Here is a 110,362-nt window from a genome sequence, read left to right as displayed (position 1 = left end):
GCCGGGGTGGTGGCCAACCTGGAGGCGGTCGTCGCCACCGTGCTGGCCTGGATCCTGCTCGGCGAGCACCTGGGCCTGCCGCAGACGGCCGGCGGCCTGCTGGTGCTGGCGGGCGCGTTCGCGGCCCAGGCGAGCAAGCCGTCCCCCGCCGCGGCACCGGTGGAGGTCGCGGCACCGACGGACGACCTGACGGGGGCGGGAGCGGGGGCGACCGCGCCCGGCGAGCGCCTGGCGCGGACCGCCGAGGCCCCGGACGACGGGGAGCGGGGAACCGCCGCGGTCAGCGGCCGACCCAGCCGAACCAGTCGAGGTGACTGAGCGGCCACACGACGGCCGCCACCGGCCCGACCACGTTGTCCACCGGTACGGCGCCGCCGCCCGGGCCCCGCTGGTGGTAGCGCGAGTCGGCGGAGTCGCTCCGGTGGTCGCCCTCCACCCAGACGTACCCCTGGGGCACGGTCACCGGACCGAAGTCCAGCCCCGCGCAGGAGTCGTCGCCGGGGTGGAGGTAGGGCTCGTCCACCTTCGCCCCGTCGACCGTCAGCGTGGTGCCGGAGCACTGCACGGTCTGGCCGCCGGTCGCGATGACCCGCTTGACCAGGTAGTTGTCGTCCTTCGGCGGCACCAGGCCGACGAAGCCCAGCACCGAGCCCACGGCCCGGGTGACCGGGTTCCCGTCGGTCGGCTGGGGCGGCAGCCAGTCGCCCGGGTCCTTGAACACCACCGGCTGGCCGGGCTCCGGCTCCCAGCCGGTGAGCGGAGCGAGCTTGTTCACGCCGACCCGGTCGCCGATCCGCAGGGTGTTCTCCATGGACCCGGACGGGATCATGAACACCTGGAACAGGCAGGTCTTGATCAGCAGCGCGACCAGCAGGCCGACCGCGGCCATCACCGGGATCTCGATCCACCAGGGCCGCGGACGGCGCCCCGACCGGCGGGCCTTCGGGCTCCTGGGCCCCTTGCCGCCCCTCGACGCCTTGCGCGACTGCGCCCGGCGGGCTTCCGCCCGGCCACCGGGAGCACCGTCGGCGCCGCGTCCGGGGCCGGCGGCCGGGGCCTGAGCGCTCCCGGCATCGCCGTGCGTTTCGGGCAGGTTCACCGCCATCGTCGCTGCTCCACCTCTCCGGCTGGGGGAACCTGCACGCTACGCCACCCGGGAAGCCACGCGAAATCGCGCTTTTACCCGTGCCAGACATCGCGGACCCCTCCCGCCGGGGGCCGGCCGGCCTCCGGGACGCGGCCCGGCGCGGGCGCCGGAACGCGGGGAGGAGCGGAGGGACACGAAGGAACGCGAGGAAGCGCGGGCCGATGCGGTCAGGCGCGGGCGATGGCCTCGTGGTGGCGGATGACCTCGGCGATGATGAAGGTGAGGAACTTCTCCGCGAACACCGGGTCCAGGTGGGCGCCGGCCGCCAGCTCCCGCAGGCGGCGGATCTGGTCGCGCTCCCGCGCCGGATCGGCCGGGGGCAGCTTGTGCTCGGCCTTGAGCCGGCCGACCCGCTGGGTCGCCTTGAACCGCTCCGCCAGCATGTGGACCACCGCGGCGTCGATGTTGTCGATGCTCTCGCGCAGGCTGGTCAGCTCGGCCCGGACGGCGTCGTCGATCCCGTCGGACGGTCCGGTCTCGGGGGTCGTGGGGTGATCCGTCATCGGGGCGGCTCCGCGGCTCTCTTAGGGTGGGCACCCGACCGTCCGTCGGCCGGGGCTCGGGCCCGGGCAAATCTAACAGGGCACTCGCCGCGCATCCGCACCATTTGGCTCAGCCGTCCACGATCCGGACGCCGGCCGGACCGGTGACCGGACCGGTGACCGGACCGCGGATCGGCCGCCCGGCCAGGGCCGTTGCCGGCCGGCGGGCGGACCGGCCGCCGTCGGGCGCGGCGCCCTGGAGCGTTACCCGTGATCGCCCCCCCGGCCTGCCCGTAGGCTGGTGCGCGGCATGACCGGAAGTGACGGGACGGCAGTCCCCCAGTAATGGAGGTACCGATCGTGGCAACCACTCGCACCGCGCACACCGAATGGGACGGCAGCCTGCTCGACGGCAAGGGTCTGGTGACCTTCGACTCGTCCGGCATCGGCGAGTTCCCGGTTTCCTGGCCGGCGCGCGCCGAGACGCCGAACGGCAAGACCAGCCCGGAGGAGCTCATCGCGGGCGCGCACTCCGCGTGCTTCTCGATGGCCCTTTCGCACGGCCTCACCGGCGCGGGCAACCCGCCCACCAAGCTGCAGACCAAGGCGGACGTCACCTTCCAGCCCGGCACCGGCATCACCGGCATCCACCTGACCGTCGTCGGCGAGGTGCCCGGCCTCGACGAGGCGGGCTTCGTGAAGGCCGCGGAGGACGCCAAGGCGAACTGCCCGGTGAGCCAGGCCCTGACCGGGACGACCATCACCCTGACGGCCACGCTGGCCTGACGCACCGCCGCCCGCCGCTCCCCGGCGGCGCGCTCCCAGCGCTCGACAAGCGCCCGGGGCGCACTTGTGGAGCACACGCCCCTGGCGCACATCATGTGATGTGTACCGGGGGCGTCTGCATGTACCACCTCAGATGCCGTGAAAGCAGGCAAATCACCCTGGCGGCGGTCACCGCGTGTTGCCGCCGCGTCCTATGATCGGCCGCAGCGCCCTGTTCTTCACGCGGATCCCCCACGCGAACGCTCCACAGCGAGCGTTGCGCACCGGACCGTGAGGACCTCGACAGGGCGCGGGAGCCGGCCGCCGCAGTTCCAGGTGACCGGCCTGACCAGCATCAAGCGTCAGCAGCGGACGGGAGCATGCCGTGCCGGGCCAGAACGAGGGGGCCGACGCACACGCAAGCGTGCGGCACGAACAACCGCACCAGCACCACCACCTCACCTTTCCGCACCTCCGCCCGGCCCGGGGCACCGACGGGGCACCCGGTGCCCCGTCGGACGGCGCGTCCGACGCGGGGTCAGGGCGGGGGCCGAGGGCCGACGATGCGGCGGGCGCCGCCCGCTGTCCCACCTGCTCGGCCCCGCTCGCCGACGGAACGCACCGGCCCGCCGACCCGGCCGGTCCCGCCCCCGCTCCCACGCCCGGGAGCACCGACCGCCTGCTGGCCGCGCTGAGCGCCAGCGAGTCCCGGTTCCGGGCCGCCTTCTGCGACGCCGGGATCGGCATGGCGCTGCTCGACCCCGACGACCGCATCATCGAGGTCAACCCGGCCTTCGCCACCCTGGTCGGCTGCGGGGTCGTCGACCTGGTCCGCACCCACATCCACGACATCATCGACCCGGAGGGCATGCCCGACCGGCTCTTCCCCGAGCTGGTCCGCGGTGACCGGGAACGCGTCCGGGTGGAGAAGCAGCTCAAGCACCGCGAGGGCCGCACGGTGTGGAGCAAGGTGACCATCTCCCTGATCCGGGACGGCGCCGGCAACCCGCAGTACACGCTCGCCATGGTCGAGGACATCACCGAACAGCGCCGGCTCGGCGACCGCCTGGAGTACCAGGCGCTGCACGACCCGCTGACCCGGCTCCCCAACCGGACCTTCTTCTTCGACCGGCTCGACGCGGCCTGCCTCACGGCCGGGAACACCGCGACCGCGCCGGGGACCGCGGAGACGGCTGCGGACCGGCCGGACGGCCGTCGGGTCGGGGTCTGCTACCTGGACCTCGACGGCTTCGCCGCGATCAACGAGACCCTCGGCCACCACATCGGCGACCAGCTGCTGATCGCGGTCGCCGCCCGGCTCCGGCACGGCGTCTCCGACCACAGCTCCCACCTGGTCGCCCGGATGGGCGGCGACGAGTTCGCCGTCCTGGTGGCCGACAGCCGGGGCAGCGAGCAGCTCACCGAACTGGCCGCCCGGCTCCTCGAAGCGCTGGAACGCCCCTTCGACGTGTCCGGGCACCGGCTGGCGGTCACCGCCAGCGTCGGCGTCGTCGAACGGTCGGTGCACGAGACCACGCCCGCCGACCTGGTCAAGGACGCCGACTCCACGCTGTACTGGTCGAAGGCCGACGGCCGGGCCCGCTGGACCCTCTACGACCCGGACCGGGGCGCCCACCAGCTGACCCGTCAGCTGCTCGCCACCGCGCTCCGTCCGGCCCTGGAGCGCGGCGAGTTCACCGTCGAGTACCAGCCGCTCGTCGGCCTCGCCGACGGCGCCGTGCACGGTGCCGAGGCCCTGGTCCGCTGGCGCCACCCGCGCTACGGGACGCTCTCGCCCGACCGCTTCATCCCGCTCGCCGAGGAGTCCGGCGCGATCGTGCCGCTGGGCACCTGGGTGCTGGAGGAGTCCTGCCGCCAAGCCCGGCGCTGGCTCACGGAGTTCCCGGACAACGAGACCTTCGTGAGCGTCAACCTGGCCGCCCGTCAGATCTGGGACTCCGACGTGGTCGCCGACGTGGCCCGGGCCCTGGAGAGCTCCGGCCTGCCGGCCCGGCTCCTGCAACTGGAGATCACCGAGAGCGCGTTGCTCGGCCCCGGCGGGCGGCCGCTGCAGTCCCTGCAGGCCCTCGCCGACATGGGCGTCCGGATCGCCATCGACGACTTCGGCACCGGCTACTCCAACCTCGCCTACCTCTCCCGGCTGCCGGTGCACGTCCTGAAACTGGACGGCACCTTCATCGAGGGCTTCCGCGACCCGGACCCGGCCGGCCGCACCGGCCTCCCCGGGGCCGGCTCGCGCCGGAGCGACGCCGACGAGCAGATCGTCGGCGCCATGGTGCAGTTGGCCCACACGCTCGGGCTGACCGTGACCGCCGAGGGGATCGAGAGCGCGGCGCAGGCCGAGCGGCTGCGGCTCACCGGCTGCGACACCGCGCAGGGCTGGTACTTCGCCAAGCCCGGGGAGGCGGAGCACGTCGCCGCGATACTCCGCGAGCGCCGCCCGCGGCCGGCCACGTCATGACGACGGCCCGGCCGCGCCCCTGGTCGGGGGCCGGCCGGGCCGGGAACCGGACCCGCCGGCGGGCTCAGGCGCCGGCGGCCGCCTCGCCGGTGAGCCCGTAGGCCCGGGCGATCAGCCCGTACGAGCGGTGCCTGGCCTCGTGGCCGTGGATGTGCGAGGTGACCATCAGTTCGTCCACCCCCGTCCGCTTGCGCAGCGACTCCAGCCCGTCGGCGACCTCGCCGGGCGAGCCGAGGACGACGTTGCCCAGCCAGTCGTCCACGAAGTCGGCCTCCACCGGGCTGTACGGGTAGCTCTCCGCCTCCTCTGGGGTGGGGATCGGGCCCGGGTTCCCCCGGCGCAGGCGCAGCATGCCGAGCGCCGAGGAGCGCGCGAGCCTGCGGGCGGCCTCCCGGTCGTCGGCCGCGACCGCGTTCACCCCGATCAGCGCGTACGGCTCGGCGAGCACGGCCGAGGGGCGGAAGGACGACCGGTAGAGGTCGAGGGCCGGGATGGTGTTGGTGCTGCTGAAGTGGTGGGCGAAGGCGAACGGCAGACCGAGCCGGCCGGCCAGCTGGGCGCTGAAGCCGGAGGAGCCGAGCAGCCAGATCGGCGGCCGGCCGGCACTCCGGGGAACGGCCGCGAGCCGGGCGTAGGGGTGGCCGTCCGGGAAGTCGCCGTCGAGGAAGTGGGTCAGCTCGGAGAGCTGCTGGGGGAAGTCGTCGGCCCCCTCGGCGAGGCCGCGCCGCAGCGCCCGGGCGGTCGCGGGGTCGGTGCCGGGGGCGCGGCCGAGCCCGAGGTCGATCCGGCCGGGGTGCAGCGCCTCCAGGAGGCCGAACTGCTCCGCGATCCCCAGCGGCGCGTGGTTGGGCAGCATCACGCCCCCGGACCCGAGCCGCAGCGTCGTGGTGTGGGCCCCGAGGTGGGCGAGCAGGACGGCGGGCGTCGAGCTGGCGACGCCCGGCATGCCGTGGTGCTCGGCGACCCAGAACCGGTGGTAGCCCCACTCCTCGGCGCTGCGGGCCAGGGCCGTGGTCGAGGCCAGCGCCTCGGCCGGGGTGTAGCCGGCGCCCACGGTGGCCAGGTCCAGGATGGAGAGCGGCGCGGGCGCCGAGCCCCGGGCGGTGCCCCGGATCGCCGCGTCGCTCCGCGGTCCGGGCCCGCGCTCCTGCTGGTCGTCGGTGGTCATGCCGTCCGCCCTCCTGGCCGTCCTGCCGGTGTCCGTGTGGCGTCTGGAACGGCCGCGCACCTCGTCCGCGACCCCGCCACTGCCAAGGGGGGTCAACCACGCCGCCGGGCCGGGTGTTCCCGCTCTCCGGCTCCACCGTGCGACCACCCGCCTACCGACCGTTCGGCTGACTCAGAGCCAGCGCGCGAACACGTGTGGCGACTTCACGCCAGCGCGGGAAGTCGCCAGCCGCAGGGCTCGCGACGGGCGGGCGGCGTCCGGCAGGCTAGGACGCAGAGCGGATCACCCAACGGGATCCACTCCCACCTGCAAGGTCGTCGGGCTGGACCAGCACCGATCGATCCCCGCGAGCCCCTGGAACGGCACCCCGCTCCAGGGGCTCGCGTCGTGTGAGGCCGAGCACAGCCGGGGTGCTTCATGGCATGAAAAGTCGAGGCGCTAGCGTTGTCCCCTGCAGCCATCTGCTCCCCCGGGCAGCCTGGAGGGAGTACCTGACTTGGACATCGCGACGGTGATCGGATCCTCATGGATCTGCGCCCTGGCTCTCTGCGCCGTACTCGGCGACGCCTTTCTCCCCTTCATCCCCAGCGGGACGCTGGTCATCCTGGCCGTGCTCAAGACGGCCCAGATAGACGGCGCTCCGGTGGTACTGGGGTTCGGGGTGGCGATCGCCTCCTTCCTGGGAGACCTCCTGCTGCTCCGGCTGGCCCGCCGGGGCGCCCCCTCGCTGCAGCGACGGCTCGAACACCGGCCGCAGCTGGCGGCCAGCGTGGCCCGGGTCCAGCAGGCGCTGGACGGGCGCACCACCGGGGCCGCGGCCGCCATGGTGGTGGTCGCGCGGTTCGTGCCGGCCGGCCGGACCGTGCTGGACCTGGCCATCGGGCACTCCCCCGCCGAGCCGCACCGCTTCCTGCGCTGGTCGGCCCTGGCCGCCCTGGTCTGGGCCGCCTACATCGTCACGCTGGGCTGGCTCAACAGCCACTGGTTCGACACCGCCTGGCTGAGCCTCGCGGTCTCCTGCGCCGCCGCGACCGTGATCAGCACCGCGATCGCCCGGATCGTGCGGCGCAACCGCCGGCTCGTCATCACCTGACGCCGCGCCGCACCGGCGTGGGCGCGGAACCGCGTCGAGGGCTCCTACGGCACCGCAGCGTCGTCGACGCGCGGTGCCGCGCCCGTGCGGCCTCCGCCCCAGCTCTCACTCCGGCCTCCGCCCCTGCGGCGTCGGACCCTGCGGCGTACCGGAGTTCGCGGTTCCGGTCGCGCGCGGAGGACCGCTCGCCCGCCCCCGTCGGGAGCCGATCGCCCAAGAGCGTGCAAAACGTCACAGGACCGCAACAGAAGGCCGGCCGTTGCAGCCGGTCGATGCCGGGCAGGCGTGTTGACTGTTGTTGGACCTCGGGGGCTTCTTCTTCCTTGATGCCTTCCGCGTCCACATGCCATGCTAACGGCGTATTACATATCAATTACCCGATATGACCGGTGCGGCCCACTGGCGCCCTTCGACCCGGCCGGCGGCACCCAGGGGAGACCATGACCAGCATCTCGCGCAGGACCGTGCTCAGCGCCACCGCCGCGACCGTCGCGCTCGGGGCGGCGGCGGCGTGTTCCAGCAGCGGATCGGGTTCAGGATCGAGTTCCTCCGCCCCCGGCGGCGCCGGAACCGGCACCGGCACCGGCGGGCCGGCGGTGACCGGTACGCCGACCAAGGGGGGCGCCAAGGGCACGCCGATCGGGGACGGCTCCACGTCCGACACCGGCCCCCAGCCGAACCAGCCCAAGCCGGAGAAGCTCAAGCCCGGTGAGCGGCCGCCGCAGTTCGTGGTCTTCTCCTGGGACGGCGCCGGCGGCACCGACGACAACCAGTTCCCCCGCTTCCTCAAGCTGGCCGAGGAACACAAGGCCGCCATGACCTTCTTCCTCTCCGGGATCTACACCCTCCCCAAGGGCAAGGCCGATCTGTACCACCCGCCGAAGCACTCGGTCGGCGCGTCCGACATCCCGTACCTCTCGGACGGCGCGGTGAAGAGCACGATCAAGCTGATCAGCCAGGCCTGGCTGGCCGGCCACGAGATCGGCACCCACTTCAACGGGCACTTCTGCTCGACCCGTTCGGACGGCAACGGCGTCAACAAGTGGACGCCCGAGGACTGGCAGAGCGAGATCGACCAGGCGGTCTCCTTCGTGACCCAGTGGCGCACCAACACCGGCTTCACCGACGTGGACCCGCTCCCCTTCGACTACAAGAAGGAGCTCATCGGCGGGCGGACCCCGTGCCTGGAGGGGCAGAAGGCCCTGCTGCCGACCGCGGCCGCCCTGGGGTGGAAGTACGACGCCAGTTCCTCCGGCGGCCTCCAGATATGGCCGCAGAAGGTGCAGGACGGCAAGGTCTGGGACTTCCCGCTGCAGAGCATCCCGTTCCCCGGGCACTCGTTCCAGGTGCTCTCGATGGACTACAACATCCTCGCCAACCAGTCGGCCGGCAGCACCAAGGGCGACCCGGCGAAGTACGACGACTGGCGCTCCCAGGCCCGGGACTCCTACCTGGCCGGGTTCGACCGGGCCTACAACGGCAACCGCGCGCCCTTCTTCATCGGGAACCACTTCGAGCAGTGGAACGGCGGGATCTACATGGACGCCGTCGAGGAGACGCTCAAGACCATCGCCGGCAAGCCGGAGGTCCGGCTGGTCTCCTTCCGCCAGCTGGTCGAATGGCTGGAGGTCCAGGACCAGTCCACCATCCGCAAGCTGCGTTCGCTGAACGTCGGGCAGGCGCCGGCCGGCGGGTGGGGGGCCTTCCTCGGCGCCGCCGGGTGACCGACTCCTGAGGCGCGGCGGGCGGGCACCCGGGGCGCGGGCGCGGTACGCGGACGCCCGGGGCGCGGGCGTGCCGGGTGTGGGCGCCGGCCATGTGTCCGCGCACCGGCGTGGGGCCGGGCGACATGGTCGCCGTGCCCCGCGCTCGGGGACGGTGGTGGGGCGTTCCTCCGCCCCCTCCCCCTCACGAGGTGACCCTGTGGACAAGGTCCTGGACTCCGCCGCCGAAGCGGTCGGGGACATCCCCGACGGAGCGGTGCTGGCCGTCGGCGGCTTCGGCCTCTGCGGCATCCCCAGCACCCTGATCGGCGCCCTGGCCGCCACCCGCGCCACCGGCCTGCACGTCGTCTCCAACAACTGCGGGGTGGACGACTGGGGGCTCGGCCTGCTGCTGCGGGCCGGCCGGATCGCCCGGATGACCTCCTCCTACGTCGGGGAGAACAAGGAGTTCGCCCGGCAGTACCTCTCCGGCGAGCTGGAGGTGGAGCTGACCCCGCAGGGCACCCTCGCCGAACGGCTGCGCGCAGGGGGCGCGGGCATCCCCGCGTTCTTCACCCCGGCCGGGGTCGGCACCCAGGTCGAGGAGGGCGGGCTGCCCTGGCGCTACGGCGCGGACGGTTCGGTGGCGCTGGCCTCGCCGCCGAAGGAGGTCAGGGAGTTCGGCGGGCGCCGCTACCTGCTGGAGGAGGCCGTCACCGCCGACTTCGCGCTGGTCCGCGCCGAGGTCGCGGACCGGCACGGCAACTGCGTGTTCCACGCCGCCGCCCGCAACTTCAACCCGCTCTGCGCCACGGCCGGCCGGACCACGCTGGTCGAGGCCGACCGGATCGTCGAACCGGGCGTGCTGGAGCCGGACGCCGTCCACCTGCCCGGGGTGTACGTCGACCGCCTGGTCCTCGCCGATCCCGCCGACCGCCGCGTCGAGCGCCGCACCGTCCGCACCGCGCTCCAGGGGGCCTGAGCCGATGACCGCCGAGACCTTCGCCGCCACCCCGCGGTCCGTCGCCGTCCCGGGCCGGGCGCCCGAATCCCGGAACGCCCCGGACGCCCGGAGCGCTTCCGACGCGGACGCCCGGAGCGCTGCCGACGCCCGGAACGCGCTCGCCGCGCGGGCCGCGCGGGAGCTCCGGGACGGCCAGTACGTGAACCTGGGGATCGGCCTGCCGACCCTGATCCCCGGTCACCTCCCACCGGGCGTGCGGGTGGTGCTGCATTCGGAGAACGGCGTCCTCGGCGTCGGCCCGTACCCCCTGGAGGGTACCGAGGACCCCGATCTGATCAACGCGGGCAAGGAGACCGTGACCGTCACCGCCGGCGCCTCGTACTTCGATTCGGCGTTCTCCTTCGGCATGGTCCGGTCCGGTCGGATCGACGTCTCGGTGCTCGGCGCGATGCAGGTCTCGGCCGCCGGCGATCTCGCCAACTGGATGATCCCGGGCAAGATGGTCAAGGGCATGGGCGGGGCGATGGATCTCGTGCACGGCGCCCGCCGGCTGATCGTGGTCATGGAGCACACCGCCCGGGACGGTTCGCCGAAGATCGTCGAGGAGCTCTCGCTCCCGGCCACCGGGCGGGGTGTCGTCGACCGGATCGTCACCGACCTGGCCGTCGTCGACGTCACGCCCGGCGGGCTGCGCCTGGTCGAGACGGCGCCAGGCGTCTCGTTCGACGAGGTCCGCGCCGCGACCGGCACGGCCCTGCTGCCGCCGTCCTGACCGAGGGACCCGCGCGGAGGCCGGACCACCTGTACGGCGGTCCGGCCTTCGCTCGTCCGTCCGACCGGCCCGCGTACGCGAGGCAGGAATCATCCCCTCGTCACACCAACTCGGGCCGCATGGCCGGGAATCGTCATATCCTCACCCCCGCGCGATGATCGTTTCGAGGACTGGTTGCGATCACGTCGACCCTCCGGGAGAGTTGGGGCAGCCAGAAGGTCCCGCGCACCCGGAAGGGAGTCCGGAGAGCGCGCCGGGACCCCGCCTTCGAAGTGGCCGGACGACCGCGCGCGATGATCGGTCGTACACGTTTCACCGATGCCGCCCGGGAGCCGCCCGGCGACACCGCAGTCGCCCGGGCGGCGCCCCGCTTCGAAGGCCAGGCTCCGGGGGGAGCGGCCTTCCAGGACGCCCAGGCACAGCCACTGGGCATCGGATCGCACACCTCCGGTCGGAGCACGCACGATCGAGCCGGCCCGAGCGGCCGGCCACGGGGGGAGCCACAGTTGGTCAAGCAGTTCTCGCGGCGCCCGCGCGAAGAGAGCGCGCCCGGTGCTTCCCTGGCCGTCCCCGAAGCCCCGTACGACTACGCCCACTTCAGCCGGCTCGCCGGTCCGGCCACCACCCCGGGCGACGGCGGCGACACCCCCGGCCCCTACCGCGTCCGCTACCGGAGCCTGCTGCGCCGGGAGCCGCACCGGATCCGGGCCGCGCTGCTCCTGCTGGCCGCCCCGGCGGTCGAGTCGGTGCTGCTGGTCTGGCTGCTGCTCCCCGGCCACTGGCCGGTCCGGCCGGGCGAGACGCACGCCTGGCTGCTGATCGCCGACAAGGCGATGGTCACGATCATCGCGGTCGTCGAGCTGTTCCGCCTGGTCAACGTCGTCTCCAACACCCACGCCACGCTGGTCGCCCGCGACCCCGTGCCGGTCACGCCCGAACCGGGCACCCGGGTCGCGTTCCTCACCACCTGCGTACCGGGCAAGGAGCCGCCGGAGCTGGTGCGCACCACACTGGTCGCCGCGCTCGCCGTCCGGCACGACGGACCGTACGACGTCTGGCTGCTCGACGAGGGGAACGATCCCGCGATGCGCGCGCTCTGCGCCCACCTGGGCGTGCGGCACTTCAGCCGGCGCGGGATCGGGCCGTGGAACCGGCCCGAGGGGCGGTTCCGCGCCGGGAGCAAGCACGGCAACTACAACAGCTGGCTCCAGGCCCACGGCGCCGCCTACGACTTCTGGCTCTCGGTGGACACCGACCACGTCCCGCTCCCCGAGTTCGGCGAGCGGATGCTGGGGTACTTCCGGGACGAGGACGTGGCGTTCGTGGTCGGCCCGCAGGTGTACGGGAACTACCGCAGCTCGGGTTCGGCGGTCACCCGGTTCTCCGAGAGCCAGCAGTTCCTGTTCCACGCGCTGATCCAGCGGGCGGGCAACCGTTACGGCGCGCCGATGTTCGTCGGCACCAACAACGCGGTGCGGATCGGCGCGCTGCGGTCGATCGGCGGGCTGTCCGACTCGATCACCGAGGACATGGCGACCGGGCTGGAGTTCCACCGCCGCCGCAACCCGGCCACCGGGGCGCGCTGGCGGTCGGTCTACACCCCGGACGTCCTGGCGGTCGGCGAGGGCCCCTCCTCCTGGACGGACTTCTTCTCCCAGCAGCTCCGCTGGAGCCGGGGCACCTACGAAACGCTCCTGACCCAGTACTGGCGGGCCGCCTGGCGGCTGACGCCCGGCCGGCTGCTCAACTACACGCTGATGGTCTGCTTCTACCCGATGGCGGCGCTGACCTGGCTGCTCGGCGGGGTGTCGAGCGTGCTCTACCTGGGCTTCGGGGCCTCGGGGGTCCACGTCTCCTCGGAGATCTGGATGATGCTCTACAGCGACGCGGCCGCCCTCCAGGTGCTGCTCTACACCTGGAACCGCAAGCACAACGTCAGCCCGCACGAGCCGGCCGGGTCGTCCGGGGTGGCGGGCATGGTGATGTCGGCGCTGTGCGGGCCGATCTACGCGGCCTCGCTCCTCCAGGCCCTGCTCCGCCGGCGCAGCCGGTTCGTGGTGACGCCGAAGGGCCACTCGGCCAGCCCCGACCGGGTGGCGACGTTCCGCGTCCACCTGTTCTGGGCGCTGGTGTTCGGCGGGGCGGTCACGGCCTCGTTCTTCACCGGCCACGACCACCTCGCCATGCGCACCTGGGCCTGCCTGGCGCTGCTGCTGAGCCTGCTGCCGATGCTCGTGCTGGCCGCCGACGCGGTACGCCGCAGGCGGGCCCGGCCGATCTCCACGCTCACGGTCACCGGCGCCGCCGCCCCCAGGGTCCCGCGGCAGCCCCGGGCCGGGGAGCGTGCCGGGGCCGCCCCCGGCACGCAGAGCACCGAGGCCACGGCGCCCGCCGCCACCGGCCGCTGACACCCGGCCGCTCAGCCCCGGCCCGTCGAACCAGCCCGTCGAACCAGCTCGTCGAACCAGCCCGTCGTCGCGCCGCAGTAGGAGGGACCACCCACCGTGAGGATCCGCAACGCCGGCCGGACCAGGCGCTTCGCCCTCGGCAGCACGGTCGCCCTGACCGTGGCCGGGATGAACGCGCCGGCCGTCCTCGGCTTCGCCCACGAGCAGTACCACCAGTACGTGATCAACCGCCCGGCCTACAAGGCCGAGTACGGCCACTGGCAGACCGTCGTCCTCCCCGCCGAGTTCCGGATCAACGCCGTCCACGCCAGCCTGCTGCGCACCGGCAAGGTGCTGATCATCGCCGGCTCCGGGAACAGCCGGCGCAGCTTCGACGCGGGCTCCTTCAAGAGCCTGCTCTGGGACCCCGCCGCCAACACCTACCGGCGGATCCCGACCCCGGCGGACATGTTCTGCGGCGGCCACACCGCGCTGCCCGACGGCCGGCTGCTGGTGGCCGGCGGCACCCTGCGCTACGAGGCGCTGGACGGCGCCGTGAAGAAGGCGGCCGGCACCATGCGGGTGCGCAACGAGAACCCGGACGCGGCCCGCACCTTCCCCAAGGGCACGGTGTTCACCGGCCCCGGCGGCCACACCTACCTGTCCACCGCCGAGGTGACCGTCCCGGCCGCGACGAAGACCGGCGCCGGCGACCGGACGGTGGTGAAGGCCGGCGAGCAGCACGTGTTCGTGGAGGCGGTGGCGGCGGGCACCGGGTCCGTCGAGGACTCCCCCGCCCAGTACGCGATCAAGGGCCTGGACGGCGCCGACGCCCGCAACCTCTACGGCATGGCCGACCGGCTGACCCTGGAGAAGCAGGACTTCCAGGGCATCCGCTCCGCCTTCGAGTTCAACCCGGACACCGAGCTGTACGAGCAGGTCACCGACATGGCGTACGCCCGCTGGTACCCGACGCTCACCGGGCTGGGCGACGGGCGGGTGGTCACCGTCTCCGGGCTGGACGACACCGGGCAGATCCTCGGCGGCAACGACAACGAGATCTACGACCCGGCCCGCAAGACCTGGTCGAAGGCGCCCGACCGCTACTTCCCGACCTACCCGTCGATCTTCCTGACCGCCTCCGGCAAGCTCTTCTACTCCGGCTCCAACGCGGGCTACGGCCCGGCGGACCGGGGCCGCGACCCGGGGCTCTGGGACTTGCGGGACAACAGCTTCCAGCCCGTCCCGGGACTGCGCGACCCCGCGCTCACCGAGACCTCGTCCTCCGTCCTGCTGCCACCCGCCCAGGCGCAGAAGGTGATGGTGCTCGGCGGCGGGGGCGTCGGCGAGTCACCGCTCTCCACCGCGCGCACCGACATCGCCGACCTCTCCGCCCCGAAGCCCGCCTTCACCCCCGGGCCGGACCTGCCCGCCGGCGGCACCCGCTACCTCAACAGCGTGATCCTGCCGAACGACACCGTGTTCACCACCGGCGGCTCCCGCGACTACCGCGGCAAGCACCGCAGCGACCTGCTCGAGTCGCAGGTCTACCACCCGGACACCAACACCTTCAGCGCCGCGGCCGAGCCGACCGTCGGACGCGACTACCACGCGGAGGCGCTGCTGCTGCCCGACGGCCGGGTGGTGGTCCTCGGCTCCGACCCGCTCTTCGCGGACAGGGCCGACACCGAACCGGGCACCTTCGAGCAGCGGATCGAGATCTACACCCCGCCGTACCTGTTCCACGGCGCGCGGCCGCGGGTGACCGACGCCCCGGCCGGCGCGAAGCTCGGCACCACGCTCACGGTGGGCACCCCGGACCCGGCGGGCATCGCCACCGCCAAGCTGGTCCGGCCCAGTTCGGTCACCCACGCCACCGACGTCGAGCAGCGCTCGGTGGCCCTGGACGTCGGCGCGCGCTCGGCCGGCGGGGTCGCCCTCACCCTGCCCGGCAACCCCGATCTGCTGCCGCCCGGCTGGTACATGCTGTTCGTGACGGACCGGGCCGGCACCCCCTCGGTCGCGCGCTGGATCCAGGTGACCGCCTGATCCCCGGGCGCCCCGAGCGCCCGGCGCGGCCGCCCGGCTACCCGCGCCCGCGCACCAGCCCCAGGGCGTACGGCAGCCAGAACTCGCCCGCCCGGGGCTCACCGCGGCCGCACTCGCCGTCCGACTCACCCGGGTTCTTGATCCACAGGTACGCGTCCACCCCGGGCCGGCCGGTGGCGGCGGTGGGCGGCTCGCCCAGCGCGCGGCCGGGCGGGTTGCACCAGGCCTCGCTGCTCAGCGGGCCGTTGCCGTTGCGGCTGGTGTCGATGACGAAGTGCTTCCCGCCCAGCGCGGCGGAGAGTTCGGCGCCGTACGCCGCGTCGCGGTCGGTGCTGTAGAAGTTGGAGACGTTCACGGCGAAGCCGTCCGCCACGGCGACGCCGGACTTGCTCAGCGCCCCGGCCATCGCCGACGGGTCCTGGGCCCAGCCGGGGTTCCCCGCGTCCAGGTAGACCCGGACCTGCGGACGCTTCTTCAACTCCTGGACGGCGAAGGCCAGCAGGCCGTACCGCTCGGCGGCGGTCTCGCCCTTGACCCCGCAGCCGTCCAGGGTGTGCGCGACGGCGTCCGGCTCCAGCACCACCCAGGCCTTGCGGTCGCCGATCGCCTCGGCGACGCCGGTGATCCAGGAGCGGTAGGCGGCGGCGTCGGCCGCGCCGCCGGCCGAGTACTGGCCGCAGTCCCGGTGCGGGATGTTGTACGCGACGAAGACCGGGGTGCGGTCCACCTCGGCGGCCAGGCGGCTCAGTTGCTCGACGCTGCCCGGGGCGGCCTGGTCGACGAGCCACTGCGAGGAGGGCTGGGAGGCGATCCCGGCGAGGGTGTCGGCCTCGGCCGTCCGGCCCTGACCGCGCAGCGCGGCCAACTGCCGGGCCGCGGACGTCCGGTCGGACACGTAGAACATCTGACCCGGCAGCTGGACGGGCCCGGCGCCGGCGGCGCCGGCGCTCGCCGTGGTGGAACCGGGGGGCGCGGGCGCCGCGGCGGACCCTGTGCCCGCACTCCCCGGCGGGTCGGCCGAACTCCCGCCGCCGCAGCCCGCCACCCCTGCCGTCAGCCCCAGCAGCGCCGCCCCCACGGCCAGCCGGAACCCCGCCCCTCGCCCTACCCGGCGCACGTACCGCCCCTCCCAGACCCGGTCCGGCGACCAGGTCGGCACCCAGCTTCGCACACCGGGTACCGGCCTCCGGCCGACGCCGGTGAACGGCCGGTGACGGCGGGCCGGCGCGACGCCCGGCCCGCCGTGCGGTCAGTCCTGCTTCAGGTTCGGCACCTGCCAGTCGATCGGGTCGACGCCGAAGCCGGCCAGCGCCTCGTTGATCTGCGAGAAGGGGCGGCTGCCGAAGAACAGCTTGGCGGAGAGCGGCGACGGGTGGGCGCCCTGGACCACGACGTGCTTGGTGGTGTCGATCAGCGGCAGCTTCTTCTTGGCGTAGTTGCCCCAGAGCACGAAGACCACCGGCTCGTCGCGCGCGCTCACCGCCTTGATCACCGCGTCGGTGAACTTCTCCCAGCCCTTGGCCTTGTGCGAGTTGGCCTCGTGCGCGCGCACCGTGAGCACCGCGTTGAGCAGCAGGACGCCCTGCTCGGCCCAGTGCATCAGGTAGCCGTTGTCCGGGGCGGGGATGCCCAGGTCGGCGTTCAGCTCCTTGAAGATGTTGCGCAGCGACGGGGGCGTCCGGGTGCCCGGGAGCACCGAGAAGCTCATGCCGTGCGCCTGGCCGTCGTCGTGGTACGGGTCCTGGCCGAGGACGAGCACCCGGACCTTCTCGTAGGGCGTGGCCTCCAGCGCCGAGAACTCCTGCCCGCTCGGCGGGAAGACCTGGTGCTCCGCGCGCTCCGCCGCCACGAAGGCCGCCAGCGCGGCGAAGTACGGCTGCTCCGCCTCGGCGCCCAGCACCTCGCGCCAGGACTCCGGCAGCTCCAGCCCGCCGACCGCCCCTGCTTCGACCCCGGCTGCCTCGACCACGCCTGCCTCGACCGTGTCCGTCACGACATCAACCTCCCACCGGACGGCCGCTCACCGCCGCACCGCCCCGACCTCCGGCGTACCGCGCCGCTTGCGCCGCCCGCCCTCTTCCACACCGAACGCTACACAGCTCCACCGACAACTCACTCCGCCGCGGCGCCCGCACCCACCGGCTCGACACCGGGCGGCCCGTCACCGACCGCGGGGTCGGCGGCAGCGGCGGCCCGCGCCACCCGGACGTGCTCGACCACGTTCAGCGCCACCACCAGCACCGCCAGCACCACCAGGACGACGAGCGCCGGCAGCCGCACCATCACCGGCACCAGGGCGAACACCACCGCCGCCGCCACGATCCGGGTGGTCGACACCGCGCGGAACATCATCCACCGGGTGTAGCCGAAGGTCAGCAGGTACAGCCCGCAGCCCCCGTACAGCAGCGCCACCGAGCCCGCCCCGAGGGCCCGCCGCGGGTCGGCCACCGTCTCGCCGAAGCCGACCGCGACCGCGATCACCCCGGCCACCAGCGCGAGGTGGCCGTACTGGAACACCCGGCGGATGACGTCCCGGCGGGAGTCCGCGACGGTCACGGCATGCCGCATGGCGTCCGCCGCGTAGACGAAGTACTGCCACCAGAGCCCGGCGGAGATGGTGAACGCCGCCGCCACCGCGGCCAGTTCGGCCGCGTCGAGGCGGACGGCGGCGGCCGTGGCGCCGATCCCGACGATCGACTCGCCGAGCGCCACCAGCAGGAACAGCGCGAACCGCTCCGGCATGTGCTGCGGGTGGTACGCCACCTTGGCCAGCCGGTTGCGGAACAGCACCGGGCCGGACAGGTCGCAGAGCGCGCCCAGCGTCCAGAGCACCAGCCGCGGCCCCTCCGGGAGCAGCCCGCCCACGAACAGCAGCGGCCCGCTGACCAGCACGCCCACCCCGTACGGTCCGCGCCAGACGCCCGGGACGCGGATCAGCAGCACCAGCAGCAGCACCCGGGCCGCCCAGTAGCCGGCGCCGAGCAGCACGCCCCGGCCCTCGTAGGCGCCGGGCACGGCCAGCGCCATGAAGAGGCCGGCCAGGCCGACGGCGAGGATCCCGAGGCGGTCCCTCGGGGTGTCCACGTCGCGGATGTTGGCCTGCACGGTGGTGCCCACCCAGCACCAGTACACCGGGACGAACACCACCAGCGCCCGCGCGACGCCGCCCCAGTCGTGGTGGTGGTGCAGCAGGCCGGAGACCTGCGTGACCGCGAAGACGAAGACCAGGTCGAAGTAGAGCTCCGCCCAGGTCACCCGCTTCTCGTCGATGGACTCCCCCGCCGTACTCATCCCGCCCCCTCCTCCGCATACGCAACAGGCGCACGCAAACGGGCGGGCCCCGCCCGGCCATCGGCCGGGCGGGGCCCGCGTCATCAGAGCAGAGGCTAGACCAGGTCGACCAGGTCCGCGATCGACTGGACGACCCGGGTCGGCCGGTACGGGAACCGCTCCACGTCGGCGGCGGCGGTGAGGCCGGTGAGCACCAGGATGGTCTCCATGCCGGCCTCCATGCCCGCCACGATGTCGGTGTCCATCCGGTCGCCGATCATCACGGCGGTCTCCGAGTGGGCTCCGGCGCTGTTCAGCGCCTCGCGCATCATCAGCGGGTTGGGCTTGCCGACGAAGTAGGGCTCGACGCCCGTCGCCTTGGTGATCAGCGCCGCGACCGAGCCGGTGGCCGGCAGCACGCCCTCGGTGGACGGGCCGGTCTCGTCGGGGTTGGTGCAGATGAAGCGGGCACCCTGGTTGATCAGGCGGATCGCCTTGGTGAGGGCCTCGAAGCTGTAGGTGCGGGTCTCGCCGAGGACGACGTAGTCCGGGTTGTTGTCGGTCAGCACGTAGCCCGCCTGGTACAGCGCGGTGGTCAGGCCGGCCTCGCCGATCACGTAGGCGGTGCCGCCGGGGCGCTGGCCCTTGAGGAACTTCGCGGTGGCCAGGGCGGAGGTCCAGATGCACTCCTCCGGCACCTCCAGGCCCATGCCGGCCAGGCGCGCGCTGAGGTCGCGCGGGGTGTAGATCGAGTTGTTGGTGAGCACCAGGAAGGGCTTGCCGGACTCCCGCAGGCGGCGCAGGAACTCCTCCGCGCCGGGGATCGGCGTGCCCTCGTGGATGAGGACCCCGTCCATGTCGGTCAGCCAGGACTCGATGGGCTTGCGCTCTGCCACGTGCGTGTCTCCCGAAGTTGCAACGTCTTGCGATGGTCGTACCAAATCTGCGGCGCACCGCCGTCACCGTTGCGCCTCCCACCGGCCGGACCCACCTCGGGACACCGGACCGCCGGGGGTACTGCTGGCTGCCCCAACGGGGCACAGCCTAATCCGCACACCAGCCCGACGGCAGTACGTCCCGCCCACCGGAACGCCCAGGTCCGGACGACCGCGCCGGAGCCCGCACCGGGCCCCGCACCGGGCCCCGGGCCGGGACCGGCTCCGGACGGGCTCCGGGACCGTCCTGCGGCTCTCCCGCCTCAACGGCTCCTTAAGCCGCCCCTAACCTCTCTGAGCGCCCCTCAGCAGGCCCCCGCCGCCCGGCTAGCGTGAACGGCACCACCCTCACCCCGCTCCCGCGAAGGAGTCCCCTCACCATGCCCGTGCGCCACCGCCTCCCCGCCGCCGTCCTCACCCTCGCCGCCGCCGGCCTCACCGTCGGGGTCGGTGGCGGATCCGCCGCCGCGCACGGCTCGATGCAGAATCCGCTCAGCCGGATCGAGGGCTGCTACCTGGAGGGCGCCGAGCACCCGAAGTCGGCGGCCTGCCGGGCCGCCGTGGCCGCCGGGGGCACGGCCGCCCTCTACGACTGGATGAGCCTGCGGATCGGGGACGCCGCCGGGCGCCACCGCGAGCTGATCCCGGACGGCCGGCTGTGCAGCGCGGGCTCGGACCTGTACAAGGGCCTGGACCTGCCGCGCGCCGACTGGCCGGCCACCAACCTCACGGCCGGGTCGGACTTCACCTTCCGCTACCGCGCCACCGCGCCGCACCGGGGCACCTTCCAGCTCTTCGTCACCAACGCCGGCTACTCCCCGACCAAGCCGCTGACCTGGGCGGACCTGGAGCCCCAGCCGTTCCTCACGGCCACCGACCCGCAGCTGACGGACGGTTCCTACGTGCTGCCCGGCAAGGTCCCGGCGGGGAAGACCGGACGCCAGCTGATCTACGCGATCTGGCAGCGCTCGGACAGCCCGGAGGCGTTCTACTCCTGTTCGGACGTGGTCTTCGACGGCAGCGGCACCGCACCGACGACGACACCCGCGACGCCGCCCGCTCCCGCTCCGGACGGCACCGCCCCGGCTCCGTCGTCCGGGCACCCCGCCGGGCACGACCACACCACCGCTGGGGCCACGCCGACCGCCGCCCCGACGGCCGCGGCCACCACCCCCGCCGCCTCCGCCACCACGCCGCCGCCCACGGCCGGCCCCGCCGCGGTGGCCGGCCCCGGTCCCACCACGCAGGCTCCCGCGCAGGCCGCCGTGCCCGCCCCGGTGCCGGCCACCGATCACGAGCGGCTCGCCCAGACCGGCTCCGACCGCTCCCTCGGCGTCCTGGCCTCGATCGGCTCGGCCTTCCTCCTGGCCGGCGCCGTCGTCGCCGTCATCCACCGTCAGCGCCGCCGCACCCCGGGCGCCCACGCCCGCTGACCCGCCCGCCGGCCCCGGCCACCCCGGACCGCCCGCTGACCCCGACCACCCCGGACCGCCCCGCACCCGGACCGCCGGGACGCCCGCCGCCCCACCGGCGGGCGTCCCGGTCGAACCACCCCGGCCGCCTCACCGTCCGTCACACCGGCGGCACCGAAACCGGGGCCAATCGGATACCTCGTGCTGGCGCACCGTGATTGAGTAAGGCGCATGAGCCCCTCCTCACGCCCTTCCCGCGACCACGACGGCCCCTTCCGTGTCGGCCTGATCGGCTACGGTCTGGCCGGAGCCGCCTTCCACGCCCCGGTGATCGCCAGCACCCCCGGGCTCCGGCTGGACGCGGTGGTCACCGCCAACCCCGACCGCCGCGCCCAGCTGCGCACGGACCACCCCGGCGCCCGTGCCGTGGACACCCCGGAGCAGCTGCTGGCCGACCGGGACGCGCTCGACCTGATCGTGATCGCCTCGCCCAACCGCACCCACGTCCCGCTCGCCCGGGCCGCGCTGCGCGCCGGGCTGGCCACCGTGGTCGACAAGCCGCTGGCCGCCACCGCCGCCGACGCGCGGGAGCTCTGCACGCTGGCGCGGTCGCAGGGCGTCCTGCTCTCCGTCTTCCAGAACCGGCGCTGGGACGGCGACTTCCTCACCGCCGCCCGGCTGGTCCGCGAGGGCGCGCTGGGCCGGGTCCACCGCTTCGAGTCCAGGTTCGAGCGGTTCCGCCCCAAGCCCAAGGCGGGCTGGCGCGAGCTGGCCGACCCGGCCGAGGGCGGCGGCACGCTGTACGACCTGGGCAGCCACCTGGTCGACCAGGCGCTCACCCTGTTCGGCCCGGTCGAGACGGTCTACGCCGAGATCGACACCCGACGGGACGGCGCGGTGGTCGACGACGACGCCTTCCTCGCCCTCACCCACGCCTCCGGCACCCGCTCCCACCTGTGGACCAGCGCCATCACCCCGCTCGTCGGGCCCCGGCTGCGGGTGCTCGGCGACACCGCCGGATACGTGAAGTTCGGCATGGACCCGCAGGAGGAGGACCTCCGCGCCGGTCAGCGCCCGGACGGCACCGGCCGCGCCGGGGCGCCGTGGGGCGCCGACCAGCCCTCCCGGTACGGCACCGTCGGCACCGACGAGGACGCGACCACCGTCCCGACCGACCTGGGCGACTACCCCGCCTTCTACGCGGGCGTCGCCGCCGCCCTGGCCGACCCGGGCACTCCGCCGCCGGTCGACCCGCTCGACGCCGTGGCCACCCTGACCGTCCTGGAGGCCGCCCGCACCTCGGCCGCCACCGGCACGACCGTCCGGCTCGGCTGACCCCTTCCGGGGGCGCGGCGCGGCCGGTCGGCCCCGGTCGGCCCCGGCTGGAGTCGGCCGGACTGGGTCGGATCCGGTCAGATCCCGATGACCTCGACGGCCGCGCCGAGGCCCCGGAAGTCCGCCACGTTGCGCGTGTACAGCGGCAGCCCGTGCGCGGAGGCGACGGCCGCGATCATCAGGTCGATCCGGCGCGGACGCGGCTGGCGCCCGGCGGCGATGGTCAGCGTGACCAGCGTCCCGTACCGGGCGGCGGCGGCCGCGTCGAAGGGCAGCGGGTCGAAGTCGGCCATCGCCGCGCCCAGCACTTCCAGCCGCGACGCCCGGCTGACCGCGTCCCGGGCCATCGAGACGCCCTGCTGGAGCTCGGCGAAGGTGATCGCGGTCAGCTCCGGCACGGCCGGCAGCTCGGCCGGGTTGAGCAGCGCCAGGTCGATGTAGACGCAGGTGTCCAGCACCCCGGCCGGGCGCCGCCGGGGCGCCCTGCGCCGCTCAGCCACGCCGCCGCTCGAAGGGGTCGTCGCCGTCGTCCCCCACCAGCTCCTCGGGGCCGAAGTACTCCTCGGCCTCCTTGCGCATCTGCTGGTAGTCCACCCGCGGCAGCTTCACGTGCCGCGCCACCAGTTCCTCGGCCGTGAGCCGCCGCCGCTCCGCGACCGGCCGCAGCTCCGCGACCTCGACCCCGTTCCTGGTGATGTGGAAGGTCTCGCCCGCCTCCACCGCGTCCATCACCGCGGCGGAGTTGTTCCGGAACTCCCGCTGGGTAATCGTCTTCATCCTTCCAAGGTAGCCCCGGGTAGCACCGCTGGCTACGGTGCGCGGGAGCGCCGGGGCCGCCCGCCGTGAGCCGGCGCTCCCCCGGGAGCGCCGGGCGTCGTACCATCGTCGACAACGCCCGGACTCGGTGCCGCCGAGCACGGCGCGTCCGTCGGCACACCAGTCGGTTCATCAGCCGGTACGCCCGGCACTCGGTGCCCGGCACTCGGCACTCGGCAGGAGAGGAGCTCACCGTGGGATTCGTCGCGATGCTGCTCGGCCTGCTCCGGGTGCTGACCGGGGAGGCGCTCACCGACGGTGGGACGCTGACCTCTGTGGCCGCCGCCGCGGCCGTGGTGCTGCTGGCCGGCGCCGTCGCGGGCACGCTGGCCGCGGCCCGGTTGCTGGGCGCGCGGGCGCCGGCCGCCGTCCGGGACGGGACGCTGCGGCGCCTGGCGCTCCGAACGGCCTTCCTCCCGCAGCGCGATCCCGACGCCCGGGGCAGGCGACGCCCCAGGGCCCCGGGCGCGGCCCCGGCGGCCGCGTAACCACCCCTTTTCTCCACCGCCGTCCACGCGGCCGCCCTCCGCCGATCACTCATGTCCTGAGACGCTGAGACCCCGGAGGGCTCGCTCCACCATGTCCGTTTTCGCAGTGCTCGACCCGGCCGTCGGCCTGGCCCACGACGTCGTCGCCTCCCTCGCCCAGCTGGTGCCCACCGCGCTGGCGATCGTCCTGTTCACCGTCTGCGTCCGGCTCGCCCTGCACCCGCTGGCGCGGGCGGCCGCGCGCGGTGAGAAGTCGCGGGCCCGGCTCGCGCCGAAGGTCGCCGAGCTGAACCGCAAGCACAAGGGCAAGCCGGAGAAGCTCCAGGCCGCGCTCGCCGAGCTGTACCGGGAGGAGAAGGCCTCGCCGTTCGCCGGGTGCCTGCCGATGCTGATCCAGATCCCGTTCTTCTCGGTGATGTACCGGCTGTTCACCACCCCGAACGACCTGCTCGGCCACACCCTCTTCGGCGTCCCGCTCGGCCTGCACGCGGGCAGCGCGCAGAGCGCCGCGCAGTGGGTGGTGTTCGGCGCGCTGTACGCCGGGCTGGCCGCCGTGGGGTACGTCAACTTCCGCCGGGCCCGCCGAGCGCAGGCGGCCGCTCCGAAGCAGCCGGCGCAGCCGGGACAGCCCGGGCAGGCCGGACTGATGGCGGTCATGCCGTACCTGTCGTTCGGCACCGTGCTGTTCGCGGCGCTGGTGCCGCTGGCTGCCGCGCTCTACCTGCTGACCACGTCCGCCTGGTCGGCCGCCGAACGCGGCTGGCTGCACCGGGGCGGGACGGCTCCGGTGCCGGCGGTGGCGCTGATCTGACCGGCGCGCCGTACGGTCCGGCGGCGGGGGCCCCCGCCGCCGGGCGGGTCAGGCGCGCAGCAGGTTGCCGATCACCGCGCGGGCGATCGTCGCCGGGTCCTCCCCGGCGCGGTCGGGCAGGCTCCCGCTGTTCCACAGCTGGGCGAAGCCGTGGACGATCGACCAGGCCGCCAGTTTGAGCTCGCGCTCCCGCGCGTGCTGCGGGGCGGACGCCGCGAGCGCGGCGGCGAGGGCCTCGTCGGCGCGGGCCCGGGCGGCGGACAGGTGCGGGTCGTCCGGGTGGTAGAGGCCGGGCTCGAACATGACCGTGAAGTGGGCGCGGTGCCCGACGGCGAACCGGACGTAGGCGATCCCCGCCCCGGCCAGGTCCGGCCCGGCAGCGCGTACCGCGTCGGCGAGGAGCTCGTACCCCTGGGCGGCGAGTGCGGTGAGCAGTCCCGCCTTGTCGCCGAAGTGGTGGGCGGGGGCGGCGTGGGAGACACCGGCCCGGCGGGCCAGCTCGCGCAGGCTCAGCGCGGCGGGCCCGTTCTGTTCGATGGCCGCGGCGGCGGCGGCGAGCAGGGCATTCCTCAGGTCACCGTGGTGATAGGGCTGGGCAGACATGCCCCGATCATAACTTTCCATTGACAAGATGGCACGGCCGCACCTAACTTGATGGTGTCAAGATGCCCTGCACGCAGGGCACCACCCGCACCTTCGGAGGCCGAGATGGCACCCCTGATCGCTCTTGTCGCCGGATTCCTGGCCGCCCGCCTGGCCGGACTGGCCGGTGTGGACGTGCTCGACGGCTGGCACCCCGCCCTGCGGGTCGGACTGGCCGCGATGTTCCTGCTCACCGCGTCCGCGCACTTCCTCCCGCGCCTGCGGAGCGGACTCGTCGCCATGGTCCCGCCGGGCCTGCCCCGGCCGGAGCTGCTGATCACGCTGACCGGCCTGCTGGAGCTGGCCGGCGCCGTCCTGGTCCTCGTCCCGGCGACGACCAGGCTGGCGTCCGCGGGTCTGATCCTCATGATGATCGCGATGTTCCCGGCGAACGTCTCGGCCGCCCGCCGCCGACTCCCCGGCGTCACCCCGATCGGCCCCCGCACCGCTCTGCAGGTGCTGTTCGTCGCGGCCGCCGCACTGACCTTCGCGGGCTGACCCCGCGCCCTCGCGCCTCCGTGCCGGCCCGGCGGCGCCACTCGGAGACCCGCCCCGGACCGTGGCCACGGCAGGCCGTAGCCTTTGATCGTTTCTGAGTCCGGCCGGACAAGGTGGAGGAATTCGTGAAGGTCGCAGCCCCGACGTTGGCCGAGATGCGGGAGGTCTGCCAGCCGCAGGCCAAGATGCAGAGCCGCAACGGTGAGCACTGGGCGGGCCGCCTCTACATGCGCCGGATCTCGCTGCGGACGACGCGGCGGCTGGTGCGGACGTCCGTCTCGCCGAACACCCTGACCTGGGTGATGGTGGTCTGCGGCGTCGGCGCCGGGGCCGCCCTGGTGATCCCCGGACTGACGGGCGCGATCCTGGCCGCCCTGCTGTTCCAGGGGTTCCTGCTGTTCGACTGCGTCGACGGCGAGGTGGCCCGCTGGAAGCGGCAGTTCAGCACGGCGGGCGTGTACGTCGACCGGCTCGGCGCCTACCTGGCCGATGCCGCGCTGATGATCGGTGCGGGCATCCGGGCCGCCCGGGGCGGGTCCGACCTGTGGATCTCGGTCGGCCTGGCGACGGCGCTGGGCGTCGTCCTGCTGAAGGCCTCCACCGACCTGGTCGACGTGGCCCGGGCCCGCAGCGGGCTGGCGCCCGCCGACGAGGAGTCGACCCAGCCGCGCTCGCAGGGCATCGCCACCGCGCGACGGTTCGCCTCCATCTTCAAGATCCACCGGGTGACCAACGGCATCGAGGCCTCGCTGGTGCTGCTGGCCACGGCGGTGGCGGACGCGGCGGTCGGCAACCTCGGGCCGACCCGGATCGCGCTGGCCGCGATCGCGGTGATCACCTGGGGGATGGTCGTCGCCCACCTGGCGTCGATCCTCTCCTCGTCGCGCCTGCGCTGATCGGCCGCCGACCGCCCCGGCGCGGTCGGCGGCGTCGCGGCGCAGGGCGTCGCTCCTCGCCTGGCAGACCGCGCCGACGACGGCGGACAGGACGATCAGGCTCAGGAGTCCGAGCACGGCGGACTCGTCGAGATGGCGCCGAGGGGCCTGCCGCAGCGCCAGCCCAGCCGCCAGGCGAGGCCGTGCATGAGGTCCTCGGCCTGCCGGGTGGTGAGACGGAAGACGAGCTGCTCGTCGGGATCCGCACCGACGGGGTCGTCGACGGCCAGCCGGAGCTGGACAGCGGCGTCCGGGGAGGGTTCGACGGCGAGGTAGGGGACGGTGGTGGTGGCGGCCTCGTGAGGCCGCGAGGGAACGGGCAGGTGGACGACGTTCACGCGACGGCGTCCAGCTCGAACCAGACGGCCTTGCCGCGCTTGCAGGGCTCGGCGCCCCACCGGTGGGTGAGGCCCTCGATGAGCTGGAGGCCGCGCCCGCACTCGGCGAGGTCGGAGGGGTGGCGCTGCTCCGGCAGCTCGCAGCTGTCGTCGTTCACGGAGACCCGCAGCGTGGTGTCGTTGATGAACACCAGGACGACCGGCGAGGACGTCCGGCCGTGCCGCCAGGCGTTCACGATGAGTTCGGCGAGCGCGAGTTCGGCGTCGGCGATGACCTCGGGGTGCCAGCCGCTCCGCGCCATGGCGCTGCGGAGGCCCTCGCGGGCGAGGGTGAGGGAAGGGGAGTTGCGGTTACACACGGGGAGTCTCCCTGCGGTGTAGGTGGGGCACACCGGTGAGGGTGTCGCCGTGAGCAAGTCCGCAGCGGCGCTGGAAGGACCACATACGGATGCTCTTCGGTGCCCGGGCAGCAGGTACCAACTGCCCTAGGGGTTGGCGTTACTGACAACCCGTTCGGTGAGCGGTGCATCACAGACTGTAGGGCATGTGAGGGACATGTACCACCTGGTCTAGTACATGTCCCTCTCTGCAACTGGACTCCCAGTACGGTCGCGATGGATGCTTGACCCCATGTCATCTCCCCCGACTGCACGACGGCAGCGCATCGGTTCCGAACTACGCAAGATGCGCGACGCTGCGGGTGTCACGACTGCTGAGGCGGCCGCAGTCCTCGGCCTGGCCCGCACGAAGGTCACGCTCATCGAGCAGGGGAGCTACACGGTGACTCCCGAGCGAGTGATCGCCCTTGCCGACAGATACAAGGAATCCGACTCCGAGTACGTCCACGCTCTCGCCGAGATGGCAGGTGAGCGAGCCAAGGGCTGGTGGGAAGAGTATCGGGGATCCGTACCGGCAGGGTTTCTTGAAATCGCCGAGTTCGAGTTCCATGCCAAGGGCATGCACTCATACCAGATCTGCCATCCACCCGGCCCCATGCAAACCGAACGCTACAGCAGGGCTGTCTTCGTGGAGGCTCAGCCGCCACTTACGCCTCGAATCATCGAGACTCGCGTCGAGCATCGCATGAAGCGATCCGAGATTCTCATGAGGGGCGGCGCCGAGCCATACACGGCACTGGTTCACGAGGCGGCTCTTCGCATGCGCTTCGGGGGTCGCGAGGTCACTCGCGAGCAGCTGGACTGGATGCTTGAACTCTCACATCTTCCCCATGTGACTTTGCGCGTTGTGCCCTTCGAATCAGGAGGATTCGTAGGATCCGGCCAGGCGATCATCTATGCAAATGGTCCAGTGCCACGCCTTGATACGGTCCAGTACGACTCCGTGGATGGGCCGATCTACCTCCACTCAACGGAGTACTTGGACAAGTACAGCGCGATCATAGCGAAGATGACCGATAGGTCTCTTTCCGCTGATGATTCACGTGACCTGATCTCAACCATCAAGAGGGAGATGTAGGCCAATGGAGAACCTTTCTTGGATGCGCCCTGCCGCGTGCGCCAACTCCAACAACTGCCCCGAAGTGGCCATAACCGCCGACACTGTCTACCTCCGCAGCAGCCTCCAGCCCTCCGCCGTCGCCCAACTGACCACCGACGAGTGGCGTGACCTCCTCGCCGGGATCCGCAACGGGGAGTTCGACGTCTGACACCCGGGCCCGCCCCGGGCTCCCTCCCTCTCCACCGGGCCCGGGGCGTAGTGTGCGAACGGTGATCGAACTGAGCTTCCGGGGGAAAGACCGGTATCGCCCGTCCTGGCTTCATCTCGGCGTCCTCTGTGTGGTGTTGGCCGTCGAGGGAGTCTTCGCCGCCTACCGTCTCGGCCCGGCGGGCTTCGGCTGGGTGCTCGGCGGGACCCTGGTGCTGGTCGGCCTCGCCACCTCCGTCGTGCTCCGGTCCTGGACCACCGTCGACGCCTCCGGCATCACCATCTGCTGGGGCCTCGGTCGCGGCCGCACCTATCCCTGGCACGAGATCCGCTGGATCGACATCCGCGAGACCGACAACCAGTACGGGTACTCGCTCGTGCCCCGGATCTACCTCACGAACGGCCGGCGCCGCTCACTGCCCGGGCTCCAGCACAGCGACATCTACCCCTCCCCCGACTTCCACGTGGACTTCCGGCGCATCATCAACTGGTGGGAGCTGAGCACGGATCCGAGCATCCGCGTCCAGCCGTCGAAGCAACTCCGCGACCGGGTGGGCCCCATGGCGGTCGGGGTCATCGTCGGCCTCGTCATCGCGGTCGTCGTCGGAATCGTCTTCGTCGTGAAGAGCTGACCCGGCCGTGCCTCGGCTGTGCCCCGAGCCCCGCTCGAACCCGAAAGGACAACCCCGCATGACCAGCCCGCAGGACGTGGTCGAGCAGCAGCTCACCGCCTACAACAACCACGACATCGACGCCTTCGTCGCCACCTACGCCGAGGACGTCCTCGTTCTGCGGCGTGACGGCAGCCGCCTGGAAGGCCGTCAGGCCCTGCGCGACACCTACACCCGGCAGTTCGACGCGGGCCGCTGCCGGGCGGAGATCGTAGGACGGCTCACCGAGGGCGACTGGGTGGTCGACCACGAAGTTGCCCACGGCCTGTCCGACGAACCGGTCCGCGTCCTGGTGGCCTACCGGGTCCGCGAAGGCCTCATCGACCGCGTCGAGTTCCTCGGCTAAGCCCGCGCACCCTGCTCGCCCCACCCTGCTCGCCAAGCCCTGCTCGCCAAGCCCTGCTCGCCCCGCCCTGCTCGCCCGTCACCCCGCCGACAGCAGGGCGGTGAGCACCTCCTCCGGGTCAGGACCGTGCACCGTCAGCGCCTCCGCGCGGACGGCAGCGAGGTCCAGGGCGTCCAGCACGGCCTTCACCGTGACGATCGAGTTGTCGCCGGGTATGGACAGCGCCAGCGCCTCCTCGTCCGGCGCCGCGTAGTCGAAGAGCGCTGCGGCCGCCCGGAGTTCGGCCCGGCCGGCGAAGCTCAGCCGCAGGTGACTACCCGGGACGAACCGCTTCAGCTCGACCGCCGTGCCCTCGGCCACGATCCGGCCGCCGTTGAGCACGGCCGTCCGGTCGGCGACCCGGTCCGCCTCCTCCAGGTGCCGCGTGGTGAGCAGGACGGTGAGGCCGTGCTCGGTGGCGAGGCCCCGGACCGCCTCCCCCAGCGCCCGCCGGCCCGCCGCGTCGAGGCCGGCGGTCGGCTCGTCGAGCAGGACGACCCGAGGCTCCCCGACCAGCGCCATCGCCAGATCCAGCGTGCGCAGCACGCCGACCGGGAGACCGGCGGCCGCTCCGTTCGCCACCTCGCTCAGCTCGAAGCGCCGCAGCAGCTCCGCGACCCTCCTGCGCCCCTCCCGACGACCCAGGTGGTGGAGGTCCGCCATCAGGAGCAGGTTCTCCTCGGCGGTGAGCAGCTTGTCCACCGCCGAGACCTGGCCGACGACACCGATCGCCCGCCGGACCTCACCCGCGCCCCGAACTCCGCCCACGCCCCGGACCGCACCCGCACCCGCGCCCCGAGCCCTGCCCCCTTGCAGGGCCCGGCCCCCTTGCGGGACCCTGCCCACTTGCGGGACCCTGCCCGCCCGCTGCACCAGCTCGTGCCCGGCCACCCGCACCACCCCGCCGTCGGCCGGGACGAGCGTGGAGAGGATCCGCACGACGGTGCTCTTCCCGGCTCCCCTCGCCCCGAGGAGTGCGAACACCGTGCCCTCGGGGACCGTCAGGTCGATGCCGTCCAGCACCACTCTCCCCCCGTAGGACTTGGTCAGTCCGGCCACGGAGACCGCCGCCGTGATCGGGGCGGCGGGGACCGGCCGCAGGGTCATGGCTCACGCCTCCTTCGCTACCGGGTACGCCGGGCCGTGGCCCGGTGGTCAGGAACGCCGGATCACGATGTCACCGAGCTGCGTCCGCCCCCGGATCTCGACCCGCTCCGTCGCCTCGCCGGGGCCCGCCGCGGCGCCGAGCGAGTTGCGGAGGCTACCGAGCTTGGTGTGGACGTCGAGCCAGGCGGCCGTGCCCTCGCGGATGCCGACCTCCAGCTCGCCGATGGCGCTCTGCAGGACGACCCGCCCGCGGACCACCTCACCGATCCGGATGGCGCCCTGGGCCGTCTTGATGTCCACGTCCCCGAGGGCCGCGCCGACCTGGATCTGGCCGTTGGAGGAGTTGACCTTGAGGTCCCCGCCGGCCTCGCCGATCACCGTCTCGCCGTTGAGGTTCTTCACCGTCACCGTGCCCGCCACGGTGCCGATCTCGACCCGGCCGGAGCCGTTGACCTCGGCGTCCCCGTCGGCCCGCCGCAGCCGGACGTCCCCGTGGTCCGTCCGCAGGTGGACGGAGTCCGCGTGCTCGACCTGGATCCGGCCGACCGACGTCCGCACCCGGCAGTCGCCCAGCAGCCCCTCGCAGAGGAAGTCCCCCATCGGCGCGTTGCCGTGGACCTCCGAGCCGGCCGGCAGCTCGACGGTGACATCGACCGAGCCCGCCCGCCCGAAGAGCGAGCGCTTCTTCGGGCCCTTCACCACCAGGGCGCCGCCCGCGTAACTGATCCTGGTCTGCTCCGCGGCCTTGACGTCCGCCTCGACCGCCGGGTCCGCCGGCCGGACCTCGACCACGGTGTCCGTGCGCTTGCCCGCGGCGATCCGGACGGACGCGATGTCGAACTCGATGGTGGCGCTGATCGGGCCGGGAGTGTCGAAAGAAGGCATGGCTGTCCCGTTCTCTTGGCTCTGATGGATGAACCCGCCGGTCGGACGGGGTGGAAGGAGAAGGAGTGGGAAGCGCGGAACCTAGTGGACCCAGCCGGTGAACCCCTGCCCGGTGGGTGACACCGTCCGCCCGACGGCCCGGACGGGCTCGCCCGGCTCCAGGGCGGCGGCGACGGCGCGCACCAGCCAGGCGTTGGCCGAGAGTCCCTCCTGACCGGCTGCCTCCTCGACCCTGGTCTTGAGGTGGGCGGGCAGGCGGAAGTTGATCCGGGCGGTGTTGCCGTCCTCCCCCTCCGCCCCCGCCGGTGCCACCGGCGGCGCCACCGGCGCCGGTGACCGCTCACCGGCGTCGTGGAACACCTCCGGCGACGGTGGCGCCATCACCACGAACTCCGGATCCAGCCCCCGGAGCCGGACGTCCACCGAGCCGGGCGCAAGATCACGGGTGACCTCGCCCATCGCGGCGGAGAGGGCGTTGAGAAGGGTGAGCCGCACGGCCGACTCCAGCGGAAGAGTCAGGCGCTCGGCCAGGGCACGGGCTTCGTCTCCGCCCGCGCTCGCTGCGACCGCGAGCTCGTTCCGGAGGTTGTCGACGTACGGCGAGAGGTCCATGACCCAAGAATGGCACACCAGTGGCGCCACACCAAGCCCTTTTGGCGCCACAACCCGAAAGAGTGGCGCCACACGTCGGCGCGGGCCCCGCCGCCGGACGCACCGCGGGCCGGTACCGTCCAGGACGGCACCGGCCCGCAGGCATTCCAGGGGAAGGTCAGACCGTGCCCCACCCAGCCAGGTGGGCGTCGATCTCGCCGACGATCCGGGCCTTGCCGGCCGGGTCCAGGAAGGACGCCTCGACCGCGTTGCGCGCCAGCGCGGCGACGCCCGCCTCGTCCAGGTCCAGCAGCCGGGCCGCGACCGCGTACTCGGTGTTGAGGTCGGTGCCGAACATCGGCGGGTCGTCGCTGTTGACGGTGACCAGCAGGCCCGCGTCGACCATCTGCCGGATCGGGTGCTCCTCGATCCGCTCGACCGCGCGGGTCGCGATGTTCGAGGTCGGGCAGACCTCCAGGGCGATCCGGTGCTCGCCGAGGTGGTCCATCAGGGCCGGGTCCCGCACGGCCTGGGTGCCGTGGCCGATGCGCTCGGCGCCGAGCAGCCGCAAGGCGTCCCAGACCGTCTCGGGGCCGGTGGTCTCGCCCGCGTGCGGGACGCTGCGCAGACCGACCGCCCGCGCCCGGTCGAAGTACGGCTTGAACTGCGGGCGCGGCACGCCGATCTCCGGGCCGCCGAGGCCGAAGCTGACCAGGCCCTCGGGGGCGAGGTCGACGGCGAGCCGGGCGGTCTCCTCGGCGGCGGCCAGACCGGCCTCGCCGGGGATGTCGAAGCACCAACGGAGCACGACGCCGAGGTCCTTCTCGGCCCGCACCCGGGCGTCCTCGATGGCCTCCATGAAGGCGACGTCGGGGATGCCCCGGCTGACCGAGGAGTACGGCGTGATGGTCAGCTCCGCGTACCGGATGTTCTGCCGGGCCATGTCCTCGGCGACGCCGTAGGTCAGCGCGCGGACGTCCTCGGCGTCGCGGATCAGGTCGACGACGCTGAGGTAGACCTCGATGAAGTGGGCGAAGTCGGTGAAGGTGAAGTACTCGGCGAGGGCGGCCGGGTCGACCGGCACCTTCGACCGGCCGCGGTGGCGCGCGGCCAGCTCGGCGACCACCCGCGGCGAGGCCGAGCCCACGTGGTGGACGTGCAGCTCCGCCTTGGGCATCCCGGCGATGAACGCCTCGATGCCCCGGTTCGCGGTGGGGTTTCCGATCCGACTTCCGTCCGGCTGGACCACGGTGGTGCCCTTCTTCTCTACGCGCGTATCAAGCTGTGTCCGCAAGGATAAGCACAGGTGGCTCACCCCCCGAGGGCAACCGCCACGGTGTGGATGAGCAGTCCCGCCAGCGCTCCGACCACGGTCCCGTTGATCCGGATGAACTGCAGGTCACGGCCGACGTTGGCCTCGATCTTGCGGGACGCGTCGTCCGCGTCCCAGCCGGCCACGGTCTCGGAGATCAGCGAGGTGATCTCCGCACGGTAGGTGTCGACGAGGTACTGGGCGGCGTCCTGGAGCCAGCCGTCCACCTTGGCCTGGAGCTTCGGCTCGGTCGCCAGGCGCGCGCCGAAGTCACGCACGCCGTCACGGATGCGCCGGCGCAGCTCGCTGTCCTCGTCCTCGGCCGCGGTCAGCACCAGGGCGCGGACGGCGGCCCAGGTGGAGGCGATGAGCTCCTGCACCTCGGGGCGGACCAGCAGGTCGGCCTTGGCCCGCTCGACCCGGGCGATGGTCTCCCGGTCGCTCTGCAGTTCGGTGGCGAAGTCGGCGAGGAAGTTGTCGACGGCGCCGCGCGCGGCGTGGTGCGGGTCGTCCCGGATGTCGGTGACGAACCGCATCAGCTCCTTGTAGACCCGCTCGCCGACCTGGTGGTCGAGGAACCTCGGCGTCCAGCCCGGGGTCTTCTGGGTGACCCGCTGGACCACCTCCTCGTGGTTCTCGGTCAGCCAGTCGTGCACCCGGACGGCGATCAGGTCGACCACGCCGTGGTGGCCGCCGTCGGCGACCACCCTGCCGAGCATCCGGCCCATCGGCTCGGCGACCGAGGTGGCGGCGGCCCGCCTGGTCACCGCCTCGCCGACGACCGCCTGGACGTCGTCGTCGCGCAGCACCGCGAGGACGCCGCGCAGCGCGGCCGACGCCTCCTTGGTGACCCGCTCGGCGCTGCCGGGCGCGGCCAGCCACTCCCCCAGCCGGCGGGCGATGCCGAGCGCGGCGAGCCGGCCGCGCACCACCTGGCCGGAGAGGAAGTTGTCGCCGACGAAGTCGCCGAGCGACTTGCCGAAGGCGTCCTTCTTGGTCGGGATGATCGCGGTGTGCGGGATCGGCAGGCCGAACGGACGGCGGAAGAGCGCGGTCACCGCGAACCAGTCGGCGAGCGCGCCGACCATGCCCGCCTCGGCGGCGGCGGCCAGGTAGCCCGCCCAGGCGCCGGCACCGGCCGCCTTCGCCCAGGTGGCCAGGGCGAAGACCAGGGTCGCGAAGGCCAGCAGGCCGGTCGCGATGGTCTTCATCCGGCGGACGCCGCGTCTCTTCTCCTCGTCGGCCGCGGTGAACCGGACCCCGGGCCCGGTCCCGCTGAAGGCATCGTCACTCACCCCGCCAGTCTGCCCGTTGCCGGCGCATGCGGAGGGCGCGCCCCACAAAGACGCGCCCCCGCCGTGGGAACGCCGTGCGCCCGGCCCGGCCACCGGACCGGACGCACGCCCGCCGCGCCGGGGCCGGTCAGCCGATCGCGACCTCCGCGTACATCCGGGCGATCACGTCCTCGATGGCCGGCTCGCGGACCGACAGGTCGACCATCGGGTACCGGTCGGCGACCGCGGCGACGATCGGGGCGGCGCTCTGCTGGGCCGGGAAGGCCAGCCACTGCCGCGGCCCGTCGACCTTCACCACCCGGGCGCCGGGCACCTCGATCGGCGGCCGCGCCTCGGCGAGGTCGACGACCAGGGTCCGCTCGCTGTCGCCCGCCGCGTGCAGCCCCTCCAGGCCGCCGTCGTAGACGACCCGGCCGTGGTCGATCACCATGACCCGGCCGCAGAGCTGCTCGATGTCGGTGAGGTCGTGGGTGGTGAGCAGCACGGTGGTGCCCTCGTCGCGGTTGACCTCGCGCAGGAAGTCGCGCACCCGGCCCTTGCTCACCACGTCCAGCCCGATGGTGGGCTCGTCCAGGTAGAGCACCTGCGGGTCGTGCAGCAGCGCCGCCGCCAGGTCCCCGCGCATCCGCTGGCCGAGCGAGAGCTGGCGCACCGGGGTGTCCAGCAGGGCGCCGAGGTCGAGCAGTTCGACGCAGCGTCGGAGGTTGGCCCGATATCGGTGCTCGGGGATGCGGTAGATCCGGCGGGCCAGCTCGTAGGAGTCCCGGAGCGGGAGGTCCCACCAGAGCGTGGTGCGCTGCCCGAAGACGACGCCGATCCGGCGGGCCAGCGCGACGCGCTCCCGGGCCGGGTCGACGCCGGCGACGCGCAGCCGGCCGCCGGAGGGCACCAGGATGCCGGTGAGCATCTTGATGGTGGTGGACTTGCCCGCGCCGTTCGGGCCGATGTAGCCGACGCATTCGCCGGCCTCCACCGTGAAGCTCAGCCCGTCCACCGCGCGGACCTCGCGCTTCTCGCGCTTCAGCCGGCCGGCCTTGGCGCGGACGGTGAAGGTGCGGCGGACGTCGTCGAGTTCGATCAGTGCCATGGGAGTCCTGCTTTCGAAGGGGGTTCGGGACCGGGTCAGCTGCCGGTGGCGCGGTAGGCCCGCAGCCCGGCGCGCCAGGCCAGTCCGGCCGCCACCAGGGCGAGGACGGCGGCGATCGGCGAGGCGTACTGGAAGGCGGTCGGCAGGCCGAGCGGGTCGGGCCGGTCGAGGATCCGCAGCGCGGGCAGCCAGTTGACGAATGCCAGCGGGACGCCGAACACGGTGCCCGCCACCAGCTCCTTGGCGAAGACGGTCGGCGGGTAGTGCAGCACGGTGGCGCCGCCGTAGGTGAAGGCGTTCTGGATCTCCTTGGCCTCGCCCCACCAGAACTGGAGGGTGGCGAAGCCCACGAACACCGCGGCGAAGATCGCCGTGCCGCAGACCAGCAGGGACGGGACGAGCAGCACCCGGTCCCAGGTCCAATCGACGTCCAGGGCGGCCAGCGACCAGGCCAGCACCCCGACCGCCTGCACCGGCCGGCCGATCCGGCGCAGCGAGAAGCGCTCGGCGCAGACCTGGGCCAGCGCCGGGGCGGGCCGGATCAGCATGGTGTCCAGCGTGCCCGCCCGGATCCGCTGGCCCAGGCCGTCGACGCTGCCGACCAGCAGGTTGGCCATGCCCAGCGCGAAGCCCGAGGTGCCGTAGAGGAAGCCGAGCTCGGGCAGCGTCCAGCCGCCGAGCCGGTCGGTGTGCCGGAACATCAGGATCACTACGACGAAGTCGAGGAAGGTGATCACCAGGTTGGCGACGAGCATCAGCACGAAGGACGCCCGGTAGGACATCGTCGCCCTGGTCCACATCGCGGCGGTGAGCCACCAGGCGCGCAGCGCCCAGCGGGTCCGGGCGAGCAGGCCCCGCTCGGTCGGGAGCGGACCGGTGGAGAGCGGGTCGTTCGGGAGCGGGTCGCCTCCGGCGGGCGGGGCCGCGGCGCGGGCGAGGGCCGGCTCAGCCACCCTGGACCACCACCTTGCGGGTGGCGAGCAGCTGGACGCCCCGGCCGAGGAGGACCAGCCCGAGGCCCCAGACGAGTTGGAAGCCGAGCGCACCGAGCAGCGCGGCCCCGGCCGAGCGCTCCAGGAAGACGTCGGTCGGCACCTGGATCAGCGCGGCCCACGGCAGCACCGGCGCGATCTCGCCGAGCAGGCCGGGGAAGAGCGCCAGCGGCAGCAGCATCCCGGAGAAGAACATCGACACCACCAGCATCACCGAGCGCACCCCCTCCGAGTCGTGCAGCCAGAAGCCGGTGAGCGAGACGAGGAAGCGCAGCCCGAAGCTGACCACCACCGCGAGCAGCACCGACAGCAGGAAGTACAGCCAGGTCAGCGGGTGTTCGGGCAGCCGGACCCGGAAGACCAGCGCCCCCGCCAGCATCGGCAGGGTGCCGCGGGCGAGCAGGTGGTAGCCGGCCCGGCCGAGGTCGGTGGCCAGCCACCAGCCCTGGAAGTCCACCGGGCGGTAGAGGTCGATGGCGATGTCGCCGCTGCGGAACCGGTCCTGGACGTCGTCCTGGAAGCCGCCGCCCCAGACCGCGACGGTGACCAGCAGCGCCTGGCTGACCCAGATGTAGGTGACGGCGGCGCTCTGGTCGTAGCCGCCGAGGCCGGGCCGGGCCTGCCAGAGGGCGACGAAGGTGTAGGCGAGGATGAAGCCGAAGACGGTGTTGGTGAAGGCCCCGGCCAGGGTGGCGGCCCGGTAGGTGGCGTAGCGGCGGAAGGCTCCGCGGGCGATGGCGAGGTAGAGCGCCACCGCGGCGCCCGGACCGCCGGCGGCGCCCGCGGGATGTGGAGCACCACGGGGATCGGGATCGGGAGGGTGTCGGAACCGCGACTCGGCGGGAAGAGCGTTCGACATATTGTCTCCTTGTCGACAAATAGGAGCGGGCAGGTGCCCCCGGGGACACCGGCGCACGCGGACCGGCCCCGGCCGGCCCCACCCGGAGGGTGCCGGGTCAGGCGGGCGGAGCTGCCCGAACTGGGTGCGCTATGTGGTTCGCACCTTTCACCGTACCTCCGGCGATCTTCCCGCGCACCCGGTTATTCCAACGCCTGATCACGGGTCAAATAGCACATAATCGCGGCATGACCTTGAGGGCAGACCACAGCACCCGGCGCAGCGCCAGACGGGCCGCCCGCCGCGAAGCCCGCCGCGCCAAGCCGCTGTGGCGCCGGCTCCTGCCCACCTGGCGGGTCACCCTCGGCGCGCTCACCGCGACCCTGCTGCTCGCCGTCGGCTCCTTCGCCGTGCTCTACCTCATCGTCCCCGTGCCCGACGCCAACGCCCACGCCGTCGCCCAGAACAACATCTACCTCTACGCCGACGGCACCACCGAGATCGCCCGCACCGGCGCCGTGAACCGCACCGACGTCACGATCGACCAGATCCCGCTCGACACCCGGCACGCCGTCGTCTCCGCCGAGGACCGCACCTTCTACCGCAACGGCGGCATCGACCTGAAGGGCATGGTCCGGGCCGGCTGGAACACCCTCACCGGACTCGGCACCCAGGGCGGCTCCACCATCACCCAGCAGTACGTCAAGAACTACTACCTGACGCAGGACCAGACCATCGAGCGCAAGGGCCGCGAACTCTTCATCGCGCTCAAGGTCGACCAGCAGCGCAGCAAGGACCAGATCCTCGCCGGGTACCTCAACAGCAGCTACTTCGGCCGGGGCGCCTACGGCATCCAGAGCGCCGCCCACGCCTACTACGGCACCGACGTCTCCCGCCTCACCCTCCCCCAGGGCGCCTACCTCGCCGCCCTGCTCCAGGCCCCCAGCGCCTACGACGTCAAGACCGCCACCCCCGCCAACCGCGAGAAGGCCGTCGCCCGCTGGAACTACACCCTCGACGGCATGGTCCAACTCGGCTTCCTCAGCCCGGCCGACCGCGCCGCCACCACCTTCCCCGACCCGATCGACCCCCAGCCCGCCACCGGGCTCAAGGGCCAGTCCGGCTACCTGGTCGGCGTCGCCGACGACTACCTCGTCTCCGCCGGCATCATCGACGCCGCCACCCTCAAGTCCGGCGGCTGGCGCATCACCACCACCTTCGACAAGCCCCGCCAGGACGCCTTCGTCCAGGCCGTCCAACAGGAACTCACCGCCGAACTCGACCCCGTGGCCCGGCCCGCCACCGACACCGACGTCCGGGTCGCCGGCGCCTCCGTCGAACCCGCCACCGGCCGGGTCGTCGCCGTCTACGGCGGCCCCGACTACGCCAAGCAGCCCTACAACGACGTACTGCGCCAGGACAACCAGATCGGCTCCACCTTCAAGGCCTTCGACCTCGCCGCCGGCCTCACCTCCGGCCGCAGCAGCGGCGACGGCCGCCCGATCACCACCGAGACCCGCTACGACGGCACCAGCGAACGCCCCGTCACCGGCGGCCCCACCCCGTACGCCCCGCCCAACGAGGACGGCATCGACTACGGCAGCATCACCCTGCGCTACGCCATGGTGAAGTCCGTCAACTCGGTGTACGCCCAGGAGGGCGTCGACGCCGGACTCGCCCACGTCCGCGACACGGCCGTCCGGCTCGGCATCCCCGACAACGTCCCCGGCATGGACCCGGCCAACACCTCGATGACGCTCGGCACCGCCACCCCCAGCGCCCTCAACCTGGCCGGCGCCTACGCCGGCCTCGCCAACCACGGCCAGACGTACGCCCCCTGGTCGGTCGGCAAACTCGAACGCGTCAACTCCGGCGGCGCCATCGACGTCCCCAAGATGCCTGAACACGTCCCCACCAGCGCCCTCGACCGGGGCGCCGCCGACGCCGTCACCGACGTCCTGCGCGACGTCGTCAGCACCCGCGGCACCGGCGCCGCCGCCCTCGACCTCGGCCGCCCCGCCGCCGGCAAGACCGGCACCACCGACTCCAACCTCTCCGCCTGGTTCGCCGGCTTCACCCCCGAACTCGCCACCACCGTCGGCCTGTTCCGGGAGAACCCGAAGACCCACGCCAAGGAGCCGCTGTCCGGCACCGCCGGCTACGAACGGATCAACGGCGGCGCCTTCCCCACCCGGATCTGGACGGCCTACATGGCCGACGCCCTCGACGGCACCGACGTCCAGCGCTTCGACCTCCAGACCGGCCGCGGCACCACCCAGACCGGCGGGCCGACCGGCAGCGGCTCACCCTCCCCGTCGCCGTCGCCCAGCGCCACGGCCACCGCCACCACCACCGCGCCGACGCACACCCCGACGCCGTCCGCCCCCGCCCCGCCCAGCCCCAGCAGCCGGCCCACCGAGACGGCGCCGGCGCCCAGCCCCGAGGCCCCCGCCCCGACCGGCACCCCGGAACAGCCGCCCGCGCCCACCAACCGACCCACCGCGCCGCCGCGGCCGACGCACACCCCGACCGCGCCCCCGAGCACCCCGCCCCCGGCCGGCGACACCAGCACCCCGCCGACCCGCCCGGCCACCGCCCAGCCCCCCGCACCGGCCGACGGACACCCCGCCGGACAGGCCCCGTAGCACCCGGAGCCCCAGAGCCCGCTATCGGCGCCCCCAGGGCCTCAGCACCTCAGGACCTCAGGACACCAGCTCCCGCTCCAGCGGCGTCCGGAACCGCGGCGTCACCCGCACCTGGCCCAACCAGCCCGCCAACCGCGCCGCCTCCACCTCGACCGCCGCCCGCGCCTCGGCCCCGGCATCCGCCAGGAACCGCCACACCAGCTCACCGTCGGGGCGCTGCGCCCAGCCGCCGACCACCCGGCCGCACCACCAGAGCGTCGGCCCGGCGTTTCCGGCCCGGTCGAACAGCGCCGGCACGTCCTCAGGCCGCAGGTACCAGTCCCGCCCGCGCCAGCCCATCACCGTCGGATCCAGCGCCGGCAGCAGCGCCGCCCACGGCTCCGGCTCCGCCACCGGCCCGTCGTCCCCCGGCAGCACCAGGCCCGCCACCGCGCCGGCCAGCGCCACCTCCACCGCGCCGACGTCCCCCAGCGCCCTGCGGGTGTCCCCCAGCGTCCAGCCCGTCCACCACTTCACGTCCTCGACCGTCGCCGGACCGTACGCCGCCAGCCAGCGCCGGACCACCTCGGCCTTCGCCTCCCGCACCGGCACGTCCGGCCACTGCGGCACCGGCGCCCACGGATAGCTGCTGCTCAGCCACGAACCGCGCGGCCGGGAGCGCCGCACGTGCCCGTCCGAGGCCAGCAGCCGCAGCAGCCGGCTGCCCACGCTCTGCCGGGCCTCGTACGGCTTGCCCTGCGCCATCAGCATCGTCTCGCGCAACGCCGGTACGTCCTCGGCGAGTTCGGACGTCGTCGCCTCGCCCCGCACGGCCAGCGCCGCCAGCACGGCCCGCTCCGTCGCGGCCAGCCGCGGCTCGTCCCACCCCTCGGCGAACTCCCGCAGGTGCTTCACCAGCGTGGCCCGCTCCTTGACCGCGATCGCCCGCGCCGCCGCGGAGCTGACGTACGGGGCGAACTCCTCCGTCACCGCGAAGAGGGTGCGCCGCATCGACAGCAGCTTCACCAGCGAGACGTCCTCGTACAGCGCCCGCTCCACCTCCGCCGCCGAGGGCTCCGCCAGCCGCGCGCAGGCCGACAGGTAGACCGTCGCCGCGTCCGTGGCGTGCAGCCCGACGACCGCGTCCGCCACCTCCTCCACCCGCGCCGCCCGCTCGGCCCGCGCCAGCAGGTGCCGCCGCCCGACCCGGGCCCGGCGCTGGTCGTCACCGATCGAAGGAACCCCGCCCGAAGGCACACCGCTGCTCATGCCCGGACCCTACTGCCGACCCCCGACAACCGCCCGGACACGACGGTGCGGGCCGCCGCGCCCTCGGCGCGCCGGCCCGCCCGGCAAGCCCTCACGGGGTGCCCGCCCGGACCCTCAGAGGTACAGCCCGGTCGAGCCCTCCGCGTCGCCGAAGCGCATCGCGGCCACCGCGTGCAGGTCACGCTCGCGCAGCAGCACGTAGGTGGCGCCGCGGACCTCGACCTCCAGCTTGTCCTCCGGGTCGTACAGCACGCGGTCACCGGGCTCCACCGAGCGGACGCTCTGGCCCACCGCGACGGCCTCGGCCCAGGTGCACCGCTTGCTGAGCTCCGCGGTGGCCGGGATGAGGATGCCGCCGGTCGAGCGGCGCTCGCCCTCGCTGCCCTCGGTCTTCACCAGGACGCGGTCGTGCAGCATCTTGATCGGCAGCTTCTCGCCCAGCCGGTCGTGGCGCGGCGGATCCTGCTCGGGGGAGGTGGTCCGCTGGGTCGGTTCGTCGTTCGTACTCACGACCCCGAAGGTACCGCTCCGCGGCGCCCCGCGTGACCCCGGACCGGCATCCGGCGGGCCGGGTGCGGTGGCACCCGGCCCGGCAGGACCCCGACCCTCAGCCCTTGCGGCGCTTGCGGGCCGAGGCGACCAACAGCACCAGGCCCACGCCGACCAGCGCGGCGGGCACGATCCGCTCCTTGCGCGGCTGCCCCTTCTCGTCCACGAACTGCGCCCTGGCCTGCTCGACCAGCCCGCTGGCCGCCACGTACACCCGGCCGGCCTTCTCCTCCACGGAGGCCACGGCCTTCGCCTTGACCTGGGCCGTGATGGTGCTCGGGTGGACGCGCATGGCGAGCTCGTCCAGGGTCGCGGCCAGCTGGGTGCGGGTGCGGGTGATGTCCGCCTCGATCTGAGCCGTCGTCCGCGCCGACTTGTCCTTCGTGCTCGCCTCGCCCACTCGGGCCACCCCAATTCACTGATGTTGTCCTGTGCGACTGACCCAGTTTGTCAGCTGCCGCCCCGGCCCGCGCGGCCCCACCCACCATCGGAGGTAAGTTGACCGTGGTACGACCACCCGTCCACGCACCAGGAGAGTCCCCCGTGAGTGAGCGTCTCCAGCCCGGCGACACCGCACCCGCCTTCAGCCTGTCCGACGCCGACGGCAACCAGGTGTCCCTCGCCGGCCACCTCGGCCGGAAGGTGATCGTCTACTTCTACCCCGCCGCGCTCACCCCCGGCTGCACGAAGCAGGCCTGCGACTTCACCGACAACCTGGAGGTCTTCGCGGGCGCCGGGTACGACGTCATCGGCATCTCGCCGGACAAGCCGGAGAAGCTGGGCAAGTTCCGCGAGGCCGAGGACCTCAAGGTCACCCTGCTCTCCGACCCGGAGAAGAAGGTGCTGGAGGCCTACGGCGCGTTCGGCGAGAAGAAGCTGTACGGCAAGACCGTCACCGGTGTGATCCGCTCCACCGTGATCGTCGACGAGCACGGCAAGGTCGAGCACGCCCTGTACAACGTCAAGGCCACCGGCCACGTCGCCAAGCTGCTGCGCGACCTCAAGGTCGAGGCGGCCTGACAGCCGCCCCCGCGGGGGCGGAAACGAAGCGGTGGCGGCGCACCCCCCGACCGGGTGCACCGCCACCGCGTCTCTCACCTCAGCGAGCCACGCTCATCGGATCGACCGATCAGCAGGCCCCGAGGTCGCTCCAGACACCCCACGAGCCACTGGCACTGGGGTCGTCGCCCTTGGTCCACCACTTGTTCTGGTAGTAGTGCCCCTTCCAGGACACCTTGGTGGTGGACGCGTAGGTGGTGCCCGCGTCCCAGCCCGGCGCGCCCGTGCAGGCCCCCGAGGTCGGGGTCGCGGTCGGGGTCACCGTGGGCGTCACGGTCGGCGTGACGGTCGGCGTCACCGTGGGCGTGACCGTCGGGGTCACGGTGGGCGTCACGGTCGGCGTGACCGTGGGCGTCACGGTCGGGGTGACCGTCGGCGTCGCGGTCGGCGTCGCGGTGCCGCCGCCCGTGCTGCCGCGGGTCAGGTCGCCCTTCAGGCCGTACAGCGTGCCGGCGACGTTGACCGTCCAGTTCGACGGCGTCGAGACCGGCAGGTAGTAGACGAAGTCCAGGTCCACCGAAGCGCCCGGCGCCAGCGACTGCCAGCCCGGCAGCTTCACCGAGACGCGGTTGTAGGTGCCCTTGAGGCCGCCCACGTTGCCCGGACCGGGGTTGTCCTGCTTGATGACGGTCAGCCCGAACCCGGACTGGTCCTTGGCGTTGCCCGGGGCCGAGTTGCTGTAGTCGAACTGGAACTCGGTCCCGCCCGGCAGGGTCAGCGTCGAGTTGTTGACGATGTGGATCTTCGGGTTGATCGGGTAGTTCGAGTCGCCCAGCGCGAAGTTGGTGAACGTCACGTCGACCGGCAGGGTCTGCTGCGGCAGCGCGATCGTCGAGCGGGTCGCGTTGTACGGCGAGGCCGCCTTGAACTTGTCGTACATCAGCGAGGTCAGCGTCGAGCCGGGCACGTACTGGCCCTTGCCGCCGTTGGCCGCCGCGTCCCACTTGTAGTCGCCCGCGAGCTCCCAGATCATCGCGCCGCCGGCGCCCTGGTTGACGATGTAGTCCGCCTTGGCGGCCACCGACTGCTCGTCCTCGGTGGAGAGGAACACCTTCTTGGTGTCGTTCCACAGCCACGGCGCCACCAGGGTGGAGCTGTAGTTGCGGGTGTAGGTGCCCTGCAGGGCGGTGTCGGTCACGCCGTACTTGGAGAGGTAGTCGGGCACGATGCCCTTCTCCAGGTTCTTCGCGTGCCACATCGGGTTCGAGCCCGCCGGGGACTCCTTGCCCGCGTCGTCCTTGTCGTTCCAGATGTTGTCGATGCCGACCGCGCCGTCACCGCACGAGGTCAGCCCGGCGCCCACCGGGCAGGTGGTCGCGGACGCGGTGCCCCAGAGGCCGTTGGTCCCGCCGGTGACGTTCTTGAACCCGCGGGTGTAGTACGGCAGGCCGACGTTGATCCGGCCGCCCGGCATCGAGCCGCGGAAGTAGTGGTACGACCAGTCGGCGTTCAGGTAGCCGATGCCGCCGTACTGGCCGGTGCCGTACACGTTGGCCGCCGCCAGCTCGCCGTCCTTGCCGTCGTCGAACAGCGAGGCGTTCGGGCCGACGTACTTGTTCCAGGCGCCGTGCAGGTCGTACGACATGATGTTGACGTAGTCCAGGTACTGCGCGATCTGGAAGGTCTCCATGCCGCGCAGCAGGTAACCGGACGACGGGGCCGCGACCGAGAGCAGGTAGTGCTTGCCGTCGGCGGCGCCGGCCCGGTCCAGCTTCTCGCGCAGCGTCTTCATCAGCGCCGCGTAGCCCTTGGCCAGCGAGGCCCGCTTGCCGTTGGCGAGCTGCCAGTCCAGCGGGTTGCCCGCGTCCTTCATCGAGGTCGGGTACTCGTAGTCGACGTCGACGCCGTTGAAGCCGTACTTCTTGATGAAGTCGACCGAGGAGTTGGCGAAGGCGTCGATGCCCGCCTGGTTGACGCTGCCGTCCGGGTTGACCGTCAACGAGTAGAAGCCGCCGGAGTTGACGCGCTTGCCGTCGTCGCCGAAGTACCCGCCGGTCTCGGTCCAGCCGCCCACCGAGATCATGGTCTTGACGTTCGGGTGCTGCTTCTTGAACTTCGTCAGCAGGTTGAAGTGGCCCTTGTAGGGCAGCGACGGGTCCAGCTCGGCGCCGGGCACGCCCGGGAAGGAGATCCCGGTCGCCTCGTTCTTGTCGTTGTCGGTGCCGACCGAGATCTTGTTGTCGCTGCCGACGTGCCCGAACGCGTAGTTCAGGTGGGTGACCTTGTCCCAGGGGATGTCGCTCACCAGGTAGGGCGGGGTCCCGTCCTTGCCGGTACGCCAGCCGGTGAAGTAGCCGATGACGCGGCGCTGGTGGTCCGCGCCCATCTTCTCGCGGCCCTCGGTGTCGTAGACGCTGCAGTACGGGACGTCCACCCCGGGCGTCTGGTACATGCCGTCCGGCCGACAGGCCGCGTTGTCGACGGTGGCGGACGCCTGCGAGGGCGCCGCACCCAGCGTCGCCATCAGCAGGCCGGCCAGGCCGGCGACCGCCAGCGAGGCCATGCCCGCCCGGGCGGCCGGGTTCTTGGAATGCCGGGCAGCGGTGGGACGCCGCTCGGCCGTGCTTCGGATCAACACTCGGTCCTCCGGGAGAGAGTGTCGGCGCATGCCTGTGGGGGAGCACGCACGTGGGGGAATGCAGATTGGCGCTGAAGCTATGTGGTCTGAACCACAAAGGTCAATAGGTCTGTACCAATTGGTAATCAAATCCCCAACAACACCGGTCGAACGGCTGATACCCGTCGGTCAGCCGTCCGCATGCCGACGACTGTGCCGGGCCACCCGGACCCGCGTCCCACAGGCCGTCGAACACCACGCCCGACGCGCGTGCCGCTGCAGGAAGAACAGGATGCAGCCCGGCGCCGGACAGGCCCGCACCAGCTCCCGCCGACCCCCCGTCAGCAACTCCACCGCCGCCTGCGCCACCCGCCCCAGCAGCACCGCCCCACGCTCCCCCGCGGCCGTCCGGCGCACCCCCCGCGCGGCCGCCCCCGGCCCCAGCTCCACCCACCCCGGCGCCGCCCGCACCGCCGCGTTCACCACCGCCACCTCCGCCGCCCCCGCCGGCTCCCCCGCCACCACCGCCGTCAGCACCGCCCGCAGGGCCCCGCGCAGCTCCAGGAACGCCGCCAGCTCCGCCGGCCCCGGCGACCCGGCCGGGACGCTCGCCAGATCCAGCTCGACGGCGTGCCGGTCCACCCAGACCGCCAGGTCCGACGGCTCCACCAGAACGTCCACCAGATGCCCGCGCAGACCACCCCGCACGAAGGTGCTGTTCACCAGATCCAGCGCGAGATGCTCACCGCCGACCGGCATCGCGTCCACCGCGCCACGCTCCACCATGCCCATGCCTAACGGTAACGCCACTTGCCACCGGTTAGCCAAAGCCCGCAGACTAACGCTTGCCCGCCGTCTCAAGCGTTAGGGAATGCCTTCGCCATGCCCCTTTCCAGCCAAGCCCCCGCCCGACCCGCCCCCACCGCCGTCCTCACCTCCACCGCCACCGCCGTCACCGCCCTGCTCACCCTCGCCGCCCTCGGCACCCTCACCCGCCAACCCCTCCTCATCCCCCCGCTCGCCGCCTCCATGGCCCTCATCGCCGGCGCCCCCACCCTCCCCCTCGCCCAACCCCGCAGCGTCATCGGCGGCCAACTCGTCTCCGCCCTCACCGGCTACGCCGTCCTCGCCGCCACCACCCCCGCCTACTGGTCCGCCGCCCTCGCCGGCGGCCTCGCCCTCGGCGCCATGACCCTCGCCCGCACCCCCCACTCCCCCGCGGCCGCCACCGCCGTCATCGTCACCCTCACCGCCCCCGACCCCACCCGCTTCCTCCCCCTCCTGCTCCTCGCCACCCTGCTGCTCACCGCCACCGGCCTCGCCGCCGCCCGCCTCACCCGCCGCACCTACCCGACGTACTGGTGGTGACCCCGTAACCACCCCGCCCCCCACTCGTTCGCCCCCACGGGGGACGGGCGCACACAGGCCCGAAGGGGGACGACCATGCCGGTCAAGTACACCCGTGAGCTGCTGGCGACCACCGCGGCAGCCGCCGCCTCACTCGACGAGATGCTGGCCGCCCTGGGGAGGGAGCCGAACCGGGAGAGCCGCAAGTACCTGCGCCGCAGGCTGACCGAGTTCGCGATCGACACGTCGCACTTCCGCCCGACCGGAACCGTCTACACCCGCGAACTCCTCCAGGAGGCGGTCTCGGCCTCGTACAGCGTGGCGGGCGTGGTGCGCCACCTCGGCCAGCGCCAAGCCGGGGGCACCCAGGCACACATCGGCCGCCGGATCAAGGCGTTCGGCATCGACACCTCGCACTTCACCGGGCAGGCCCACAGTCGCGGGAAGCGGTTCCCCAGCAGGATCCCGGCCGAACAACTCCTCGTCCAGCGCCCCTCGGAGGCCAAGCGGCTTCCGGGAGTGCGCATCCGCCAGGCCCTTTCGGAGCTCGGCCGGCCGGAGTCGTGCGAGTCCTGCGGCACCGGGCCGGAGTGGCGGGGCCGCCCGCTCACGCTGGAGGTGGACCACATCAACGGGGACTGGTCCGACAACCGCCCCGACAACCTCCGCCTGCTGTGCCCGAACTGCCATGCCGTCACCCCCACCTACTGCGGGCGCAACAAGAACAGGCGAGCGAAGCCCGCACCCGACCGCACCGAGGGAGAAACGGCTGTGCCCGAAGGCCGCGCAAACCCCTAGACTGGAGGCCATGCGGCCTTGGCGGAACTGGCAGTCGCGCTGGACTTAGGATCCAGTGGGAGAAATCCCGTGAGGGTTCGACTCCCTCAGGCCGCACTAGCCTTTGAATCGAAGGCCCACCCGGAATGATTTCCCGGGTGGGCCTCCGTCGTTCTCGATGCCCCGTCAGCCCAGCAGGTCCTTCAGGACCGGGGCCAGGGCGCGGAAGGCCTTGCCGCGGTGGCTGATGGCGTTCTTCTCCGCCGCCGTCAGTTCGGCGCAGGTGCGGGTCTCGCCCAGGGGCTCCAGGATCGGGTCGTAGCCGAAGCCGCCCTCGCCGGCCGGGGCCGTCCGCAGGGTGCCGAGGAGGCGGCCCTCGACGACGCGCTCGGTGCCGTCCGGCAGGGCCAGGGCGGCGGCGCAGAAGAAGTGGGCGCCGCGGTGCTCCGGGGCGATGTCGCCGAGCTGGGCCAGCAGCAGGTCCAGGTTGGCGCGGTCGTCGCCGTGCTTGCCGGCCCAGCGGGCGGAGAAGATGCCGGGGGCGCCGCCGAGGACGTCGACGCAGAGGCCGGAGTCGTCGGCGACCGCGGGCAGGCCGGTGGCCTGCGCGAGGGCGTGTGCCTTGAGCAGCGAGTTCTCGGCGAAGGTGACGCCGGTCTCGCGGACGTCCGGGATCTCCGGGTAGGCATCGGCGCCGACCAGTTCGACGTCGAGGCCGGCCTCGCCGAGGATGGCGCGGAGCTCGGCGACCTTGTTCTGGTTGCGGGTGGCGAGAATCAGACGGGTGGACATGAACCCACCCTAACCGGACGTCAGCCGGTGCAGACCTGGGTGAGGTTGCCGGCGGCGTCGCCGAGCGGCTTCAGGTCGGGGGCCTGCTTGTCGTTGATGGCCTGCTGGACCTTGCCGACCTGGGTGTTGAGGTCGGTGATGGCCTTGGCGACGTCGGTGTTCTTGGAGTTCTTGCCGAGGTCGTCGAGGTCGTTCTTGAGCTTCTGCAGGGCCTGGCCGGCGGCGGCCGAGTCGTTGCTGGCGTTGTTGAAGGCGGTGGTGACGTCGCTGATGTCCCCGGTGATGCGGACCGCCGTGTTGCCGCAGTCGAGCGCCTTCTGGGCGGCCGAGCAACTGACCGCGCTGAGCGGGAGGATGGCGATCAGGCCGGCCACGGCGAGGGTGGCGGGGCGGGCGATGCTCTGGGGCATCCGGTCCTCCTGGGTGCGCGGGTTCCGGAACGGAATGACGCGCCCCCGGGGGTGCGCGGTTCCCACAACGGGGTGCTGCGGGAACCGTAAGGGCTCCGGGCCCGGCCTGTACAGCGCTGGTGTCGCGGTTCGGCCACGCGCCGGAGCCCCTTCGGGCACCGGTGGCGGGCTCAGCCCTCCAGGGCCTTGCGCTGGATCTCGTCCAGCTCGGCGCAGCCGAGGGTGCCGAGGTCCAGGAGCTGGTCGAGCAGGGCGCGGTCGAAGGGGGCGCCCTCGGCGGTGCCCTGGACCTCGACGAAGCGGCCGTCGGAGGTGCAGACGATGTTCATGTCGGTCTCGGCGCGGACGTCCTCCTCGTAGCGGAGGTCGAGCATCGGGACGCCGTCGATGATGCCGACGCTGACGGCGCTGACGCCGCCGGTGATGGGCTGGCCCTTGGCGCGGAGGATCTTCTTCTCGCGGGCCCAGGAGACGGCGTCGGCGAGGGCGACGTAGGCGCCGGTGATGGCGGCGGTGCGGGTGCCGCCGTCGGCCTGGAGGACGTCGCAGTCGAGGACGATGGTGTTCTCGGCGAGGGCGCGGTGGTCGATGACGGCGCGCAGCGAGCGGCCGATGAGGCGGCTGATCTCGTGGGTGCGTCCGCCGATGCGGCCCTTGACGGCCTCGCGGTCGCCGCGGGTGTTGGTGGCGCGCGGGAGCATGGAGTACTCGGCGGTGACCCAGCCCTCGCCGCTGCCCTTGCGCCAGCGCGGGACGCCTTCGGTGACGCTGGCGGTGCACAGCACCTTGGTGTCGCCGTAGGAGATGAGGACGGAGCCTTCGGCGTGCTTGCTCCAGCCCCGCTCGATGGTGATGGGGCGGAGCTGGTCGGGGGTGCGGCCGTCGATGCGTGACATAGGCACCGAGCGTAGTCGGTCCGGTCGGGTGATTCCGGCAGGGTCGGACGGGTCGTCGGCGGTGCCCGGCGGGCCCGTGGCGGGGTGCCCGAACGGTTGTGCCCGGTGCGCCGGACGGCGCCGGCCCGCCGTCCACGGGGGGCGGCGGGCCGGGTGGTGCCGAGCCTGGTGGTGCCGAGCCTGGTGGGCTCAGCTCACATCATGTCCTCGATGTCGGCGGCGATCGGGTCGGCGTCGGTACCGATGACGACCTGGATCGCGGTGCCCATCTTGACGACGCCGTGGGCGCCGGCGGCCTTCAGCGCGGCCTCGTCGACGAGGGAGGCGTCCTTCACCTCGGTACGCAGGCGGGTGATGCAGCCTTCGACCTCTTCGATGTTGTCGATGCCGCCCAGACCGGCGACGATCTTCTCAGCCTTGCTGGCCATCTGATTTCTCCCTCTGTCTCGGCCCGTCGGCTGCTCTGCCGGGTGCCGTCCTGCGCTGTGCGGGGTGCCCCGGCCGCCGGCCGGGGTCGTCGCTGTCGGTGCTGACGCGGGTTCAGCTGCCGTCGCGCTGCGCCGCAGCGCGACCAGCATCACCCGAGTTGGACCGATCTGCCACGTTAGTCCACTTTTGGCCCATTCCGGCGCGCACGGTCTGGATCTTCGTCCGAGGATGACGATCAGCGGGGCTTCTGCCCCGGTGCGCGCGGCCTGCCTCCCAAAGTGGTCTACACCAATATATGTGTACTCCGATGAACGCAGGAAGCGCCCCGGGTGTTCCTGAACCCCGTCCGAGGGTCCCCCAGGGGGCCAGCGCTCGGCAACTGCTCTCGGAGGGCGAAGGATGAGTTCGGCAGGCGCCACAGCCCCGCGGACCACGTGGTGGCACACCTTCTACGGCGGACTCCAGAAGATGGGCCGCTCGCTCCAGCTGCCGGTCGCCGTGCTGCCGGCGGCGGGCATCCTCAACCGGCTCGGACAGCCCGACGTGTTCGGGAAGGACGGTCTCGGCTGGGACGACGTCGCCAAGGTGTTCGCGGCGGCCGGCGGCGCTCTGCTGGACTCCTCGCTCGGCCTGCCGCTGCTGTTCTGCATCGGGGTCGCGATCGGCATGGCCAAGAAGGCGGACGGCTCCACGGCACTGGCGGCCGTGGTGGGCTTCCTGGTCTTCTACGCCGTGCTGCACGCCTTCCCGGAGGACTGCAAGCTGCCGACCGTGCTGGTCGGCAACCAGTGCGTGGACTTCACCTCGGCCAAGTCGGCCGCCGCGACCTACCAGAACCCGGGCGTCCTGGGCGGCATCCTGATCGGCCTGCTGTCGGCGTGGCTCTGGGTGCGCTACCACCGCACCCGGCTGGTCGACTGGCTCGGCTTCTTCAACGGCCGCCGGCTCGTCCCGATGATCACCGCCGTGGTCGGCATGCTGCTGGCGGTGCTGGCGGTCTGGGCCTGGCCGCCGATCGGCCGCGCCTTCAACGACGTGAGCCAGTGGCTGGCCGACCTGGACGCGGGCGGCGCCGGCATCTTCGGCGTGGCCAACCGCGTACTGCTGCTGATCGGCATGCACCAGTTGCTGAACACCTTCGTCTGGTTCCAGTTCGGCGACTTCACCAAGCCCGACGGCATGGTCGTGCACGGCGACATCCCGCGCTTCCTGGCCGGTGACCCGACGGCGGGCCAGTTCACCTCCGGTTTCTTCCCGATCATGATGTTCGCCCTGCCGGCGGCGGCGCTGGCGATGGCGCACGCGGCCAAGCCGCACCGCCGCAAGGAGATCTACGGGCTGATGCTCTCGGTCGGCCTGACGTCCTTCGTGACCGGCGTCACCGAACCGATCGAGTACTCCTTCGCCTATGTCGCGCCCGCGCTGTACGCGGTGCACGCGCTGCTGACCGGCGCCTCGATGGCGATCACCTGGGCGCTCGGGGTGCACGACGGGTTCAGCTTCTCGGCCGGCCTGATCGACTACGCGATCAACTGGAGCCTGGCCACCAAGCCCTGGCTGATCATCCCGATCGGGCTCTGCTTCGCCGTCGTGTACTACGCGCTCTTCCGGTTCATCATCGTGAAATTCAACATGAAAACACCCGGGCGCGAGGACGACGACGAGGTCGAGGACGTGACCAAGGCATAAACCGAGCGTCACCGGACGCCCGCCGGAATAGGCCCTCGGACCCTTGGTCCGGGGGCCTTCGGCATATTCGCGAAAGGACGATCGTCCCGGCCGGAAAACCATTCCCGGACCGGTCCGGGAAATTCGGCGGCCGGCCCCGCCGCCGACGGGGCGCCGGGCCGGCACCCGGCGCCCGGCGGCCCGGGGCCCGGCCGGGACAGGGCCGCGGCGCCCCGGCGGCGGCCGGACGGGCGGTCTCCGGCGAAGCCGGCGACCCGGGTGGGGGGAAGATCACCGCCGCCGCGCGGCGCACCGCGCGGCAATGCGTCACCGTACTCGCCCACCGGCTTCGCCTTTGGTTTCTCCGAGCCGGCGAGGGCGGCCGCCGAGTCCGGTCGCAATGCGACGGCGAATACCCGCGGCGGGTTCAGGGGGTCCGGCACATCGCACCGGCCCCTCGCGGCGAGCCCGGCACCGGCCGCGCCCCGGCCGTCCGGCACCCGCGGCGACCCCCGGCCCGGCGGCGAACGGCGCCCGGCGGGAGCGTCCGGCCGCCCGCGCCCGCCGGCTGCCGCCGCCCTCCCGGCCGTCCGTCCGGGGGTCGCCGGGCCCGCCGGGGGTGGCCCCGGCCTTTTTGTTGCGCAAATAGCCAAAATCCCAATCACGGCGGGTAATCATGATCGTCGATCCGCAAGTAGGTTTCGATTTCATAGCGCTTCTCACCAGCACCGCTTTCAGGGCTTCCCCCCCTTCTCCACCCGTGCTACAAAACTGGTCTACACCACGTGTGGTGTAGACCAGTTCGCGGTTCGGCCCCTCTGTGCACCTACCCCCCCGACCGACCCGCCCTGCCGTTAGGAACCCACCCCCATGAGTCAGTCTGCGCAGGCACCGGCGCCCGCCGCGGCTCCGGCCACGCCAAGCCCCACCAAGAAGTTCGGCCAGAACCTGCTGCAGGGTCTGCAGAAGATCGGCCGCAGCCTCCAGCTGCCCATCGCCGTTCTCCCCGCCGCCGGTCTGCTGCTGCGGCTCGGCCAGGACGACGTGTTCGGCAAGGACGGCCTCGGCTGGGACAAGGTCGCCGCGGTGTTCAACACCGCCGGTGGCGCCGTCTTCGACAACCTGCCGCTGCTGTTCGCGGTGGGCATCGCGATCGGCTTCGCCAAGAAGGCCGACGGCTCCACCGCGCTCGCGGCCCTCGTCGGCTTCCTGGTGTACAAGAACGTGCTGACCGCGTTCCCGGTCACCGAGGCCCAGGTCCTGCCCGGCAAGGACGCGGCCGCCACGTACCAGAACCCGGGCGTGCTCGGCGGCATCGTGATCGGTCTGCTCTCGGCCGTGCTGTGGCAGAAGTACCACCGCACCCGGCTGGTCGACTGGCTCGGCTTCTTCAACGGCCGCCGCCTGGTCCCGATCATCATGGCCTTCGTCGGCACCGCCGTCGGTGTGGTCTTCGCCCTGACCTGGGGCCCGATCGGCGACGCCATCAAGAGCCTGAACGACTCCCTGATCGGTGCCGGCGCGTTCGGCGCCGGTGCGTTCGGCCTGGTCAACCGCGGTCTGCTGCCGGTCGGCATGCACCAGTTCGTGAACTCCTACGCCTGGTTCCAGACCGGTGACTTCACCAAGCCCGACGGCACCGTCGTGCACGGCGACCTGACCCGCTTCTTCGCCGGTGACCCGACCGCCGGACAGTTCATGTCGGGCTTCTTCCCGATCATGATGTTCGCCCTGCCGGCCGCCGCGTTCGCCATCGCCCACACCGCCAAGCCGCACCGCCGCAAGGCCGTCACCGGCATGATGCTCTCGCTGGCGCTGACCTCCTTCGTGACCGGTGTCACCGAGCCGATCGAGTTCTCCTTCGTCTTCATCGCCCCGGTCCTGTACGTGATCCACGCGCTGCTGACCGCCGTCTCGATGGCCGTCACCTGGGCGCTCGGCGTGCACGACGGCTTCACCTTCTCCGGTGGTCTGATCGACTACCTGCTGGCGTGGAACAAGGCCACCGACCCGTGGATGATCATCCCGCTGGGTCTCGTGTTCGGAGCGCTGTACTACTTCCTGTTCCGCTTCGCGATCGTCAAGTTCAACCTCAAGACCCCCGGTCGCGAGGACGACGAGGAGATCGAGGACGTCACCAAGGCCTGACGCCGAGGAACGACCCGCACCACTCCACGGCCCCGCCCCGCCGCTCGCTCCCCCGAGCGGCGGGGCGGGGCCGTCGCGCGTCCCGGCCCGGCCCGCGGCCACCGCCCGGCCGGTGGGACGACGGTTGACGAACCGGCGACCGCGCTGGTCAACTGAGGCGGTGAACGCGCCGCGCATCCTGGTCAGCCGCTGCCACATCGACTTCGGTCGTGTGTGGTCGGCCGCGTGTTGCGCCTGACCCGTCCGTTCCCCCCGCCGCCGCCCGGCTGACCTCCCGCCGCGCCCCGGCCCCCGCTTCCCCGCCTCTCGTGTCGGCCCGTACCCGGGCCACCGCCACGTACCCAGCTGCGTCCCGTGCGCGAAACGAAGATGAAGCAGCGCACGCACGAGGAAAGTCAAGGCCACGCCATGCCGCGCCAGTTGCACCTGTCCGCCGCCGTCGACAGCCCCGGCCGCTTCGACGCCGGGCACTTCACCGCCCTCGCCCGCCACGCCGAGCGCGCCGCGCTCGACTTCGTCACCCTCGACGACTCCTACGCACCCGAGCCGCACCGGCTCGACGCCCTCGCCACCTTCGCCCGGCTCGCGCCGCTGACCCGGGGGCTCGGCCTGGTCCCGACCGTCACCACCACGCACACCGAGCCGTTCCACACCTCGATATCGGTCAACACCCTGGACTGGGTGAGCGAGGGCCGGGCCGGCTGGCTGATCGGGATCTCCGACACCGAGGCGCAGGCCCGGGCCTTCGGGCGCAAGGGCGTCGCCCCGGCCGACGAGCTCTGGGCGGAGGCGGCCGACGCCGCCGAGGTCGCCGCGCGGCTCTGGGACAGCTGGGAGGACGACGCGGAGATCCGCGACGTGGCCACCGGCCGGTTCATCGACCGGGGCAAGCTGCACTACATCGACTTCGCGGGCCCGCACTTCTCGGTCCGCGGCCCCTCCATCACCCCTCGCCCGCCCCAGGGCCGACCGGTGATCGCCGTCCCGGTCTCCGCCGCCGACCTCGCCCCGGGCGCCCCCGCCGGCAGCCGGGCCCGGGTGGAGACGGCCGCCCGGTACGCGGACGTCGTCCTGCTGGACGCCCCCGGCCCGGCGGCCCGGCTGACCGCCGCCACCGAACTGCGGCTGCGGGCGGGCGAGGGCCTGCGGATCCTCGCCAGGCTCACCGCGGACCTCCCCGACGGCGCCTCGATCAGCGCGCTGATCCGGGAGGTCACCGAGGGCGGCGGCGGCGTCGACGGCTTCCACCTCGTCCCCGCCGACCCGGCCCGGGACCTCGCCGCGGTGGCCGACCACGTCGTCCCGGCCCTGCGCGAGCGCGGCCTGTTCCGCACCGGCTACACCGGCACCACCCTGCGCGACCACCTCGGCCTGGCCCGCCCGGCCAACCGGTACGCCCCCGCCACTCCCGCTCCCGCCGCTCCCACGGCGACCGCCGCCGCCCACGCCGAGGTGACCCGATGACGGACCGACCGCTGAAGCAGATCCACCTCGCCGCGCACTTCCCCGGCGTCAACAACACCACGGTCTGGACCGACCCGGCGTCCCGCAGCCAGATCGAGTTCGCCTCCTTCCGCCACCTCGCGGAGACCGCCGAGCGCGGCCGGTTCGACTTCTTCTTCCTCGCCGAGGGCCTGCGGCTGCGCGAGGTCAACGGCCTGATCCACGACCTGGACGTGGTCGGCCGGCCCGAGTCGATCACCGTGCTCGGCGCGCTGGCCGCCGTCACCACCCACCTCGGACTGGCCGCCACCGTCAACGCGACCTTCAACGAGCCGTACGAGCTGGCCCGCCGGTTCGCGTCGCTCGACCACCTCTCCGGCGGCCGGGCGGCCTGGAACGTGGTCACCTCCTCGGACGCCTTCACCGGCGAGAACTTCCGCCGCGGCGGCTTCCTCGACCGCGCCGACCGGTACACCCGGGCCGCCGAGTTCGTCCAGCTGGCACGGGAGTTCTGGGACGGCGGGCAGGTCCGGCACACCGGCCCGCAGTTCGACGTCGAGGGCCGGCTGTCGCTGCCGCGCCCGCCGCAGGGCCACCCGGTGGTGATCCAGGCCGGGGACTCCGACGAGGGCCGGGAGTTCGCCGCCGCCACCGCCGACATCATCTTCAGCCGGCACTCGACCCTCACCGCCGGCCAGGCCTTCCACACCGACGTCAAGCGCCGGCTGGCCGCGTACGGGCGCAAGCCGGACGAGCTGAAGATCATGCCCGGGGTCACCTACGTCCTGGGCGACACCGACGAGGAGGCGACCGAGCGGGCCGCCGAGATCCGCCGCGCCCAGGTCGGACCGCAGACCGCCATCGCCTACCTGGAGCAGGTCTGGGGCATCGACCTGTCCGACCACGACCCGGACGGCCCGCTGCCCACCGCCGACCCGGTGGTCGACAGCACCGTCGTCCAGGGCCGGACCAGGATCGGGGACCCGCTGGAGATCGCCGCCCGGTGGCGCGCGGTCGCCGCCGAGAAGCGGCTCAGCAGCCGCGAGCTGGTGATCGAGGTGACCGGCCGGCAGTCCTTCATCGGCACCCCGGCGGCGGTCGCCGAGCAGCTCGACGCCTATGTGCAGAACGACGCGGCGGACGGCTTCATCCTCGTCCCGCACCTCACGCCGGGCGGCCTGGACGACTTCGTGGACCAGGTGGTGCCGCTGCTCCAGGAACGCGGGGTGTTCCGCACCGAGTACACCGGGACGACCCTGCGCGACCACCTCGGCCTGCCCGTTCCCGGGCGGCGCTGAGCGCCTCGGACGGGCGGGCGTCCCGCCCGGAACGGCCTCAGATCCGGCCGAGGCGGGCCGCGTGGACGCCGGCCTGGAAGCGGCTCTCCGCGCCCAGGTCGGCGGTCAGCTCGGCGACCAGCCGGCGCACCGTCCGCTCGGAGACCTCCAGCTTCCGGGCGATCGCGGCGTCCGTCAGCCCGGCCGCGAGCAGCCGCAGCACCACGTCATGACGGTCCGTCCTCCCCGCCGCCCCCGGATGCAGTTCCGGCGGGGTCGAGGCCGCCGACCAGAAGTACTCGAACAGCTCCGCGACCAGGGCGACCAGGGCCGGCTCGCGGACCACCACGGCGGCCTCCGCACGGCCCCGGACCCGGGGAGCAGCCGCGTCCGGCCCGTCCTCGGACACCTCGTCCGACAGGTCGCCCGGCGCGGGCAGGATCGCCAGCCGGGCGTCGACCACGATCAGCCGGAGCGGCAGCGAGTGCGCGACCCTGATCCGCGCCCCGGCCCCGGTCAGCTCCCGGACGTGCGCGAGCACGGCGGGCCGGCGCAGCGCGGCGGCCGGGTAGACGGAGCGCAGGGCGGCGCCGCGGTCGAGGGCGAGGCGTTCGCGGGCCAACTTGCCCGCCAGGGCGGGGCCGGAGAGGTCCTGGCCGGGCCGGAGGGAGAGGGCCCGGGTGCGGGCGCCGCGGGCCGCGTCCTCCAGCAGGGCGGCGATCCGGTCGGCGCCGCGGACGAGTTCGAGGGCGGCGCCGCCGGGCCGGCGGTGCTGGACCGGCAGGTAGCCGGTGTGCAGGCGGTCGACGGAGTCGCGGGCCCGGCCCAGGGCCTCGACGAGGGCGGTGACCTGGGTGTCCGCGTCGAGCAGCAGTTGGCGGACGGCGGTGTCGACGGAGACGGCGGCGTGTCCGGCCGTGCCGGTGCCGTCCGCCCCGGCGGCCGCGGTGGGCTGGAGCAGGCCGAGGGCGCGGAGTTCGGCGGTGGCGGCGGCCAGGCGGGGCTCGTCCCAACCGAGGCCGAGGTCGGCGGCCGGGCGGCCGGGTTCGGCGAGCAGCCGGGCGTAGAGACGGGTGGCGTCGCGGTCGGGGCCGCCGGCGGGGTGGTCGGCCCGCGCCGCACTCTCCATGCGCTGCATCGGCGCAGCGTAGTGAGGCCGGGCGCGGGCGGGCCGGGGTTTCCGAGGAGCGAGACGGCGGGCCGGGGCTTCCGAGGGGCGGGGCGGCGGGCCGGTTCCGCTCCCGGTCATGTCCGGTTGCGGCAGCGCCGGGAGGGCCCGGCCGCGGTCCGTCGGCGGCCAGGATGGGGCCATGGCTCTTCCCGAGGCTTCGACGATCTGGATGGACGGCGCGCTGGTGCCCTGGCAGCAGGCGCGGACGCATGTGCTGACGCACGGCCTGCACTACGGCACGGGAGTGCTGGAGGGCACCCGGGTGTTCGAGACGGCGGACGGTCCGGCGGTGTTCCGGCTGCCCGAGCACCTGCGCCGGCTGGACCGCAGTGCGCGGATGCTGCGGATGGAACTCCCCTACAGTGTGGAGGATTTGACCAAGGCGACGGTGGAGCTGGTCCGGGCGAACGGCCACCGGTCGTGCTATCTGCGGCACTTCGCGTTCCTGGGGTACGGCTCGATGGGCCTGGACATGCGCTTCTCGCCCACCACCACGGCGATCGCGAGTTGGCAGTGGCAGTCCCAACTGCCGGACGGCGGTGGTGGGATCAGGGTGAAGACGAGCAGTTGGCGACGGAACGACCCGAACGCGGTGCCGCCTGCGGCGAAGGCGACCGGGCCGTACCTGAACTCGGTGCTGGCCCGCCGGGAGGCGAGCGACGCGGGGTACGACGAGGCGCTGCTGCTGGGGTCGGACGGTTCGGTGAGCGAGTGCACCGGCGAGAACGTGTTCCTGGTGCGTGACGGGGTGCTGCGGACGCCGCCGTCGAGCGCGGGCGCGTTGGAGGGGATCACCCAGGACACGGTGCTGGAGCTGGCCGCCGGTCTGGGGGTGCCGGTGCGGGTGGAGGGTCTGCTGCGCTCGGACCTGTACGCGGCGGACGAGGTGTTCCTGTGCGGGACGGCGGCCGGGGTGGTGCCGGTGCGGTCACTGGACGACCGCGAGCTGCCGTCCTCCCTCGGCCCGGTCACGGAGCGGCTGCGCGAGGCGTACGAGGCGGCGGTCTCCGGCGAGGACCCGCGCTACCGGCGCTGGCTGACGCCGGTGGGGTGAGCGTTCAGAGGTCGTAGACGGCGCCGGCTCTCGCGATGTCGACCGGTCCGGCGAAGGCGGCGGCGGCGTCCCGGCGGTTGTGTTCGGCGTCGGTCCACGGCGGGATGTGGGTGAGGACGAGCCGGCGGGCGCGGGCGGCGGTGGCGTGTTCGCCGGCCTCGCGGCCGTTGAGGTGGACGGCCCGGTAGGTGTCGCGGCCGTCGATGTAGGCGGCTTCGCAGAGGAAGAGGTCGCTGTCGCGGGCGAGTTCGACGAGGGCGGCGCTCTCGCCGGTGTCGCCGGAGTAGACGAGGGTGCGGCCGGCGTGTTCGAGCCGGAAGGCGAACGCGTCGACGGGGTGGTTGACCTGGGCGACCTCGATCCGGAACGGGCCGAGGTCGAAGGCGCCGGGGGTGAGGGTCCGGAAGTCGAAGACCCCCTTCATGCCGGGGTTCTCGGGCATGTCGTAGGCGCGGGCCATCCGCTCGGCGGTGCCGGCCGGGCCGTAGACGGGCAGCGGGTCGGGGCAGCCCTCGGCCCGGTAGTTGCGGGCGACCCAGTAGGCGCAGAGGTCGACGCAGTGGTCGGCGTGCAGGTGGCTGAGCAGGACGGCGTCGACCTCGTAGAGGCTGACGTACTTCTGCAGGGCGCCGAGCGCGCCGTTGCCGAGGTCGAGCACGACGCGGTAGCCGTCGGCCTCCACGAGGTAGCTGGAGCACGGCGAGTCGGCGGACGGGAAGCTCCCCGAGCACCCCACCACGGTCAGTTTCATCCGAGCCCCTCCGCCCCGACACGTTTCGGCTGCTGCTGGTCAATGGCAGTACCGGCCGGTGAACCGGCGGGTAGCACTGCGTTCGCGTGTCGAGAGTAAGGGCGGAGGGGCACTTTGCCCCCGTCTCCGTGCCGGGCTGTGGCTGGAATCACCAGAACGCCGGGGGCGGCTCGGTGCGGTGGTTCAGCGGTGGCCGGGGCGCCGGCGGGCCCAGGCCTTGATCGTGTCGGGGTGCCAGCGGGGGTGGCCGTTGCCGTCGACGGCATCGGGGTCGGGGAGCAGGCCGTGCCGGCGGTAGTTGCGGACGGTCTCCGGCTGGACGTTGATGTGGCGGGCGATCTCGGCGTACGACCACAGGTCGGTGCTGCGGCTCACGGGTCACCTCGGGGTGCAGGGGGGACGTGCGTGATCAGCTTTCCGGGCCCCGGGAGCGGCATCCGGCGCACAACGGACTCCGTGGTCATTCCGTGACGAACCGGGAGCAGGGAACGGATAAATGCCCGACTGTCACAGCCGTCGTGGTGGTGGGGCCGGCCGGGTGCCGGGTACGGTCTGGCGCATGACTGGCTTCTGGGTGCTGCTGGCCGTGGCGGGTGCCGCGCTGCTGGCCGTTGTCGTGTGGGTGCTGGTCCGGCGGGCCCGCGGCGGGCCCGCGCCGACCCGGCCGGCGCCGCGGCCGCGCCCGGCGAAGGGGCGCCCGGGCCCGGCGCCGCAGGAGATCTGGTGGGCGGAGGTGCCGTTCGAGGACGGCCCGGGGGCGAAGGACCGCCCCTGCCTGGTGCTGCGGGTCGGCGGCCGGACCGCGACCGTCGCGAAGATCACCAGCAAGCACCACGCGGAGCGGCCGGGCGTGCTGGCGCTGCCGCCCGGCTCGGTGGGCGACCGCCAGGGGCGGACCAGCTGGCTGGAGACCGACGAGCTGCGCGAGGTGCCGCTCTCGGCCTTCCGCCGCCGGGCCGGTGTGGTCGACGGGCGGATCTGGGCCCGGGCCCGGCAGGCGGTCTCGGGCTAGGGGCGTCCGGCCGGGCCGGGCCGCAGGGGGGACGGGCCCGGAGCCTCCGTCAGGCCCAGAGCTGGCCCTGCAGGGCCTCGACCGCGGCCTCGGTCGACTCGGCGGTGTAGATGCCGGTGGAGAGGTACTTCCAGCCGCCGTCCGCGACGACGAAGACGATGTCGGCGCGCTCCGCGGCGGTGGCGGCCTTGCGGCCGACGCCGATCGCGGCGTGCAGGATGGCGCCGGTGGAGACGCCCGCGAAGATGCCCTCCTGCTGGAGGAGTTCACGGGTGCGGCGGACGGCGTCGGCGGAGCCGACCGAGAAGCGGGTGGTGAGCACCTCGGCGTCGTACAGCTCGGGGACGAAGCCCTCGTCGAGGTTGCGCAGGCCGTAGACCAGGTCGTCGTAGCGGGGCTCGGCGGCGACGATCCGCACCCCGGGCACCTTCTCGCGCAGGAACCGGCCGACGCCCATCAGGGTGCCGGTGGTGCCCAGGCCGGCCACGAAGTGGGTGACGGAGGGCAGGTCGGCGAGGATCTCGGGGCCGGTGGTGGCGTAGTGGGCGCCGGCGTTGTCGGGGTTGCCGTACTGGTAGAGCATCACCCAGTCGGGGTGCTCGGCGGCGATCTCCTTGGCGATCCGCACCGCGGTGTTGGAGCCGCCGGCGGCCGGTGAGGGGATGATCTCCGCGCCCCATATGCGCAGCAGCTCGCGGCGCTCCTCGCTGGTGTTCTCCGGCATCACGCAGACCATCCGGTAGCCCTTGAGCTTGGCGGCCATAGCGAGCGAGATGCCGGTGTTGCCGCTGGTGGGCTCCAGGATGGTGCACCCGGGGGTGAGCAGCCCGGCGGCCTCGGCGCGCTCGATCATGTGCAGCGCGGGGCGGTCCTTGATGGAGCCGGTGGGGTTGCGGTCCTCCAGCTTGGCCCAGAGCGTCACCAGGCCGTCGGTGTTGCCGGGGACGGCGGCGGAGAGTCGGGGCAGGCGGACCAGCGGGGTGTTGCCGACGGCTTCGAGCGGGCTGTCGTAACGCAAGGGGTGCCTCCGGCAACGGCGGTGAGGATCGGGTGCGGCGGTCCTCCCGCCCGCGCGGCCGGCGGGCGGGCGGACCGGAGGTCAGCGGGCGCCGCCGGCCACGGCGGGCAGGATGGTGACGCTGTCGCCGTCGGCGAGGGCGGTGGAGATGCCCTCCAGGAAGCGGACGTCCTCGTCGTTGAGGTAGACGTTGACGAAGCGGCGCAGCTCGCCGCCGTCCAGCAGGCGGGCGGCGATGCCCGGGTGGCGGGCGTCGAGGTCCTGGAAGAGTTCCCCGAGGTTGCTGCCGGTGCCCTCGACGGCCTTGGCGCCGTCGGTGTAGGTGCGGAGGATGGTCGGGATGCGGACCTCGATGGCCATGGGTGCGCTCCTGTGCGAGTCGTGAGGTGGGTGGGCCGCAGCGGGCGCGGCAGGTCGGGTCCGGCCCGGTGCGCAGGGCGTGCGGCGGGCCTGGGCGGGCGGCTCAGCGCGAGCGCGCCGGCGTGCCGGGACAGATCGCGCTGGCGAGCCGGCACAGGTCGACGTGCAGGCGCGCCACGAGGCGGGTGCCCGGGGCCTGAGTGCTCACATCGACGGAACGCATGGGCTCATCGTATAGATTCCCGGGCTCGCTCCGACATGCCCGTCTCGGAATCCGGATGTTTCCGTTTCTGTGGCTGAGACGGCAGGGCCCGCCGCCGTCGCTCGGACGGTCGGCGGGCCGCGCCCAGGGGGGTGCCGGTCAGGGCTGGTAGGCCTCGACGACCTGGACGTCTTCCTCCGTGATCGCGCCGTCCACGATGCGGAACGACCGGAACTGGTAGGGGTCGTCCGGGCCGTTGCCGTCGGCGGTGGAGACCAGGACGTAGTGGGCGAACGGCTCGGAGGCGTAGCTCACGTCGGTGCGCGAGGGGTAGGCCTCGGTGGCGGTGTGCGAGTGGTAGACGATCACGGGCTCCTCGTCCCGGTCGTCCATCTCGCGGTAGAGCTTCAGCAGGTCGCCCGAGTCGAACTCGTAGAAGGTGGGCGACCGGGCGGCGTTGAGCATCGGGACGAACCGCTCGGGCCGTCCGCTGCCGGCCGGTCCGGCGACCACGCCACAGGCCTCGTCCGGGTGGTCGGCGCGGGCGTGGGCGACGATGGCGTCGCGCAGTTCTCGGGTGATGGTCAGCATGCGGTCAGGATAGCCACGCCCCGGCGGGTGTCCGCCGGAGCGTCCGGGGCGTGGTCGGCGCCGGTCCGGGAGGCGGACGGCGGGCGGCTCAGTGGCCGCCGCCGTTGCCGTTGCGGGCGTGCAGGTGGTCGTGGGCGACGGCGTGGACGGCCTGCGGGCGGCGGCGCTTGAGCACCTGGTAGCCGACCACGAGCAGGACGGCCCAGCCGGGGAAGACGTACAGCGAGATGCGGTTGTCCTTGTCGAGGGCGATCAGGACGATCACCAGGGCGAGGAAGCCGAGGGCGGCCCAGCTGCTCCAGAGGCCGCCGGGCGCCTTGAAGCCGGGGGGCGGCAGGTGGCCGCCCTTCCAGGCCTTCCGGTAGCGGATCTGGGAGACCAGGATGACCGCCCAGGTCCAGAGGCCGCAGACGGTGGCCACCGAGGTGATGTACTCGAACGCCTTGGCCGGGACGAGGTAGTTGAGCACCACGCCGGCGCCCATCAGCAGCGAGGAGAGGGTGATCGCGACGGCGGGGCTGCGGTGGGAGTTGAGCTTGGTGAGCCGGCCGGGGGCCTGGCCGCGCAGGGCGAGGTCGCGCAGCATCCGGCCGGTGGAGTACATGCCGGAGTTGCAGGAGGAGAGCGCCGCGGTGAGCACCACGAAGTTGATGATGCCGGCCGCGGCGGGGATGCCGATCTTGCCGAAGGCGGCGACGAACGGGCTGACGCCGGGCTGGAATTCGGTCCACGGCACCAGCGACAGGATGATCACCAGGGCGCCGATGTAGAAGAGCGCGATCCGCCAGGGCAGCGTGTTGATGGCGCGCGGCAGGGTCTTCTGCGGGTTCTCGCTCTCGCCGGCGGTGACGCCGACCAGCTCGACGCCGAGGTAGGCGAACATGACGATCTGCAGGGTCATCACGGTGGCGCCGATCCCCTTGGGGAAGAAGCCGCCGTTGTCCCAGAGGTGAGTGATCGACGCGGTGTCACCGGCGTCGCTGAAGCCGAGGGTCAGCACGCCGATGCCGATCAGGATCATGCCGATGATGGCGGTGACCTTGACCATCGAGAACCAGAACTCGATCTCGCCGAACAGCTTCACCGAGATCAGGTTGGCCCCGTAGAGGATGACCAGGAAGGTGAGCGCGCTGAGCCACTGCGGGATGCCGGGCGCCCAGAACTTCACGTAGACGGCGGCGGCGGTGGTCTCGGCCATGCCGGTGACCACCCAGAACAGCCAGTACGTCCAGCCGGTCACGAAGCCGGCGAAGGGGCCGAGGAACTCCCGGGCGTACTCGGCGAAGCTGCCGGCGACCGGGCGGTAGGTGAGCAGCTCGCCGAGGGCCCGCATGATCACGAAGATCACCACGCCGGCCACGGCGTAGGAGAGGATCAGGCTCGGTCCGGACTTGGAGATCGCGGTGCCGGCGCCGAGGAAGAGGCCGGTGCCGATGGCGCCGCCGATGGCGATCATCTGGATCTGGCGACTGCCCAGACCCCGCTCGTAGCCCTCCTCGTCCGGTTTGGAGTCGACGACCTCGTCGTAGATCTGTTCGGCCATGGTGCACCGTCCTGGGTGGGTCTCGTGGGGTGGAGCAGTCGTACCACGCAGGTTCCGGATAGCGGTGTTCATCTGAGCGATATTTGAGCATGTCGTCATATGATTCCGCCCGTTTTGAGCGGAAAAGCCGTGACCCCCCGTCCAGCATGCGGACGGGGGGTCACGGCGGCCCGGCGGCGGGGCGGGATCAGTCCGCGATCGCCTCCAGCAGCGACTCCTGCAGCGCCCCCAGCCACAGGTAGGCCATCACCAGCGGCTTGCGCTCGTCGCCGTCCGGCAGGTCGTACAGGCCCTGCTCGTCCTCCTCCTCGACCTCCAGCCGCACCCCCAGGGTGAGCCGCAGGTCGTTGAGCGCGCCCAGCCAGCGCAGGCAGTCGGCGGCGGCCAGCTTGAGCACGCCGCCCTCGCCGCCGAGACCGTCCAGCGCGCGGACCACCTGCAGCGCGTCCTCGCGCTTGCGGGCCCGCAGGTCCAGCTCGGTGTAGCGACGGAACTCCCGGGCGGCTTCCCTGGCCTCGGCGTCGTCCGGCTTCTCCGGGTCGCCGTAGGCGTCGGGGAAGAGCCGGGCCAGCGCCGGGTCGGCGGGGGCCTCGGTCGGCCCGTCGGCGAACAGCGCGGCGAGCGGGTCGTCCGAGTCCCCGCCCGGGCCCGGTCCGATCAGCTCCAGCATCTGCACCTCCAGCGAGCGCAGGATGGAGGCCTCCAGCTCGTCCAGCGCGATCGCCGCGCTCCCGCCGCCGGCACTCTCGAACAACCCAGCCATCTGTATCGGTCAGCCCGTCTTCGTCGTCTTCGGTGGGGTGCGGGGACGCGGTCCGCGGGTCAGTCGTGCTGCAGCGTGGCCCACAGCCCGTAGCCGTGCATCGCCTGCACGTCGCGCTCCATCTCCTCGCGGGATCCGCTGGAGACCACCGCCCGGCCCTTGCTGTGCACCTCCATCATCAGCTTCCGGGCCTTGTCCTTCGGGTAGCCGAAGTAGGCCTGGAACACGTACTGGACGTAGCTCATCAGGTTGACCGGGTCGTTGTGCACGATGGTCACCCAGGGCGTGTCCGGCTCCGCCACCGGCAGGCCTTCGACCTCCGGGCGCTCGATCTCCACGGGCGCGACACTCACCGCTGGGTCCTCCTCGCCGTTCTTCCCGCACATACCCCTTCAGCCCCCATGCTGCCATCCGGGGAACCTCCGGGCGATTCCGGCCCGGGGTCCGCGAACACCCCCGACGAGAAATCGTCAATCTGACGCTAAGTGGTAGTAGCATCATCCCCATGGACGCCACTTCAGTGCGCGCGGCCGGTTCGACCGCGCTCCTCACCGACCGCTACGAGCTCACCATGTTGCAGGCCGCCCTGCGCAGCGGAGCCGCGCACCGCCGCTCCGTCTTCGAGGTGTTCACCCGCCGCCTGCCGGCCGGCCGCCGCTACGGCGTGATGGCCGGCACCGGGCGGGTGCTCGACGCCGTCGAGAACTTCCGCTTCACCAGCGCGCAGCTCGACTGGCTGGCCGGCCAGGGCGTGGTCGAGGAGGACACCCTGCGCTTCCTGGCCGACTACCGGTTCACCGGCGACATCCACGGCTACCCGGAGGGCGAGGTCTACTTCCCCGGTTCGCCGCTGCTCACCGTCGAGGGCAGCTTCGCCGAGGCGGTGATCCTGGAGACGGTGATCCTCTCGATCCTCAACCACGACTCGGCGATCGCGGCCGCCGCCGCCCGGATGACCGCCGCCGCCGGCGGCCGCCCGTGCATCGAGATGGGCGCCCGGCGCGCCCACGAGCAGGCCGCCGTGGCCGCCGCCCGCGCCGCGTACGTGGCCGGCTTCGCGGCCACCTCCGACCTGGAGGCCGGCTTCACCTACGACATCCCGACCACCGGCACCGCCGCGCACGCCTTCACCCTGGTGCACGACGACGAGCGGGGCGCGTTCCGGGCGCAGATCGCCTCGATGGGCCGGGGCACCACCCTGCTGGTCGACACCTTCGACCTGCGCGAGGCCGTGCGCACCGCCGTCGAGGTGGCCGGCCCCGAGCTCGGCGCGGTGCGGATCGACTCCGGCGACCTCACCCTGCTGGCCCACCGGGTCCGCCGTCAGCTGGACGAGCTCGGCGCCGAGAAGACCCGGATCATCGTCACCTCCGACCTGGACGAGTACGCGATCGCCGCGCTGGCCGCCGCCCCGGTCGACGGCTACGGCGTCGGCACCAGCCTGGTCACCGGCAGCGGCCACCCGACCTGCGCGATGGTCTACAAGCTGGTCGCCCGCGCCCAGGTGCCGGACGGACCGCTACTGCCGGTCGCCAAGCGCTCGGCGGGCGCCAAGAGCAGTGTCGGCGGCCGCAAGTGGGCGGCCCGCCGCCCCGACCAGGACGGCGTCGCCGAGGCCGAGGTGGTCGGCACCGAGCCGATCCCGGCCGAGCTGGAGCCGCACCTCCTTCAGGTACCGCTGGTGCGGGCCGGCGAGGTGGTCGGCCGGGAGCCGCTCGGCGCGGCGCGCGAGCGGCTCGTCCGGGCCCTGGCCGGGCTGCCGCTGTCGGCGACCCAGTTGTCCAAGGGCGACCCGGTGCTGCCGACCGAACTGATCGTCTGACCGCCGGTCGGCGCGGGCCGCACGGCCGGCGGCGGAGGGCCCGGGCGCTCCCCGGGCCTTCCGCCACCGGGTGCCACTGCCTACAGTCGACCGTAGAGTTCAACCGGAAGCGCGGAGAACCAGCGCACCGCCCCCACCACACCACCGAGGATGCAAGCCATGCACCGGGCACTGATCGTCGTCGACGTGCAGAACGACTTCTGCGAGGGCGGCAGCCTGGCCGTCGCCGGCGGGGCCGAGGTGGCCGCCGCGATCACCGACCTGATCGCCGAGTCCCCCGCCGGCTACCAGCACGTCCTCGCGACCCGCGACAACCACATCGATCCGGGCGACCACTTCTCCGACCACCCGGACTACGTCAACAGCTGGCCGGTGCACTGCGTGGCGGGCACCGAGGGCGTCGGCTTCCACCCCAACTTCGCGCCCTCCGTCACCTCCGGCGCGATCGAGGCGGTCTTCGACAAGGGCGCCTACGCGGCGGCGTACAGCGGATTCGAGGGCGTCGACGAGAACAACCGCGGCCCGATCGAGTGGCTGCGCGAGCGTCAGGTCAGCGAGGTCGACGTGGTCGGGCTCGCCACCGACCACTGCGTCAAGGCCACCGCGCTGGACGCCGTCCGGGCGGGCTTCGCGACCCGGGTCCTGCTCGACCTCACGGCCGGCGTGTCGCCGCGGACCACCGCCGCCGCGCTGGAGGAGCTGCGGGCGGCCGGCGTCGAACTGGTCGGGACGCCGACGGTTCGGGGCTGAGCCCCGGAGCGGCGCCGGCTCACCGCTCGGTGACCAGCAGCTCCACCACGTCGGTGCCGCCCTGCCGGAAGGCCTCGCGCAGCTCGGCGCCGACGGCCTCCGGCTCGTCGGCCAGCCGCGCACCGGAGAGGTAGACCACCCGGACCCCGAGGTACTCCATCCGGTGCTGGCCGGCGCGCACCCAAGCGGCCTCCCCCTCGCTGACGCAGCGCAGCTCGGAGTCGACCTCCACCGCCACCCCCGACCGCGGCCAGTAGAGGTCCGGGACGGCGATGTAGGTGCCGCCGCGCATCCGCAGCTCGGGACCGGTCAGCGGGGCGGGCAGCAGCCACTCGTCCAGCAGGGCGCCGACCCGCTCCAGCACCGCCTCCCGCTCGGCGGCCAGCAGTTCGTCCAGCGCGGCCCGCACCCGCAGGTCGGCAGCCAGCCCGGACTCGGTCAGCTCGGCGACCAACTCCCGGACGGTGCACCGGATGCCGGGGCGCGCCACGGCCTCCCGCAGCACCGCGCGGACCGGCAGCGCGACGTCCTCGCCGAACTCCGGCGCGGCGCCGTCCGCCGTCCACTCCCGCAGCGCGTCGGCGACCGCCCGGGCGACCGGCGCGCAGGCCAGACCGTGCACCGAGCTGGCGACCAACTCCCGCTCGGTGCGCCGGATCCGCACCCCGCCGGCGTCCTTCAGGCGGCGCTGGCGGGGCACCAGGACGTCCACCCCGGTGACGGCGGGCAGCCGGGGCACGGCGGCGAAGCCGTAGAGCGCCAGCGCGGCCGTCCCGGTGATCACGGCACCCTCCCGGCGGCCCTCCTCGCGCCCGTTCTGCGCGGCGTAGAGCAGGGCCGCCCACATCCGCTGCTCCGGGGTCGGCTCGGCGGACTGCAGGAGGTAGACCCTGGGCAGCAGCCGCTGCCAGGGGCCGCCGCGGCGGCAGTGCTCGGTGACCACCCGGGCCGGCACGCCCCGGGCGCGCAGCTGGCTGGCGGTGATGACGTTCTGCTGACGCTTCGCCAGTTCCTCCAGGGAGGGCGGCGGCGAGGGGATCCGGTAGCTCATGCCGACACCATCCCCAACCGCCCGCACCGACCATCGGCCACCTGACGCACTGTTACCCAACCGTCGCGAAACCGGGACCAGCCCGCACTAAAGTCCTCATACCCTCACTCATTCGGCGTAATAGGCGTTCATATACTTGTCATCATTGATCGATGCCGATCGACCACCAGGGTGTCTGACCGTGCGTGACCAAGGGCATACGATGAAGCGCGTCCGGACGTCACTCCCACTCCCCGGATTGCCTACTCTTGGTGCATGTCACGTGACGAGACCGCCGGCCTCCGCGCGGCCCAGCTCCGCCTTGGCCGCCTGCCCGGATACGTCCGCCGGCCGGACCCGGCCCGCCGCAGCGGCGAACAGGGCCATACGTACAAAAAGGGCTGGGAGGTTCGCTTCACCGCCCGCAGCGAGGCGGAGATAGCCGAGATCCGCGACCTGGTGGTCGCCGCCGGATTCGCCCCGGCCAGGCCCTTCTTCAAGGGCCACCAGCTGATCCAGCCCGTCTACGGGATGGCCGCCGTCCAGGCCTACCTGGCCGCGAGACAGGCGGCCGAGGACCAGGCCGCCCGCACCGCGGTCGGCCGCGACCGACGGACCGACGACCCCACCGGGCCGGACCCGGCCGCCGGCGCGAGCGCCGCCGGAGCCGCCGCGGCGGCGGCCGCGGCAGCCGAACTGGCCCGGCGGCGGGCCGTCGAGGCGTTTCCCACTCAGCTCGGACGGGCCGCCGCGGCGGACGGCCGGATCACCACTTCGGAGGCCGGGCGCACCGGCTGACGTTCGCTCGGACGAGCGACCCGCGTCACGCGCCCGCGCACCGGGCGCCGGGCGCCGGAGCGCCACCGACACGGACAGGGCGGCCGGAGGGGGCCGGACCGCCCGCCCCGCCGCCTCGACCGCACCGACCCGGCGGCACCGCCCGACGGACCGCTCGAAGGGCCGCTCCGGACGCCGCAGCACCGACCGCACCGCTTCGACCCGCTCCCAGCCCCGGTCCACCCGTCCCCACCGTCTCCGCACAGCGCCGCCCAGCACCGCACGGCCCCGCCCAGCACGCACGGCCCCACAGGGCTGCACCGGGGACTCCGTCAGGCCCCATCCGGCCCCACGCGACCCCTCCCCGGCCGGCCGGCTCCCACCCGGCACCGCCCCCCGGCGGCGCGAGCGCACCACCCCTTCGCCGACCCGCCCCGGGGACTGTCCGAACACCTGCCCAGGCCCGCCACGCGCGCGACCGGTTGCGCGCGTGCGGCTTCACGCCGATGGCGTGGACGTGAGCCGCCGAACCGCCTACGGTGGCTCATCAACCGCCCCGCGACTCCGTCGCCCCACCCCGCTGACCGGCCACGACGCACTCAGATCCGCGCCTGGCGCACCACTGCGCCCCACTCCACCACCGGCCCCGCGCCACCTTGCCGTCCGCTCGCCCGCATCCGGCCACCGCCGGAACCGGCCGAGCGGCGGTGCGTTCCGGGCATTCAATCCGATTGGTCACCCAGCGCACCGAGCGCCTACCGTAGAGTGAGCACAGATGATCGACCGTCAGAAGCCCATCTCACTTGCCGAGAAGCCGAGATGACTAACCGTCATGACAGCACCGCCGAGCCTCCCCCGGGGCTCGACGAACCGCCTGCCGTACCGCTGGAGTTCGCGGCCTTCTGCGAGCTGCACCGACCGCGGTACCTCAGCTACGCCCGGGTATGGCTGCCGGACCAGACCGAGGCGGCCGGCGCGGTCCAACAGGCCTTCGCTGAAATCGCCGTCCACTGGCGTGAGTTGCTGGGCAGCTCCAACCCCACGGCGCACGCCTGGCAGATCCTGCGCGGTACGGTCGGCGACCACACCCGCCGGCCCGGACCCGACCACCCGGCCGCCGACGACGACCTGGCGATCCTGCACTACGTGGTCGGCCTCGCCGCACCCGAGATCGCCGATGTCATCGGCACCGACACCGCCAGCGTGGCCGGCCGACTCCGCCGCACCATGCTGCGCGAGGCCTCCGGCTGGTGACCCCGGCCGAGCCCTCGCGCCGGGCCGCCGCGCCGCGTACCGGCGCCCGGACCCGCGACCGGTGGATCAGACCCGCTCGCCCGTCACGTCGTAGAGGTGGTGGACCGGGTCGTGGACCAGGTAGCGGGCGAACGACTCCACCGTGAAGCGCGCGCCGTCGCTGCGGTTGCCGGTGCGCCGCCACTGCTCGTCCGTGACCCGCTCGAAGGCGTCCGCCAGGATCCGCGCCGCCGCGGCCAGATCCGCCGCGACGGCGTCCGGCCGCTGCTCCCCGTAGCGTTCGACGACGGCCGTCTCGTCCTGGTCCCAGTTCGGGAAGTCCGGGCCCTCCCGGTCGAGCATGAGGTTCAGCCGGACGTGGAACAGCCGGAAGACGTCGCGCACGTGGCAGGCGTACTCCAGGTCCGACCAGGTCTCCGGGCGGGGCCGCCGGCGCAGCGCCTCCCCGTCGCCGGCCAGGACCGCCACCCAGGCGTCCGCGTTGGCCCGGATCAGCCCGGGGACGGCCTCGCGGGCCACGGCCCCGGAGTCCAGGCCGCAGTCCGGGCAGGCCCGCTCCAGCACCCAGGTCCAGTCCTTGGTGTCCGGGACGACGGCGTCGGGGGTGTCGACGGTTCCGGGGGCGGCGGCCGGAGCCTGCGGGGCGGGGGCGTTCTCAGGGCTGGTCATGCGTCCAGGATGGCCGCGGGGAACGGCCCGCCACCAGCCGCCCGACCGCCAGCGACCGCCGACATCCTGCCAGCGCCGCACGGCCGCGCCGCACCGCTCAGCCGTCCCGCCCGGCTCAGCCGTTCCGCCCGGCCTCGTCCCGCTCGTACGCCTCCCGCGCCTCCAGCAGGCCGGCCAGGTTCCGGCGGCTCCAGTCGCAGAGCGCGTCCATCGGCTCCAGCAGCGTGCGGCCGAGCGGCGTCAGCGCGTACTCCACCCGGGGCGGGTTCTCGTCGTACTCGGTGCGGCTCACCGCGCCGTCCTGCTCCATCGCGCGCAAGGACTCGGCCAGCACCTTCGAGGTGATGCCGACCAGCGGCACCCGCAGCTCGGAGAAGCGGCGCGGGCCGCCCTCCAGACAGCGCATGATCCTCCAGGACCACTTCCTGCCGCCCAGCACCGGGATCGTCGGCACCGGGCAGTCCGGGTCGAAGAAGTCCGGGGGCAGCGGTTCGAGTACGGGCCGGGTCATGCCCCGAAGGTAGCCGACGCGGCGTCCGGCCGGCCCCGCGCCGGTACCGTTGAAGTAACCGGCACCCCCCGGTCTACCGTCCCGGCAACGGCGGGCGACAGCGCCCCCGGCGAGCGGACGGAGATCGCCATGAGCAGCACCGGCAAGCAGGTCGGAACAGACGTCATCGTGTTCGGCGCGGGCGGGCAGGTCGGGCGCGCCGTGGTCGCCGAGGCCCGGCGGCGCGGGCTGACCGTCACCGCCGCCGTGCGCGACCCCGAGCGCCACCGCGACCTCGCGGACACCGGCGCCGCCCTGGTCCGCTGCGACGTCACCGACGAGGCCGCCGTCGCCGCCGCGGCCCTCGGGCACACCGCCGCCGTCAGCACCGTGTACACCCCCGACGTGCCCTCCGTCCGGTTCTACCGGGCCGCCACCGACGCCCTGGTGGCCGGCCTCGCCACGGCCGGGGTCCACCGCCTGGTCCACGTGGGCGTCGCCACCACACTGGAGACCGCGCCCGGCACCGCCGTCCACGACGACCCCGCGTTCCCCGAGGCCTACCGCGCCTTCTCGCTCGGCCACTCCGGCGCACTGGACCGGCTGCGCACGTCCGCCCCCGCGCTGGACTGGGTCGTCGTCACCCCGCCCCTCGACCTCGACCGCACCGCGCCCGGCACCGGCCGCTACCGGGTCGGCGGCCCGCGGGTCCTCGGCGAGCGGATCGCCCAGGCCGACCTCGCGGTGGCCGTGGTCGACGAGGCCGCCGCACCGGCGCACCACCGTGAGCAGATCGCCGTCGCGGCGTAGCCGGGGCCGCACGACGGGGTGGCGGCGCGACCGGGCGCCGGGGGACTGGGTGTCGGGACGGCCAGGCGTCGGGGGACTGGGTGTCGGGGGGCCGGGCGTCGCGCGGCGAAACCCCCTGGTCGGGCGGGGGTGCCCGGGTCCATGCTGGGCACCATGCTCATCCGCGAAGCCACCCCCGCCGACTGGCCGGCCATCTGGGCCTTCCTCCGCGAGATCGTCGCCGCCGGCGAGACCTACAGCTGGGACCGCGACACCACCCAGGACCGGGCCCGCGCGCTCTGGTGCAAACCCGCCCCCGGCCGCACCTTCGTCGCTGTCGACGAGGACGGCACCGTCCTGGGCACCGCCGAGAGCCACCCCAACCAGGCCGGCGGCGGCGCCCACGTCGCCAACGCGGGCTTCATGGTCGACCCCCGTCACTCCGGCCGGGGCGTCGCCCGCGCCCTCGGCGCCCACGTCCTCGACCAGGCCCGCGCCGACGGCTACCGCGCGATGCAGTTCAACGCCGTCGTGGAGACCAACACCCGTGCGGTGGCCCTCTGGGAGTCCCTGGGCTTCGAGATCCTCACCACCGTCCCCGAAGCCTTCCACCACCCCCGGAAGGGCTATGTCGGCCTGCACATCATGCACCGCCGACTCTGAGGACGGCGCCCGCGCACACCCGGCTCACCACTGCGGCGGCTGCTGCGGCGGGTACGGATAGGGGCTCGCCGCGACGGCCCGCCGACGCTTCCGCGCCCGCGCCGCCAACCCCGCCGCCACCCCGGCGACCACCAGCACCAGCAGCCCCCCGGCCCCGAGCAGCGTGTACGTGACCCCCGCGTTCCCGCCCGCCCCCGCCACCGGCGCCGCCATCGGCGGCCCGGAGGCACCGTCGCCGGGCACCGCCCCGGAATCCGGCGGAGCCCCCTGCGACTCCGCCCGCCCGAGCAACGGATTGGCCCTGGGCCCGCCGTCCACCGCGGGATTCGCCTCCAGCGCCTTGGCCGGATCGACGATCCCGTACCCGTAATGCGCGTTCGGCACCGCCGACCCGTCCCCCGGCGCCGTCGCACTCTTGATCATCCGATTGATGACCTGCCCCGCCGAGAGCCCGGGATACTTCGACCTGATCAGCGCAGCGGTGGCCGAGACGTAGGCGGTGGCGTCGGAGGTGCCCTGGCCGACTCCGTAGGCCGATACCGACTTCGCCGTGGCGTGATAGACCTCCACACCCGGCGCGGCCAGCGTGGTCTCAGGTCCGAACGTCGACTTCTCCCACACCTTGCCCTGTTCATCGACCGCCGCCACCGCGACCACGCCCGGGAAGGCCGCCGGGTACTCCACAGGAGTGCCCTTGTCCCCGCTGTTTCCCGTGGCCGCCACGAGGACGACATCCTTGGAAGCCGCGTAGTCGACTGCGGAGCGCGCCTGCGAATCGAGTCGCGCAAACCCGACCGACATGTTGATGACCTTCGCCCCGTGATCCGCGGCGAACCTGATGGCCAGTGCGATGTCCGACTGCTGGAGCTCCGGGGACTCTCCGTCACTTCTGACCTTGATCGGGAGGATCTTCGACTTCGGCGCCAGACCCTCGATTCCGGCCTGGGAGCCGTGCCCCACGCCTGCGATCAGGCTCGCCATCCCGGTCCCGTGGCCGTTCGTGTCCACCCGGCCGTCCGTCGTCCCGCCCGAGAAGTCGGCGCCGGGCAGCACCTGACCGGTGAGATCCTGATGGTCGTCCTTGACTCCACTGTCAACGACGGCGACGACGATGCCGTCGCCCTGGCTGATCGGCCAGATCTTCACGTCAGCCTGGTACTTCTTCAGCGGCCACTGGGCGTCCCGGATCTGATCCGCGACCGCCGGGGAAGCTGCCGAACCCCACACCAGGGCTCCAGCAGCAAGCACGGCTGCCCCACGCCCTACTCGACTGCTCGTCAAGCCTGGTCACTCCACTCAGCGAAGCGTCCCGCAGGCCAGTGGCCCACGGGACGACCGGTCGTTCGGCCAGTCCCTTCGGACAGACCTCATTCCACCACGTTCGGATTGGTCGGCTTCTCCGACGCCCAGGTCTCCTCGTCCTCCACGAGGTAGTCGGGGCGCTTGCCGTCCTTGTCCTTGTCGTCCTTGCGTCGTCGGGTGTCACCGAACGGCACGCCGGGCCCCAGGCCCCCCGCAGTGCTCCCTCCCGATTCGCCCCTGGCCGCCCGGCTCCGGGCTCCGAGCCCGGAGCCGCCCTCGGTGAACGACTGCTTCGCCCCGGGCCCGCCGCTCGGTCGTCCTCCCTCGCCGACGATGCCTCCGCTCCGCCCCGGCACGGTCTCTCCGGGCCGGGGCCCCGCGGCGGCCCGGCCGGCCGCCCGGAAACCGCCCTCGTGGACCTCGCCGACACCGAACGCCTTGCCGGCACGGGCTGCCGGCCGGCCGGGCGGGTTCGTCCGGCTGAACGGCCCCTTGCCCTGTGTCCCGTCCTTGCCCGGCGCCCCGGCCCTGCCCTGTACCTCCGCCTTGCCCTGCGGCTCGGCCTTGCCCTGGCCGCCGGCCGGCCTTCCATCCGTCGCACCCCTCACCGGTCCACCTCCGGTGGTGAGAGGCCCACTACCGGGACTGGCACCGGTAGGACCGCCGGGAGTAGCGGCGTGGGTGGTCTGGGTGCCACCCGACGGCGCGGGAAGAGTGGTCGGCGTGCCGTCGATCCCGGTCCCCGGACCGACGTGACCGACTGACGGAGGCTTGGGTACCGGCTGAGCGGTTCCCCCCTTGATCCCCGGATCGGTAGGGGCTGCCGGTACCGTCTTCGCCGCCACCGGCTTCGGGGCGGCCTGGTTCCCGGGCTTCTGGATCCGCGGCGCCGAATCACTGTTGGGGGCCGGCGTGGACCCCGCGCCGACAAAGTTGGCGCCGGTCGTGAGGGCGCTCAGAAACGGCGCACCCCCCGCATCGTCGGACGGGGTGACATCGCGAGTCTCCTCACGAAGCGGCCCCGGCTGGTAAGGCGGTGGTGGCTTCAGCATCGGGGTGGCGACGCGGTAGTGCATGGCGAGCGTCTGCATCACCGCGGCGGCTTCGAGTTTGCGCTGTTCGGCGATGGCCGTTCTGCTGTCCTCGTCGTCGTCGCCGAAGAGGGACGAGACGGTGTCGCCGATGCCGTCCTTGACCTGGTCCCAGCCGCTGGGTTCCTCGGGCATGTCGTGCTTGGCCTTGGCGATGGCCTCGGACATCGCCTTGAGGGTGTTGGCGGCGTCGTTGGCGTAGGAGGCCGCGTTGTTGATGGTGGCGGCGAGGTTGAGCATGCGGGTGTGGAAGGCGTCGCTGGTGGTGCCCTCCCAGCTGACGGCGGCCTCGGTGCTGGCCCGGGTGAGGGTGGCGCGGATGGCTTTGAGGGTGTCGGCGGCGCGGCGCCAGGGGTCGCCGGCGGCCATCACCTCTCCGGGGTTGAGGGCCTGGGCCATCTTCCGGAGTTCGGCGTGGCTGTAGTCGTTGAAGTTGGTGTACGTCATCGGCGGCCGCCTCCGTTCCCGCGGGGCTGTGCCCGGTCGGCGCTCATCGTTCGGACTTCCCGCCGTCGTGCCGGGGTGGCGCCACCGTGCGGGTGTAGGCGGCGGTGCTGGTGGCGGACGGTGCCGCCACCGACCAGCCGTCGTCGCCGAGTTTCAGCTTGCCGGCGGTGCGGTGCTCCTGCTCCTGGTAGTTGGTGGCGGTGAGTTCGGCCTTCTTCTGGGCCTCGTCGACGGCCTCCTGGAGCTGGTTGAGCACGTCGCGCAGGCCGTCACGCATCGTCTGGTACCGGCCGTGCAGTTCGGTGGCCTCGGCGAAGGTGCCGAAGGAGGTCTTGCCGACGGCGCTCTGTCCGTGGGTGCGGGTGCCGTCGGCATGGCGTTCGAACTCGGCCAGCAGGAGCCGCACCTGGGCGGCGAAGGCCCGTAGTTGCTCGACTTCGACGCGGTAGCCGCCACCGGCCCCGCCCGTCGATCCGGTCCCCGTTGACACGTCCGGCGCCTCCCCCGTGCGTCCGCCCCGCGCTGTCGTGCACAGCTGCGGGAGACACATGTCTAACACATGGGCGGGGCAAGCTGAACGGTGCTCGCGGCGAAGCGGCCGACGTCCTGGCGGGCCGTCAGTTCACGGATGTTCCAAGCTGTCGGGCCGTGAGGGCGCGGCGGCAGAGCGAGTCGGCGCGGCGGGTGGTCTCGGGCAGCCGGTAGTGCGGGGCGAGGGCCAGGGTGGTGGCGACCGCCTCGGACAGGCCGATCCGGTGGCCGACGGAGACGAACACCGGTTTGACGCCGGCTCTGGTCCGGACGGCGCGGCCGACCTCCTCCCCGGTGGCCGGGTCGGTGAGCGGGGTCCAGGCGCCGCGGGCGGCCCCGGGCTCGTGGTGGTCGAAGACGAACGGGGTCTTGGCGACGCCGAGTGTGCGCAGGCCGGTGAGCACGCCGAGGTGGCTGGCCAGGCCGAGGCGGCGCGGGTGGGCGAGGCCGTAGCCGTCGCAGACCACGGTGCCGGGGGTGCGGCGGAGGGCGGCCAGGGCGTCCACCACGGCCGGGAGTTCACGGAAGGCGAGCAGGCCGGGCACGTAGGGGAAGGCGATCCGGCCGACGGCGGTCGACTCGTCGACGACGGCCAGGGTCTCGCGGTCCAGGACCACGGCGGCGGCGACCACGAGGTCCCGTTCGTCGTCGTAGGCGACGTCCACACCGGCGATCAGCGTGTCGTCGGCCTCGGTGCCGGCCCCCGGGCCGGGGCCGTACGGCTGGACGAGCGGTCGCAGCCGTTCCTGTTCGGCGAGCGCCTCGGCCTCGGTGGCGGGCCAGTCGGCGGGGATGGGCACGGAGGGTCTCCCCCTGGGGCGTCGGGTGTCAAGGAATGTGTCCCGGTCACCGTACCGAGTGGCGCGGACGACCCCGCAGTGAGCCTGTGCGCCCCCCGTGCCCCGGATCCGGCGGCTTAGGCTGCACTTACCGAACTGCCGTACTGGGTAGGAGTTGTGGAGAGGTTTCCAGCACCGGCACCGCTCCACCCCGCTTCCCGCCCGTTCCCCCCGACGTGCGAAGGACCGATCGCCATGCCGCGCCCGACCACCGCTCAGTTCTGCCTCGGCACCTGCACCGTCGTCGCCGCCGCCGTGGCGCTGCTGGCCGTCTCCGGCGCCACGGGCGTCCTGGAGATCGCCGTGCTGGTGGGCTTCGCGCTCGCGCTCGGGACGCTGGTGACGCTGCTGTCGCTGTCCACCGCCGCGCAGCGCCGCACCACCGCCACGGCCGGCGTGACCGCCACGCCCGGCGCGGCACCCCTCCAAGCCGACGCCCCGGCCCCGGCCGGGCACGCGTACGCCCGGCAGCGCTGAGGCGGCACCACCGGGCGGTCCGGACACGCGGACGGGATCAGACCGTGGAGACCACCACGGTCTTCGCGGCCTTGTCGTGGAGGCACTGGCGGTACGGCTTGTCGAAGACGCCGAACAGCCCGTCGATCAGCCACCAGAGCGCCGCGCAGCAGATGACCGCAGGGAGGATGAAGACGGCGGCTCTGGTCCAGGCGGCGGCCGGTGGCGGCGTGCTGCCGTCGATCAGCATCGCGACCCTGATCTTCATGGCCTTCTTGCCGAGGGTCTGACCGTCCCGGCTGAGCATCACGCCGTCGTAGATCAGGTAGAGGCCGCAGGCCAGCCAGAACGCGCCGGCCTCGCCCGAGCGGTCGCTGAGCGTGGCGAAGGGCAGCACCAGGACGATCGCCACGATCTGCACCAGGACGTAGTCGATCACCTGCGCGAGGATCCGGTTCGGCCAGGTGCCGAGCGGCGGCATCCCGGGGACGGGCCCGGCGCCGGGCGTGCCGTGCCCCGCAGGCCCGTATCCGGGCGGCGGCTGGTCGGACGGGCGACCGCCGTACGGGTCCTGCCCGTACGGCGGTCGCCCGTACGGCGAACCGCCGGGAGTGCCCCCGTAGTCGCCCCCGTACGCGCCGGGCCGGTCGCCGTAGGGACTGCCGGGCGGCGGGGTCGAGGACGGTGGCGGGTTTCCGGACGGGTCCGACGGCGCACCTTCCGGCGTGCCGCCACCCGGGGACGGGGGCTGCTTGTCGAAGGAGGGCTGACCGCCCCCCTCCGGCTCGGAGCCTGAGGGGTTCTGGGTGCTCATTCCCCGAGTAGAACATTGCAGATTGGCTAAGTTTCGGATATTTAGTCCGTTTCGCCCGGCAACCTCCGGCGGACCGCGGTCAGCCCCGGACCACCCGGGTGCCCGCCATCCGGTCGTGCCACCCGCGCCGGGCGGGGCGGTCGAACAGCGGCCAGACCAGGCCGAGCAGCAGCACCGCCGAGGCGTTCCGGGCCAGCCAGCGGGCCAGCGACCGGGCGAGGCTCAGCCGGCCCCGGGCGGCCGACGGGGCCGCGTCGACCACCCGGATCCGGACCAGGCGCTTGCCGAAGGTCTGCCCGGTGCGGGCGGTCGGCAGGACTTCGTAGAGCACCCCGACGAAGGCGAGGACGGCGAACAGGACGACCACCTTGCCCAGCACCACCCCGTCCACCAGCCAGACGTCCACCTGGCGGCGGGTCAGCGCGCTGGCCATCCTGGCCTGGTCGAGCTTCTGCTGGACGTGGGACACCACGGAGTTGCCGAGCGGGATGGCGGTCGCGGTGGCGACCACGGCGAGGACGGCGGTGTCCACCAGCCGGGCGGCCAGCCGGCGTCCGAGCCCGGCGGGCAGCGGGGCGGGGGGACGACGGCGAGCCGGCCGGGGCGCGGCGGCCCCGGCCTTCGCCGGGTCGGCGAGCGCGCCCGGGGCGGGGGCTCCGACCGGCCCCGCGACCGGTGCGGGGGCCGCAACGGACGAGGTGGTGGCGGCGGACGAGGTGGTGAGGGTGCGGGGGACCGTGCCGGCGGGCACCACAGCGACGGCTGAGGCGGCCGAAACGTCCGGCTGCGACCCCGAGGCCTGTCCCGACACCGGCTGCGACTCCGACTCCGGCTGCGACTCCGGCTCCGAGGCAGGCGCAGGCACCGACGCGGGCACCGGCACCGCCTCGGGAGCACGCCCGGCCACCGGCGCGGCGACGGGCTCCGCCCGCTCGCCGGATGCCTCGCCGGACAGCCGCGCCGCACCCACCGCCCGATCCTCCGCCGACCCGTCCGCGCCGGAGTCCGGCTCCGCCCCCGGCAGCACGCCCCAGGAGACCCAGCGCGGCGCACCGCCGGTCTCCATCAGGCCACGCTGCGCCCGCGGGTCGACCTGCCAGCCGACGGCCCCCGGCTCGCCCGCACGCTGCTCCTCGACCTCCTCCGCCTCCTCGACCGTGCCGCCGCGCTCCCGCCCGGCGGCCCCGTCGCGGATCTCTCCGACGCGCGCCGCCTCCCCACCGGCGGCCGGTTGCGCCACCGCCGGACGCAGCGCCGCACGGGCCGCCAAATGCGGCCCGACGCTGAACGACGCCCCACCCGCCGTCTGGTCCAGGTACACCGGCCCGGTCTCCCCGGACACCCCGGCGATCGCCGGCACCGCGGGCGAGGGCACCGCACGCGCAGGCGCGACGGACGAAGGCGCGACAGACGAAGGCGCGACAGACGGAGGTGCAGCGGAAGACGGCACCGCGGACGACGGCGGATGGGCCTCCGGCGACGCCGGCGGCGGCACGAAGCGCGCCCCCGCCCCGGGCCCGGCCCCCGCGCCGGCCCCCGCGCCACCCGCCACGCCGCCGCGGCGGGCCGCGAACCGGGGCGGCTGCAGCACCTCGCCCGCGGCCGGGGCCGGGCGGCTGGTGCCCGGCACCCATGCGGTACCGCCCCAGTAGCGGACGAAGCCGGGCACCGAGGGGTCGGGGTAGTACCCCGGGGTGGGGCCGACGGCCGTCTCCGCGCCGCCGGCGAAGGGCCGGTCCGTCATGGGGTCTTCTTTCTGGCAGGGCCGTTGCGGCGCACCCGGCGGGCGGACCACGCGACGGCGACTCGGGCGGCGGAGGTCGCTTCGCCCGTCGGCGCGCGCGAGGACACCGCCTCATGGGCGGACAGTCGCGGGGCAGTCACAAAGGGTAGTACCTCGGCGGCGCGAAGGTGGCACGTTGCGCGATCGCCGGACAGGCCGGGTCCACCCGGGATAAGGAGGACGGCGCGCGTCAGCGGACCCGCGCCCGCTCCCCCCACGGTCTCCACGGCCCGCCCACGCCCGCGGGAACTCCGCCAAGAAATCTCGGAAACATGTGTAAGAGCGCCCGCGACCCGCGCTCTCCAAGGTCACAGGGCCCGGAACCGGGCACGAACCGGAGTCAGAGAGGAACCCGATCATGGAGCGCGCGACGAGCGTGGTCGAGCACGAGCTGGAACTCAACCTGGTGCTCTCTCCCGAGCACAGCGTCCCCGTCCCGGCCCGGCTGTCCTACGGCAGCCACGACCCCTACGCGGTGCACATCACCTTCCACCTGGACACCGGCTCGCCGGTCACCTGGGTGTTCGCCCGCGAGCTGCTGGTGGAGGGCACCTTCCGGCCGTGCGGCCAGGGGGACGTGCGGATCTGGCCGACCCGCTCGGGCCGGCGCAGCGTGCTCTGCATGGCCCTGAGTTCGCCCGCCGGGGACGCCCTGCTGGAGGCCCCGCTGCCGGTGGTGGCCGCCTGGCTGGAGCGGGCGCACCGGCTGGTGCCGCCGGGCAGCGAACTGGCCGCGCTGGACATGGACGGGTCGCTCGCCGAGCTGCTCGCGTGAGCGACCGCGCCGCACGGCGCCGCCCCACCCCGGCCGCCCCGGCACCGGGCACCCCCGGGCGGGACAGCCCCGGACACGGAACCCCCGGAAGCGGGACCTCCGCCCACGGCGGCGCCGGGCGGAGCACCCCCGGGCCGGTGGGCCTGGGAGTCCCCGGCGACTCAGCGGGCCGCGGGGGCCTGCTGACGGTCGTGCGCGGTGCCCGGGCGGCCGCCGCCGCTGCGCTGCCCGGGCAGCGGGACGAGCGGGGCGCCGGCGGCCCGCCGCCGCGCCCTTATCCGTAGCGCCGCGGCCAGCAGGAAGCAGATCCCGACGAGCGGGTAGACCGAGGCCGGGATCTGGCTGACCGCCGACAGGTGCAGGTCGAGGTCGCCGTGGTGCGGCACGACCCACATCCCGAACGAGAAGAAGGCGATCAGCGTCGCCCCGAAGGCCGCGCGCCAGCGCAGTCGGCGGACGGCGGACGGGCGGGCCTGCTCGACCGCGGCCTCGCAGGCGAGCAGCGCGAGCACGGGCACGCACCAGATCCAGTGGTGGGTCCAGCTGATCGGCGAGATCAGCACCGCGGTGACGGCGGCGCAGCAGACGCCCCACGCCTCGGCGCGCGGCAGCCAGCGGGAGCTGGAGGCCGCCCAGGCGGCGATGGCGAGGCCGAGCACCGCGATCACGGCGCCGGCCAGCGTCGCGACGGTCCCGGGCTCGGCGGTGTGCAGCAGCCGGGCCACGGCGCCGCGTACCGACTGGTTGTCGACGATCTCGGTCTTGCCGACCCGCGAGGAGTCGTACAGGTACTTGGTCCAGAAGCCCCAGGTGGCGTCGGGCAGGACGAGCGCGCCGAGCAGGAAGGTCCCGAGGAAGGTGAAGCCGGCCACGAAGGCGGCCCGGATCCGGCCGGTGAGCAGCAGGTAGACGGCGAAGAGGCCGGGGGTGAGCTTGATGCCCGCGGCGATGCCGATCGCGACGCCCTTGCTGCGGCGGCCGTCGGGGCGGGTGAGGTCCCAGAGGATCAGGCAGGCCAGCGCGAGGTTGATCTGGCCGTAGCGCAGCGTGGTGAAGACCGGTTCGAGCCAGACGCCGCCGCCGGTGACCAGGATCACGCCGAGCGGGCGCAGTTCGCGGCGCGGCCAGCCGACCAGCTTGAACGACAGGTGGGTGAGCAGCGCGAGCAGCCCGAGGTTGCCGAGTGTGATCGCCACCCGCAGGAACGGCACCGGGAACCAGGTCGTCGGCACGAACAGCATCGCGGCGAACGGCGGGTAGGTGGCGGGCAGGTTCCATTCGGTGACCCGCAGCGCGTAGAGGTCGGTCCCGTCGGCGACGGCGCCGCCCTCCGCCCGGTAGACGATCATGTCGACCATCGAGGTGTGGACGAAGTGCCGCACCACGGCGTAGACCACCAGGGACAGCAGCGCCACGGCGGAGACGGCCAGCAGCGGGCGGCGCGGTGCCTCCCGCAGGGCCCGGACGGGCGCGCCGAGGGCGTCCTTGAGGCGGTCCGACAGGGGTCCGGGCGCCGGGTCCGGTGCCGTCGGCACCACGCTGCGCTCGTCTTGCACCGCTGTCACTGTTCGCTCCGTCCACCGTTCGGCCAACCAGCGACGATACCGGATGCCCGGCGACCGGGCCCGGTCGAGCCGACTACCGAGCGTGATCGCCCGGGTGGAAGTGCACCCCGGCCGGCCGTACTCCGTTGCGGGCGGAGCACGGACGGCCGGGGTCCCGGGGAGGGGTCGCGGGGCTCAGCCGGCGTAGGCGCCGAGGGCCCGGGTGAAGTCCAGCGGCTGCTGGACGATGCTGCTGCAGCTCGCGTCGGCGTACGCCTTGGCACCGCCCGCGCACGCCTTGTCGCGGGTGCCGGACCACATCGCCAGCCAGGCCAGGTGCTTGGTCCCGGCGAACTCGGCGAGCTGCTTGGCGTCGGCGACCGTGAAGACCTCGCTGGCCACGTCGTTGACCCCGATCATCGGGGTGACCGCGACCTTGCGCCAGGCGGCCGCGTCGTCCAGCCCGAGCACGCTCTTGACCTGGGCCTGGGTGGCGGTGGCCGCGGCGATGGCGTACTTGCCCATCTGGCCCTGCGGGTTCGGGGCGACGCCGTCCCCGAAGTCCATCGCCATGATGTTGACCGCGCCGATCGCGACGCCGTTGCGCTTGGCGTCGGCCACCAGGTCGACGCCTTCCTGGGTCAGGCCGGAGGGCAGCGCGGGGAGGGTGAAGGAGACGTCCAGGGCCTTGCCCTTGGCGGCCGCGTTCTTCTGCAGCTGGGCGACGGCCTGGGCACGGCGGGTGTTGGCGGCGGTGTTGGCGATCGCGCCGCCCTCGACGTCGAAGTCGACCTTGGTCAGCCCGAAGGCGTCGACGGTCTGCTGGTACACGGCGGTCAGGTCGGCCGTGGTGGCGCAGGCGAGGGCCAGCTCGCTGCCGTTGGCGCCGCCGAAGGAGACCCGGACGTCGCCGCCGATCGCCCGCAGCGCGCCGATCTGGGCGGCCACCGCGTCGGCGGACAGCTCGCTGACGCCGCCCCACTTCGGGGTGCAGCCGCCGCCGGAGACCACGAAGGCGAGGGTGAAGTTCTTCACGCCGGTGGCCTTCGCGGTGGCGACCAGGTCGTACGGCGGGTACAGCGAGGTGTCCACGTACGGCGCGAAGCCGGCGCCGGTGGCCGGGGCGGGCGTGCCGGTCGCGGTGGCGGTGGGCGCGGGGGTGGCGCTGGTGGTCGGCGCCGGGGTGGTCGGCCTGGTCGTGGCGGTGGGGCTCGGGGACGCGGTGGTCGGCCGGGCGGTGGCGGTGGCCGTCGCGGTCGGCGTCACGACGGGCGTGCCGGTCGGGGTCGGCGAGGTGCCGGGGGTGCCCGTCGGGCGGCCCGAGGGGGTCGGCACGGTGTCGCCGGCCTTGCAGGAGGCGTTGTTGATCAGGCAGTTGCCGGGCTCCGCCTGCGCGGCGCCGGCGCCCTGGGCGACGAAGCCGACCACCAGGCTCCGGCCGGGCTCCAGCCGCTTGCTCCAGGCCTCGGGCTTGACGGTGACGTGCTGCCCGTCGGCGCTGAAGGTGGCGTTCCAGAGCGAGTCGATCTTCGCTCCGGCCGGCAGGTCGAAGGACAGCGTCCAGTCCTCGATCGCGCTGCCGGCCGGGTTGGTGACCAGGTACTGGCCGGTGTAGCCGGCGTCCCAGGCGCTGGTGCGGGTGTAGACGGCGCCGAGCGAGGCGGCGCTGGCCGAGGAGGCGAGGGTCACGACCGCGCCCGCGACCAGCGCGGCGGCGACGGCCGAGGAAGCGAGGACGACTCCCTTGCGGCTGCGTCGGCGGCGGCCCCGGCGGCGTTCGGGCTGGGTCGTCATGGGCGTACCTCCGTAGGGGGCGCCTCCCGCCCGGAGGGCGCGGGGGACGGCTGGGCCGGACGGGGTCGCGGCGGCCGGGCGCGGGTGGATGGACCCGTCGCGGGCGGCGTGACCCGGCTCGGTCGGGTGACCGGCGCGGATGACGCTAGTGGGGCGGGAGGGCCGGAACGGGCCTGCTGAGCGAGGGGTACAGCTCTCTTAGGGCCCGCTTAAGGAAGAGGGGCGACCCCGGTGCGCGACACCGGTGCGCGGCACCGGCGCGCGGGGCCGCCCGGCGCCGGGGACCGCTCAGCGCTGGAACAGCGTGCCGCGGCTGCGCCGGCGGCTGGCGCGGGCGGGGGCGCCGTCGGGGCGGGCCTGCAGCCGCAGCCGGATCTCGGCGCCGCCAAGCCCCGCGGAGCGACCGAGCGCGAGGTCGCCGCCGGTGACCTCGGCGAGCTTGCGGGCGATGTCCAGGCCGAGGCCGGTGGAGCCCTCGCCGCCGTCGCCCTGCCCGCGCTCCAGGGCGGCCTCGGGGTCGGTGAAGCCCGGTCCGGCGTCGCCGACCAGCACGATCACCGAGCTGTCGGTGGCGAGCACGTCGACCGAGAACGCGGTGCCGACGGCGGTGTGGCGGAAGACGTTGCCGAGCAGGGCGTCGACGGCGGCGGCGAGGTCGCCGCGTTGGACGGACACGCCGGCGGGTTGGTCGGCGCCGGCCAGCTGCCAGCGGCGCCCCTCGTCCTCGGCGAGCGCGGACCAGAAGCCGACCCGCTCCCGGATCACCTCGGCGGCGTCGCAGCCGACGGTGACGGCGGGCGCGTCCTCGGGCGCGCGCCGGGCCGAACGGATGATCTGGTCGACCTCGCGCTCCAGTTGGGAGACGGCGTGCCGGGTGGCGTCGGCCGCGTCGCCCTCGCCCAGCGAGGCGGCGTTGAGCCGCAGCACGGTGAGCGGGGTGCGCAGCCGGTGCGACAGGTCGGCGGCCAACTCCCTTTCGGCGGCGAGCAACTGGACGACCCGGTCGGCCATCGTGTTGAACGCGTGGGCGGCTTCGCGCAGCTCCTCCGGGCTCCCGGCGGTCTGCCGGTCGTCGACGGGCACCCGGACGGCGAGGTTGCCGCCGCCGAGCGAGCGGGCCGCGGCGGCCAGCCGGCGGGCCGAGCCGACGATCCGGGTGCCCATCCGGTCGGCCACCAGCACCGAGATGGCGACCAGGGCGAGCGCGACCGCGGACAGCACCAGCCAGGCGGTGGAGACCCCGCGGGTGAGGTCGCCGTCGGCCACGAACACCTCGACCACGGCCGTCCGGCCGGTGTCGACGGCCACCGGCTGCAGGAGGGCGAAGCCGCCGGGCACCTCGACGGTGAACGAGCGGCCCTGGCCGCCGGCGGTGCCCACGTCGGCGGCCAGCGCACGGGCCTCGCCGATGGTCGCCCCGCCGTCCGGCCCGATCATCGGCGCCCCGGCGGAGGACGGTTCGGAGGGCAGCGAGGAGGGCGGCGATGACGGCAGCGGGTTCGGCGGCGCCGAGGGCGAGTCCGCGGCCGGCACCGGGCCCGGGGCCGGCAGATGGACCGCCATCCGCCCCTGCGCACCGGCGTCGGTACTGGCCACCGCACGGGCGATGGCGCCCTGGTCGGTGGTGATGGCGAGGGCCGGGCCGAGCGCCGCCGCCTGCCGTTCGGCCGCGGTGAACGCCCGGTCCCGCGCGGTCTGTTGGACCATCAGCCCGAGCGGGATGAGGAAGGCCAGCGCGACCATGGTGGTCCCGGCCACCGCGGCCTTGATCAGGGCCCAGCGCAACGAGTGCCCGAACCGCCTCACGCCCGGCCCTCCGTGGGGGCGGGGCCGGGCCCCGCCGGGTGCCCGGTCGCCTCCAGCCGGACGCCGACGCCGCGCACGGTGTGCAGGTAGCGGGGGTTGGAGGCGGTCTCGCCGAGCTTGCGGCGCAGCCAGGAGAGGTGGACGTCGATGGTCTGGTCGCCGCCGTAGGTCTGGCGCCACACCTCGGCCAGGATCTCCTTGCGCGGCACGACCACGCCGGGGCGGGCGGCGAGGAAGGCCAGCAGGTCGAACTCGCGGCGGGTCAGGTCGAGCGCCCGGCCGTCCAGGGTGGCCTCGCGGCGCTGGAGGTCGATGGCGAGCCCGCCGACCCGGAGCACCTGGGTGACCGGGGCCGTCCCGCCGCCGAGGCGGCGCAGTACGGCGGCCATCCGGGCGCTGAGGTGTTCCCCGGAAAAAGGTTTCACCAGGTAGTCGTCGGCACCGTCGTTGAGCAGCCGGACGATCTCGGCCTCGTCGTCCCGGGCGGTGGAGATGATCACCGGCACGTTGGTCAGGCCACGGATCATCTTGAGCGCCTCGCTGCCGTCCAGATCGGGCAGGCCGAGATCGAGGATCACCAGGTCGCAGCCGACCTGGGCCACCTCGCGCAACGCCTCAAGTGCCGTGCCCACACTGCGGACCGCGTGACCGGTGTCGGCCAGATGCCGGATGAGGGCGGAGCGTACGAAGGGGTCGTCCTCGACCACGAGCACTGTTGCCATGGGGCTGCACGGTACGCCATCGGCGTGCGGTGGTCTGTACCTCGGGGTGGGTCCGGGAGGGGCCGCCGGACGGCTCCGGACCGATTCGCTCCGTCCCCTGGTGTTTTGTGAAAGTTGCCTGCTGAATAGCAGGGCTGCCCACCTGCGGCGGCCCCGAATACGGCAGGATGTGCGCACGATGCGGAACGGACTGGTACAGCTCGGCGCCTGGGCGGCGGCCACCGGGGCGGCGGTGGCGCTGTCCTGGTTCGGCGTGCACGCGGTGCTGACCGGCGCCGCGTTCGAGCAGCCGACGGCGCTGCCGCTGCCGTCCCCGGCCGCCGGCGGAGCACGCTCCCCGGTCGCGTCGGCGCCGGTTCCGACGCCGCCCCAGGAGCCGTCCGCGCCCCGGCCGGAGAGCTCCGGCCCGACGCCCGCGCCGGCCTCGGCGACCACCCAGCGCAGTGCGGCGGCGCCCGGTACCCCGCCCGCGTCACGCCGTCCCGCGCCCACCACCGCCACGACGACCGCGGCCGCCGCCCCGACCGCCACGTCCACCGTGCGCAGTTACCCCGTCCCCGGTGGCAAGGTGGCCCTGGACATCCGGCCGGACAACGCCTCGCTGGTCTCCGCCACCCCGGACCCGGGCTGGCAGATGCAGGTCTGGAACGGCCCGCAGTGGATGCGGGTGGACTTCACCAAGGGCGACCAGGCCAACTCGGTCTTCGTCGCCTGGAACGGCCACCCGCCGACGGTGGAGACGGTCGTCCGCTGACCGCCCCCCCGGCCGGTCACCACCGGTCGAAGGGGACGTACCCGGGCAGGTACGGGCCCCGGTAGCGGGAGCGGTCGACCAGGGTGTGCCGGGTGCCGCCGGGCACCCCGATCGCGGCCAGCACCACCACCCCGTACCGGTCGTGCGCCTCGTAGGGCTCGGCGAGCGAGCTGGCGCCCCGGTCCACCGCGTAGTCGTAGGCGTAGTGGACGTCCGGTACACCGACAGCGAGGTCGAGCACCCCGTCGCCGTGCCGGGCCAGGTGGCCGGCCAGCTCCCGGCCGCGCGGCCCGATCACCTGGACCAGCGAGGTCAGCACGAACCTGGTCCCGGGTGCGCGCAGCACGTAGGAGACGGTCTCCGGCTCGCCGGTGTCGGGCCCGGCGTAGGCGGTACAGCGCAGGCCGAGCGCCGTGGCGTAGCGGCGTGCCGCACGCTCCGCGTCGGCGACGGCGAAGACCACCGCGTCGGCGTGCCCCATCGGGACGAGGTCGGGCTCCTCCAGGCCCGCGGTGAACAGCAGGGGTTCGGCGGCGGTGTCGGTCATGACGGCCCTCCCGGTGGGCGTGCGGGACCACGGTCTGCCCCGCAGGCCGGTGTGGGGACCGGCTCACGGGGTTGTGGCTGGAGGGTGGCGCCGGGCCGACCGGCGCGCAACTGTTCCGTTTCCTCCTGGTCAAGGTGTGCGCCGGGGCGGGAGAATCGGCCGCACCGCTGTACAGAATGCCCACCGGAGGACGGAGCCCCGCGATGCCCCCCGCCCACTCCCCGAGTTCCCCGAACTCCACCGGATCGCCCAACTCCACTCCTGGGCAAGCGTCTTCGGGCGCCGCTCCGGGTACCGCCAACGACGCGATCGACGTCCTGGACGGCCGGCTGATCCGGCTGCTGGCGGAGGAGCCGCGGATCGGCGTGCTGGAGTGCTCGCGCCGCCTCCAGGTGGCCCGGGGCACCGTCCAGGCGCGGCTGGACCGGCTCCAGGCCAAGGGGGTGATCGGCGGCTTCGGGCCCGAGGTGGACCCGGCCGCGCTCGGCTACCCGGTGACGGCCTTCGCCACGCTGGAGATCTCCCAGGGCCAGGGCGCCGACGTGCGGGCCCACCTGGCGGCGGTGCCGGAGGTCCTGGAGCTGCACACGATCACCGGGCACGGGGACATGATGGTGCGGATCGTGGCCCGGTCCAACGCCGATCTGCAGCGCGTGATCGACCGGGTGGTGGGGTTCGACGGGATCGTCCGCTCCTCGACGGCCATCGCGCTGGAGAACCCGGTGCCGTACCGGATCCTGCCGTTGGTGGACCAGGCCGCGGCCGAGTAGCCCGTCCGGTCCGGCTCCGGCGGTGCCCGCCGGGACCTCAGCAGGTGGGGACGGTCCCGCCGCCGCGCAGCGCGTCCAGCGCGGAGATCGACTCGCTCAGCGTGCCCACCGGCACCAGCCGCAGACCGTCGGGCAGGTTGACCTTGGCGTCCGCGCACTCGTCCTTGGGCAGCAGGAACACCGTCGCGCCGTCCCGGGCCGCCGCCTGGGTCTTCAGCGGCACGCCGCCGACCGGGCCGATGACGCCCTGGTCGTCGATGGTGCCGGTCCCCGCGACCGTCAGCCCGCCGGTGAGGTCGCCGCCCTTGCCGTCGCCGGCCAGCTTGTCGACGATGCCCAGCGCCAGCATCTGGCCCGCGCTCGGGCCGCCGATGTCACCGAGGTCGACCTTCACCTTCACCTGGGCGGGCGAGAGGTGTAGGTAGGAGAGCGCGGCCGTGGTGGCGCTGTCCTGCGACTCGGTCATCTGCTGGGCCGTCACCTCCTGCGCCTCGGCCGGATCGCCCTGCGGGTAGACCGTCTCGGTCGGACGGACCGCCTCGTCCTGGTCGAACCAGGCCCGCAGCGACCGCCAGAAGGTGGTGCGGTCCCCCGGATTGGTCGCCGAGATGGTCACCATCCGCAGCTCCCCGTCGGTGGTGCGCACCGGCGCTCCGGTGACGGTCAGCACCGGCTTGTCCTGGTAGCTGCCGAGGGTGTCCGCGGTGACCCCCGGCCAGGTGAGCGTGTACGGCAGCGGAACGAAGGCCGCCACGCCGAACAGCGCGGCGACCAGCACCCCGCACAGCGCCAGCGCGCGGGTGCGGGGGGCGGTCAGGGCCTTGGGCAGCTTGGTGTCGGACACAGAGGCATCCAAACACACCCGGCGCTATCGCAGGGCGTCGGCGACCTCGGTCGCCGCCTCCACCACCCGGGGGCCGACCCGCTCGGGGACGAGCCCGTTCAGCATCACCACGCCGACGCTGCCCTCGATCCCGCTCAGCCCGACCAGTGCGGCGGCCGCGCCGCTCGCACCCGACTGCTCCTCCGCACGGGTGATGACGAAACCTGACTCCGGACGGCGCTGGCTGGGGAAGCCGCGCGCCTCCAGGATCGCCCGCCCGGCGGCGCTCTCCCCCAGCGGGTGGCGCAGCCCGGTCCGGTAGGCGACGTGGAAGTCCGTCCAGCTGGGCTCGACCACGGCGACGGCCAGCGCCTCGTTGCCGTCGACCAGGGTGAGGTGGGCGGTGGCGCCGAGGTCCTCGGCCAGGCTGCGCAGGGCCGGCAGCGCCGCCTCGCGCAGCAGCGGGTGCACCCGGTGGGCAAGCCGCAGCACGCCCAGGCCCACCCGGGCCCGGCCGCCGATGTCGCGGCGGACCAGCCCATGCTGTTCCAGCGTGGCCAGCAGCCGGTAGACGACGGTCCGGTTGACCGCGAGGCGGGCGGCGAGCTCGGTGACGGTGAGCCCGCGTTCCGAGTCGGCGAGGAGTTTGAGGACCCGGACGCCCCGGTCCAGGGTCTGGGAGGTCTCTGCAGTCACGACGCGCATGTCCTTTCCGCGGCGGCCGCCGGAGCGGCGGCGCCGGTCCGGGACTCAGGTGTCGCGCGCAGGTGGGTGGCCGCGCTCGGGCCGCGGTGTGTCGTCCTTGACGTCCTGGCGGTCCTGCAGCGCCCGTCCCGACGGGGGTTACCCGACGGGGGAGCGTGTGGGAAAGGTAGTGAAGGAATTGTCGCGGCGGAAGTGGTTGTCCAAAATTCGGGCATGATCGATTTCGTCACGCATGACGAACCCGGACAAAGGCCCACATTTCACGGCCCTGGACTGGGCACAAGTTCGACCACAGTCCGAAGTTCGGACAGCCCCCGCCGCGGCGGGGGCCGCTCGCCGGGCGCGGCTCGGAGCAGATCGCGCCTCAGAGCAGGTCGCGGCTCAGAGCAGATCGCGGGCTCGGAGCAGATCGCGGCTCGGAGCAGATCGCGGGCTCGGAGCAGATCGCGCCTCAGAGCAGGTTGCGCAGCACCGTCCAGGCCACCGCGGTGCCCAGCACCACCGCCGTGCCGCCCCGGCCGAGCGTCGGCCGCCAGCTCCGGCCGGCCAGGCCGTGCCGCAGCCAGGTGAGGTAGAGCAGCGCGACCAGCGGCAGCGAGAGCAACAGCGCCGCGTTGTCGTGCCAGGCCGCCGCGAGGTCGCCGTGCAGCAGGTCGTACGTCATCCGGGTGCCGCCGCAGCCGGGGCAGTCCAGTCCGGTGATTTTGTGCCAGGGGCAGAACGGCAGCAGCTGCCCGGGCAGGTGCGGGTCGCGCGACCACAGGTAGGCGCAGCCGGCCAGGCCGCCGCCGAGCACCGCCAGCGGCGGTCCCGCGGTGCGCAGCCGGGCCGGGAGGGGCAGCCGGGCGAGGAACGGCAGCCGGGGGGCGGGGCCGTCGGCCCCGGGCACGGCGAAGCCGCCCCGGCCGGAGCCGGGGCGGCGCGCCGCGAATGGCCTGGGCAAGATCAGCTGCGCAGCAGACGGCCCTGGGCGTCCGTGCGGTCGTTGCTGGTGAGGAACAGGATGCCGTCGATCAGCGACCAGACACCGAGACCACCGCAGGTCAGCAGCTGGGCGATGCCCATGCCGATGTGGCCGGTGTAGAAGCGGCCGACGCCCAGGCTGCCGAGCAGGATCGTCAGGATACCGGCGACGACCTTGGACTTGTCGGAGAGCTCGGGCTGGGCGTGGGGCGGGTACGACACGTTCGGTGTGCTCCTTGTGACGGCATGTTCGAGCTCGCGACGGGACGGTCGCTGCCTCGACTGGTGAGGTTGCCGGCCCGGCTCACCGGGGGCTGCGGCCACCGTCCGGACGGGGCGGGGCGCAACCACGACAGACCCGGAGGCGGCGCGGCACGCGGAACACTAGCCGATCATCACACCGGCTGTCTCCACAGATTCTTCGCGTTCGCCTGACCGTCACATGACCTTCGGGCGTTGCCGGACAATTCGCCGACGTCCGTTACTTCGCCCACTCCCGGATCCGCTCGATCCGGGCCTTCAGCTGATTGACCGTCGCCTGCGCGGTGAGCGGACCGCCGCACTGGCGCCGCAGCTCGTTGTGGATGGTGCCGTGCGGCTGGCTCGTCCGGTGGTGCCAGGCCGCCACCAGCGCGTTCAACTCCTTGCGCAGCTCGCGCAGTTCCTGGTGGGTGACCACCGGCCGCTGCTCGGCCGGCAGCTCCAGCAGGTCGGCCTCCTCGGCGGGCTTGGCCTTGCTGCGCTGGATCTGGCGGTGCTGGCGCTTCTGCAGCAGCATCTGCACCTGGTCCGGCTCCAGCAGGCCCGGGATGCCGAGGTACTCCTCCTCCTCCTCGCTGCCCGGGTGCGCCTGCATGCCGAATTCCATGGCGTTGTACAGCACCCGGTCGAAGACCGCGTCGGAGCCGATCGCCTCGTAGGAGAACTCCTCGCCGCCCGCGCCGTCCGGCCCGTCGTTGGCCCGCTCGGCCTCGGCGAGCAGCCGGTCCTCCTCGTCGAAGAGGCCCTCGCCCTCCTTCTTCGGCCGGTCCAGCACGTGGTCGCGCTGGAGCTCCATCTCGTTGGCGAAGCCCAGCAGCGTCGGGATGGTCGGCAGGAAGACGGACGCGGTCTCGCCGCGCTTGCGGGCCCGCACGAAGCGGCCGACGGCCTGCGCGAAGAACAGCGGGGTGGAGATCGAGGTGGCGTACACCCCGACGGCCAGCCGCGGCACGTCGACGCCCTCGGACACCATCCGGACCGCGACCATCCAGCGCGCGTCGCCCGCCGAGAAGTCGGAGATCCGCTGGGACGCCTCCGCCTCGTCGGAGAGCACCACGGTGGCCTTCTCGCCGCTGATCTCCCGGAGGATCTTGGCGTAGGCGCGGGCGGTGTTCTGGTCGGTGGCGATCACCAGGCCGCCGGCGTCCGGGATCGCCTTGCGGACCTCGCTCAGCCGCCGGTCGGCGGCCTGGAGCACGCTGGGGATCCACTCGCCCTGCGGCGCCAGCGCGGTGCGCCAGGCCTGGGCGATCAGGTCCTTGGTCATCGGCTCGCCGAGCCGCGCCTCCAGCTCGTCGCCGGACTTGGTGCGCCAGCGCATGTTGCCGCTGTAGCTCAGGAAGATCACCGGACGCACGACGTGGTCGGCGAGCGCGTGCCCGTAGCCGTAGGTGTAGTCGGCGACCGACTTGCGGATGCCGTCGCCGCCCGCCTCGTACTGGACGAACGGGATCGGGTTGGTGTCCGAACGGAACGGCGTACCGGTCAGCGCCAGCCGGCGGGAGGCCGGCTCGAAGGCCTCGAAGCAGGCCTCGCCCCAGGACTTCGAGTCACCGGCGTGGTGGATCTCGTCCATGATGACCAGCGTCTTGCGGGCCTCGGTCCGGTTGCGGTGCAGCATCGGGTTGACCCCGACGCCCGCGTAGGTGACCACGATGCCGTGGTACTCGCGGGAGAGCGGGCCCGAGGAGTAGGCCGGATCGAGCTTGATGCCTATCCGGGCGGCGGCCTCGGCCCACTGCTTCTTCAGGTGCTCGGTCGGCGCGACGACGGTGATCTGCTGCACCAGGTGGTTGTGCAGCAGGTAGGAGGCCAGCGTCAGGGCGAAGGTGGTCTTACCGGCGCCCGGGGTCGCGACCGCGAGGAAGTCGCGCGGCTGGTTCTCGATGTACCTGTCCAGCGCACCCTGCTGCCAGGCCCGGAGCTTGCCGGCGGTGCCCCAGGGGGCCCGGCCGGGGAAGGCCGGCGACAGGTGGTGCGAAGCGGCCGACGCGCCTTGGCCTGCGGCCCGGGCGGGCGCGTGCGGCTCCTGCGCGTCGGAGAAGAGGGGCATCGAGGAGGCGGCGGCAGTACTCACGGTCTCCGAGGGGGATCATCGCAGGTCAGAGGCCGTTTAGCGGCCCCCGGCCGCGGTCGGGCGGCAATCGGACAACCGGTCCAGCGTACCGGTCCGGCGCCGTTCGAGCGGCCAGGCTCGACCTCCGATACGTCCGGACGGCCGGAAACCGATGTGACCCGGATCACGGAAATCACCCACCGGAACCGCGTAAGCGCGACCGCCCCGCCCGACTCTCTCCAGTGAGGCCGCCCCACCCTCCACAGCCGCCACCCCGGCCTCATGCCACCGCGAAGACCTCACTCCCCCAGAAAGGGCGCGCCGTGCACGCCACCGTCGAAGAGACCGTCCAGGCCCGTCTGATCCTGTCCGCCCACCGGTCGGTCCGGCTGCGGGTCGCCCTCGGCTACCGCCGGGAGGACCCGCTCGCCGTCCGGATGGGCTTCCCCGCCGAGTTCTCGCTGGACGAACCGGGCGACGGCGCCGGGCCGGGCTCCGGCCGGGACGCCGGCCCGGACATCGAGTGGGTCTTCGCCCGGCAGCTGCTGTCGGCCGGCCTGGAGCTGGCCGCCGGCGACGGCGACGTCCACGTCCGGCCCGCCCCCGGCCGGCGCACCATGGTCGAGCTGCGCGCGGCCGAGGGCACCGCGCTGGTCCGGTTCGACACCGCCGACCTGCGGCGCTTCCTCTGGCACAGCCGGCTGGTCGTTCCCGAGGGCGAGGAGCACCGCCACCTGGACGCCGACCGCGCCCTCGCCGAGCTCCTGGGCTGACCGGCGCCGGCGGGGGCGGTGGCGCGCCCGCCGGCGCCCGCCCGGGGCCGAGGCCCGGGCGGGCGTCCCGGCGGGCCGGGAGCGGAGCGGCTCAGGAGGAGAGCCGGCGCATCAGCCGGACGCCCTGCGCCGCCGTCAGGTGCGGCAGGTAGGCCTTCCCTATCGCCCGGGTGATGCTGGGCAGCGCCGCCGGATCGGGGTACGCCATGTACAGCGGCCGGTACTCCGGCTGGAACTTCGCCTTGAAGGCCAGCAGGGAGCGGAACCCGTAGACCGGCTCCAGGACCCGGCCCATCCAGTCCAGCGTGCGCTGCAGCCCGGTGGGCGGCGCGTCCTGCCCGGAGCGGGCCAGCGGCGCGCCGGAGAGCGAGACGAAGCGCGCGCCCTCCTCCTTGAAGCCGAGCGCGGCCGAGGCGATCAGGAACTCCGTCACCCCCCGGAAGCCGTCCGAGCGGCGGCGCATGAAGTCCAGCGTCCAGCCGACCGGTACCCCGTCCTCGTAGACCGGCATCCAGCTGGTCAGCCCGTGCACGACGCGGTCGCCGTCGACGGCGATCAGCAGCCGGACCGCCGGGTCGTCCAGCTCCTCCAGGCCGCCGAGGGTGAAGCCCATCTCGGGCAGGCCCTTCTCGGAGACCCACTCCTCCGAGATCGAGCGGATCTGGTCGCGCAGGGCGAGCGGCGCGTCGTGGTAGGCCCACCACTCGGCGGTGATGCCCTGCTTGCCCGCCTTGTTGAGGGCGGTCCGGATGTCCTGCCACTTGCGGCCGGTGAAGGCCAGTCCGGGCAGGGCGACCACGGTGTCCTCCGCCACCTGGAGCGAGCGCCAGCCGAGCTGCCCGGCGGCGTCGCTGGTCTCCGGGGTGACGCTGTAGAAGCAGGGCGTCCAGCCGCGGGTGTCGCAGTACCGGGCGAAGCCGGCCACCGCCCGGCGTCGGGCCTCCGGCTCGCCGAACGGGTCGCCGGTGGTCAGCGCCACGGTGGAGAGCACCCGGTAGGCGACGGCGGCCCGGCCCTCCTCGTCGAACCAGTAGTGGTTGCCGTCCCAGGTGGTGATGAAGGACAGCGTGCCGCCGCCGTGCGCGGTGAGCAGCGCGCGGGCGCGGGCGGCGTCCTCGGCGTCGGCGTGCACCACCGGGCGGCGGAAGGCGACCAGCAGGGCGGTCAGCGCGACCACCCAGAACGCCAGGCCGCAGTACGTCTCCAGGAGGCGGGCCGGCGGGCCGACCGCTATCGGGTAGTCGGGCAGCAGGTCGTTGTAGGCGGGCGGCAGGAACTGCGCCGGCAGTCCGGCGACCAGGCCGCCCACCCCGGCACGGGGGTCGAACTCGCCGGCCACCAGCCGGCCGAACCCCACGTACGCGGCCGCCGCGGCCAGCGCCGCCCCGCCGGTGACGAGGGAGAGCCGGCGCAGCACCGCGGCCGGCAGCCGCAGGCCGAACCGGTGCCGGGTGGCCAGCAGCAGGCCGGTGGTGAGCAGCGGCAGCAGCAGCGCCTCGACGAAGTACTGCACCACGTCGCCGGCGCCGGTGCCGGTGCCGGCGAACAGCCAGAGCAGCAGCGCCGCCCAGAGCAGTTCGGTGGCGACGGTGATCCGCCAGGCCAGCCGCAGGCCGCGGCGCAGGCCCTCGGCGAGGACCAGCAGCAGGGCCGGGAAGAGCGCGGCCATCAGCCGCGCCGGGGTGTCGAATATCCGCTCGACGGCGTGCGCGCGGGCGCAGTCGTGGGCGGACATCGCGCAGAAGTCGGCGACCTCGTCCGGGGAGAGCCGGTGCGAGAAGTACAGCTCGGAGAAGGTGTTGAAGGGCCCCGCCGCGTTGTCGTACAGCGAGGCGACCAGCGGCCCGAGGGCGGCGGCCACCAGGCAGAGCGCGACCAGCACCCGGGTCTCGGTGTGCGAGGAGCGGTGCGGGCGCAGCTGCCATCGGCGCCGGGCGAGCAGCGCGCCGATGCCGAGGCCGAGCAGCGCGCCGGCGCTGCGCTGGACGCTCTGCAGGTGGCCGACGTACAGCGTCATCACCAGCGGGACGAGCACCACCAGCAGGTGCAGCCGGCGGCGCCAGAGCACGGTGAGCCGGTAGCCGAGCACGCCGGCCAGCGCGAACAGGCCGACGACCGGGCCGGTCGCGGTCTGGTCGGCGACGGCGAGGGTCCACTGCTCGCCGGCCCGTGCGCCGAAGGCGACCAGTCCGGTGCCGAGCAGGGTGCCCAGCACCTGCCCGCCGACCAGCACCAGGAGGGTCCGGCGCCGGCCGAGCCGGCTCTCGGCGGCCGGGCCGACCAGGAGCAGCAGCAGGCTGGTGAAGACGTACGAGCCCGCGCTGGAGCACCAGAGCAGCGAGGTGAACGGCGTCCACCAGCGGCCCTCGCCGAGGGTGGGCAGGCCGACGCCGATCTGGGCCAGCAGGCCCCGGGAGGGGCCGCCGGCCAGACTGCCGGTGGCGGCGCCGACCGTCCAGAGCAGGCCGAGCAGCGCCAGGGTCAGCGGCGCGGCGCGCAGCCGGTCGGCGATCCCGGTGACGGCCTGCCGCCCGGGCTGGGGGGCCGGCTCGGGGGCGGTCGCCACCGGTACCGGCCCGGGGCCGTGGTCGTGCGCGCGTTCACGCTCGCGCTCGCGTTCGCGGGCGGCGACGACCGCCGGAGCCGCGCTGAGCCGGATCACCGGATCAATCCCGTCTGTTGGGCCAGCCACGGCAGTTGGTCGACGATTCCGGGCCGGAACACCACCCAGCCGTGCCCACCCGGCATCAGATCGAACCTCGCCTTCATCCCGGCGTCGAGCGCCGCCTGGTAGACCTTCTCCTGCTGCGGGCGGAACTCGCCGTCGGTGCGGCCGACGACGATCGCCGCCGCCGTGTCCGGGAACCGCTTGCGCCGCATCACCTGCAACGGGTCGATCGCGTCGAACTTGGCGTGGTCACCGCCGAAGGCGGCGGCGACGGTCTGCTCCCGGGTACCCAGGGTGGGTTCCTCCTGCCCGGACATGTCGAGGAACGAGCCGTAGACGTCGGGAGCGTTGACGGCCATCTGGAGCGCGCAGGTGCCGCCCATCGAGGCGCCGCCGATGGACCAGGAGCCCCGGCCCTTGGCGGCCTGGAGGTGCTGGTGCACCCAGTTCGGCACGTCCTCGGCCAGGTAGGTCTGCACGTTGCCGAGCTTGGAGTCCATGCAGAGCGTGTTGTTCCAGATCGACCCGAGCTGGTCGGGCATCACCACGATCGGGGCCAGGCCGTCGTGCTCGGCGGCGAAGGCGTCCAGCGCCTCGTTCACCTGGCCGCCGAGCACCCAGTCGCCCGGGTTGCCGGGCTGGCCGGTGACCAGGACCACCACCGGGAGCAGCGGGCGTGGGCTGGCCTGGTAGGCGGGCGGCAGGTAGATGTACGCGTCGCGGGCCTTGAAGCCGGACTTTCCGCCCGGTATCGGCTCGATCGAGACGGTGCCCTTGGCGGGCAGCCCGGGCGGCGCCTGCCAGACGTCGGCGAGCACCTTGCCGGGGGGCGGGCTCACCGTCCGGGCGTCGAAGCCGGTGGTGAGGCCCTGGGTCTTGGAGAGCCAGGGCGCGAGCATGACCCGGCCGCTGGGGTACTGGCCGAACCCGCGGTTGACCTGGGAGGAGGCCATCAGCAGCACCAGCGCTCCGGCGGCGACCGCCAGCAGCTTGCCGCGCCGGCCGAGCCGGGGCATCCGGAAGCCGGCCAGGCAGAGTCCGAGGAGCGCGACGGCGATCCACCAGGTGACGTAGCGGGGCAGGCCCTCCGGGAAGGGGTGCCACCAGTCGTCCACGACGACGTCCAGCACCAGGCTGAGCGCGGCGGCGCTGAACAGCGCGGCGGGCAGCCGGCGGTTCCACCAGCTCCGGCCGCGGGCCAGCGCGAGCAGGAGCAGCGAGCCCCAGCCGGCGGCGAGCACGGCGAGCGGGATCGGGCCGTGCGTCAGCGGCCAGTCGATCGGGTTCCATTGGACGGCGAGCGTGGCGGTGGTCATGTACGTGTCCCCGGCCGGGTGGTGTCGGCCAGGAATCCGTAGGCGACCACGTTTCCCTGGTAGCCGTGTTCCTCGCTGTACCCGCCGCCGCACGTGATCACCCGGAGCTGGGCGTCGGCGGCCTGGCGGTACACCCGGTCGTCCGGGAAGTCCTTTCGGTCGTGCACTTCGATGGCGTAGAGCTGGTAGACGGCGGTCGCGCCGTCCTCGCGGGCGATCTCGATCCGGTCGCCGCGGTGCAGCGCGCCCAGATGATAGAAGACGGCGGGCCCGCTCTGGTTGTCGACGTGCCCCGCGAGGATCGCGGTGCCGCGCTGACCGGGGGTGGCGCCGCCGCGGTACCAGCCGGCGAGGTTGCGGTCGGCCGCCGGGGGCGTCTGGAGGCGGCCGTCGCCGTCCAGTCCGAGTCCGGTGACGGGGGCGTCGAGCTTGACGGCGGGGATCCTGATTCGGGTCGGGGCGGAGGGGCCGAGCGGGGGGACGACGGAGACCGGGGCGAAGCCGGAGAGGGACTGTCCCGCACCGGGGGCCGGCGGCAGTGCGGCGTGGCCCCCGTCGTTCAGCAGCCAGGCCCCGAGGACGATCGCGGCGCCGACCGCCAGGGTACCCGGCCACGGGCTCCTGCTCTGCTGGGCGCCCACCCGGCGCTCCCCTCTGCTGACAGCTCGATCGTTCCTGAGAGTTTCCTGGGAACAATTCAACCGGATTGGACCTTAAGGCACGTCCATACGATGGTCCTATCGACACCCCCCGATCGGCAGGGCTACCGGCCCGATCCGTGCTCCGGGTAGGGGAGCGAACACGGGGAGAGACCGGATCCCGCCGGACGGACCACTCCCGAGTCCACCTGCATGACCATCGACAATCTCGGACACGTGTCCGGTTGCACCAATCGGGCGATCAGTTGCGACCGTTCGTGGTGGATCAGCGACCGATCGTGTCCGCGTGCCATGCTGACCCCGTTCACAGGCCTATCACCGCACTTGTCCGACCGGGCGCCTCCGGTCCGCCGCACGCCCCACGAACGGAGTGACCATGGACGCTCTCTCCCGCCGCACCCTACTGGCCGCCGGAGCCGCGACCGCAGCCGCCCTCACGGCCGGCTGCGGCACCAAGGGCGGGGCCGGCGGAGCGCAGGCGGCGACCCCGGAACCGGCCCCGGCCAGCCCTGCGGCGGACCACGCCGGCCCGGGCTCCGCGCCCCCGAAGGCCCCCGTCACGCTGATCGGCGACGGCTCCACCTCGGACACCGGTGCGCAGCCGAACCAGCCCGCCGTCGAGCCGCTGAAGCTCGGCGAGCGCCCGCCGCAGTTCGTGGTCTTCTCCTGGGACGGCGCCGGCGAACTGGACAACGGCCTGTTCCGCCGGTTCCGCCGGCTGGCGCAGGAGCACAACGCGTCGATGACCTTCTTCCTGAGCGGCCTCTACCTGCTGCCCGAGGCCAAGAAGGACCTCTACCGTCCGCCGCAGCACAAGGTCGGCGCCTCCGACATCGGCTACCTGTCGGACCAGCACATCCACGACACCCTGGAGAACCTGCACGCGGCCTGGCTGGAGGGGCACGAGATCGGCACCCACTTCAACGGGCACTTCTGCGGCGCCACCGGCGTCGGGCAGTGGTCGCCGCAGGAGTGGGACAGCGAGATCCAGCAGGCGATGGACTTCGTCACCAACTGGAAGACCACCACCGGCTTCACCGACCTGCCGGCGCTGCCCTTCGACTACCGCAAGGAGCTGATCGGCAGCCGCACCCCGTGTCTGGAGGGCCAGCGCAACCTGCTGCCGACCGCCGTCAAGCGCGGCTGGCGCTACGACAGCAGCGGCAACGGGACGCAGGTCTGGCCGCAGAAGATCCAGGGCGGGGCGCTCTGGGACCTCCCGCTGCAGTCCATCCCCTTCCCCGGGCACACCTTCCAGGTGCTGTCGATGGACTACAACATCATGTTCAACCAGTCCGGCAGCAACACCAAGGCCGACCCCTCGCTGCACGCCGCGTACCAGACCCAGGCCAGGGACTCCTACCTGATGGGCTTCGAGCGCGCCTACAACGGCAACCGGGCGCCATTCGTCATCGGCAACCACTTCGAGCAGTGGAACGGCGGCATCTACATGAACGCCGTCGAGGACGCGCTCAAGGAGATCGCCGGCAAGCCCGGGGTGCGGCTGGTCTCGTTCCGCCAGCTGGTCGACTGGCTGGACGCCCAGGACCCGGCGGTGCTCCGCAAGCTGCAGGGCCTCGCCGTCGGCCAGGCGCCGACCGGCGGCTGGGAGACCTTCCTCGGCTCCCCCGCGCCGGCCGGTGCCGCCGCCGGCTGACGCTACGCCGCCTTCCGGACCCGGCCGCCGAGCAGCGCGCCCACCAGCGCCACGCCCGTCATGGTCAGGAAGATCACGGTGAACGCGCCGACCGAACCGGAGCCCTCGGCGCCCCCGTGGGCGGCGGCCACCGAGCCGCCGCCCAGCGCCGAGAAGAGCACCCCGGACAGCCCCACCAGCAGGACGTTGCCGAGCGCGTCGCTCATCTGCAGCGAGGCGGAGTTGGCCCCGGCGTCCTCGGGCGTCGACAGCTTCATCATCAGCACGCTGACACTCGCCACCGTCAGCCCCATCCCGATCCCGCCGACACCCCAGGCCGCCGCCGCCACCCAGGCCGGCACCGCCGGGACCAGCACCAGCGCCGCCCCCGCGATCGCCACCGCCGTCAGCAGGAAGCCCCAGCGGATCATCGCCTCCCGGTACGGCTCCGCGCCCGGCCGGCCCTGCAGCCAGGAGCCGAGCGCCCAGGAGAGACCGCCGCTGGTCAGGGTCAGACCGGCCAGCGTCGGCGACAGGCCGCGCTGGGTCACCATCATCAGCGGGATGAACGCCTCCGCCGCGAAGAACGCCCCGGCGGCCACGCCGCGCAGCAGGATCACCGTCGGCAGCCCGCGCGCGGCCCGCAGCGTCCCGGCCGGCAGCAGCCCCAGGACGGCGGGCACCAGCAGCGCCACCCCCGCGAACGCCGGGAGCAGCCCGACCAGGTCCAACCGCTGGCCGGCGTACTGCAGCAGACCGGCGCCCAGCGCCGCCATCGCGGCCATCCTGCTCCGGCGGCGGTCGAACTCCGCGCCCTTCAGCACCGGCTGCTCGCGCTCGGAGCGGCGCAGCGCCGGCCCCATCACCGCGAGCGGCAGCAGGATCAGCACCGGGACGGCGAGGAACACCCAGCGCCAGCCCAGGTGGTCGGTGACGGCTCCGGAGACCACCGGGCCGACGATCGAGGGCAGCACCCAGGCCGAGGAGAAGGCCGCGAACACCGACGGCCGCAGCCGCTCCGGGTAGGCCCGGCCGACCACCACGTACAGCGCGACGATCACCAGCCCGCCGCCCAGGCCCTGGATCGCCCGGCCGGCCACGAAGACCCACATGCCGGGCGCCGCCCCGGCCACCACCAGACCGGCCCCGAACACCGCGATGCCGGTGAACAGGGGTCGCAGCGGACCCCGCCGGTCGCACCACTGGCCGGAGACCACCAGGGCGAACAGCGTGGTGGTGAAGTACCCGGAGAAGGCGAAGGCGTACAGCGGGAGCCCGTCCAGCTGGCGGGCCGCCACCGGCATCGCGGTGTTGACGGCGGTCGCCTCGAAGGCGAGCAGCAGGACCACCGAGACGATCCCCAGGGTCAGCGCCCGGTAGCGGCCGGTGAGCACGCCGCCACCGGGGTCGGTCTCGTCGGGGGGTGTCGGGCCGGAGTCGACCGAGGTGGCGGAGGCTGTGGTCATGGGTCATATCGTAAGGCCCGTAGGGTGCCATGACCCCTGACCGGTGGACCGGTTCCGCGTGGTCCGCAGGGCCTAGGACCGGGGCCCCGGCCCGTGGGGCGACCCGGTCAGTGCAGCACCTTGAGGCCCACCACGCCGGAGACGATCAGCAGCAGGCAGCCGATCCGCGCCGCGGTGACCGCGTCCCCCAGGACGGCCATGCCGTAGAGCGCCGTACCGACCGCGCCGATGCCGACCCAGACCGCGTAGCCGGTGCCGATCGGGATGGAGCGCATCGCGTACGCCAGACCGCCCATGCTGAGCGCCAGCGCGACGGCGAAGACCACGGTGGGGACGAGCCGGGAGAAGCCCTTGGACGAGTCCAGGGCCACCGCCCAGACGGTCTCCAGGACACCGGAGACGATGAGAACGAGCCATGCCATGACGAGGGACCTCCGCAGTCAGCAGCGGCCGGGTTGCCGCTGTGCTGCGCCGTCTTGTCGTCACCGGGTACGACGCGCTCGTCCGGAGTGGCCGGAGTCCGGCCACCTGCTTTCGACGGTAGCACGACCCGCCACACAGAATTTACACAAGGACATTGACGGGCCGCCCGCCATTCCGCCAAGATGAATTCACCAACACGGCGAACGACGACAGGAGTCGGCAATGAACAGGAAGACGGTGGCCCTTCTCGCGCCCCGCGCCTGTGCCGCGGCTCCCCGGTGTTGTCGCGCCTGTCGCTGTTGCCGCCACGCCTGAGCGCATCTGCGGAACAGCTCCTCCCACGGCCGTGTGCCCGAGTGGTTTAGGGAACCGCCTGCAAAGCGGTTTACACGGGTTCGATTCCCGTCATGGCCTCCACCGAAATGAATGCGCCGGTCCGCGAAGAATTCGCGGACCGGCTGTTCGGCGTTCTCCCGGCCGGATATTCCGGGCCCCGGAATACCGCCGGGAATTCACCCCGGGGGCGGGGCGGGTGCCCCGCCCCGCGGTCAGCCGGCGACGGCGTCCTCGGGCCGGATCGGCAGCCGCCCGACGGGCAGGCCGGTCGCGGCCCGGACGGCGGCGGCCACGGCGGCCGGGGCGACCACCGCGGGGGCCGCGCTGACCGCCTTGGCACCGAAGGTGGCGACCACGTCGCGCTCCTCGACCAGGGCGGCGATGCGGACCTCCGGGGTGTCCAGGGCGGTCGGCAGCCGGTAGCCGGTGAGCGAGGGGTTCAGCAGCAGGCCGCCCTCGGTGCGCAGGTCCTCCAGCAGCGCCAGCCCCACGCCCTGGGCCACGCCCGCCTCGATCCGGTCCTCGATCTGACGCGGGTTGAGCGCCCGGCCGACGTCCTGGGCCACCGTCACGTCCACCACCCGGACCGCGCCCAGCTCGATGTCCACGTCCACCACCGCGCGCATCGCGCAGAACGCGATGGAGACGAAGGCGTCACCGTGCCCTGCCTCGTCCAGCGGCTCGGTCGGGTGCGGGCGGCACTGCGCGGTCGCCCAGAGCTCCTTGCCCTCCAGCGCCTCGGCGACCGGCATACCGAGCACGCCGTCGTAGGAGGTGATCTTTCCGTCGGAGATCTGCAGCAGCTCGACCGACATCCCGAAGTCGGCGGCGATCGGCTGGAGCAACTGGTGGCGGACCATCAGCGCGGCCCGCTCGACCGCGCCGCCGGAGACCCAGGTGTGCCGGCCCCGGGCGGCGGGCCCGGCGATCGACTGGTCGCTGTCGGCCGGTGCGATGTAGACCTCGTTGATCCCCAGCACCGACTGCACGATCTGCCGCGCCAGGGTGGCGAAGCCCTGCCCGGAGTCGACGGCGGCGCAGATCACCGTGGCGTGGTCGCCGCTGACCCGCACCGTCGCGGTGGAGACCTCGTCCTCGCCCTCGGCGCCCAGCATGTGCACCATGCCGACCGCGTAGCCGATGCCGCGGCGCACCGCCGCCGGGTCGCCGGCCCCGCCGGGCCCGCCCGGCAGCAGCCACTCGGCGTCCGGGTCGTCCACCGGCAGCGGGGGCAGCGGCTCCTCGGCGACCGCGTCCAGCAGCGCGGCCACCGGCGCGGGGCAGGTGACGGCCTGTCCGGTGGGCATCGGGTCTCCGGTCGCCATCGCGTTGCGCCGGCGGATCTCCACCGGGTCCACGCCGACCCGGGCCGCCAGCTGGTCCAGCTGCGACTCGTAGGCGAAGCACGCCTGCAGGGCGCCCTCGCCGCGCATCCGGCCGGCCGGCGGGTTGTTGGTGCGCACCGCCCAGGCGTCCACGAAGACGTTCGGGCAGACGTAGGGCCCGACCGAGAAGGCGGTGGCGGCGGCCAGCGCCTCGGCCGAGACGTCCGCGTAGGCGCCGCCGTCCAGCAGGATCTGCGCCTCCACCTTGACCAGCTTGCCCTCGGCGTCGGCGTGGTGGCGGTAGCGCAGCAGCGCCGGGTGGCGGGAGGTGTGGGTGTGGAACGACTCCTCGCGGGTGAGGGTCATCTTCACCGGGCGGCCGGTGCGCAGCGCCAGCAGCGCCAGGGTCACCTGGAAGGAGAGGTCCTCGCGGTCCGAGGTGGCGCCGGGCACTCCGGTGACCACCAGTCGGACCCGGTCCGGCTCCAGGCCGAGGCAGGCGGCGGTGCGGTCGCGGTCGCCGTGCGGGTCGGTGGACGACAGGTGCAGTTCGACGCCGCCGTCCGGGCGCGGCACGGCCAGACCGGCCTCCGCGCCGAGCGGCGCCGGGTCCTGGCGGCCGACCTGGTAGAGCCCCTCGACGATGACCTCGCCGGCCGCGTCCGGGTCCCCGGTGCGCAGCGGCAGGTGCCGGAAGAGGTTGCCGTCCGGGTGCAGCGGGCCGGCGGTGAAGGCCTGCTCGGGATCGGTCACCGCCTCCAGCGGCTCGTACTCGACGGTGATCAGACCGACCGCCAGCCGGGCGGTGTCCGGGTGGTCGGCGGCGACCGCGGCGACCGGCTCGCCGTGGTGGCGCACCACACCGGCGGCCAGCACCGGCCGGTCCGCGACGATCGGCCCGGCCGGGGCGCCGTCGGGGGTGCCGTCCGGCCCGGGCGGCAGGTCGGCGGAGGTGACCACCGCGTGCACGCCCGGCAGCGCGAGCGCGGCCGAGGTGTCGATGCCCCTGATCCGGGCGTGCGGGTGCGGGGAGCGCAGCACCGCGCCCCAGAGCAGGCCCTCGGCCCAGAGGTCGGCGGCGTACGGGTAGATGCCGAGCGCCTTCGGCAGGGCGTCGCTGCGCAGCGGGGAGCTGCCCAGCCCGAACGGCTCCCGTGCGCCGCCCTCGTCGCCGTCCTGCTGGGGTGCTGCGCCGATGTCGGTAGGCGACGTCATGATGCGTGGTCGTCCTCGGGGAGCCGGATGCCGTGGGCGGGGGTGGCACCGTACGGGACGCCGGCGGGGGCGACGCCCTCGACCGGGACCCCGTGCGGGGGCGTGTGCGCGTACGGCGTGCCGTGGGCGGGCGTGCCGTCGTACCCGGCCCCGTTCGGGGCCGTGCCGTCGAACCCGCCGCCGGGGGCCGGGATGCCGTGCGCCGGGGTCTGCTCGTAGACCGGGCCGTCGTACGGGGAGGCGTCGTAGCCGGACTGCTGCGGGTAGCCCCCGTCCGGGTAGCCGCCGGGCAGGTAGCCACCGGGTGCGGGGGCGCCCTGGTAGGGCTGCTGCTCGGGGTAGCCCTGCGGCGGGTAGTAGCCCTGCCCCTCGCCGGCCGCCTGGGCGGGGATGCCGGTGACGGGGGTGAGCACCGCGGTGTCGTACACGCCGGTGTCGTAGCCGCCGTGGCCCTCGGGGGCGCCGTAGGGCACGCCCGGGCCCGCCCCGCCGGTGGCCGGGGCCTCCTCGACGGGCGACTGCGGGGCGTGCGGTTGCGAGCCGTGCGACTGCGGGACGTGCTCGATCCAGGCGTCGGCGTCGGTGTAGACCGGCAGGTCGGCGGCCCGGGCGGCCGGCTCGGGCACCGGTGCCCCGCCCGCGGGGGCGTCGCCGGCGGGCGCGGCCGCCCCGGCGGCCGCCGCGTGGGCCTCCTCCGCCTCCTCGGCCTCCAGGGCGCGGGCGTCGGCGACGGACTGCACCGCGGCCAGCACGCCCCGGTAGCCGGTGCAGCGGCAGAGGTTGCCGCAGAGCGCCTGGCGGGCCTCGACCTCGGTGGGCCGGTGGTTGCGCTGGAGCAGGTCGTGCACGGCCATCGCCATGCCGGGCGTGCAGTAGCCGCACTGCACCGCGCCGGACTCGGCCAGCGCCTGCTGGACCTCGCTGGCGCCGCCGCCGGCCGAGAGGCCCTCGACGGTGTTGATCTCGCTGTCCGCGGCCAGCGCGGCGGGCACCAGGCAGCCGGCCACCAGCTGGCCGTCCACCTGGACCGAGCAGGCGCCGCACTCGCCCTGCTCGCAGCCGTCCTTGGCGCCGGCCAGCCCGAGCCGCTCGCGCAGCACGTACAGCAGGCTCTCGCCGATCCAGGCGTCGGTGACGGGCCGTTCGAAACCGTTGACCCGCAGGGTGTACGAGGCGCAGGGGCGCAGCTCGCGGCTGACCTGCGGCGCGTGGTCGAACGGGCCGGCGTCGAGGGTTCCGATGGGGTCAGTGGTCACTTCAGCGCCCTTCCCAGTGCCCGGCGGGCCAGCACCGATACGGTACGCCGCAGCCGAACGGCGGCCGCGCTCGGCCCCTCGGTCACGGCCTCCCAGGCGCCCTCGGCGCCGTAGCTGTCGGGTACGCACGCGGCGGCCACGTACTCGCCGAAGGCGGCCGTCGCGGTGGGGTCGATCTCGCGGCTGCCGTCCCAGTCGATGCAGCCGGCCACCCAGGCCTCGGCCTCCAGCGGGCGCAGCGGCACCGGGGCGACGGCTCCGACGGCGCAGCGCACGGCGCGCCGGGCGGGGTCGAGGACGAGCGCGACGGAGGCGGTGGCGCGGGCCGGGCCGCTGCGGCCGGTGGCCTTGAGGAAGACCTGCGGGGCGTGCAGCAGCGGGACGCGCACCCAGGTGAGCAGCTCACCGGGGCGCAGCGGGTCGAGGCCGGTGAGCAGGTGGCTGACCGGGACCTCGCGGGTGGCGCCGGCCCGGGCGAGGGTCGCGGTGGCCTCCAGCGCGGCCAGCACCGGGAGGGTGTCGCCGGCCGGCGCGGCGGTGACGACGTTGCCGCCGAGGGTGCCGACGTTGCGCACCTGCGGGGGGCCCGCGGTCCGGGCCGCGTCGGCCAGGGCGGGGATGAGGGCCGCGAAGTCGGGGCGGTCCATCCGGGCGTGGGTGAGCCCGGCGCCGAGCACGGCGGTGCCGCCGTCCTCGTAGCGCCAGCCGCGCAGCTCGGTGATCCGGCCGAGGCCGATCAGGGCCGCGGGGCGCAACCGCCCGGCGTTGACGGCCTCCATCAGGTCGGTGGCGCCGGCCACCGGCACCGCGGCCGGGGTGGCGGCCAGCGCGTCGACGGCCTCGTCGAGGGAGGCCGGCAGCATGATCGTCCGGTTCACCTGGGTCCCACCGTGCTCCACTTGCTCATCGATCGCCTGCCGCCCGCGGCCCTCGGCCGGGGTGTCCGCGTCGGCAGCCCGGCCTGGCCCGTAGGGTACGGGCGATCGGGCCGGGTTGGGCAACTCTGGCACACAATGCTCGATGATCATTTCGGGACGGGCGAACGGAACTGCCCGATTGGGACGCATACCGGGCGGTATCTGCTCCGGCCCGAAACCGGACCGGAGCAGATGTTCATCTGTTCTTGACGTCGGATGACCACTCAAAAGTTCCCGGTCGCCATGGAGCCCGGTGGCCGATCGTGGTCAGACCGCCGGCGGCGCACCCTCGATCGGACGGCCGGCCACCCCGGGCCGGCGCTGCCAGGGGTGCGGCCCGTCGACCGGGCGGTACTCGACGCCGAGCGCGTCCAGCACGGCCCGGTGCGACTCCATCCGCCGCTCGAAGCCCGCGTAGTCGCGCTCGGCCGGGTCGGCGGGCAGCGCGGACCAGGCCACCTCCGAGAAGGCCGCGAGCCGGGGGAAGGCCCGGTAGTCGACGTCCCGGGCGCTGTCCATGAACTCGCTCCACAGGTTGGCCTGGGTGCCGATCACCCGGCGGGCCGCGGCTTCGTCGAGCTGCGCCGGCACCGGCTCGAAGCGGTACACGTCCTCCAGGGTGCGGACGAAGCCGACCGGGACCGGCTCGTCCTCGCCCGGGGCCTGCCGGTGGTCCAGGTACACGTGCTGCTCGGGGCACATCACCACGTCGTGCCCGGCCTGCGCGGCGGCGATCCCGCCCCCGTAGCCGCGCCAGGAGGAGACCGCCGCACCGGGTGCCAGCCCGCCCTCCAGGATCTCGTCCCAGCCGATCAGCCGGCGCCCGCGCTCGGCCAGCCAGCGGTCGAAGTGCCGGATCACCCAGCTCTGCAGCTCGTCCTCGTTGCTCAGCCCGAGCTCCTGGATCCGCTCCTGGGCCGCGGCACTGTCCTTCCACTGCTCCTTCGGGCACTCGTCGCCGCCCAGGTGGACGAACTCCGACGGGAAGAGCTCCAGGACCTCCTCCAGCACCCCCTCGAAGAAGCGGACGGTGGCCTCGGAGGGGTTGAGCACGTTGTGACTCACGCCCCAGTCCGTCCACACCCCGAGGGCGGCGGTGTCCACCACGTCGGTGTTGCCCAGTTCGGGGTAGGCGGAGATCGCGGCCTGGGAGTGACCCGGAAGGTCGATCTCCGGGACGACGGTGATCGCCCGTTCGGCGGCGTACGCGACGATCTCGCGCAGGTCGTCCTGGGTGTAGAAGCCGCCGTGCGGGCGGTCGTCGCGGCGCTGGGCGGAGCGGTAGCCGACCATCGAGCGCTCGCGCCAGGAGGCCAGCTCGGTGAGCTTCGGGTAGCGCTTGATCTCCACCCGCCAGCCCTGGTCGTCGGTCAGGTGCAGGTGGAGCACGTTGAGCTTGTGCGCGGAGAGCTGGTCGATGAAGCGCAGCACGTCGGACTTGGGCAGGAAGTGGCGGGCGACGTCCAGCAGCGCGCCGCGCCAGCCGAAGCGGGGGGCGTCCTCGATGTCGACGCCGGGCAGCACCCAGCCGGTGTCGCGCAGCGGCGCCCGGCGGTAGGCGTCCGGGCCGAGCAGGCGGCGCAGGGTCTGCGCGCCCCAGAGCGCGCCGGCCGGGCCGCCGGCGGTGACCACGGCGCGGCCGGGGCGCACCGAGAGCCGGTACGCCTCACCGGCCAGCTCCGCGTCGAGGACCAGTTCGATGCCCTCGCCGGGCCGCCCGGGACCGAGCGGCAGTCCGGTGGCGGCGGTCAGCGCGGTGCGCAGCCACCGCTCGGCGCCGGACAGCTCCGGCGGCGCGGTCAGGGTGGTGGAGCGGTCGAGGGGGAAGTCCTGGTCCTGGAGGCGGACGGAACTCAAGGGGGCGGGAATGAGGTCCATTCCGCCATCCTGCCCCCGGCCCGGTCAATTGGCATAGACCACTTTGCACAATGCCGCACAGTGCAAAACGGCACCGTGCAAAACGGCGCTGTGCGGAACGGTGCCGTGCGGACGGGTCGGCGCCGTCCCGGGCCGGGCGGCCGGGCTACTTGTCGTCGCCGCCCTTGCCGTCCTGGGGCTTGCCGATGCCGTCGTAGATCTCCTTGCACATCGGGCAGACCGGGTACTTCTTCGGGTCACGCCCGGGCACCCAGACCTTGCCGCAGAGCGCCACCACGGGAGACCCGGAGAGCGCGCTCTCCATGATCTTGTCCTTCTGGACATAGTGCGCGAAGCGCTCGTGGTCGCCGTCCCCGTGGGACACCTGGGGGACGGGCTCGACCAGGGTGCCGGTGCCGAGGCCGCGCTCGGGCTCAAGAGTGCTCATAGGTGCCAAG

The 110,362-nt window shown here is 73.5% G+C and carries 109 protein-coding genes, 2 tRNA genes, 1 pseudogene and 1 riboswitch (1 of these 113 running past the window's edge); of the genes and pseudogenes, 43 read left to right on the top strand and 69 right to left on the bottom strand.

What is annotated here, in order from left to right; all coding sequences use genetic code 11:
- A protein-coding gene (locus ACIF6L_RS30715) for an EamA family transporter (protein ID WP_396490642.1) crosses the window boundary here: on the top strand, positions 1–318 show its end. The gene continues 783 nt to the left of window position 1, outside the view; the window shows 318 of its 1,101 coding nt (coding positions 784–1,101); its start codon lies off the left edge, out of view; it ends in the stop codon at positions 316–318.
- Here the strand turns inward: ACIF6L_RS30715 and lepB are convergent.
- A complete protein-coding gene (gene lepB, locus ACIF6L_RS30710) occupies positions 281–1,105 on the bottom strand; it encodes a signal peptidase I (protein ID WP_396490643.1) in 825 nt (274 codons plus the stop codon). The two genes, ACIF6L_RS30715 and lepB, sit on opposite strands and share 38 nt — an antisense overlap.
- Before the next feature lie 209 nt (positions 1,106–1,314).
- Complete coding sequence (locus ACIF6L_RS30705) at positions 1,315–1,650, bottom strand: chorismate mutase (RefSeq protein ID WP_329487784.1); 336 nt, start codon at positions 1,648–1,650, stop codon at positions 1,315–1,317.
- Positions 1,651–1,989: 339 nt separating this feature from the next.
- On the opposite strand from ACIF6L_RS30705, the gene ACIF6L_RS30700 reads away from it, so the two are divergent.
- Both ACIF6L_RS30700 and ACIF6L_RS30695 read left to right on the top strand, forming a co-directional pair.
- A complete protein-coding gene (locus tag ACIF6L_RS30700) occupies positions 1,990–2,415 on the top strand; it encodes an OsmC family peroxiredoxin (RefSeq protein ID WP_352295645.1) in 426 nt (141 codons plus the stop codon).
- A 403-nt stretch (positions 2,416–2,818) separates the two neighbouring features.
- Positions 2,819–4,876, top strand: a complete 2,058-nt coding sequence (locus tag ACIF6L_RS30695) for a putative bifunctional diguanylate cyclase/phosphodiesterase (protein WP_396490644.1) — start codon at positions 2,819–2,821, stop codon at positions 4,874–4,876.
- A 64-nt stretch (positions 4,877–4,940) separates the two neighbouring features.
- On the opposite strand, the gene ACIF6L_RS30690 is transcribed toward ACIF6L_RS30695, so the two are convergent.
- Positions 4,941–6,044: an LLM class flavin-dependent oxidoreductase gene (locus ACIF6L_RS30690; RefSeq protein WP_396490645.1), complete on the bottom strand. Its 1,104-nt coding sequence runs from the start codon at positions 6,042–6,044 to the stop codon at positions 4,941–4,943.
- 496 nt (positions 6,045–6,540) lie between these two features.
- Between ACIF6L_RS30690 and ACIF6L_RS30685 the strand changes: the two genes are divergently transcribed.
- The 6 genes from ACIF6L_RS30685 (at position 6,541) to ACIF6L_RS30660 (ending at position 15,012) form a co-directional block, all read left to right on the top strand.
- Positions 6,541–7,137, top strand: coding sequence for a VTT domain-containing protein (locus tag ACIF6L_RS30685; RefSeq protein WP_359805003.1), 597 nt, complete (start codon positions 6,541–6,543; stop codon positions 7,135–7,137).
- 440 nt (positions 7,138–7,577) lie between these two features.
- A complete protein-coding gene (locus tag ACIF6L_RS30680) occupies positions 7,578–8,861 on the top strand; it encodes a hypothetical protein (protein ID WP_396490646.1) in 1,284 nt (427 codons plus the stop codon).
- Between the two features lie 199 nt (positions 8,862–9,060).
- Positions 9,061–9,822, top strand: coding sequence for a CoA transferase subunit A (locus ACIF6L_RS30675; protein ID WP_396490647.1), 762 nt, complete (start codon positions 9,061–9,063; stop codon positions 9,820–9,822).
- Between the two features lie 4 nt (positions 9,823–9,826).
- The gene (locus ACIF6L_RS30670) at positions 9,827–10,576 is read left to right on the top strand and encodes a 3-oxoacid CoA-transferase subunit B (RefSeq protein WP_396490648.1); all 750 of its coding nucleotides are present in this window, start codon (positions 9,827–9,829) and stop codon (positions 10,574–10,576) included.
- A gap of 506 nt (positions 10,577–11,082) precedes the next feature.
- Positions 11,083–12,984 (top strand): glycosyltransferase family 2 protein, encoded by a 1,902-nt coding sequence (locus ACIF6L_RS30665; RefSeq protein WP_396490649.1) that lies wholly within the window; start codon positions 11,083–11,085, stop codon positions 12,982–12,984.
- A gap of 96 nt (positions 12,985–13,080) precedes the next feature.
- A complete protein-coding gene (locus tag ACIF6L_RS30660) occupies positions 13,081–15,012 on the top strand; it encodes a galactose oxidase-like domain-containing protein (RefSeq protein WP_396490650.1) in 1,932 nt (643 codons plus the stop codon).
- A gap of 37 nt (positions 15,013–15,049) precedes the next feature.
- Here the strand turns inward: ACIF6L_RS30660 and ACIF6L_RS30655 are convergent, their stop codons facing one another.
- The 4 genes from ACIF6L_RS30655 to ACIF6L_RS30640 all read right to left on the bottom strand — a co-directional run bounded on the left by ACIF6L_RS30655 (position 15,050) and on the right by ACIF6L_RS30640 (position 19,178).
- On the bottom strand, positions 15,050–15,916 hold the full coding sequence (locus ACIF6L_RS30655) for a glycoside hydrolase family 6 protein (protein WP_396490651.1): 867 nt from the start codon (positions 15,914–15,916) through the stop codon (positions 15,050–15,052).
- 345 nt (positions 15,917–16,261) lie between these two features.
- Positions 16,262–16,939 carry a uracil-DNA glycosylase gene (locus ACIF6L_RS30650; RefSeq protein ID WP_329492109.1) on the bottom strand — a complete coding sequence of 226 codons (678 nt, stop codon included), beginning with the start codon at positions 16,937–16,939 and terminating at the stop codon, positions 16,262–16,264.
- A 185-nt stretch (positions 16,940–17,124) separates the two neighbouring features.
- A complete protein-coding gene (locus ACIF6L_RS30645) occupies positions 17,125–18,303 on the bottom strand; it encodes a low temperature requirement protein A (protein ID WP_396490652.1) in 1,179 nt (392 codons plus the stop codon).
- 95 nt (positions 18,304–18,398) lie between these two features.
- The gene (locus ACIF6L_RS30640) at positions 18,399–19,178 is read right to left on the bottom strand and encodes an HAD-IIA family hydrolase (RefSeq protein ID WP_329487794.1); all 780 of its coding nucleotides are present in this window, start codon (positions 19,176–19,178) and stop codon (positions 18,399–18,401) included.
- A gap of 419 nt (positions 19,179–19,597) precedes the next feature.
- Between ACIF6L_RS30640 and ACIF6L_RS30635 the strand changes: the two genes are divergently transcribed.
- Both ACIF6L_RS30635 and ACIF6L_RS30630 read left to right on the top strand, forming a co-directional pair.
- Positions 19,598–20,650: a lytic polysaccharide monooxygenase gene (locus ACIF6L_RS30635; RefSeq protein ID WP_396490653.1), complete on the top strand. Its 1,053-nt coding sequence runs from the start codon at positions 19,598–19,600 to the stop codon at positions 20,648–20,650.
- A gap of 210 nt (positions 20,651–20,860) precedes the next feature.
- Positions 20,861–21,964 (top strand): Gfo/Idh/MocA family oxidoreductase, encoded by a 1,104-nt coding sequence (locus ACIF6L_RS30630; protein ID WP_396490654.1) that lies wholly within the window; start codon positions 20,861–20,863, stop codon positions 21,962–21,964.
- A gap of 77 nt (positions 21,965–22,041) precedes the next feature.
- Here the strand turns inward: ACIF6L_RS30630 and ACIF6L_RS30625 are convergent, their stop codons facing one another.
- Positions 22,042–22,464 carry a type II toxin-antitoxin system VapC family toxin gene (locus ACIF6L_RS30625; RefSeq protein ID WP_329487797.1) on the bottom strand — a complete coding sequence of 141 codons (423 nt, stop codon included), beginning with the start codon at positions 22,462–22,464 and terminating at the stop codon, positions 22,042–22,044.
- Complete coding sequence (locus ACIF6L_RS30620; protein ID WP_329487798.1) at positions 22,457–22,741, bottom strand: type II toxin-antitoxin system Phd/YefM family antitoxin; 285 nt, start codon at positions 22,739–22,741, stop codon at positions 22,457–22,459. The genes ACIF6L_RS30625 and ACIF6L_RS30620 overlap by 8 nt, the downstream gene beginning before the upstream one ends.
- 233 nt (positions 22,742–22,974) lie before the next feature.
- Here ACIF6L_RS30620 and ACIF6L_RS30615 point away from each other — a divergent pair, with 233 nt between their 5' ends.
- Together ACIF6L_RS30615 and ACIF6L_RS30610 are read left to right on the top strand one after the other, a co-directional pair.
- Positions 22,975–23,268 (top strand): DUF6412 domain-containing protein, encoded by a 294-nt coding sequence (locus ACIF6L_RS30615; RefSeq protein WP_396490655.1) that lies wholly within the window; start codon positions 22,975–22,977, stop codon positions 23,266–23,268.
- A gap of 91 nt (positions 23,269–23,359) precedes the next feature.
- A complete protein-coding gene (locus ACIF6L_RS30610; RefSeq protein WP_329487800.1) occupies positions 23,360–24,079 on the top strand; it encodes a YidC/Oxa1 family membrane protein insertase in 720 nt (239 codons plus the stop codon).
- Between the two features lie 48 nt (positions 24,080–24,127).
- Here ACIF6L_RS30610 and ACIF6L_RS30605 read toward each other — a convergent pair whose 3' ends face one another.
- On the bottom strand, positions 24,128–24,682 hold the full coding sequence (locus ACIF6L_RS30605) for a TetR/AcrR family transcriptional regulator (RefSeq protein ID WP_359836208.1): 555 nt from the start codon (positions 24,680–24,682) through the stop codon (positions 24,128–24,130).
- Between the two features lie 105 nt (positions 24,683–24,787).
- On the opposite strand from ACIF6L_RS30605, the gene ACIF6L_RS30600 reads away from it, so the two are divergent.
- Together ACIF6L_RS30600 and ACIF6L_RS30595 are read left to right on the top strand one after the other, a co-directional pair.
- Positions 24,788–25,219: a DoxX family membrane protein gene (locus tag ACIF6L_RS30600; protein ID WP_352293144.1), complete on the top strand. Its 432-nt coding sequence runs from the start codon at positions 24,788–24,790 to the stop codon at positions 25,217–25,219.
- 155 nt (positions 25,220–25,374) lie between these two features.
- Positions 25,375–26,115 (top strand): CDP-alcohol phosphatidyltransferase family protein, encoded by a 741-nt coding sequence (locus ACIF6L_RS30595; RefSeq protein WP_359805078.1) that lies wholly within the window; start codon positions 25,375–25,377, stop codon positions 26,113–26,115.
- 101 nt (positions 26,116–26,216) lie between these two features.
- Here the strand turns inward: ACIF6L_RS30595 and ACIF6L_RS30590 are convergent, their stop codons facing one another.
- Positions 26,217–26,492, bottom strand: coding sequence for a hypothetical protein (locus ACIF6L_RS30590; RefSeq protein ID WP_396490656.1), 276 nt, complete (start codon positions 26,490–26,492; stop codon positions 26,217–26,219).
- Positions 26,489–26,851 carry an ATP-binding protein gene (locus ACIF6L_RS30585; RefSeq protein WP_329487804.1) on the bottom strand — a complete coding sequence of 121 codons (363 nt, stop codon included), beginning with the start codon at positions 26,849–26,851 and terminating at the stop codon, positions 26,489–26,491. The genes ACIF6L_RS30590 and ACIF6L_RS30585 overlap by 4 nt, the downstream gene beginning before the upstream one ends.
- Before the next feature lie 259 nt (positions 26,852–27,110).
- On the opposite strand from ACIF6L_RS30585, the gene ACIF6L_RS30580 reads away from it, so the two are divergent.
- The 4 genes from ACIF6L_RS30580 to ACIF6L_RS30565 all read left to right on the top strand — a co-directional run bounded on the left by ACIF6L_RS30580 (position 27,111) and on the right by ACIF6L_RS30565 (position 29,174).
- Positions 27,111–27,968 (top strand): helix-turn-helix domain-containing protein, encoded by an 858-nt coding sequence (locus tag ACIF6L_RS30580; protein WP_396490657.1) that lies wholly within the window; start codon positions 27,111–27,113, stop codon positions 27,966–27,968.
- A 4-nt stretch (positions 27,969–27,972) separates the two neighbouring features.
- Positions 27,973–28,158: a DUF397 domain-containing protein gene (locus ACIF6L_RS30575; protein WP_396490658.1), complete on the top strand. Its 186-nt coding sequence runs from the start codon at positions 27,973–27,975 to the stop codon at positions 28,156–28,158.
- A gap of 61 nt (positions 28,159–28,219) precedes the next feature.
- Entirely contained in the window at positions 28,220–28,789 is a 570-nt protein-coding gene (locus ACIF6L_RS30570; protein WP_396490659.1) for a hypothetical protein, read from the top strand.
- Positions 28,790–28,847: 58 nt separating this feature from the next.
- Positions 28,848–29,174: a nuclear transport factor 2 family protein gene (locus ACIF6L_RS30565; RefSeq protein WP_396490660.1), complete on the top strand. Its 327-nt coding sequence runs from the start codon at positions 28,848–28,850 to the stop codon at positions 29,172–29,174.
- A gap of 78 nt (positions 29,175–29,252) precedes the next feature.
- Here the strand turns inward: ACIF6L_RS30565 and ACIF6L_RS30560 are convergent, their stop codons facing one another.
- The 8 genes from ACIF6L_RS30560 to ACIF6L_RS30525 form a co-directional block, all read right to left on the bottom strand.
- Positions 29,253–30,320 carry an ABC transporter ATP-binding protein gene (locus ACIF6L_RS30560; protein ID WP_396490661.1) on the bottom strand — a complete coding sequence of 356 codons (1,068 nt, stop codon included), beginning with the start codon at positions 30,318–30,320 and terminating at the stop codon, positions 29,253–29,255.
- A gap of 48 nt (positions 30,321–30,368) precedes the next feature.
- On the bottom strand, positions 30,369–31,205 hold the full coding sequence (locus tag ACIF6L_RS30555) for a DUF4097 family beta strand repeat-containing protein (RefSeq protein WP_329487810.1): 837 nt from the start codon (positions 31,203–31,205) through the stop codon (positions 30,369–30,371).
- A gap of 81 nt (positions 31,206–31,286) precedes the next feature.
- On the bottom strand, positions 31,287–31,817 hold the full coding sequence (locus ACIF6L_RS30550; protein WP_396490662.1) for a hypothetical protein: 531 nt from the start codon (positions 31,815–31,817) through the stop codon (positions 31,287–31,289).
- A gap of 157 nt (positions 31,818–31,974) precedes the next feature.
- The gene (locus ACIF6L_RS30545) at positions 31,975–33,045 is read right to left on the bottom strand and encodes an adenosine deaminase (protein WP_329487812.1); all 1,071 of its coding nucleotides are present in this window, start codon (positions 33,043–33,045) and stop codon (positions 31,975–31,977) included.
- Positions 33,046–33,107: 62 nt separating this feature from the next.
- Positions 33,108–34,403, bottom strand: coding sequence for a DUF445 domain-containing protein (locus ACIF6L_RS30540; protein WP_329487813.1), 1,296 nt, complete (start codon positions 34,401–34,403; stop codon positions 33,108–33,110).
- A gap of 127 nt (positions 34,404–34,530) precedes the next feature.
- Positions 34,531–35,490, bottom strand: a complete 960-nt coding sequence (locus ACIF6L_RS30535; RefSeq protein WP_329487814.1) for an ATP-binding cassette domain-containing protein — start codon at positions 35,488–35,490, stop codon at positions 34,531–34,533.
- Positions 35,491–35,525: 35 nt separating this feature from the next.
- Entirely contained in the window at positions 35,526–36,443 is a 918-nt protein-coding gene (locus tag ACIF6L_RS30530; RefSeq protein WP_396490663.1) for an ABC transporter permease, read from the bottom strand.
- Positions 36,436–37,236 (bottom strand): ABC transporter permease, encoded by an 801-nt coding sequence (locus ACIF6L_RS30525; protein ID WP_396490705.1) that lies wholly within the window; start codon positions 37,234–37,236, stop codon positions 36,436–36,438. The genes ACIF6L_RS30530 and ACIF6L_RS30525 overlap by 8 nt, the downstream gene beginning before the upstream one ends.
- A gap of 332 nt (positions 37,237–37,568) precedes the next feature.
- On the opposite strand from ACIF6L_RS30525, the gene ACIF6L_RS30520 reads away from it, so the two are divergent.
- Positions 37,569–39,965 carry a transglycosylase domain-containing protein gene (locus ACIF6L_RS30520; protein WP_396490664.1) on the top strand — a complete coding sequence of 799 codons (2,397 nt, stop codon included), beginning with the start codon at positions 37,569–37,571 and terminating at the stop codon, positions 39,963–39,965.
- 57 nt (positions 39,966–40,022) lie between these two features.
- Here ACIF6L_RS30520 and ACIF6L_RS30515 read toward each other — a convergent pair whose 3' ends face one another.
- The 3 genes from ACIF6L_RS30515 to ACIF6L_RS30505 all read right to left on the bottom strand — a co-directional run bounded on the left by ACIF6L_RS30515 (position 40,023) and on the right by ACIF6L_RS30505 (position 42,162).
- The gene (locus ACIF6L_RS30515) at positions 40,023–41,213 is read right to left on the bottom strand and encodes a winged helix DNA-binding domain-containing protein (protein WP_359804965.1); all 1,191 of its coding nucleotides are present in this window, start codon (positions 41,211–41,213) and stop codon (positions 40,023–40,025) included.
- A 114-nt stretch (positions 41,214–41,327) separates the two neighbouring features.
- Positions 41,328–41,630, bottom strand: coding sequence for a co-chaperone GroES (locus ACIF6L_RS30510; RefSeq protein ID WP_057237824.1), 303 nt, complete (start codon positions 41,628–41,630; stop codon positions 41,328–41,330).
- A gap of 190 nt (positions 41,631–41,820) precedes the next feature.
- Positions 41,821–42,162 (bottom strand): DUF3618 domain-containing protein, encoded by a 342-nt coding sequence (locus tag ACIF6L_RS30505; RefSeq protein WP_329487818.1) that lies wholly within the window; start codon positions 42,160–42,162, stop codon positions 41,821–41,823.
- A gap of 143 nt (positions 42,163–42,305) precedes the next feature.
- On the opposite strand from ACIF6L_RS30505, the gene bcp reads away from it, so the two are divergent.
- The gene (bcp, locus tag ACIF6L_RS30500) at positions 42,306–42,782 is read left to right on the top strand and encodes a thioredoxin-dependent thiol peroxidase (RefSeq protein WP_329487819.1); all 477 of its coding nucleotides are present in this window, start codon (positions 42,306–42,308) and stop codon (positions 42,780–42,782) included.
- A 109-nt stretch (positions 42,783–42,891) separates the two neighbouring features.
- Here bcp and ACIF6L_RS30495 read toward each other — a convergent pair whose 3' ends face one another.
- Both ACIF6L_RS30495 and ACIF6L_RS30490 read right to left on the bottom strand, forming a co-directional pair.
- Positions 42,892–45,324, bottom strand: coding sequence for a chitinase C-terminal domain-containing protein (locus tag ACIF6L_RS30495; RefSeq protein WP_396490706.1), 2,433 nt, complete (start codon positions 45,322–45,324; stop codon positions 42,892–42,894).
- Between the two features lie 243 nt (positions 45,325–45,567).
- Complete coding sequence (locus ACIF6L_RS30490; protein WP_396490665.1) at positions 45,568–46,188, bottom strand: CGNR zinc finger domain-containing protein; 621 nt, start codon at positions 46,186–46,188, stop codon at positions 45,568–45,570.
- 72 nt (positions 46,189–46,260) lie between these two features.
- Here ACIF6L_RS30490 and ACIF6L_RS30485 point away from each other — a divergent pair, with 72 nt between their 5' ends.
- The 3 genes from ACIF6L_RS30485 to ACIF6L_RS30475 all read left to right on the top strand — a co-directional run bounded on the left by ACIF6L_RS30485 (position 46,261) and on the right by ACIF6L_RS30475 (position 47,619).
- Entirely contained in the window at positions 46,261–46,746 is a 486-nt protein-coding gene (locus tag ACIF6L_RS30485) for an HPP family protein (RefSeq protein WP_359804960.1), read from the top strand.
- Between the two features lie 75 nt (positions 46,747–46,821).
- A complete protein-coding gene (locus ACIF6L_RS30480; RefSeq protein WP_352293178.1) occupies positions 46,822–47,523 on the top strand; it encodes an HNH endonuclease signature motif containing protein in 702 nt (233 codons plus the stop codon).
- 12 nt (positions 47,524–47,535) lie between these two features.
- Positions 47,536–47,619 (top strand) — tRNA-Leu (locus ACIF6L_RS30475).
- 69 nt (positions 47,620–47,688) lie between these two features.
- Here the strand turns inward: ACIF6L_RS30475 and rdgB are convergent.
- From rdgB to ACIF6L_RS30455, 4 genes are all read right to left on the bottom strand, one after another.
- Positions 47,689–48,294, bottom strand: a complete 606-nt coding sequence (gene rdgB / locus ACIF6L_RS30470; RefSeq protein WP_396490666.1) for an RdgB/HAM1 family non-canonical purine NTP pyrophosphatase — start codon at positions 48,292–48,294, stop codon at positions 47,689–47,691.
- 20 nt (positions 48,295–48,314) lie between these two features.
- Positions 48,315–48,704 (bottom strand): hypothetical protein, encoded by a 390-nt coding sequence (locus tag ACIF6L_RS30465; protein ID WP_329487824.1) that lies wholly within the window; start codon positions 48,702–48,704, stop codon positions 48,315–48,317.
- A gap of 170 nt (positions 48,705–48,874) precedes the next feature.
- The gene (rph, locus tag ACIF6L_RS30460) at positions 48,875–49,600 is read right to left on the bottom strand and encodes a ribonuclease PH (protein ID WP_352293183.1); all 726 of its coding nucleotides are present in this window, start codon (positions 49,598–49,600) and stop codon (positions 48,875–48,877) included.
- 194 nt (positions 49,601–49,794) lie between these two features.
- The gene (locus tag ACIF6L_RS30455; RefSeq protein WP_030060521.1) at positions 49,795–50,028 is read right to left on the bottom strand and encodes a glucose PTS transporter subunit EIIB; all 234 of its coding nucleotides are present in this window, start codon (positions 50,026–50,028) and stop codon (positions 49,795–49,797) included.
- Positions 50,029–50,428: 400 nt separating this feature from the next.
- Here ACIF6L_RS30455 and ACIF6L_RS30450 point away from each other — a divergent pair, with 400 nt between their 5' ends.
- From ACIF6L_RS30450 to ACIF6L_RS30435, 4 genes are all read left to right on the top strand, one after another.
- On the top strand, positions 50,429–51,718 hold the full coding sequence (locus ACIF6L_RS30450) for a PTS transporter subunit EIIC (RefSeq protein WP_352293185.1): 1,290 nt from the start codon (positions 50,429–50,431) through the stop codon (positions 51,716–51,718).
- An 849-nt stretch (positions 51,719–52,567) separates the two neighbouring features.
- A complete protein-coding gene (locus tag ACIF6L_RS30445) occupies positions 52,568–53,845 on the top strand; it encodes a PTS transporter subunit EIIC (protein WP_329487827.1) in 1,278 nt (425 codons plus the stop codon).
- A 369-nt stretch (positions 53,846–54,214) separates the two neighbouring features.
- Positions 54,215–55,309: an LLM class flavin-dependent oxidoreductase gene (locus tag ACIF6L_RS30440; protein WP_396490667.1), complete on the top strand. Its 1,095-nt coding sequence runs from the start codon at positions 54,215–54,217 to the stop codon at positions 55,307–55,309.
- Positions 55,306–56,586, top strand: coding sequence for an LLM class flavin-dependent oxidoreductase (locus ACIF6L_RS30435; RefSeq protein WP_396490668.1), 1,281 nt, complete (start codon positions 55,306–55,308; stop codon positions 56,584–56,586). The genes ACIF6L_RS30440 and ACIF6L_RS30435 overlap by 4 nt, the downstream gene beginning before the upstream one ends.
- A 37-nt stretch (positions 56,587–56,623) precedes the next feature.
- On the opposite strand, the gene ACIF6L_RS30430 is transcribed toward ACIF6L_RS30435, so the two are convergent.
- Positions 56,624–57,703: a LuxR C-terminal-related transcriptional regulator gene (locus ACIF6L_RS30430; RefSeq protein ID WP_396490669.1), complete on the bottom strand. Its 1,080-nt coding sequence runs from the start codon at positions 57,701–57,703 to the stop codon at positions 56,624–56,626.
- Between the two features lie 172 nt (positions 57,704–57,875).
- On the opposite strand from ACIF6L_RS30430, the gene ACIF6L_RS30425 reads away from it, so the two are divergent.
- Entirely contained in the window at positions 57,876–58,790 is a 915-nt protein-coding gene (locus ACIF6L_RS30425; RefSeq protein WP_396490670.1) for a branched-chain amino acid transaminase, read from the top strand.
- A 4-nt stretch (positions 58,791–58,794) separates the two neighbouring features.
- On the opposite strand, the gene ACIF6L_RS30420 is transcribed toward ACIF6L_RS30425, so the two are convergent.
- Positions 58,795–59,541 carry an MBL fold metallo-hydrolase gene (locus ACIF6L_RS30420; protein WP_359804945.1) on the bottom strand — a complete coding sequence of 249 codons (747 nt, stop codon included), beginning with the start codon at positions 59,539–59,541 and terminating at the stop codon, positions 58,795–58,797.
- Between the two features lie 183 nt (positions 59,542–59,724).
- On the bottom strand, positions 59,725–59,916 hold the full coding sequence (locus ACIF6L_RS30415; RefSeq protein WP_329487833.1) for a MerR family transcriptional regulator: 192 nt from the start codon (positions 59,914–59,916) through the stop codon (positions 59,725–59,727).
- 184 nt (positions 59,917–60,100) lie between these two features.
- Here ACIF6L_RS30415 and ACIF6L_RS30410 point away from each other — a divergent pair, with 184 nt between their 5' ends.
- Complete coding sequence (locus tag ACIF6L_RS30410; RefSeq protein WP_396490671.1) at positions 60,101–60,553, top strand: type II toxin-antitoxin system PemK/MazF family toxin; 453 nt, start codon at positions 60,101–60,103, stop codon at positions 60,551–60,553.
- A 49-nt stretch (positions 60,554–60,602) separates the two neighbouring features.
- Here the strand turns inward: ACIF6L_RS30410 and ACIF6L_RS30405 are convergent, their stop codons facing one another.
- The 7 genes from ACIF6L_RS30405 to clpS form a co-directional block, all read right to left on the bottom strand.
- Positions 60,603–61,571, bottom strand: a complete 969-nt coding sequence (locus ACIF6L_RS30405; RefSeq protein WP_396490672.1) for a PLP-dependent cysteine synthase family protein — start codon at positions 61,569–61,571, stop codon at positions 60,603–60,605.
- An 81-nt stretch (positions 61,572–61,652) separates the two neighbouring features.
- A complete protein-coding gene (locus tag ACIF6L_RS30400) occupies positions 61,653–61,931 on the bottom strand; it encodes a MoaD/ThiS family protein (RefSeq protein ID WP_030394231.1) in 279 nt (92 codons plus the stop codon).
- 103 nt (positions 61,932–62,034) lie between these two features.
- Complete coding sequence (locus ACIF6L_RS30395) at positions 62,035–62,154, bottom strand: putative leader peptide (RefSeq protein ID WP_327677307.1); 120 nt, start codon at positions 62,152–62,154, stop codon at positions 62,035–62,037.
- 138 nt (positions 62,155–62,292) lie between these two features.
- The gene (locus ACIF6L_RS30390; protein WP_329487837.1) at positions 62,293–62,724 is read right to left on the bottom strand and encodes a M67 family metallopeptidase; all 432 of its coding nucleotides are present in this window, start codon (positions 62,722–62,724) and stop codon (positions 62,293–62,295) included.
- A gap of 88 nt (positions 62,725–62,812) precedes the next feature.
- Positions 62,813–64,267 (bottom strand): amino acid permease, encoded by a 1,455-nt coding sequence (locus ACIF6L_RS30385; protein ID WP_329487838.1) that lies wholly within the window; start codon positions 64,265–64,267, stop codon positions 62,813–62,815.
- A 187-nt stretch (positions 64,268–64,454) separates the two neighbouring features.
- The gene (locus ACIF6L_RS30380; protein WP_359804940.1) at positions 64,455–65,030 is read right to left on the bottom strand and encodes a DUF2017 domain-containing protein; all 576 of its coding nucleotides are present in this window, start codon (positions 65,028–65,030) and stop codon (positions 64,455–64,457) included.
- A gap of 59 nt (positions 65,031–65,089) precedes the next feature.
- Complete coding sequence (clpS, locus tag ACIF6L_RS30375; RefSeq protein ID WP_329487840.1) at positions 65,090–65,383, bottom strand: ATP-dependent Clp protease adapter ClpS; 294 nt, start codon at positions 65,381–65,383, stop codon at positions 65,090–65,092.
- Between the two features lie 152 nt (positions 65,384–65,535).
- Here clpS and ACIF6L_RS30370 point away from each other — a divergent pair, with 152 nt between their 5' ends.
- Positions 65,536–66,852: a nicotinate phosphoribosyltransferase gene (locus ACIF6L_RS30370; protein WP_396490673.1), complete on the top strand. Its 1,317-nt coding sequence runs from the start codon at positions 65,536–65,538 to the stop codon at positions 66,850–66,852.
- Between the two features lie 159 nt (positions 66,853–67,011).
- Entirely contained in the window at positions 67,012–67,602 is a 591-nt protein-coding gene (locus ACIF6L_RS30365; protein ID WP_396490674.1) for an isochorismatase family protein, read from the top strand.
- Positions 67,603–67,621: 19 nt separating this feature from the next.
- Here ACIF6L_RS30365 and ACIF6L_RS30360 read toward each other — a convergent pair whose 3' ends face one another.
- On the bottom strand, positions 67,622–68,653 hold the full coding sequence (locus ACIF6L_RS30360) for a hypothetical protein (RefSeq protein WP_396490675.1): 1,032 nt from the start codon (positions 68,651–68,653) through the stop codon (positions 67,622–67,624).
- Between the two features lie 255 nt (positions 68,654–68,908).
- Between ACIF6L_RS30360 and ACIF6L_RS30355 the strand changes: the two genes are divergently transcribed.
- Complete coding sequence (locus ACIF6L_RS30355) at positions 68,909–69,430, top strand: hypothetical protein (RefSeq protein ID WP_396490676.1); 522 nt, start codon at positions 68,909–68,911, stop codon at positions 69,428–69,430.
- Between the two features lie 798 nt (positions 69,431–70,228).
- Positions 70,229–70,663 (top strand): sigma factor, encoded by a 435-nt coding sequence (locus tag ACIF6L_RS30350; protein ID WP_352293205.1) that lies wholly within the window; start codon positions 70,229–70,231, stop codon positions 70,661–70,663.
- Positions 70,664–70,729: 66 nt separating this feature from the next.
- Here the strand turns inward: ACIF6L_RS30350 and ACIF6L_RS30345 are convergent, their stop codons facing one another.
- Both ACIF6L_RS30345 and ACIF6L_RS30340 read right to left on the bottom strand, forming a co-directional pair.
- Positions 70,730–71,332 (bottom strand): DinB family protein, encoded by a 603-nt coding sequence (locus ACIF6L_RS30345; protein ID WP_396490677.1) that lies wholly within the window; start codon positions 71,330–71,332, stop codon positions 70,730–70,732.
- A 115-nt stretch (positions 71,333–71,447) separates the two neighbouring features.
- A complete protein-coding gene (locus tag ACIF6L_RS30340; protein ID WP_352293209.1) occupies positions 71,448–71,843 on the bottom strand; it encodes a helix-turn-helix domain-containing protein in 396 nt (131 codons plus the stop codon).
- Positions 71,844–71,972: 129 nt separating this feature from the next.
- Here ACIF6L_RS30340 and ACIF6L_RS30335 point away from each other — a divergent pair, with 129 nt between their 5' ends.
- The gene (locus ACIF6L_RS30335) at positions 71,973–72,632 is read left to right on the top strand and encodes an NAD(P)H-binding protein (protein ID WP_359804928.1); all 660 of its coding nucleotides are present in this window, start codon (positions 71,973–71,975) and stop codon (positions 72,630–72,632) included.
- 153 nt (positions 72,633–72,785) lie between these two features.
- A complete protein-coding gene (locus ACIF6L_RS30330; protein ID WP_359837766.1) occupies positions 72,786–73,274 on the top strand; it encodes a GNAT family N-acetyltransferase in 489 nt (162 codons plus the stop codon).
- A gap of 24 nt (positions 73,275–73,298) precedes the next feature.
- Here ACIF6L_RS30330 and mycP read toward each other — a convergent pair whose 3' ends face one another.
- The 4 genes from mycP to ACIF6L_RS30310 all read right to left on the bottom strand — a co-directional run bounded on the left by mycP (position 73,299) and on the right by ACIF6L_RS30310 (position 77,445).
- Entirely contained in the window at positions 73,299–74,420 is a 1,122-nt protein-coding gene (mycP, locus tag ACIF6L_RS30325) for a type VII secretion-associated serine protease mycosin (RefSeq protein WP_396490678.1), read from the bottom strand.
- A gap of 221 nt (positions 74,421–74,641) precedes the next feature.
- Complete coding sequence (locus tag ACIF6L_RS30320) at positions 74,642–76,114, bottom strand: hypothetical protein (RefSeq protein ID WP_396490679.1); 1,473 nt, start codon at positions 76,112–76,114, stop codon at positions 74,642–74,644.
- Between the two features lie 43 nt (positions 76,115–76,157).
- Positions 76,158–76,604: a hypothetical protein gene (locus ACIF6L_RS30315; protein ID WP_329487850.1), complete on the bottom strand. Its 447-nt coding sequence runs from the start codon at positions 76,602–76,604 to the stop codon at positions 76,158–76,160.
- A 127-nt stretch (positions 76,605–76,731) separates the two neighbouring features.
- Positions 76,732–77,445: an endonuclease V gene (locus ACIF6L_RS30310; protein ID WP_396490680.1), complete on the bottom strand. Its 714-nt coding sequence runs from the start codon at positions 77,443–77,445 to the stop codon at positions 76,732–76,734.
- 234 nt (positions 77,446–77,679) lie between these two features.
- Here ACIF6L_RS30310 and ACIF6L_RS30305 point away from each other — a divergent pair, with 234 nt between their 5' ends.
- Complete coding sequence (locus ACIF6L_RS30305) at positions 77,680–77,961, top strand: hypothetical protein (RefSeq protein WP_359837759.1); 282 nt, start codon at positions 77,680–77,682, stop codon at positions 77,959–77,961.
- A 37-nt stretch (positions 77,962–77,998) separates the two neighbouring features.
- On the opposite strand, the gene ACIF6L_RS30300 is transcribed toward ACIF6L_RS30305, so the two are convergent.
- The 3 genes and pseudogenes from ACIF6L_RS30300 to ACIF6L_RS30290 form a co-directional block, all read right to left on the bottom strand.
- Positions 77,999–78,754 carry an RDD family protein gene (locus tag ACIF6L_RS30300; RefSeq protein ID WP_396490681.1) on the bottom strand — a complete coding sequence of 252 codons (756 nt, stop codon included), beginning with the start codon at positions 78,752–78,754 and terminating at the stop codon, positions 77,999–78,001.
- Between the two features lie 79 nt (positions 78,755–78,833).
- Entirely contained in the window at positions 78,834–80,075 is a 1,242-nt protein-coding gene (locus ACIF6L_RS30295; RefSeq protein ID WP_396490707.1) for an RDD family protein, read from the bottom strand.
- A 321-nt stretch (positions 80,076–80,396) separates the two neighbouring features.
- Positions 80,397–80,498 (bottom strand): annotated as a pseudogene (locus ACIF6L_RS30290) (hypothetical protein); the annotation flags it as partial.
- A 397-nt stretch (positions 80,499–80,895) separates the two neighbouring features.
- Here ACIF6L_RS30290 and ACIF6L_RS30285 point away from each other — a divergent pair.
- The gene (locus ACIF6L_RS30285) at positions 80,896–81,312 is read left to right on the top strand and encodes an SsgA family sporulation/cell division regulator (protein ID WP_352293229.1); all 417 of its coding nucleotides are present in this window, start codon (positions 80,896–80,898) and stop codon (positions 81,310–81,312) included.
- 161 nt (positions 81,313–81,473) lie between these two features.
- Here the strand turns inward: ACIF6L_RS30285 and ACIF6L_RS30280 are convergent, their stop codons facing one another.
- The 4 genes from ACIF6L_RS30280 to ACIF6L_RS30265 all read right to left on the bottom strand — a co-directional run bounded on the left by ACIF6L_RS30280 (position 81,474) and on the right by ACIF6L_RS30265 (position 87,178).
- Positions 81,474–82,877, bottom strand: a complete 1,404-nt coding sequence (locus ACIF6L_RS30280; protein WP_396490682.1) for a glycosyltransferase 87 family protein — start codon at positions 82,875–82,877, stop codon at positions 81,474–81,476.
- Between the two features lie 174 nt (positions 82,878–83,051).
- The gene (locus ACIF6L_RS30275) at positions 83,052–84,650 is read right to left on the bottom strand and encodes a cellulose binding domain-containing protein (protein WP_396490683.1); all 1,599 of its coding nucleotides are present in this window, start codon (positions 84,648–84,650) and stop codon (positions 83,052–83,054) included.
- A 288-nt stretch (positions 84,651–84,938) separates the two neighbouring features.
- Complete coding sequence (locus tag ACIF6L_RS30270) at positions 84,939–86,435, bottom strand: ATP-binding protein (protein WP_396490708.1); 1,497 nt, start codon at positions 86,433–86,435, stop codon at positions 84,939–84,941.
- 17 nt (positions 86,436–86,452) lie between these two features.
- Positions 86,453–87,178: a response regulator transcription factor gene (locus ACIF6L_RS30265; RefSeq protein WP_329487858.1), complete on the bottom strand. Its 726-nt coding sequence runs from the start codon at positions 87,176–87,178 to the stop codon at positions 86,453–86,455.
- A 178-nt stretch (positions 87,179–87,356) separates the two neighbouring features.
- On the opposite strand from ACIF6L_RS30265, the gene ACIF6L_RS30260 reads away from it, so the two are divergent.
- Positions 87,357–87,932, top strand: coding sequence for a hypothetical protein (locus ACIF6L_RS30260; RefSeq protein WP_359804908.1), 576 nt, complete (start codon positions 87,357–87,359; stop codon positions 87,930–87,932).
- 16 nt (positions 87,933–87,948) lie between these two features.
- Here the strand turns inward: ACIF6L_RS30260 and ACIF6L_RS30255 are convergent, their stop codons facing one another.
- The gene (locus ACIF6L_RS30255) at positions 87,949–88,479 is read right to left on the bottom strand and encodes a VOC family protein (RefSeq protein WP_329487860.1); all 531 of its coding nucleotides are present in this window, start codon (positions 88,477–88,479) and stop codon (positions 87,949–87,951) included.
- Between the two features lie 203 nt (positions 88,480–88,682).
- Here ACIF6L_RS30255 and ACIF6L_RS30250 point away from each other — a divergent pair, with 203 nt between their 5' ends.
- Positions 88,683–89,249: an Lrp/AsnC family transcriptional regulator gene (locus tag ACIF6L_RS30250; RefSeq protein WP_396490684.1), complete on the top strand. Its 567-nt coding sequence runs from the start codon at positions 88,683–88,685 to the stop codon at positions 89,247–89,249.
- Between the two features lie 37 nt (positions 89,250–89,286).
- On the opposite strand, the gene ACIF6L_RS30245 is transcribed toward ACIF6L_RS30250, so the two are convergent.
- The 5 genes from ACIF6L_RS30245 to ACIF6L_RS30225 form a co-directional block, all read right to left on the bottom strand.
- Positions 89,287–90,093 carry a S16 family serine protease gene (locus ACIF6L_RS30245; protein WP_359804904.1) on the bottom strand — a complete coding sequence of 269 codons (807 nt, stop codon included), beginning with the start codon at positions 90,091–90,093 and terminating at the stop codon, positions 89,287–89,289.
- Between the two features lie 24 nt (positions 90,094–90,117).
- Positions 90,118–90,768 carry a helix-turn-helix domain-containing protein gene (locus ACIF6L_RS30240; protein WP_329487863.1) on the bottom strand — a complete coding sequence of 217 codons (651 nt, stop codon included), beginning with the start codon at positions 90,766–90,768 and terminating at the stop codon, positions 90,118–90,120.
- Positions 90,769–91,228: 460 nt separating this feature from the next.
- Positions 91,229–91,720, bottom strand: coding sequence for a DUF2752 domain-containing protein (locus ACIF6L_RS30235; protein ID WP_396490685.1), 492 nt, complete (start codon positions 91,718–91,720; stop codon positions 91,229–91,231).
- A gap of 2 nt (positions 91,721–91,722) precedes the next feature.
- A complete protein-coding gene (locus ACIF6L_RS30230) occupies positions 91,723–91,962 on the bottom strand; it encodes a TM2 domain-containing protein (protein WP_329487865.1) in 240 nt (79 codons plus the stop codon).
- A 259-nt stretch (positions 91,963–92,221) separates the two neighbouring features.
- Positions 92,222–94,054, bottom strand: a complete 1,833-nt coding sequence (locus ACIF6L_RS30225; protein WP_329492114.1) for a DEAD/DEAH box helicase — start codon at positions 94,052–94,054, stop codon at positions 92,222–92,224.
- Positions 94,055–94,380: 326 nt separating this feature from the next.
- Here ACIF6L_RS30225 and ACIF6L_RS30220 point away from each other — a divergent pair, with 326 nt between their 5' ends.
- Positions 94,381–94,830 carry an SsgA family sporulation/cell division regulator gene (locus ACIF6L_RS30220; RefSeq protein ID WP_329487866.1) on the top strand — a complete coding sequence of 150 codons (450 nt, stop codon included), beginning with the start codon at positions 94,381–94,383 and terminating at the stop codon, positions 94,828–94,830.
- Between the two features lie 91 nt (positions 94,831–94,921).
- On the opposite strand, the gene ACIF6L_RS30215 is transcribed toward ACIF6L_RS30220, so the two are convergent.
- From ACIF6L_RS30215 to ACIF6L_RS30205, 3 genes are read right to left on the bottom strand one after another with little or no spacing between them, the layout of a single operon-like run.
- Positions 94,922–97,492, bottom strand: coding sequence for a bifunctional lysylphosphatidylglycerol flippase/synthetase MprF (locus ACIF6L_RS30215; protein WP_396490686.1), 2,571 nt, complete (start codon positions 97,490–97,492; stop codon positions 94,922–94,924).
- A complete protein-coding gene (locus ACIF6L_RS30210) occupies positions 97,489–98,814 on the bottom strand; it encodes an alpha/beta hydrolase-fold protein (RefSeq protein ID WP_329487868.1) in 1,326 nt (441 codons plus the stop codon). The genes ACIF6L_RS30215 and ACIF6L_RS30210 overlap by 4 nt, the downstream gene beginning before the upstream one ends.
- Positions 98,811–99,455, bottom strand: coding sequence for a class F sortase (locus ACIF6L_RS30205; protein ID WP_329487869.1), 645 nt, complete (start codon positions 99,453–99,455; stop codon positions 98,811–98,813). Before ACIF6L_RS30205 ends, ACIF6L_RS30210 begins: the two co-directional genes overlap by 4 nt.
- 394 nt (positions 99,456–99,849) lie before the next feature.
- On the opposite strand from ACIF6L_RS30205, the gene ACIF6L_RS30200 reads away from it, so the two are divergent.
- On the top strand, positions 99,850–101,130 hold the full coding sequence (locus ACIF6L_RS30200; protein ID WP_329487870.1) for a hypothetical protein: 1,281 nt from the start codon (positions 99,850–99,852) through the stop codon (positions 101,128–101,130).
- 2 nt (positions 101,131–101,132) lie between these two features.
- Here ACIF6L_RS30200 and ACIF6L_RS30195 read toward each other — a convergent pair whose 3' ends face one another.
- Positions 101,133–102,575, bottom strand: a complete 1,443-nt coding sequence (locus ACIF6L_RS30195; protein WP_396490687.1) for an MFS transporter — start codon at positions 102,573–102,575, stop codon at positions 101,133–101,135.
- Positions 102,576–102,682: 107 nt separating this feature from the next.
- A complete protein-coding gene (locus ACIF6L_RS30190; protein ID WP_329487872.1) occupies positions 102,683–102,997 on the bottom strand; it encodes an SMR family transporter in 315 nt (104 codons plus the stop codon).
- 43 nt (positions 102,998–103,040) lie between these two features.
- Positions 103,041–103,106: riboswitch (guanidine-III (ykkC-III) riboswitch) on the bottom strand.
- A 234-nt stretch (positions 103,107–103,340) separates the two neighbouring features.
- Here ACIF6L_RS30190 and ACIF6L_RS30185 point away from each other — a divergent pair.
- Positions 103,341–103,415, top strand: a tRNA-Cys gene (locus tag ACIF6L_RS30185).
- A 131-nt stretch (positions 103,416–103,546) separates the two neighbouring features.
- On the opposite strand, the gene ACIF6L_RS30180 is transcribed toward ACIF6L_RS30185, so the two are convergent.
- The 5 genes from ACIF6L_RS30180 to ACIF6L_RS30160 all read right to left on the bottom strand — a co-directional run bounded on the left by ACIF6L_RS30180 (position 103,547) and on the right by ACIF6L_RS30160 (position 110,352).
- Positions 103,547–105,874: a xanthine dehydrogenase family protein molybdopterin-binding subunit gene (locus ACIF6L_RS30180; protein WP_329487873.1), complete on the bottom strand. Its 2,328-nt coding sequence runs from the start codon at positions 105,872–105,874 to the stop codon at positions 103,547–103,549.
- Positions 105,871–107,130, bottom strand: coding sequence for a 2Fe-2S iron-sulfur cluster-binding protein (locus tag ACIF6L_RS30175; RefSeq protein ID WP_396490688.1), 1,260 nt, complete (start codon positions 107,128–107,130; stop codon positions 105,871–105,873). The genes ACIF6L_RS30180 and ACIF6L_RS30175 overlap by 4 nt, the downstream gene beginning before the upstream one ends.
- Positions 107,127–107,993 carry an FAD binding domain-containing protein gene (locus tag ACIF6L_RS30170; protein WP_396490709.1) on the bottom strand — a complete coding sequence of 289 codons (867 nt, stop codon included), beginning with the start codon at positions 107,991–107,993 and terminating at the stop codon, positions 107,127–107,129. Before ACIF6L_RS30170 ends, ACIF6L_RS30175 begins: the two co-directional genes overlap by 4 nt.
- Before the next feature lie 321 nt (positions 107,994–108,314).
- A complete protein-coding gene (locus ACIF6L_RS30165; protein ID WP_396490689.1) occupies positions 108,315–109,925 on the bottom strand; it encodes a beta-N-acetylhexosaminidase in 1,611 nt (536 codons plus the stop codon).
- Between the two features lie 145 nt (positions 109,926–110,070).
- Positions 110,071–110,352 carry a DUF3039 domain-containing protein gene (locus tag ACIF6L_RS30160; protein WP_329487875.1) on the bottom strand — a complete coding sequence of 94 codons (282 nt, stop codon included), beginning with the start codon at positions 110,350–110,352 and terminating at the stop codon, positions 110,071–110,073.
- Positions 110,353–110,362 lie beyond the last annotated feature (10 nt).

The organism is Kitasatospora sp. NPDC086009 (assembly GCF_044540385.1).
In the GTDB taxonomy this organism is placed as follows: Bacteria; Actinomycetota; Actinomycetes; order Streptomycetales; family Streptomycetaceae; genus Kitasatospora.
Note: the sequence above shows the minus strand (reverse complement) of the source record. Positions and strands in the feature narration are given on the sequence as shown.

What these genes read in the sequence shown, in the direction of transcription:
- lepB (WP_396490643.1), bottom strand. Translation starts at nt 1,105, where the DNA reads ATGGCGGTGAACCTGCCCGAAACGCACGGCGATGCCGGGAGCGCTCAG.
- ACIF6L_RS30705 (WP_329487784.1), bottom strand. Translation starts at nt 1,650, where the DNA reads ATGACGGATCACCCCACGACCCCCGAGACCGGACCGTCCGACGGGATC.
- ACIF6L_RS30690 (WP_396490645.1), bottom strand. Translation starts at nt 6,044, where the DNA reads ATGACCACCGACGACCAGCAGGAGCGCGGGCCCGGACCGCGGAGCGAC.
- ACIF6L_RS30680 (WP_396490646.1), top strand. Translation starts at nt 7,578, where the DNA reads ATGACCAGCATCTCGCGCAGGACCGTGCTCAGCGCCACCGCCGCGACC.
- ACIF6L_RS30670 (WP_396490648.1), top strand. Translation starts at nt 9,827, where the DNA reads ATGACCGCCGAGACCTTCGCCGCCACCCCGCGGTCCGTCGCCGTCCCG.
- ACIF6L_RS30655 (WP_396490651.1), bottom strand. Translation starts at nt 15,916, where the DNA reads ATGTTCTACGTGTCCGACCGGACGTCCGCGGCCCGGCAGTTGGCCGCG.
- ACIF6L_RS30645 (WP_396490652.1), bottom strand. Translation starts at nt 18,303, where the DNA reads ATGAGTACGGCGGGGGAGTCCATCGACGAGAAGCGGGTGACCTGGGCG.
- ACIF6L_RS30635 (WP_396490653.1), top strand. Translation starts at nt 19,598, where the DNA reads ATGCCCGTGCGCCACCGCCTCCCCGCCGCCGTCCTCACCCTCGCCGCC.
- ACIF6L_RS30630 (WP_396490654.1), top strand. Translation starts at nt 20,861, where the DNA reads ATGAGCCCCTCCTCACGCCCTTCCCGCGACCACGACGGCCCCTTCCGT.
- ACIF6L_RS30620 (WP_329487798.1), bottom strand. Translation starts at nt 22,741, where the DNA reads ATGAAGACGATTACCCAGCGGGAGTTCCGGAACAACTCCGCCGCGGTG.
- ACIF6L_RS30610 (WP_329487800.1), top strand. Translation starts at nt 23,360, where the DNA reads ATGTCCGTTTTCGCAGTGCTCGACCCGGCCGTCGGCCTGGCCCACGAC.
- ACIF6L_RS30605 (WP_359836208.1), bottom strand. Translation starts at nt 24,682, where the DNA reads ATGTCTGCCCAGCCCTATCACCACGGTGACCTGAGGAATGCCCTGCTC.
- ACIF6L_RS30600 (WP_352293144.1), top strand. Translation starts at nt 24,788, where the DNA reads ATGGCACCCCTGATCGCTCTTGTCGCCGGATTCCTGGCCGCCCGCCTG.
- ACIF6L_RS30595 (WP_359805078.1), top strand. Translation starts at nt 25,375, where the DNA reads ATGCGGGAGGTCTGCCAGCCGCAGGCCAAGATGCAGAGCCGCAACGGT.
- ACIF6L_RS30580 (WP_396490657.1), top strand. Translation starts at nt 27,111, where the DNA reads ATGCTTGACCCCATGTCATCTCCCCCGACTGCACGACGGCAGCGCATC.
- ACIF6L_RS30575 (WP_396490658.1), top strand. Translation starts at nt 27,973, where the DNA reads ATGGAGAACCTTTCTTGGATGCGCCCTGCCGCGTGCGCCAACTCCAAC.
- ACIF6L_RS30565 (WP_396490660.1), top strand. Translation starts at nt 28,848, where the DNA reads ATGACCAGCCCGCAGGACGTGGTCGAGCAGCAGCTCACCGCCTACAAC.
- ACIF6L_RS30560 (WP_396490661.1), bottom strand. Translation starts at nt 30,320, where the DNA reads ATGACCCTGCGGCCGGTCCCCGCCGCCCCGATCACGGCGGCGGTCTCC.
- ACIF6L_RS30555 (WP_329487810.1), bottom strand. Translation starts at nt 31,205, where the DNA reads ATGCCTTCTTTCGACACTCCCGGCCCGATCAGCGCCACCATCGAGTTC.
- ACIF6L_RS30550 (WP_396490662.1), bottom strand. Translation starts at nt 31,817, where the DNA reads ATGGACCTCTCGCCGTACGTCGACAACCTCCGGAACGAGCTCGCGGTC.
- ACIF6L_RS30535 (WP_329487814.1), bottom strand. Translation starts at nt 35,490, where the DNA reads ATGGCACTGATCGAACTCGACGACGTCCGCCGCACCTTCACCGTCCGC.
- ACIF6L_RS30520 (WP_396490664.1), top strand. Translation starts at nt 37,569, where the DNA reads ATGACCTTGAGGGCAGACCACAGCACCCGGCGCAGCGCCAGACGGGCC.
- ACIF6L_RS30515 (WP_359804965.1), bottom strand. Translation starts at nt 41,213, where the DNA reads ATGAGCAGCGGTGTGCCTTCGGGCGGGGTTCCTTCGATCGGTGACGAC.
- ACIF6L_RS30510 (WP_057237824.1), bottom strand. Translation starts at nt 41,630, where the DNA reads ATGCTGCACGACCGCGTCCTGGTGAAGACCGAGGGCAGCGAGGGCGAG.
- ACIF6L_RS30495 (WP_396490706.1), bottom strand. Translation starts at nt 45,324, where the DNA reads ATGGCCTCGCTGGCGGTCGCCGGCCTGGCCGGCCTGCTGATGGCGACG.
- ACIF6L_RS30485 (WP_359804960.1), top strand. Translation starts at nt 46,261, where the DNA reads ATGCCCCTTTCCAGCCAAGCCCCCGCCCGACCCGCCCCCACCGCCGTC.
- ACIF6L_RS30480 (WP_352293178.1), top strand. Translation starts at nt 46,822, where the DNA reads ATGCCGGTCAAGTACACCCGTGAGCTGCTGGCGACCACCGCGGCAGCC.
- rdgB (WP_396490666.1), bottom strand. Translation starts at nt 48,294, where the DNA reads ATGTCCACCCGTCTGATTCTCGCCACCCGCAACCAGAACAAGGTCGCC.
- ACIF6L_RS30465 (WP_329487824.1), bottom strand. Translation starts at nt 48,704, where the DNA reads ATGCCCCAGAGCATCGCCCGCCCCGCCACCCTCGCCGTGGCCGGCCTG.
- rph (WP_352293183.1), bottom strand. Translation starts at nt 49,600, where the DNA reads ATGTCACGCATCGACGGCCGCACCCCCGACCAGCTCCGCCCCATCACC.
- ACIF6L_RS30455 (WP_030060521.1), bottom strand. Translation starts at nt 50,028, where the DNA reads ATGGCCAGCAAGGCTGAGAAGATCGTCGCCGGTCTGGGCGGCATCGAC.
- ACIF6L_RS30450 (WP_352293185.1), top strand. Translation starts at nt 50,429, where the DNA reads ATGAGTTCGGCAGGCGCCACAGCCCCGCGGACCACGTGGTGGCACACC.
- ACIF6L_RS30445 (WP_329487827.1), top strand. Translation starts at nt 52,568, where the DNA reads ATGAGTCAGTCTGCGCAGGCACCGGCGCCCGCCGCGGCTCCGGCCACG.
- ACIF6L_RS30440 (WP_396490667.1), top strand. Translation starts at nt 54,215, where the DNA reads ATGAAGCAGCGCACGCACGAGGAAAGTCAAGGCCACGCCATGCCGCGC.
- ACIF6L_RS30435 (WP_396490668.1), top strand. Translation starts at nt 55,306, where the DNA reads ATGACGGACCGACCGCTGAAGCAGATCCACCTCGCCGCGCACTTCCCC.
- ACIF6L_RS30430 (WP_396490669.1), bottom strand. Translation starts at nt 57,703, where the DNA reads ATGCAGCGCATGGAGAGTGCGGCGCGGGCCGACCACCCCGCCGGCGGC.
- ACIF6L_RS30425 (WP_396490670.1), top strand. Translation starts at nt 57,876, where the DNA reads ATGGCTCTTCCCGAGGCTTCGACGATCTGGATGGACGGCGCGCTGGTG.
- ACIF6L_RS30420 (WP_359804945.1), bottom strand. Translation starts at nt 59,541, where the DNA reads ATGAAACTGACCGTGGTGGGGTGCTCGGGGAGCTTCCCGTCCGCCGAC.
- ACIF6L_RS30410 (WP_396490671.1), top strand. Translation starts at nt 60,101, where the DNA reads ATGACTGGCTTCTGGGTGCTGCTGGCCGTGGCGGGTGCCGCGCTGCTG.
- ACIF6L_RS30400 (WP_030394231.1), bottom strand. Translation starts at nt 61,931, where the DNA reads ATGGCCATCGAGGTCCGCATCCCGACCATCCTCCGCACCTACACCGAC.
- ACIF6L_RS30395 (WP_327677307.1), bottom strand. Translation starts at nt 62,154, where the DNA reads ATGCGTTCCGTCGATGTGAGCACTCAGGCCCCGGGCACCCGCCTCGTG.
- ACIF6L_RS30390 (WP_329487837.1), bottom strand. Translation starts at nt 62,724, where the DNA reads ATGCTGACCATCACCCGAGAACTGCGCGACGCCATCGTCGCCCACGCC.
- ACIF6L_RS30385 (WP_329487838.1), bottom strand. Translation starts at nt 64,267, where the DNA reads ATGGCCGAACAGATCTACGACGAGGTCGTCGACTCCAAACCGGACGAG.
- ACIF6L_RS30380 (WP_359804940.1), bottom strand. Translation starts at nt 65,030, where the DNA reads ATGGCTGGGTTGTTCGAGAGTGCCGGCGGCGGGAGCGCGGCGATCGCG.
- ACIF6L_RS30370 (WP_396490673.1), top strand. Translation starts at nt 65,536, where the DNA reads ATGGACGCCACTTCAGTGCGCGCGGCCGGTTCGACCGCGCTCCTCACC.
- ACIF6L_RS30365 (WP_396490674.1), top strand. Translation starts at nt 67,012, where the DNA reads ATGCACCGGGCACTGATCGTCGTCGACGTGCAGAACGACTTCTGCGAG.
- ACIF6L_RS30360 (WP_396490675.1), bottom strand. Translation starts at nt 68,653, where the DNA reads ATGAGCTACCGGATCCCCTCGCCGCCGCCCTCCCTGGAGGAACTGGCG.
- ACIF6L_RS30355 (WP_396490676.1), top strand. Translation starts at nt 68,909, where the DNA reads ATGTCACGTGACGAGACCGCCGGCCTCCGCGCGGCCCAGCTCCGCCTT.
- ACIF6L_RS30350 (WP_352293205.1), top strand. Translation starts at nt 70,229, where the DNA reads ATGACTAACCGTCATGACAGCACCGCCGAGCCTCCCCCGGGGCTCGAC.
- ACIF6L_RS30345 (WP_396490677.1), bottom strand. Translation starts at nt 71,332, where the DNA reads ATGACCAGCCCTGAGAACGCCCCCGCCCCGCAGGCTCCGGCCGCCGCC.
- ACIF6L_RS30340 (WP_352293209.1), bottom strand. Translation starts at nt 71,843, where the DNA reads ATGACCCGGCCCGTACTCGAACCGCTGCCCCCGGACTTCTTCGACCCG.
- ACIF6L_RS30335 (WP_359804928.1), top strand. Translation starts at nt 71,973, where the DNA reads ATGAGCAGCACCGGCAAGCAGGTCGGAACAGACGTCATCGTGTTCGGC.
- ACIF6L_RS30330 (WP_359837766.1), top strand. Translation starts at nt 72,786, where the DNA reads ATGCTCATCCGCGAAGCCACCCCCGCCGACTGGCCGGCCATCTGGGCC.
- ACIF6L_RS30320 (WP_396490679.1), bottom strand. Translation starts at nt 76,114, where the DNA reads ATGACGTACACCAACTTCAACGACTACAGCCACGCCGAACTCCGGAAG.
- ACIF6L_RS30305 (WP_359837759.1), top strand. Translation starts at nt 77,680, where the DNA reads ATGCCGCGCCCGACCACCGCTCAGTTCTGCCTCGGCACCTGCACCGTC.
- ACIF6L_RS30300 (WP_396490681.1), bottom strand. Translation starts at nt 78,754, where the DNA reads ATGAGCACCCAGAACCCCTCAGGCTCCGAGCCGGAGGGGGGCGGTCAG.
- ACIF6L_RS30285 (WP_352293229.1), top strand. Translation starts at nt 80,896, where the DNA reads ATGGAGCGCGCGACGAGCGTGGTCGAGCACGAGCTGGAACTCAACCTG.
- ACIF6L_RS30275 (WP_396490683.1), bottom strand. Translation starts at nt 84,650, where the DNA reads ATGACGACCCAGCCCGAACGCCGCCGGGGCCGCCGCCGACGCAGCCGC.
- ACIF6L_RS30265 (WP_329487858.1), bottom strand. Translation starts at nt 87,178, where the DNA reads ATGGCAACAGTGCTCGTGGTCGAGGACGACCCCTTCGTACGCTCCGCC.
- ACIF6L_RS30260 (WP_359804908.1), top strand. Translation starts at nt 87,357, where the DNA reads ATGCGGAACGGACTGGTACAGCTCGGCGCCTGGGCGGCGGCCACCGGG.
- ACIF6L_RS30255 (WP_329487860.1), bottom strand. Translation starts at nt 88,479, where the DNA reads ATGACCGACACCGCCGCCGAACCCCTGCTGTTCACCGCGGGCCTGGAG.
- ACIF6L_RS30250 (WP_396490684.1), top strand. Translation starts at nt 88,683, where the DNA reads ATGCCCCCCGCCCACTCCCCGAGTTCCCCGAACTCCACCGGATCGCCC.
- ACIF6L_RS30225 (WP_329492114.1), bottom strand. Translation starts at nt 94,054, where the DNA reads ATGCCCCTCTTCTCCGACGCGCAGGAGCCGCACGCGCCCGCCCGGGCC.
- ACIF6L_RS30210 (WP_329487868.1), bottom strand. Translation starts at nt 98,814, where the DNA reads ATGACCACCGCCACGCTCGCCGTCCAATGGAACCCGATCGACTGGCCG.
- ACIF6L_RS30200 (WP_329487870.1), top strand. Translation starts at nt 99,850, where the DNA reads ATGGACGCTCTCTCCCGCCGCACCCTACTGGCCGCCGGAGCCGCGACC.
- ACIF6L_RS30195 (WP_396490687.1), bottom strand. Translation starts at nt 102,575, where the DNA reads ATGACCACAGCCTCCGCCACCTCGGTCGACTCCGGCCCGACACCCCCC.
- ACIF6L_RS30190 (WP_329487872.1), bottom strand. Translation starts at nt 102,997, where the DNA reads ATGGCATGGCTCGTTCTCATCGTCTCCGGTGTCCTGGAGACCGTCTGG.
- ACIF6L_RS30180 (WP_329487873.1), bottom strand. Translation starts at nt 105,874, where the DNA reads ATGACGTCGCCTACCGACATCGGCGCAGCACCCCAGCAGGACGGCGAC.
- ACIF6L_RS30170 (WP_396490709.1), bottom strand. Translation starts at nt 107,993, where the DNA reads ATGCTGCCGGCCTCCCTCGACGAGGCCGTCGACGCGCTGGCCGCCACC.
- ACIF6L_RS30165 (WP_396490689.1), bottom strand. Translation starts at nt 109,925, where the DNA reads ATGGACCTCATTCCCGCCCCCTTGAGTTCCGTCCGCCTCCAGGACCAG.
- ACIF6L_RS30160 (WP_329487875.1), bottom strand. Translation starts at nt 110,352, where the DNA reads ATGAGCACTCTTGAGCCCGAGCGCGGCCTCGGCACCGGCACCCTGGTC.